This window comes from Pseudomonas tritici (assembly GCF_014268275.3).
Taxonomy (GTDB): domain Bacteria; phylum Pseudomonadota; class Gammaproteobacteria; order Pseudomonadales; family Pseudomonadaceae; genus Aquipseudomonas; species Aquipseudomonas tritici.
On sequence record NZ_CP077084.1, the window covers coordinates 171,718 to 287,060 of the forward strand.

The 115,343-nt window shown below is 56.2% G+C and carries 90 protein-coding genes and 1 pseudogene (2 of these 91 only partly in view); 36 read left to right on the top strand and 55 right to left on the bottom strand.

Annotated features, from left to right (window positions below; translation table 11 throughout):
* Positions 1 to 215, top strand: partial view of a phosphatidate cytidylyltransferase gene (locus HU722_RS00745; protein ID WP_049710831.1) — the 3' end only. It extends 718 nt beyond the left edge of the window; the window shows 215 of its 933 coding nt (coding positions 719–933); the start codon falls outside the window, past its left edge; it ends in the stop codon at positions 213 to 215.
* Positions 216 to 366: 151 nt separating this feature from the next.
* Here HU722_RS00745 and HU722_RS00750 read toward each other — a convergent pair whose 3' ends face one another.
* On the bottom strand, positions 367 to 840 hold the full coding sequence (locus HU722_RS00750) for an Lrp/AsnC family transcriptional regulator (RefSeq protein ID WP_065891389.1): 474 nt from the start codon (positions 838 to 840) through the stop codon (positions 367 to 369).
* Between the two features lie 136 nt (positions 841 to 976).
* On the opposite strand from HU722_RS00750, the gene HU722_RS00755 reads away from it, so the two are divergent.
* From HU722_RS00755 to pbpC, 3 genes are all read left to right on the top strand, one after another.
* Positions 977 to 1,606: a LysE family translocator gene (locus tag HU722_RS00755; RefSeq protein ID WP_065891286.1), complete on the top strand. Its 630-nt coding sequence runs from the start codon at positions 977 to 979 to the stop codon at positions 1,604 to 1,606.
* Positions 1,607 to 1,683: 77 nt separating this feature from the next.
* Positions 1,684 to 7,488 (top strand): MG2 domain-containing protein, encoded by a 5,805-nt coding sequence (locus HU722_RS00760; RefSeq protein ID WP_065891388.1) that lies wholly within the window; start codon positions 1,684 to 1,686, stop codon positions 7,486 to 7,488.
* Positions 7,469 to 9,766 carry a penicillin-binding protein 1C gene (gene pbpC / locus HU722_RS00765; protein ID WP_065891285.1) on the top strand — a complete coding sequence of 766 codons (2,298 nt, stop codon included), beginning with the start codon at positions 7,469 to 7,471 and terminating at the stop codon, positions 9,764 to 9,766. Before HU722_RS00760 ends, pbpC begins: the two co-directional genes overlap by 20 nt.
* On the opposite strand, the gene HU722_RS00770 is transcribed toward pbpC, so the two are convergent.
* The 12 genes from HU722_RS00770 to HU722_RS00825 form a co-directional block, all read right to left on the bottom strand.
* Positions 9,763 to 10,140, bottom strand: a complete 378-nt coding sequence (locus HU722_RS00770) for an avidin-fold protein (RefSeq protein ID WP_065880330.1) — start codon at positions 10,138 to 10,140, stop codon at positions 9,763 to 9,765. The genes pbpC and HU722_RS00770 overlap by 4 nt on opposite strands.
* Positions 10,141 to 10,542: 402 nt before the next feature.
* Positions 10,543 to 11,817: a hypothetical protein gene (locus HU722_RS00775; protein WP_186753148.1), complete on the bottom strand. Its 1,275-nt coding sequence runs from the start codon at positions 11,815 to 11,817 to the stop codon at positions 10,543 to 10,545.
* A complete protein-coding gene (locus tag HU722_RS00780; RefSeq protein ID WP_186753147.1) occupies positions 11,804 to 13,381 on the bottom strand; it encodes an AAA family ATPase in 1,578 nt (525 codons plus the stop codon). The genes HU722_RS00775 and HU722_RS00780 overlap by 14 nt, the downstream gene beginning before the upstream one ends.
* A 159-nt stretch (positions 13,382 to 13,540) precedes the next feature.
* Positions 13,541 to 15,103 (bottom strand): hypothetical protein, encoded by a 1,563-nt coding sequence (locus HU722_RS00785; protein ID WP_186753146.1) that lies wholly within the window; start codon positions 15,101 to 15,103, stop codon positions 13,541 to 13,543.
* Between the two features lie 433 nt (positions 15,104 to 15,536).
* Complete coding sequence (locus tag HU722_RS00790) at positions 15,537 to 16,526, bottom strand: SEL1-like repeat protein (RefSeq protein ID WP_186753145.1); 990 nt, start codon at positions 16,524 to 16,526, stop codon at positions 15,537 to 15,539.
* A gap of 15 nt (positions 16,527 to 16,541) precedes the next feature.
* A complete protein-coding gene (locus HU722_RS00795; RefSeq protein WP_186753144.1) occupies positions 16,542 to 16,769 on the bottom strand; it encodes a hypothetical protein in 228 nt (75 codons plus the stop codon).
* Positions 16,770 to 17,338: 569 nt separating this feature from the next.
* Positions 17,339 to 19,057: a UvrD-helicase domain-containing protein gene (locus HU722_RS00800; RefSeq protein ID WP_186753143.1), complete on the bottom strand. Its 1,719-nt coding sequence runs from the start codon at positions 19,055 to 19,057 to the stop codon at positions 17,339 to 17,341.
* Positions 19,054 to 20,949 carry an ATP-dependent nuclease gene (locus HU722_RS00805; RefSeq protein WP_186753142.1) on the bottom strand — a complete coding sequence of 632 codons (1,896 nt, stop codon included), beginning with the start codon at positions 20,947 to 20,949 and terminating at the stop codon, positions 19,054 to 19,056. Before HU722_RS00805 ends, HU722_RS00800 begins: the two co-directional genes overlap by 4 nt.
* A 182-nt stretch (positions 20,950 to 21,131) precedes the next feature.
* A complete protein-coding gene (locus tag HU722_RS00810) occupies positions 21,132 to 21,860 on the bottom strand; it encodes a hypothetical protein (protein ID WP_186753141.1) in 729 nt (242 codons plus the stop codon).
* Positions 21,861 to 21,970: 110 nt separating this feature from the next.
* Positions 21,971 to 22,522: a hypothetical protein gene (locus tag HU722_RS00815; RefSeq protein ID WP_186753140.1), complete on the bottom strand. Its 552-nt coding sequence runs from the start codon at positions 22,520 to 22,522 to the stop codon at positions 21,971 to 21,973.
* A 1,218-nt stretch (positions 22,523 to 23,740) separates the two neighbouring features.
* Positions 23,741 to 24,226, bottom strand: a complete 486-nt coding sequence (locus tag HU722_RS00820; RefSeq protein ID WP_186753139.1) for a hypothetical protein — start codon at positions 24,224 to 24,226, stop codon at positions 23,741 to 23,743.
* 20 nt (positions 24,227 to 24,246) lie between these two features.
* On the bottom strand, positions 24,247 to 24,453 hold the full coding sequence (locus HU722_RS00825; RefSeq protein ID WP_186753138.1) for a hypothetical protein: 207 nt from the start codon (positions 24,451 to 24,453) through the stop codon (positions 24,247 to 24,249).
* Between the two features lie 855 nt (positions 24,454 to 25,308).
* On the opposite strand from HU722_RS00825, the gene HU722_RS00830 reads away from it, so the two are divergent.
* The 6 genes from HU722_RS00830 to HU722_RS00855 all read left to right on the top strand — a co-directional run bounded on the left by HU722_RS00830 (position 25,309) and on the right by HU722_RS00855 (position 40,717).
* On the top strand, positions 25,309 to 26,622 hold the full coding sequence (locus HU722_RS00830; protein WP_186753137.1) for a PDDEXK-like family protein: 1,314 nt from the start codon (positions 25,309 to 25,311) through the stop codon (positions 26,620 to 26,622).
* Between the two features lie 168 nt (positions 26,623 to 26,790).
* A complete protein-coding gene (locus tag HU722_RS00835; RefSeq protein WP_225930663.1) occupies positions 26,791 to 27,411 on the top strand; it encodes a hypothetical protein in 621 nt (206 codons plus the stop codon).
* A 536-nt stretch (positions 27,412 to 27,947) separates the two neighbouring features.
* On the top strand, positions 27,948 to 29,243 hold the full coding sequence (locus HU722_RS00840; RefSeq protein ID WP_225930664.1) for a DNA cytosine methyltransferase: 1,296 nt from the start codon (positions 27,948 to 27,950) through the stop codon (positions 29,241 to 29,243).
* A gap of 477 nt (positions 29,244 to 29,720) precedes the next feature.
* A complete protein-coding gene (locus HU722_RS00845) occupies positions 29,721 to 32,783 on the top strand; it encodes a hypothetical protein (RefSeq protein WP_186753136.1) in 3,063 nt (1,020 codons plus the stop codon).
* A 36-nt stretch (positions 32,784 to 32,819) separates the two neighbouring features.
* Positions 32,820 to 39,089 carry a DEAD/DEAH box helicase gene (locus HU722_RS00850; protein ID WP_186753135.1) on the top strand — a complete coding sequence of 2,090 codons (6,270 nt, stop codon included), beginning with the start codon at positions 32,820 to 32,822 and terminating at the stop codon, positions 39,087 to 39,089.
* Between the two features lie 11 nt (positions 39,090 to 39,100).
* The gene (locus HU722_RS00855) at positions 39,101 to 40,717 is read left to right on the top strand and encodes an NERD domain-containing protein (protein WP_186753134.1); all 1,617 of its coding nucleotides are present in this window, start codon (positions 39,101 to 39,103) and stop codon (positions 40,715 to 40,717) included.
* A gap of 633 nt (positions 40,718 to 41,350) precedes the next feature.
* Here the strand turns inward: HU722_RS00855 and HU722_RS00860 are convergent.
* Both HU722_RS00860 and HU722_RS00865 read right to left on the bottom strand, forming a co-directional pair.
* Complete coding sequence (locus HU722_RS00860; protein WP_437182532.1) at positions 41,351 to 41,740, bottom strand: transposase domain-containing protein; 390 nt, start codon at positions 41,738 to 41,740, stop codon at positions 41,351 to 41,353.
* 4 nt (positions 41,741 to 41,744) lie between these two features.
* Positions 41,745 to 42,542 carry an NYN domain-containing protein gene (locus HU722_RS00865; RefSeq protein ID WP_186753133.1) on the bottom strand — a complete coding sequence of 266 codons (798 nt, stop codon included), beginning with the start codon at positions 42,540 to 42,542 and terminating at the stop codon, positions 41,745 to 41,747.
* Positions 42,543 to 42,698: 156 nt separating this feature from the next.
* On the opposite strand from HU722_RS00865, the gene HU722_RS28760 reads away from it, so the two are divergent.
* Together HU722_RS28760 and HU722_RS29110 are read left to right on the top strand one after the other, a co-directional pair.
* Positions 42,699 to 43,004, top strand: coding sequence for a hypothetical protein (locus HU722_RS28760; protein WP_225930665.1), 306 nt, complete (start codon positions 42,699 to 42,701; stop codon positions 43,002 to 43,004).
* Between the two features lie 326 nt (positions 43,005 to 43,330).
* Complete coding sequence (locus HU722_RS29110; RefSeq protein WP_437182540.1) at positions 43,331 to 43,678, top strand: DUF6957 family protein; 348 nt, start codon at positions 43,331 to 43,333, stop codon at positions 43,676 to 43,678.
* A gap of 167 nt (positions 43,679 to 43,845) precedes the next feature.
* Here HU722_RS29110 and HU722_RS00870 read toward each other — a convergent pair whose 3' ends face one another.
* Genes HU722_RS00870 through HU722_RS00880 form a run of 3 tightly spaced genes read right to left on the bottom strand, consistent with a single transcriptional unit; the run spans position 43,846 to position 48,130 of the window.
* Positions 43,846 to 45,195 (bottom strand): transposase, encoded by a 1,350-nt coding sequence (locus HU722_RS00870; RefSeq protein WP_186753132.1) that lies wholly within the window; start codon positions 45,193 to 45,195, stop codon positions 43,846 to 43,848.
* A complete protein-coding gene (locus HU722_RS28765; RefSeq protein ID WP_225930666.1) occupies positions 45,192 to 47,201 on the bottom strand; it encodes a TnsB C-terminal domain-containing protein in 2,010 nt (669 codons plus the stop codon). Before HU722_RS28765 ends, HU722_RS00870 begins: the two co-directional genes overlap by 4 nt.
* Positions 47,198 to 48,130: a PDDEXK family nuclease gene (locus HU722_RS00880; protein WP_225930667.1), complete on the bottom strand. Its 933-nt coding sequence runs from the start codon at positions 48,128 to 48,130 to the stop codon at positions 47,198 to 47,200. The genes HU722_RS28765 and HU722_RS00880 overlap by 4 nt, the downstream gene beginning before the upstream one ends.
* A 644-nt stretch (positions 48,131 to 48,774) precedes the next feature.
* On the opposite strand from HU722_RS00880, the pseudogene HU722_RS29055 reads away from it, so the two are divergent.
* Both HU722_RS29055 and HU722_RS00885 read left to right on the top strand, forming a co-directional pair.
* Positions 48,775 to 49,260, top strand: a pseudogene (locus HU722_RS29055) (TniQ family protein); the annotation flags it as partial.
* 318 nt (positions 49,261 to 49,578) lie between these two features.
* The gene (locus HU722_RS00885; RefSeq protein ID WP_210172769.1) at positions 49,579 to 50,358 is read left to right on the top strand and encodes a TnsD family Tn7-like transposition protein; all 780 of its coding nucleotides are present in this window, start codon (positions 49,579 to 49,581) and stop codon (positions 50,356 to 50,358) included.
* A 51-nt stretch (positions 50,359 to 50,409) separates the two neighbouring features.
* Here HU722_RS00885 and HU722_RS00890 read toward each other — a convergent pair whose 3' ends face one another.
* The 17 genes from HU722_RS00890 to mnmG form a co-directional block, all read right to left on the bottom strand.
* A complete protein-coding gene (locus HU722_RS00890; protein WP_186753130.1) occupies positions 50,410 to 51,471 on the bottom strand; it encodes a TniQ family protein in 1,062 nt (353 codons plus the stop codon).
* Positions 51,472 to 51,626: 155 nt separating this feature from the next.
* Complete coding sequence (gene glmS / locus HU722_RS00895) at positions 51,627 to 53,459, bottom strand: glutamine--fructose-6-phosphate transaminase (isomerizing) (protein ID WP_065891284.1); 1,833 nt, start codon at positions 53,457 to 53,459, stop codon at positions 51,627 to 51,629.
* A 10-nt stretch (positions 53,460 to 53,469) separates the two neighbouring features.
* The gene (locus HU722_RS00900) at positions 53,470 to 54,237 is read right to left on the bottom strand and encodes a DeoR/GlpR family DNA-binding transcription regulator (protein WP_065891283.1); all 768 of its coding nucleotides are present in this window, start codon (positions 54,235 to 54,237) and stop codon (positions 53,470 to 53,472) included.
* 233 nt (positions 54,238 to 54,470) lie between these two features.
* Entirely contained in the window at positions 54,471 to 55,838 is a 1,368-nt protein-coding gene (glmU, locus tag HU722_RS00905) for a bifunctional UDP-N-acetylglucosamine diphosphorylase/glucosamine-1-phosphate N-acetyltransferase GlmU (RefSeq protein ID WP_186753129.1), read from the bottom strand.
* A 123-nt stretch (positions 55,839 to 55,961) separates the two neighbouring features.
* On the bottom strand, positions 55,962 to 56,378 hold the full coding sequence (locus HU722_RS00910) for a F0F1 ATP synthase subunit epsilon (protein ID WP_003195825.1): 417 nt from the start codon (positions 56,376 to 56,378) through the stop codon (positions 55,962 to 55,964).
* A 44-nt stretch (positions 56,379 to 56,422) separates the two neighbouring features.
* The gene (atpD, locus tag HU722_RS00915) at positions 56,423 to 57,799 is read right to left on the bottom strand and encodes a F0F1 ATP synthase subunit beta (protein WP_057725772.1); all 1,377 of its coding nucleotides are present in this window, start codon (positions 57,797 to 57,799) and stop codon (positions 56,423 to 56,425) included.
* 27 nt (positions 57,800 to 57,826) lie between these two features.
* Positions 57,827 to 58,687 carry a F0F1 ATP synthase subunit gamma gene (gene atpG, locus HU722_RS00920; protein ID WP_028618578.1) on the bottom strand — a complete coding sequence of 287 codons (861 nt, stop codon included), beginning with the start codon at positions 58,685 to 58,687 and terminating at the stop codon, positions 57,827 to 57,829.
* Between the two features lie 50 nt (positions 58,688 to 58,737).
* The gene (atpA, locus tag HU722_RS00925) at positions 58,738 to 60,282 is read right to left on the bottom strand and encodes a F0F1 ATP synthase subunit alpha (protein ID WP_053127456.1); all 1,545 of its coding nucleotides are present in this window, start codon (positions 60,280 to 60,282) and stop codon (positions 58,738 to 58,740) included.
* Positions 60,283 to 60,303: 21 nt separating this feature from the next.
* Complete coding sequence (locus tag HU722_RS00930) at positions 60,304 to 60,840, bottom strand: F0F1 ATP synthase subunit delta (RefSeq protein WP_049710821.1); 537 nt, start codon at positions 60,838 to 60,840, stop codon at positions 60,304 to 60,306.
* Between the two features lie 12 nt (positions 60,841 to 60,852).
* On the bottom strand, positions 60,853 to 61,323 hold the full coding sequence (locus tag HU722_RS00935) for a F0F1 ATP synthase subunit B (RefSeq protein ID WP_008439543.1): 471 nt from the start codon (positions 61,321 to 61,323) through the stop codon (positions 60,853 to 60,855).
* A 55-nt stretch (positions 61,324 to 61,378) separates the two neighbouring features.
* A complete protein-coding gene (gene atpE / locus HU722_RS00940) occupies positions 61,379 to 61,636 on the bottom strand; it encodes a F0F1 ATP synthase subunit C (RefSeq protein ID WP_002555987.1) in 258 nt (85 codons plus the stop codon).
* 133 nt (positions 61,637 to 61,769) lie between these two features.
* Positions 61,770 to 62,639, bottom strand: a complete 870-nt coding sequence (gene atpB / locus HU722_RS00945; protein WP_049710820.1) for a F0F1 ATP synthase subunit A — start codon at positions 62,637 to 62,639, stop codon at positions 61,770 to 61,772.
* A 16-nt stretch (positions 62,640 to 62,655) separates the two neighbouring features.
* Positions 62,656 to 63,063, bottom strand: coding sequence for a F0F1 ATP synthase subunit I (locus HU722_RS00950; RefSeq protein WP_003177069.1), 408 nt, complete (start codon positions 63,061 to 63,063; stop codon positions 62,656 to 62,658).
* Positions 63,064 to 63,211: 148 nt separating this feature from the next.
* Complete coding sequence (locus HU722_RS00955) at positions 63,212 to 64,084, bottom strand: ParB/RepB/Spo0J family partition protein (RefSeq protein WP_065875572.1); 873 nt, start codon at positions 64,082 to 64,084, stop codon at positions 63,212 to 63,214.
* A 9-nt stretch (positions 64,085 to 64,093) separates the two neighbouring features.
* Positions 64,094 to 64,891 (bottom strand): ParA family protein, encoded by a 798-nt coding sequence (locus tag HU722_RS00960; RefSeq protein WP_065880333.1) that lies wholly within the window; start codon positions 64,889 to 64,891, stop codon positions 64,094 to 64,096.
* Positions 64,892 to 64,909: 18 nt separating this feature from the next.
* Complete coding sequence (rsmG, locus tag HU722_RS00965; protein WP_065880334.1) at positions 64,910 to 65,554, bottom strand: 16S rRNA (guanine(527)-N(7))-methyltransferase RsmG; 645 nt, start codon at positions 65,552 to 65,554, stop codon at positions 64,910 to 64,912.
* A complete protein-coding gene (gene mnmG / locus HU722_RS00970) occupies positions 65,551 to 67,443 on the bottom strand; it encodes a tRNA uridine-5-carboxymethylaminomethyl(34) synthesis enzyme MnmG (RefSeq protein WP_065880387.1) in 1,893 nt (630 codons plus the stop codon). The genes rsmG and mnmG overlap by 4 nt, the downstream gene beginning before the upstream one ends.
* 563 nt (positions 67,444 to 68,006) lie before the next feature.
* Here mnmG and HU722_RS00975 point away from each other — a divergent pair.
* From HU722_RS00975 to HU722_RS00985, 3 genes are all read left to right on the top strand, one after another.
* Positions 68,007 to 68,513 carry a sigma-70 family RNA polymerase sigma factor gene (locus HU722_RS00975; protein ID WP_065891281.1) on the top strand — a complete coding sequence of 169 codons (507 nt, stop codon included), beginning with the start codon at positions 68,007 to 68,009 and terminating at the stop codon, positions 68,511 to 68,513.
* Positions 68,513 to 69,457, top strand: coding sequence for a FecR domain-containing protein (locus HU722_RS00980; protein WP_065880336.1), 945 nt, complete (start codon positions 68,513 to 68,515; stop codon positions 69,455 to 69,457). The genes HU722_RS00975 and HU722_RS00980 overlap by 1 nt, the downstream gene beginning before the upstream one ends.
* Before the next feature lie 91 nt (positions 69,458 to 69,548).
* Complete coding sequence (locus HU722_RS00985; RefSeq protein WP_065880337.1) at positions 69,549 to 71,987, top strand: TonB-dependent siderophore receptor; 2,439 nt, start codon at positions 69,549 to 69,551, stop codon at positions 71,985 to 71,987.
* A gap of 17 nt (positions 71,988 to 72,004) precedes the next feature.
* Here HU722_RS00985 and mnmE read toward each other — a convergent pair whose 3' ends face one another.
* The 5 genes from mnmE to rpmH all read right to left on the bottom strand — a co-directional run bounded on the left by mnmE (position 72,005) and on the right by rpmH (position 75,954).
* Positions 72,005 to 73,375, bottom strand: coding sequence for a tRNA uridine-5-carboxymethylaminomethyl(34) synthesis GTPase MnmE (gene mnmE / locus HU722_RS00990; protein WP_186753128.1), 1,371 nt, complete (start codon positions 73,373 to 73,375; stop codon positions 72,005 to 72,007).
* Between the two features lie 79 nt (positions 73,376 to 73,454).
* A complete protein-coding gene (gene yidC / locus HU722_RS00995) occupies positions 73,455 to 75,158 on the bottom strand; it encodes a membrane protein insertase YidC (protein WP_065875578.1) in 1,704 nt (567 codons plus the stop codon).
* A gap of 2 nt (positions 75,159 to 75,160) precedes the next feature.
* Positions 75,161 to 75,406 carry a membrane protein insertion efficiency factor YidD gene (gene yidD, locus HU722_RS01000; RefSeq protein WP_083207160.1) on the bottom strand — a complete coding sequence of 82 codons (246 nt, stop codon included), beginning with the start codon at positions 75,404 to 75,406 and terminating at the stop codon, positions 75,161 to 75,163.
* The gene (gene rnpA, locus HU722_RS01005) at positions 75,399 to 75,806 is read right to left on the bottom strand and encodes a ribonuclease P protein component (protein ID WP_020302575.1); all 408 of its coding nucleotides are present in this window, start codon (positions 75,804 to 75,806) and stop codon (positions 75,399 to 75,401) included. Before rnpA ends, yidD begins: the two co-directional genes overlap by 8 nt.
* Before the next feature lie 13 nt (positions 75,807 to 75,819).
* Complete coding sequence (rpmH, locus tag HU722_RS01010; RefSeq protein ID WP_003213577.1) at positions 75,820 to 75,954, bottom strand: 50S ribosomal protein L34; 135 nt, start codon at positions 75,952 to 75,954, stop codon at positions 75,820 to 75,822.
* Between the two features lie 585 nt (positions 75,955 to 76,539).
* Between rpmH and dnaA the strand changes: the two genes are divergently transcribed.
* The 4 genes from dnaA to gyrB are packed head-to-tail and all read left to right on the top strand — an operon-like array spanning position 76,540 to position 82,739.
* Complete coding sequence (gene dnaA, locus HU722_RS01015) at positions 76,540 to 78,051, top strand: chromosomal replication initiator protein DnaA (protein WP_065880339.1); 1,512 nt, start codon at positions 76,540 to 76,542, stop codon at positions 78,049 to 78,051.
* Positions 78,052 to 78,089: 38 nt separating this feature from the next.
* Positions 78,090 to 79,193, top strand: a complete 1,104-nt coding sequence (dnaN, locus tag HU722_RS01020) for a DNA polymerase III subunit beta (RefSeq protein ID WP_065875580.1) — start codon at positions 78,090 to 78,092, stop codon at positions 79,191 to 79,193.
* A gap of 20 nt (positions 79,194 to 79,213) precedes the next feature.
* Positions 79,214 to 80,317 carry a DNA replication/repair protein RecF gene (gene recF, locus HU722_RS01025; protein WP_186753127.1) on the top strand — a complete coding sequence of 368 codons (1,104 nt, stop codon included), beginning with the start codon at positions 79,214 to 79,216 and terminating at the stop codon, positions 80,315 to 80,317.
* Positions 80,318 to 80,321: 4 nt separating this feature from the next.
* Positions 80,322 to 82,739, top strand: a complete 2,418-nt coding sequence (gyrB, locus tag HU722_RS01030; protein ID WP_065875581.1) for a DNA topoisomerase (ATP-hydrolyzing) subunit B — start codon at positions 80,322 to 80,324, stop codon at positions 82,737 to 82,739.
* 104 nt (positions 82,740 to 82,843) lie between these two features.
* Here gyrB and HU722_RS01035 read toward each other — a convergent pair whose 3' ends face one another.
* A complete protein-coding gene (locus HU722_RS01035; RefSeq protein ID WP_065880340.1) occupies positions 82,844 to 83,566 on the bottom strand; it encodes a response regulator transcription factor in 723 nt (240 codons plus the stop codon).
* Between the two features lie 285 nt (positions 83,567 to 83,851).
* On the opposite strand from HU722_RS01035, the gene HU722_RS01040 reads away from it, so the two are divergent.
* On the top strand, positions 83,852 to 84,790 hold the full coding sequence (locus tag HU722_RS01040) for a FecR family protein (RefSeq protein WP_065891280.1): 939 nt from the start codon (positions 83,852 to 83,854) through the stop codon (positions 84,788 to 84,790).
* Entirely contained in the window at positions 84,787 to 87,066 is a 2,280-nt protein-coding gene (locus HU722_RS01045) for a CHASE2 domain-containing protein (RefSeq protein ID WP_065880342.1), read from the top strand. Before HU722_RS01040 ends, HU722_RS01045 begins: the two co-directional genes overlap by 4 nt.
* 182 nt (positions 87,067 to 87,248) lie before the next feature.
* Here HU722_RS01045 and HU722_RS01050 read toward each other — a convergent pair whose 3' ends face one another.
* From HU722_RS01050 to glyQ, 4 genes are all read right to left on the bottom strand, one after another.
* Positions 87,249 to 88,019, bottom strand: a complete 771-nt coding sequence (locus tag HU722_RS01050; RefSeq protein ID WP_049710804.1) for a lysophospholipid acyltransferase family protein — start codon at positions 88,017 to 88,019, stop codon at positions 87,249 to 87,251.
* Positions 88,020 to 88,100: 81 nt separating this feature from the next.
* Entirely contained in the window at positions 88,101 to 88,637 is a 537-nt protein-coding gene (gmhB, locus tag HU722_RS01055; protein ID WP_175403036.1) for a D-glycero-beta-D-manno-heptose 1,7-bisphosphate 7-phosphatase, read from the bottom strand.
* Between the two features lie 2 nt (positions 88,638 to 88,639).
* Positions 88,640 to 90,694 carry a glycine--tRNA ligase subunit beta gene (gene glyS / locus HU722_RS01060; RefSeq protein WP_065875584.1) on the bottom strand — a complete coding sequence of 685 codons (2,055 nt, stop codon included), beginning with the start codon at positions 90,692 to 90,694 and terminating at the stop codon, positions 88,640 to 88,642.
* Positions 90,691 to 91,644: a glycine--tRNA ligase subunit alpha gene (gene glyQ / locus HU722_RS01065; RefSeq protein WP_003187265.1), complete on the bottom strand. Its 954-nt coding sequence runs from the start codon at positions 91,642 to 91,644 to the stop codon at positions 90,691 to 90,693. Before glyQ ends, glyS begins: the two co-directional genes overlap by 4 nt.
* Positions 91,645 to 91,725: 81 nt before the next feature.
* Here glyQ and HU722_RS01070 point away from each other — a divergent pair, with 81 nt between their 5' ends.
* On the top strand, positions 91,726 to 92,283 hold the full coding sequence (locus HU722_RS01070; RefSeq protein ID WP_065875585.1) for a DNA-3-methyladenine glycosylase I: 558 nt from the start codon (positions 91,726 to 91,728) through the stop codon (positions 92,281 to 92,283).
* A 40-nt stretch (positions 92,284 to 92,323) separates the two neighbouring features.
* Entirely contained in the window at positions 92,324 to 93,211 is an 888-nt protein-coding gene (locus HU722_RS01075) for a lysophospholipid acyltransferase (protein WP_065875586.1), read from the top strand.
* Positions 93,212 to 93,341: 130 nt separating this feature from the next.
* Here the strand turns inward: HU722_RS01075 and HU722_RS01080 are convergent, their stop codons facing one another.
* From HU722_RS01080 to def, 5 genes are all read right to left on the bottom strand, one after another.
* The gene (locus HU722_RS01080; RefSeq protein ID WP_065875587.1) at positions 93,342 to 93,653 is read right to left on the bottom strand and encodes a tetratricopeptide repeat protein; all 312 of its coding nucleotides are present in this window, start codon (positions 93,651 to 93,653) and stop codon (positions 93,342 to 93,344) included.
* 139 nt (positions 93,654 to 93,792) lie between these two features.
* Entirely contained in the window at positions 93,793 to 95,166 is a 1,374-nt protein-coding gene (trkA, locus tag HU722_RS01085; RefSeq protein ID WP_065875588.1) for a Trk system potassium transporter TrkA, read from the bottom strand.
* Positions 95,167 to 95,188: 22 nt separating this feature from the next.
* Complete coding sequence (gene rsmB / locus HU722_RS01090) at positions 95,189 to 96,499, bottom strand: 16S rRNA (cytosine(967)-C(5))-methyltransferase RsmB (RefSeq protein ID WP_065880345.1); 1,311 nt, start codon at positions 96,497 to 96,499, stop codon at positions 95,189 to 95,191.
* Entirely contained in the window at positions 96,496 to 97,449 is a 954-nt protein-coding gene (gene fmt / locus HU722_RS01095; protein ID WP_065891278.1) for a methionyl-tRNA formyltransferase, read from the bottom strand. The genes rsmB and fmt overlap by 4 nt, the downstream gene beginning before the upstream one ends.
* Positions 97,450 to 97,518: 69 nt before the next feature.
* A complete protein-coding gene (gene def, locus HU722_RS01100; protein WP_049710796.1) occupies positions 97,519 to 98,025 on the bottom strand; it encodes a peptide deformylase in 507 nt (168 codons plus the stop codon).
* 135 nt (positions 98,026 to 98,160) lie between these two features.
* Between def and HU722_RS01105 the strand changes: the two genes are divergently transcribed.
* The 3 genes from HU722_RS01105 (at position 98,161) to tsaC (ending at position 100,707) form a co-directional block, all read left to right on the top strand.
* Complete coding sequence (locus HU722_RS01105; protein ID WP_065875591.1) at positions 98,161 to 98,937, top strand: peptidoglycan-binding protein; 777 nt, start codon at positions 98,161 to 98,163, stop codon at positions 98,935 to 98,937.
* Between the two features lie 63 nt (positions 98,938 to 99,000).
* A complete protein-coding gene (gene dprA / locus HU722_RS01110) occupies positions 99,001 to 100,095 on the top strand; it encodes a DNA-processing protein DprA (RefSeq protein ID WP_065946094.1) in 1,095 nt (364 codons plus the stop codon).
* 54 nt (positions 100,096 to 100,149) lie between these two features.
* Entirely contained in the window at positions 100,150 to 100,707 is a 558-nt protein-coding gene (gene tsaC / locus HU722_RS01115) for an L-threonylcarbamoyladenylate synthase type 1 TsaC (protein WP_012721468.1), read from the top strand.
* 131 nt (positions 100,708 to 100,838) lie between these two features.
* Here tsaC and HU722_RS01120 read toward each other — a convergent pair whose 3' ends face one another.
* Positions 100,839 to 101,816, bottom strand: coding sequence for a quinone oxidoreductase family protein (locus tag HU722_RS01120; RefSeq protein WP_065875593.1), 978 nt, complete (start codon positions 101,814 to 101,816; stop codon positions 100,839 to 100,841).
* Between the two features lie 159 nt (positions 101,817 to 101,975).
* On the opposite strand from HU722_RS01120, the gene hemF reads away from it, so the two are divergent.
* Both hemF and aroE read left to right on the top strand, forming a co-directional pair.
* Positions 101,976 to 102,908, top strand: a complete 933-nt coding sequence (gene hemF, locus HU722_RS01125) for an oxygen-dependent coproporphyrinogen oxidase (protein ID WP_065875594.1) — start codon at positions 101,976 to 101,978, stop codon at positions 102,906 to 102,908.
* Entirely contained in the window at positions 102,908 to 103,732 is an 825-nt protein-coding gene (gene aroE / locus HU722_RS01130) for a shikimate dehydrogenase (RefSeq protein WP_065891276.1), read from the top strand. The genes hemF and aroE overlap by 1 nt, the downstream gene beginning before the upstream one ends.
* A gap of 124 nt (positions 103,733 to 103,856) precedes the next feature.
* Here aroE and HU722_RS01135 read toward each other — a convergent pair whose 3' ends face one another.
* The 3 genes from HU722_RS01135 to betC form a co-directional block, all read right to left on the bottom strand.
* Positions 103,857 to 105,425 (bottom strand): SulP family inorganic anion transporter, encoded by a 1,569-nt coding sequence (locus HU722_RS01135; RefSeq protein WP_065875596.1) that lies wholly within the window; start codon positions 105,423 to 105,425, stop codon positions 103,857 to 103,859.
* A gap of 99 nt (positions 105,426 to 105,524) precedes the next feature.
* A complete protein-coding gene (gene choX / locus HU722_RS01140) occupies positions 105,525 to 106,439 on the bottom strand; it encodes a choline ABC transporter substrate-binding protein (protein ID WP_065891275.1) in 915 nt (304 codons plus the stop codon).
* Positions 106,440 to 106,457: 18 nt separating this feature from the next.
* Entirely contained in the window at positions 106,458 to 107,972 is a 1,515-nt protein-coding gene (gene betC / locus HU722_RS01145) for a choline-sulfatase (RefSeq protein ID WP_065880350.1), read from the bottom strand.
* 103 nt (positions 107,973 to 108,075) lie between these two features.
* On the opposite strand from betC, the gene HU722_RS01150 reads away from it, so the two are divergent.
* From HU722_RS01150 to HU722_RS01175, 6 genes are all read left to right on the top strand, one after another.
* On the top strand, positions 108,076 to 109,026 hold the full coding sequence (locus HU722_RS01150) for a choline sulfate utilization transcriptional regulator (protein ID WP_065875599.1): 951 nt from the start codon (positions 108,076 to 108,078) through the stop codon (positions 109,024 to 109,026).
* 31 nt (positions 109,027 to 109,057) lie between these two features.
* A complete protein-coding gene (locus HU722_RS01155) occupies positions 109,058 to 109,387 on the top strand; it encodes a DOPA 4,5-dioxygenase family protein (RefSeq protein WP_065875600.1) in 330 nt (109 codons plus the stop codon).
* 96 nt (positions 109,388 to 109,483) lie between these two features.
* Positions 109,484 to 110,443: a 2-dehydro-3-deoxygalactonokinase gene (locus HU722_RS01160; protein ID WP_065875601.1), complete on the top strand. Its 960-nt coding sequence runs from the start codon at positions 109,484 to 109,486 to the stop codon at positions 110,441 to 110,443.
* 1 nt (position 110,444) lies between these two features.
* A complete protein-coding gene (locus HU722_RS01165; protein ID WP_065875602.1) occupies positions 110,445 to 111,065 on the top strand; it encodes a 2-dehydro-3-deoxy-6-phosphogalactonate aldolase in 621 nt (206 codons plus the stop codon).
* Positions 111,066 to 111,113: 48 nt separating this feature from the next.
* Entirely contained in the window at positions 111,114 to 112,262 is a 1,149-nt protein-coding gene (dgoD, locus tag HU722_RS01170; RefSeq protein ID WP_012721479.1) for a galactonate dehydratase, read from the top strand.
* 114 nt (positions 112,263 to 112,376) lie between these two features.
* The gene (locus tag HU722_RS01175; protein WP_065875603.1) at positions 112,377 to 113,681 is read left to right on the top strand and encodes an MFS transporter; all 1,305 of its coding nucleotides are present in this window, start codon (positions 112,377 to 112,379) and stop codon (positions 113,679 to 113,681) included.
* A gap of 37 nt (positions 113,682 to 113,718) precedes the next feature.
* Here the strand turns inward: HU722_RS01175 and HU722_RS01180 are convergent, their stop codons facing one another.
* Positions 113,719 to 115,343, bottom strand: the 3' portion of a protein-coding gene (locus HU722_RS01180; RefSeq protein ID WP_065875604.1) for a BBE domain-containing protein. The gene runs 34 nt beyond the window's last position; the window shows 1,625 of its 1,659 coding nt (coding positions 35–1,659); its start codon lies off the right edge, out of view; its stop codon occupies positions 113,719 to 113,721.

The following is a 115,343-nucleotide window of genomic DNA, read 5'->3' on the forward strand; positions in this document are numbered from 1 at the left end:
CACCGTTCAATCCGTGGCAGTCGTTCCTGATTGCGTTGTTGATCAACTTGCTGGGGTTTGCCGGCGGCATTGTCATGTCGGCGATCAAGCGCGACCGGGGCGTGAAGGACTGGGGGCATATGATCGAAGGGCACGGCGGGATGCTGGATCGGCTGGATTCGGTGTGTTTTGCGGCGCCGATTTTCTTTCATCTTGTGCGCTACTGGTGGACCTGACAACAGACCCCAAGGCCGAGGCGGATCAAAAATGTGGGAGCTGGCTTGCCTGCGATAGCGGAGTGTCAGACACCATCACTTTTTGCTCCGCCGACGCAATCGCAGGCAAGCCAGCTCCCACATTCGTTTTGCGGTGAGTTCAGTTTCAGTGTCAACCCGGCAAATGCCCCAGCGGCAAAGCCCCTGGGGTTTTCACGGTCTGGATCGCGAAGTTGCTGCGGATATCTCTCACGCCCGGCAGCTTCAGCAGGCTGCCAGTGACAAACCGCTCATACCCGCGCAAATCCGGCACCACCACCTGCAGCAAAAAGTCCGATTCCCCCGAGACCAGAAACGCTGAGATCACTTCCGGCAATGCCATCACCGCCTCGCGGAAGGCATTGGCTTCGGTGTCGTTATGCCGCTCAACTTTCACGCCCACGAACACCATCATCCCCAACCCCACCCCATCGCGGTCGAGGGTGGCCTGATAGCCGCGAATCACCCCGGCTTCTTCCAGCAACCGCACGCGTCGCAGGCAAGGTGAGGCGGACAGGCCGATCTCGTCGGCCAGTTGCACATTGCTCAAGCGGCCATCGCGTTGCAGGGCCTCTAGAATCTTGCGGTCGAACGCATCGAATTTCAGATTTGGCATAAGTGAATGGCCGGCATTGTTATCAGTGGCAGATAGTGCCAAGACTAGACGCTTTTCCGGCTGACTACGCAAGCACCTGCGTCACCCTTCGGCCCTAGAATTGGCCGGCACATAAGGGGAGTGGAACATGGCGGAACTCTGGTTATTTCTGGTGGCCCTGTCGGTGGCGTATCTGTTGCCCGGGCCGGACATGATCCTGTTGCTGCAAACCGGCGCGCGCCAGGGCAAGGCCTTGGCGCTGACCACGGCGATTGGCCTGGGGCTGGCCCGCGCGTGCCATGTGGCGTTGGCGGGCATGGGGCTGGCGACGTTGTTCAAGGTCGCGCCGTGGACCTTCGACGTGGTGCGCCTGGGTGGCGCGACCTATCTGTTGTGGCTGGGTGTGCAGTGCCTGCGGGCGAACATGCTGCCGGCCCTCGACACTGCTAATACTCCGTCAACGGTGCATGCCTGGCGCGCAGCGTTTCAGCGCGGTTTGCTGACCAATCTGTTGAACCCAAAGGCCCTGCTGTTCTGCTCGGTACTGCTGCCGCAGTTCATCAATCCGCATGCCGGCCCGGTGGCTGGGCAATTTGCGTGGCTGGGGGTCATCCTGGTGGCAGTCGGTTTCGCTTTCGACTGCTGCTACGCCCTGGCCGGTGCGCGCCTCGGCCAATGGCTGGCACGCAGCCGCTCGGCGCAGCGGATGCAGCAATGGTTATTCGGCAGTCTTTTGATCGGTTTTGCGGTGCGTCTCACCTTTGTGCAACACGCCTGAGCACGTCGGCGTATCGCGTCATCTTTTGTATCAAAGACGCGTGTAAGATACGCCGCACTTAGCCAGGGATGCTCACCATGTTCGATTCGTTCAAAGCGATCAGCCGCCGTATTGTCGGCGCGTTATTGACAGTGGTGGGGGCCGTCTTTGGCCAATGGCATCCGCCGCTTTGGCTGCGCGCTACCGGCCGTGGGTTGGCGAACCTGGGTAGCAAAGCCCGCGCTTATCCGCGCCAGACCGGTGCCTGCGTGTTAGGCCTGGTCCTGCTGGCCGCCGCCGGGTTCTACGGCTGGCATTGGTATTCCAACCTGCCGCAGCCGCACACCGCGAGCTATTCGCTGCACAAACCGAACCTCACCGACTACACCCAGCAGCCGCCGGTTGTGGATAACTTGCAGGTGCGTTTCGGCGAATCCGTGGCCCCGTTGGCGGCCATCGGCAAACCGGTCACCGATGGCATTACCCTCAACCCTGCGGTTGCGGGCACCTGGCGTTGGTCCGACGACCGTACCCTGCAGTTCGTACCTGAGAAAGACTGGCCCATCGACGCCCATTACACCCTGGACCTGGCCAAGAAAAACCTGCTGGCCGACGGCGTGTTACTGGACCAGTACAGCACGCAGTTTTCCACCCAACCGTTCCGCGCCACCCTGGCGCAAAACGAGCTGTACCAGGACCCGTCCAACCCGACGCTGAAACAGCTGGTGGCCACCTTCCATTTTTCCCACCCTGTGGATGAAGACAACCTACGCAAACGCGTAACGGTGACCCTTGGCAAAGGCCTGGCCTACCGCGACGCCCAGTTGCCCAACCGCCCGGAAATCACCTTCGACGAGAAAAAGCTCAACGCCTACGTACGCTCCGCCGCCCTCGCCACGCCCCTGGAAAGCACGCCGGTCAGCGCCAAGCTCGACGAAGGCATCAAGGCCCGCGACGGCGGCAACGCCAGCAGCGCACCGCTGGTGGCGGAGGTCACCGTACCCGGTCGTTATCGCCTGACCTTTACCGGGGCCGAAGTGAGTTTTGTCGACAACGAACGTGGCGAACCGGAACCCGTGCTGATGTTCAGCAGCTCCAGCGCCGTCGCCGACGACACCATCGCCGGTAAGGTTCAGGCCTGGCTGTTGCCGGAAAAAGCCCAGGACGACACGCGCCCCTACAACAGCAACGAGATTGACGACGCCCTGCTCGCCCGCAGCACCAAGGTCAACCTGACCCACGTGCCCAGCGTCGAGCCGCTGAACACCCTGCACGCCTTCAAATTCAAGGCCCCGGCCGGTCGCGCGGTGTACGTACGAGTGCCCGCCAACCTGGAAGCCATCGGTGGCTACCTGGCAAAAAATCCTACGGCGTCGCTGATCAGCATGCCGGCGTACCCACGTACCTTGCAGTTCTTGTCTGACGGCGCCTTGCTCAGCCTCAATGGCGAAAAACGCCTGGGTTTCATGGCCCGTGGCGTGCCCGGCGCCCATGTGGAAATCGCCCGCCTATTGCCCAACCAGCTGCAACACCTGGTGGACCAGAGCAGCGGCAGCTTTGCGCGGCCGAACTTTGGCAATGAGTACTTCGATCGCATGGTCGAGCGTCAGTCTTTGGATATTCCTCTGTCATCCAATGACCCGGCAAAAACCGTCTACGACAATGTGGACCTCAGCCACTACCTCACCGCCAATGGCGGACGTCGCGGTATTTTTGTCCTCAAGCTCAGCCCGCAGGATGACCCCGCCGAGCGTACGTTCGAGTACGAGCACAACAGCACCAGCGACCTGCGTTTTATCGTAGTGACCGACCTCGGCATCATCGCCAAGCGCTCCAGCGATGGCAGCCACGATGTGTATGTGCAGTCCATCGGCAACGGCTCGCCGGTGTCCGACGCCCAAGTCGATATCATCGGTCGCAACGGGTTGCCGGTCGCCAGCGGCCATACCGACGGCGAAGGCCACGCGCATTTCGCCAAGCTGGATGAACTGCGTCGTGAGAAAACGCCACTGATGTATGTGGTCACGCGCGGTAATGACCAGTCGTTCCTGCCCATTGCCCGCCAGTCCCAGCAACTGGATTTGTCGCGCTTCGACGTAGGCGGTTTGGAAGAAGATGGTGCGATTGATCGCCTCAGCGCCTACCTGTTTACCGACCGTGGCTTGTACCGGCCAGGTGAAACTGCGCACCTGGGCATGATCGTGCGCAGCGGCAACTGGAAAGGCGCGCTGCAAGGCCTGCCGGTGGAGCTGCAAATCACCGACCCGCGTGGCCTGGAAGTCATCCGCCAGCCGTTGAAGCTGTCTGCCAGCGGCTTTGAAACCTTTGATTTCCCCAGCAGCGAAGTGGCGCCGGCCGGAGAGTACACCGCGACCTTGCAGTTGATTGGCCAGAAGCAGACCCGCACCGACTTGGGCAGCGTGAGCTTCAAGGTCCGCGACTTCGAGCCGGACCGCATGAAGGTCAGCCTGAGTTTGCATGACACGCCTGTGCAGGGCTGGATTCCACCGGACCAAGTGGTAGCCAAGGTCACCGCCATGCACTTGTTCGGCGCACCGGCGTCCGGCCGTCGCGTGACCGCGAAAATGTCCCTGAGCCCGACGCTCGCGGCGTTTGATCGTTACCCCGATTACCGTTTCCGCCTCAACGACTCCCTGGAAGACGCCAGCACCGAAGACCTGGCCGAAACCACCGTCGACGACAACGGCCAGGCCGTGCTCGACCTCAACCTGCAACGCTTCGCCAACAGCACCTATCGCCTGCAGGTGATGACCCAGGTGTTCGAAGCCGAAGGCGGACGCAATGTGGCGGCGCAGAGTGCCTTGCTGGTGTCATCCGCGCCCTACCTGGTCGGTGTGAAAAGTCAGGATTCGCTGTCGTACGTCGCCAAAGACGCGCCGCGCCAGGTGCAATGGCTGGCTGTCGCGCCAGACCTTACGCCGCTGGCGGTGGACGGCCTGACCAGCGAAGTGGTCGAACACCGTTATGTGTCGGTGCTGGTGAAACAGTCCAACGGCACCTACAAGTACGAGTCGCGCATCAAGAACATCAGCCAGCCGGCGCAGCCACTGGTGATGACCGCGCAAGGCGCTAAGCAGACCCTGAACACCGCAACCCCGGGCGATTTCACTCTGCAACTCAAAGACGCCAACGGCAACCTGCTCAACCAGATCGACTACAGCGTGGCCGGGCGTGGCAACACTTCGCGCTCACTGGAACGCAACGCCGAGCTGCAACTGCGCCTGGATAAACGCAGCTACGCCACCGGTGATGAGATCGCCATCAGCATCCGTGCGCCCTACACCGGCGCCGGCTTGATCACCATCGAACGCGACAAGGTCTACACCCAGCAGTGGTTCAAGGCCGACAGCACCAACAGCGTGCAACATATCCGCGTTCCGTCAGGGCTTGAGGGCAATGCCTACGTCAACGTGCAGTTTGTGCGCGATATGGGTTCGGCCGAGGTGTACATGAGCCCGCTGTCCTATGGTGTGGTGCCGTTCAGCATCAACCTGGATGCGCGACGCATGGCGCTGAAGGTTGAAGGCCCGGCGAAAATCGAGCCGGGGCAGATGCTGGATATCAAGGTCACCGCCGACCGCCCGGGCCGCGCAGTGGTGTACGCGGTAGATGAAGGCATCCTGCAAGTGGCGCGCTACCAGACGCCGGACCCGCTGGGCTTCTTCTTCCAGAAGCGTGCGCTGGAGGTAGGCACCAGTCAGATCCTTGACCTGATCCTGCCGGAATTCAGCCGCCTGCTGAGTGGGGCGGCGCCCGGTGGCGATACGGAAGGCGCCCTGGCCAATCACCTCAACCCATTCAAGCGTAAACATCAGCCGCCCGTGGCGTGGTGGTCTGGGTTGGTAGACCTGCCAGCCGGCGAAACCCTGCTGCATTACCAGGTGCCGGACAGCTTCAACGGCAAGCTGCACCTGTTTGCGGTGGCAGTGGACAGCGACAGCGTCGGTGTCAGCGAAGCCAATACCGAGGTGCGCGGGCCGATCGTGATCACGCCAAACGTACCGGCCTTTGTGGCGCCGGGGGATGTGTTCAACGTCAGCGCCGGGGTGTTCAGCAACCTCGATGCAGCGGCGGACGTGAAGTTTGAACTTCAGACCAGCGATGGCCTGAAGGTACAGGGCGACAAGGGCAGCACGTTGTCACTGCAACCGCGCAAGGAAGGCACGGCCGAGTTCAAGATCAAGGTGGGTGAAATCCTCGGTTCGGCTGACCTGCGCTTTGTCGCCGTATTGCCCAACGGCAAGCGTATCCAGGTGGCGGAAACTACCTCGATCCGCCCGCTGAGCGAACATCGCGTGGCACTGAGCCTGGGCCGTTTCGACAGCGCCAGCAAAGAACTCAAACCTACTCGCGAACTGTTCAGCCAGCTGCGTGACGTGCAACTGGGCGTGGCTGCCTCGCCGCTGGTATGGGCCAATGGCCTCAAGCATTACCTGGATGACTACGGCTATGCCTGCACCGAGCAATGGGTGTCCAAGGCCATGCCGGCGTTGATCTGGGGCGGTAACGCACCGGAAGCCGAACAAGCCTTCAGCAGTGCCGTGCGCATGCTGCGCCAACGCCAGAACCAGGCCGGTGGCTTCGGTTTGTGGGCAGCCAACCCGGACGTGGCGCCGTACGCCAGCCTGTACGCCACCGACTTCCTGATCGAAGCCAAGGAGCGCGGGTTGCCGGTACCGGAAGATCTGCTGGTGCGCTCGAACGCGTATCTGACAGACCTGGCCAACGGTCCTAGCGAAGGCCTGTCGGAATTGCGCAACCGCGCCTACGCCAGTTACCTGCTGAGCCGTCAGGGGATTCTGGTAAGTGGTGCATTGAGCGATATCCGCGAGCGCTACGAGAGCTACTTCAAGGACACCTGGCAGAACGACCTGGGCGCCGCTTACCTGGCTGCCAGCTACAAATTGCTCAAGCAGGATCGCCAGGCCGATGCACTGTTCCGCAAAATCCCATGGCGTTCGCTTGTGGATAAGTGGGACAGCGACGGTTTGTATTACGACCCGCTGGTGCATGATGCCGAACACCTGCACCTGCTGGCGCGCCACTTCCCCGAGCTGATGGACGATGTGCCCACGGCCTTGCTGGATAAACTCGGCAAGCGCCTCAATGAGCAGCGTTACAACTCGCTGTCGGCGGCGCTGTTGCTGCGCGCCCTGGACAACTATGGCCAGCGCGCGCAAAGCGACATGACCCTCAAGGCCACCGCCTGGCTGGGTGACAAGCAGCAGCAATTGCTGGAGATGGCCGGTCAGCCACCGCGCGCCGCCGTGCCAGGCACCACGCAAAAGCTGGTGATGGAAAAATCCGATGGCCCGGCCGCGTTCTACATGCTCAGCGAAGCCGGTTTCGACAAGGGCGCCAAGCTCAAGCCGATCAACAATGGCCTGGAAATCATCCACGAATACCTCGACCTCAAGGGCGAGCCGGTGAGCAAGGTGGCGGTAGGTGATGAGTTCCTGGTGCGCCTGCGTCTGCGTGCTACAGACCGTGATCAGGTGCAGCAAGTGGCCGTGGTCGACTTGCTGCCGGGTGGCGTAGAGCCTGTGTATAACTTGCCGCCGGAGCCGGAAGCCGCCAGCAGTGAGGAAGGTGAAGGCGAAGCGTCCGAATACGTGGAAGAAGACAGCCAGGAAGCGGACGCATGGCAAGCGCCCATCGGCGAAACCGAGCTGAGCACCTGGCAGCCGGACTATGTGGACGTGCGTGATGATCGAGTGGTGTTGTACGGCACTGCGCTGCGCGATGTAGGCACTTTCGTCTACCGTGTGCGCGCCACCAACGCCGGCACCTTCAATACGCCACCGGCCTACGCCGAAGGCATGTACGAAACCACCCTGCAAGGGCGAGGCAAAGTAGGCCAGCTTGAAATTACCAAGCCTTAAGCGCCTGACGCCGCTGCTGGCAGCGGCGGTTCTACTGGCGGGGTTGCGGCTGTGGCCCCATGCCCCGCTGGAACAGGCCGTGACCTCGTCACGGGTGGTATTGGCCGACGACGGCTCGCTGCTGCGCATGACGTTGGCGGATGACGGGCAATACCGTCTGTGGCTGCCGCTGGAGCGCATGTCGCCGTCATTGGTCGAGGCCTTGCTGCTCAAGGAAGACCGTAATTTCTACTGGCACCCGGGGATCAATCCCCCGGCGTTGCTGCGCGCAGCCCTGGCCACCTACAGCGGTGGCCAACGCCAGGGCGGGTCGACCTTGAGCATGCAACTGGCGCGGCGCTTGTGGGATCTGAACACCCGCCAAGTGCCAGGCAAGTTGCAGCAGATGGCGTTGGCGCTATGGCTGGAAGCACGCTACAGCAAGCACGATATTCTTGAGGCCTACCTGAACCTGGCGCCCATGGGCGGCAATATCGAGGGCGCCGAGGCAGCGAGCCGCATCTACTTTGGTAAGTCGGCGGCGCAACTGTCGTTGTCCGAAGCGCTGGCGTTGGCGGTGATCCCGCAGCAACCGGGGCGACGTGCGCGCTTCGGGCCGTCATTGCAAAACGCGCGGCTGCGCTTGATGGCTGACTGGCGCGAGACTTATCCACAGGACCCGCGTAACGACAGTTTGTTGGACCTGCCTCTGGAGGCGCGCAACCGCCAGCAGATTCCTTTCCTGGCGCCGCACCTGAGCGAGCAATTGCTGGCATCCCAGCCCGGCAACGAGTTGAACAGCACCCTCAACTTGCCCTTGCAACAGTTACTCGAACGCCTGATCACCGGGTTTATCGCCGAGCGGCGCAGCACCGGTGTGGAAAACGCTACGGCCATCCTGATCGACAGCCGCGACCAGAGCGTCAAGGCGCTGGTAGGGTCGGCGGATTACTTATCCACAAGCCTCCACGGTCAAGTGAATGGAGTGCTGTCGCGACGCTCGCCGGGGTCGACGCTTAAGCCGTTTTTGTACGGCCTGGCGCTGGACCAGGGGGTGATCCACCCGATGAGTATCCTCAAGGATCTGCCAAGTAATTTCGGCTACTTTCAGCCGGAAAATTTCGACGGCAGTTTTGTCGGGCCGCTGACAGCCCGGGATGCGTTGATCCGTAGTCGAAATATCCCGGCGGTGTGGCTGGCCAGCCAGGTTAAGTCGCCGTCCTTATATGGATTGCTGCAGCGCGCCGGTATCAAAGGCCTGCGCGACGAAAGCCACTACGGTCTGGCGTTGGCCCTCGGCGGCGGTGAGATGACCCCGGAAGAACTGGCGCGGCTGTATGTGATGGTGGCCGGTGACGGGCGCTTGCGGCCCTTGCGCTATTTGCAGGAACAGCCCCAGACCACCGGCGCCCAACTGCTAACGCCCCAAGCCGCCTTCATGGTGCGCGACATGCTGCGTCGCAACCCACGCCCGGATGGCTTGCCTGGCCGCCACTGGCGCACCGCCTGGAAAACCGGCACCTCTTGGGGGTTCCATGATGCATGGAGCGCAGGCCTGGTCGGGCCGTACGTGCTGGTGGTGTGGGTGGGCAACTTTGATGGCCGGCCAAACCCGGCGTTTATCGGCGCCAAGACGGCTGCGCCGCTGTTTTTCCGCATCGCCGACGCCCTGCCCCTGGCCCTGCCGAATGTGGTGATCAAACCCGACAAGCCACCCGCCGGACTGGTGCGCATCGACATCTGCGCCGCCTCCGGCGAGTTGCCCAACCGCTGGTGCCCGCAAACCCGCAAGACTTGGTATATCCCCGGCGTCTCGCCGATTCGCGTGTCCAACCTGCACCGCCCGGTGCTGATCGACACCCGCACCGGTAAAGCCGCCTGCCCGCCGTTCGAGGCGCAATACACCCGCGAAGAAGTCTTCGAGTTCTGGCCCAGCGACGTGCAACGCCTGTACCGCGCCGCCGGCCTGCCGCGGCGCACGCCGCCCAACGTGATGAAAAACTGCCAACCCAACCGCATCAGCGACCAGAGCGAAGCGCCGCAGATCCGTTCGCCGCTGACCCAGGTGAGCTATCAGCTGCGCCTGTCCCAGCCACAGGAAAGCATCCCGCTGAATGCCAATGCGGCCAGCGATGCGGCGACGTTGTACTGGTTCGCTGATCAAACCTTGATCGGCCAAGGGCCGCCGCAAACCACGCTGAATTGGCGGCCGGGCAAGTCGGGGGAGTATCGGTTGCGAGTCAGTGATGATCAGGGGCGCAGTGCGAGCCGGGGGTTGCGGGTGGAGTTTGTGCCTTAGGAGTGGTTGTCGCACTCAGCAAGTTCAACGTAGCTTGACTCCCCGCCTCCCGTCGCACCCGATAACCACCCCCAGACGAAGCTCAGCGTGGTACGCCCGGCCTGGTCGACGTCGACCGTGCCACGAGACCAACCGGCCAGTAGTTTGCCTTCTGTCGTCACGCACTGATAAAGCAATTCGATGGTATCAGGGCCGGTTACACGCCCGACCTGCTGGCCGAGACGAATCCTTGCGCCTTGGTAAGTGCTCGAGATGGCATCGCCATCGACAAGGTAATGAAACACCGTGCCCGTACCTGAGAGACCTTGGGTATTGTTTGCGACCGCAAACCGGCGATTGTTCAAACGTGCGTGAATCTGGGAAGAGGGTTGCATCGAGGTCGCATCCTTTCGCTGGAACCTGGAGACCCCAAGGGTGGTTTTAGAGAATTAAAACTGTCGCAGAGCCCCCTGAAAAAAGGGGGCTGCAGCCAATCTCTGAGAAAGCGCAAAACTGTCGCAAGCGGCCAAAACAACAGGTCAGACACAAGCTCTAGAGAATTAAAACTGTCGCCACCATGTAGGACAAGCCTTTCCGCGGCTTGACCAACTGTTACCGCGCGGCGACCTCAGCAACCTGATCGTATCGGGCTGATGAACATACCATGGCCAAGTCATGTAGTTTAGCGTGATGCTAGTTCGGCAAATTAGCTTCAATTCCGCGCAACAGATGGTGGAATATTCCGATACGAAACCGATGGGTGTTTGCTCACCGGCCCCTTTCTTTAATCAGCAGGGCTACTGGCATGCCGGACAGCTTTCCCGCCCTGAGTCATGACACTTGTCACAGTGACTATGGCCCTCCTCACCGTTCGCTCCGCTGGAACCATGACACTGTCGACACCTGACCTCTTCCGACCCACCGCAAGTCAGGCAGTCGTCTTCGGACAAAAGGCCTGTTCCTTGGCAAGGATCGCAAAGAACAGTTCCCTGACCATCACAATAGTCACAGGCGTCTGCGTTGACCCCACCCTCACCTTCGCACCGGTTGCACTGGCGCGACTTCCCAGCATCCGGATCGTACCAACAACCATCTCCGCCGCAATCAGGACAAGTAACCCCCGCGCGACCACCGTGGCAGTTCGGGCAACTGCTGTAGCCATCATCACAATGTGGGCAAGCAATAAGACACGACACATCAACTCTCCCCCTTGGGCAATAATGCGCGATGAGAGCTTGATACATTCCTATCTTCCAATGATTCACAAATGGAGCGGTAGCCTCACCCACATCTAAGATCGTTTCCCTGATATCTTGCTCAGACAATCCTTTATCACGCATGCGATCCATTTGCGCCAATATCGTTATCGCATTCTTACCCGCAATAGACCTGTACCTTCCAGCGATATTGAAGTCGACAAAATGTTTGGTTGCTCTCGCCTTGTCTACAGCCTCCCAATGGACAGGGGGCTTTACTATAAAATCAAAAACACCAGGTTTTTCAGCGTTTCCTGGTCTAAAACTTGCAAATATCCATTGTTCAGTAAAAAAGCAGTCTTTGTCGGTATAAGGCTGAATTATTTGAGATTCGGCATCCACGGCAAATGCCGTAGCTTTAGCATCCATATTACAGTCCCTGCATGAGGGCACTAAATTGCTTGGCAAAATCGCAAACTGCGGAAAATTAAATTTTGGCAAGAAATGATCTAAATTTCTAGGAGTGCCAAGTCCACCGCAAAAAGGACAGTCATCAAGAGCAGCGGCTAATAGATAGTCGTATATTTCCCTTGCTGGTTTAGAGCCCGGAACCAAATATTGCTCATAAACTTTAACCAGATCAGACTTTTTCAACAGTCCAATTACAACTGGATCCGGGCCCGCCTTCAAATCGATTGGCGCAATTGTATATAGGTTTCCAATTTTTGATCTCTGCTCGTACTGTAAAGCAGCGACTAGAAGTTCTGCTTTAGCTCCTTCCACCCCGGCTTTTAATACAGCATTTCCAGTTACACCCTCTATGCAACGGTCGATTACATATTCAGGATTATACTTTTCACAATTAAGACGCATCATGGGCGCGCTCCTGATCTCTTGTTTCCACTAAAGACCTAAGCAGTGCCCTCCCCTCCAAACCAAGCTGACCACTATACTCACTGATTATTTCCTCATATTTCTTCCCACTTCTAACAGACGCAGCCAACAAATCATGAAATCCTGAGCGATCAACCTCCAAGTTGAAAACCTCACTAGTGATAACACCAACGTTCTCTCCAAATGTTTCGATTTTAGGTCGGATAGTCACAGAAGCCTTACCTACTCTATTTATCACCCATGCACACGACTTAGGTATTTCTTGCAAGACTACCGGCGAGTGTGTAGCGATAATAGCGACACCATTTCGGTCGTGAAGAAGATCTGCTAATGCTCGAACGAAAGCTGACAATAGTGGAGGGTGCAGGTGGCTTTCTGGTTCGTCTAAAAGAACAAGCGTTTTTTCTTCGACTAAAGCAACTAGCCGGGTTATTGTCAACAAAACAACAGAATGCCCTGAACTCATTTTTTCTAGATATGGCAAAGCTTTGCGATAATAATTATCGTAGAAAATTTGCGAGTCCGCCTGACTTGTTCCGCTTAATTCTTCTTTAATAGCACGAAATACAGACTCTAGCTGATGAAGGCCCATTCTGGAGAAATTTTCATCTGATCCAAGCTTTTCTATAGCTTTTAGCCAGCTATCTACTTTCCCGGGAGCACCAAAACATGCGACCAGCGATTTTATACAGTCTCCGCGCAACTCTTGCAGGGTTTTCAGGCTATCATCTATTCCCACTTTTTTAAGGCCGACATAAAAATAACACGTACCTTTTGCAGGGTCCGGTTGGTCAGCAGGCGGAGTGAATGGGTCGAACACACTGAACGAAACAGACACCAAGCTGCTAAAATAGTCGGAAGCAATAGGAGACCCAGATTTATCTAGAAAAAAACCTTGGTTCTTTTTGTTATTAACTGATTCAATCATTCCATTGAGTAAAGTTGTCTTACCTACACCATTACGACCGATGATCGCGTGCACATTGGTGTTTGGCTTGACGTCGACAGAAACGTCAAACGACATTGTTATGCTGCCCACATCCGAGTCTTCAGGTCGTCTATATTGAAAGGCGTATTCGGTAAGCTCTGCCTTACCCCATAAAATACGCGCAAACTGGCCTTTCACCACAGAAAGGCTGTGATATCTCAATAAAGAAGTCCCAAAGACATCCTCGCCAGTAATTTCCTGAATAATTTCTGGCTGGACCACTATATCGCGTAGCGCTGTTAGCACAGTCCGCCTGGTATCGCGATTAAGCTTGGTCATAGCTTTGTAGAAATCAACGCTATTACCAAGTGAAAAATATCGTTTATCTAGCTCAGTGAAGCTTTTATCCAATGTAGAAAACGTAGAAACACTTGTGGTTTGTCCTTTGAATGCTATTTTAATGCTACCAACGATTACATAATTCCCATTAGCATCATGCAATGACATATCAAACATTGTCACATATGAGTAATCATTCCAGTTATCCTTTTTTAGATAGACGGTATTTCTACCTAACTGCGGCACCGTCGCGTCAACGGTCAACACCTTAAATTCCATTTTCAGCACCTACTTTCTAAAGAATTTACTATGGATAGCGATCCGGGCTTTAAGCGTGTAGCACAGATGCTGAGCAACCAATAATGTGTCCAGGAAAAGATGACAACAACTGGTTCCAAATAGGGTGCAAATACAAACTTAAATCGCGCCCCCCCTAATTCAAATGACAACCGGACGCTTCGATAAGTTTTCAGCGCCGCCAATGTGACCACGCCCCGCTTGCGCTAGCGGATGAGAAACAAAGTATTGATTGAATATATGATGTAGCTTTTTGTCGCCAGATGCCTTTACTTCTGCCTGTATATCATTAACAAATTTAACTGAAACGCTGTATTTTTTTACGGACCCGGAAATTTTTTCAATCTCCATTCTGGATTTCTCAGAAATCTTACCGGTAGTCCAAAGCTCAAAATGAACGGTAGTATTTTTCCAATCATGATGATTCAAACTGTACTTGTACGTTATAGGTATACGAATGGTTAACCAGCGCGTGATTTCATCCTCTGACACTAACGCGTATGGAGCATATCCTTTGCACTCAATGAAATAAGTCCTGCCATGCGCTTCCACAAGCACGTCCGTTTCGCTCTCTTGTCCGCCCGGATTACGAATCTTCTCGTTCAAACGCACCCGGAACGAGTTCCGGGTTCGAGCTACTACATCTGCTACAAAATATTCGAACAATGTGCCTCTGAGATTCCCGATAGCGCCTTCGAATTTTTTAAGTCCCGCAAACAATTTTTCCAGGACTTCCGCATCGATGGCTTGCTGCCCGGCTTCGGTAAGGGTTTCCATCAACAGCCGCAACGCTGAAGCCACATCGCTGCCAAACAGTGTTTCAGGTGTGGCAGGAACGATGCCTTTGCTTTTCAACAGAATAAAAGCTTCGCTTGAATAGCTTTCGGCGATGAAAAAACAAATGCAGGCGCCTACGTTTTTCAGGTTTTTAACCGTCTCAACCTTCGTAAGAAAGGCCAGCACACCAGATTCAGATACCTCGACATCAAAGAGAATATCGGCCAGCAAAAAGCCTGGCTTTTGCGCTCCATCAGACTTTCTTTGACTGATACCAGAGAGGTAGGAAGGTGCAGTGAGGTCCCAACAGAAGGTTCCAACCTGCGGTTGAGCCTCCCCTTCAAGATGCCTCAATTTGGCCTTGTCGTAGCTGATCAATCCCAGATTCTTACACCAGGTTTCAAACCCTGCGAGGAAGATATCCTCGGCGGCAGCTCTCGCTCTGATGGTAGCGACTGCTCCGTCGTACATGCCGGGGCCTTTAGCCAGTGCAATACAGTTACCAGAACCAGGTATGTATTGCCTCTCCACCAATTGGGCGCGGAGCAGCTGCTCAATCATCGTGGTACTGGAAATGTGCTTTTTCAGCCTCAGCGGAGCGCCACAAGCAATGTGAAAAAAAGGCTCCGCCACGATACCGCCCCGCTGTATCAACGCCGCGAGAGCTTTGCCGTACGCAGCATTAGCTTGTAGTAGTGCCTCAGTGAGCTTCAGCCAGTACTCATCTGAGCCAAAGTACTCTTTGATGTACAGGAATACGGTATTACGGGGAAACAGGTTGTAGACCCGCCCAATACGTTCGTCAGCGCGGCTGACTCGCTTTCTAGCGGCTACAGCACTGACGCCTTCCTCCTGCACCATATCTGCAACCAAATCACTGGAGAGGCATGGTCCTTTGTCTTCAAGGCGGTCATAGACGCTTGTCATCGGCTCTCCATGTCACACTGCGCTATTAATATTACAATCCTTTCCTTCAAACGAGCAAAAACGGGCAGTTGCCGTGAGGCGCCGAATCTCGTGGGCTGCAGAGGCATCGATACTGAAATCACCTGTTGAAATGTCACAGTCGCTAATTTCTGAACTCGGCAACGGGACTTCAACAGCAAGGTAGTGCGTAGTCTAGCATCGCTGGATCATCGGGCAAAAATGGCCACCCCGGTCCGAGAACCGAACCAACAAAAATGTCACGGGTCTATCAAGCGCTGTGCGATTTAGCTCGCGAGCAATTTAATGCTCTCTTGAATCCTGATCAATGAAAACAGGCTCGGAATACTCACTTATATTGGCTTATCTGAGATTCCTCGCCTGTTTTGTTGCTTGGTCGCTGATCTGTCGACTTTCTGCGTTAATCGATAGCCCTTTACTCGGCTTGCTGTATGTTCTGAACTATTTTGAAAAATTCATCGTAATCTGAGAAGCTGCAGAAACCAGCCTGTTCGCCACGAGTCGAGATGGATATTAGTGGAGGTACTCCTGAGTCGATGTCCGCCAACAAACCCTCAATGAAGCTACTGACAATACTGATTTGCTTGTAATAAACCTCACCAGTATCATGTTCAGAAGGCTTTTTTTTAGGTTCTTTCAGGAAGTTTTTTAAAATGATTATTCCGGCGGGTGGGTTATTTGAAAAAAGTTTTAGTATGCCTTTAAAGTAATTGGCGCTTGATGCATGTGTTGCCTCTGCGAGCTCATTTAACATGCTTTCAAGTGGATCAGCTTGGATTTGGAACATATTTTTCAGATGGGTTATCTGAAAGATAGACATATAGGCAATATCGAAACCACCATCGGCAGATATTATCAAGCAACGTAGAGAGTCGATTTGATTTCCCTTGGCCGCAAGGTGCAATGCCATTTCGTAGCACGCCCCGAGATGACCTCTGTTGTGAGCCATCGATAACCAGAGTAGGCAATCATCATTCCGGCCCCCACCTAGCGAGGCTCCGATCCGATACATGGCGCTGATATGCCCATTAGACGCCGCTTTAGCTAACTCATAGCTTTCGGCATCAGAGAGCTGATGCTGCGCAAGCATAATGGGTATACAGGCGTCATTTATCCTTATCTTGAGCAATTCGATTAACTTATCCCAGTTAAGCCCAAAATCACTTAGCGAGCAGTCGTTGAGGTACTGTTTCGCTGATGAACGAGGCCTTCGTGGGTGGGCGTTGTACTCAGCCCTTTTTTCTGTCTTGTAGATCGCTACTGTTTTTTCAGTCGGAAGTATAATGTCATCTGTATGGACCTCACGAAGTGCTTCCGAGGCTTTTCCGTGAAGGTGCTGAAACCAGCTTCCGATCCTGATTTCATACGTTACGTTATTATGTGTGATAGCTGTCATTTTCTTCATCACGGCTGTCCTTGCTTAATCATGTGCTCGATTAAGATAAGCTCGCGCCGCGAAGAGAGCCTGGTCCCAGGACATATTTGGGTGACTCTCCATATAGTCCACTGCAATATTGAGAAGTAAGCGCTCAGCGCCAAGCGGACCAGACTCCAGCATTTTTTGCTCGCGATCAAGGCGTGCAAGCGCACGTCCCTTTTTCTTGCGAAATTCGGGAATAGGTAGAGAAGAAGGTAATATTTCTGACATAACTGCCTCCAGAGTAAGAGGCGGTTTCGCGAATGCAAAGATCCACCTCTCACTATTTAAAATTAGCGAGAAAGAGAATCCGTAACTTGCTTTCGCCGGCCACGAATAAAGCCGTATCGAAAACTTAGCTAAAAAGCAGAGAAAGGTCAACCACAAAAGCATACCTGGTGGAAAAGTGCATAGCATCCAGGGTGTGTACGGGTGCGGAGCCCTTCTCAGTCGGAGGAGCCTGAGGCAAGTTTTCCATAGCGATACCCGTGATCTCAAGAAGATGCTGAAAAAAGCGTACCTTCCCTAGCTCTGAATCTGCATACGTGGCTCACGCTGCCAAGCCCTGAGGTAATTGATATGACATTTGGCACAACCTACGGTGTGGTCAATCAAGTGCCGGATGTCATTGGCCACATGTGTTTCCTGCATCCGAATGACATGACCGCCGATATGCAGTCTCACCCGCAGCTGATTGGGTGGGATACCTGGAGCGGATCGATGCTACGCACACCTTGCTGATGCCGTCTTGAGCCTCAATCACGCCGTAAGAGCCTGCTGATCATTGAAAGACGCTGGCCCTACCTGCGGGCAGGAAGCTCATCGAAACCAGCGGCAATCAGATTTGGGCGCAGTGCTTTCAGGCAGGTATGAGGCACGGCCAACCAGAACAGGTTACGAGCTCTGGTCACAGCGACATAGCCGATGCGACCTTCCTCGGTAAGGGTGCCGGCAAGCAAGGCTTCAACGTTCGGCTTTTTGGTCACATATAGAACCGCACCGATAGACTCGCCCTTCACTTGGTGGATGGTTTCCACTCTAATCCCAGGGCCCCGATATTTCTCCTCTACTGCACCAGTTAGGGGAAGATCCAACAACCCTGTTTTAGCCAGCTTGTTGCCCAGCTTGTCTGCAGCCTTCAACCCAAATTGCCCTTCGGTGGTCGAGAGAAGCTTTTTGAGATTAGTCAGTAATTGGGGATGCCACTCGGTTTTAGCCAAAAGCGTAGATGAAGGTAGCCCGGCCTCAGCGTCGCGGATGAAACCCCACAGCAGTCGTCTAAGCCCAAACATCCATGCATCCTGCGGGGCACCCTGAAGGTGAGTGCTGAGGCCATGCGGTGGCTTATCCATCAAACCCTCCACCGCTTGGCACACAAGCTTGAAGCAATCTTGATAGCGGCCTTGCTGGTCTCGGACCAATGCTGCTTTGGTGAAAAGAGCGACCGTACCTTGACCTGGTGGAGCAGCTTTTCCGGATAGCACTGCCGCCCGGTCAGTCCCCCGGCTGAGGATCACCGCATCTTGATATTGCATGCCCAAGTCATCAATTTGCGCTTTGAACGATTCAAAAAGCTTAGGAAGCTCGGAGTCCTTGTATCCGACGAAGTACGCCCCCCCGTTTTCAGGCTCCCGATCGGCCTCATCCTCTCGGCCACAGAGTGAATTAGCGATGCTGATGATTGGAGGCAGTGAACGATAATTGCGCGAGAGCTTGTAGTCATTCACCCCCGCACGGTTGTAATAGGTGCTCAGGAATGAACCGTCAGCTCCTGCGAAGCCGTAAATGCCCTGGTTTACGTCACCGATGAGCGAGACTTGAACTCCAGCCTTGATGAGCAATTCCAAAATAGCCTGATGCAAGGTGCCCAGATCCTGGGACTCATCGACCAAAATCTGCGGGTAGCGGGCGGCAAGCGCTCGCAAGACTGCTGGTTGCCCGATCAACGTACGGTACACCCAATACCGGCCAAGCTCGTGCGTGTAGGCCCCAATGCGGCCCAGACGCCTGATCGCATCTAATGCCTTAGCGGTATCGAGCTTCACCAAATCATCGAGGGTGCCGGTAAAGAAGTAGAAGTTCCCATGCTCCAGCCCCACTTTGACGTCCTTGATGTGGGTCGGACGTCCTTCCTCAGGCCAGTATTTAAAGTTTGCTAGGAACGGCTCGGTACCGGATACAAGGTACGCAACCTGGTCTGAGGACATTGTTCGATAAGCGTGGGGACGCAGCACATGCTGGGTGAAGAAACCGTCGAGCGTGTCCACCTCTACGCGCTTGCGGTTAGCGTCGTCTGGAAGATCTGAAGCGAGCTGGGCATAGCCTTTGTTGAAGGTATTGACCGCAACATTAGAGAAAGACAAAAGGACAACCCGACCCCGACTATTTTCCATTTTTTGCCGGACGGCAATCAGACGCCTGATCGCTGTTGCCGTCTTGCCGCTACCTGCGCAGGCCGTGACTGCGATAGGTCCTAGAGGCGCGTTGATTATGTCCTTCTGCTCATCGGAGAGCTTCATGGTTTGATCGCTCCCTGGCAGACATGCTCAATCGCTTTGCGGAGATAGTCAGGTACTTCGCACTTTGGCGTGCTAGCAATCTGTTCAGCCAAAGCCTGGGCAAACCGCCCCTTTTGCAGATTACCGCTACTCGCTTTACGCTCGAACATGCCACAAAACAGCGCCTTTGCCTTCGCGGTGTTGTCTGGCTGAGCATCGACGATCGTGCGTAGCGCTGCCGAAATGATCGGATGAGGGTCAGCCAAGGCCTTGAGCATCGAGTCGCGGTTCGCCTCAAGCAATGCAAGGTCGTATTCCAGCGTTTTCAAACCGTGGAACACCTTGACGAAAGCGTCTTCCGATTTCTTCATCTTGACGGTGTTGCTCGATAGCCTCACTTCGTCTCCCAGCGACGGGTAGACTTCTTTCCGTTTTAGCTTCTTCTTTTTCTTGGCACGCTCAGCTAACGGATCATCCGCGTAAGGACCATCGGCGACAGGGGCACCCGTTTCTTCGAGATACGCAGCCTCGGCAAGAATGTCTTCGATGTCACCTGCATCCAGCGCACCTTCCGCAAGCTCGTTGGCCTCTTCCTCCTCGAAAGGATCGGCGTCTGTTACGACGGCAACCGGGATCCGAAGTCCGTTTTCACCGAACAAGGGTAGGAAAGAATCGAAATTGAGTCCTTCGACACTGATCAGGCTGACCCCGTACTCTCGCAGGTCCAGCCCCATGAGCGTGGCCAGAGCATCGACGAGCATAAGCTCGGCGGCGCCTTCCACGAATATTACCCGGCGAGCAAAAAAAAGTTCGGCTCGGGTCACGTCCAGATAGCGCTCCAGCTTTTCGCGTTTGCCCTTACCGAACTTGATGTCGCGCGGGAAGAAGGTCTCTACGCCGGCATCGTTCTCAACCAAACACACCAGGGATTCGAGCTTAGAGTTGCTGGCAAAATTGGGGGAGTGGCTGGTGACGAACAGCTGCACCGCCTTTTCACCTTCGCTCGTTGGCACGCCTGCGAGGTAGCGCAACAACACGCGCTGCAACTGAGGATGCAAATGGGCTTCCGGCTCTTCAACAATCAAACTGCGATACGCGGCGTCCGGATTCTTGGCCAGCTCGCTTAGCACTACCGCCATGAAAATCAGGTTGTTGAAACCCAGGCCATTCTGCTCAATTTCCATTGCTTGAGCCGTGAGGGAAAGCCGAGCAGATAACCGCTGAAAGTCCGTCGCGCTAAGCCCAACAGAGAGTGTCTGTGCCAATTGATCGCCCATCATCAGGCCGTGTCGGGACGAAATCGCGGTATGGGTGTGCTGGATCGCTTCGGTCTGTTGGAGCTTTTCGTCCAGTTCCTTCAATGCTTGGTTAATCGCGTCACGGCCTGGTTCATCCGTGAGCATGTGAAGCAGGCGTGCCAGCTGGCTGTTGCGGCTGGGTCGAAGTCCCTGAGCGGCATCCCGCAGGGGTTGGAGATAAACGCCCCTGAGGTTTTCCATCATGTCTGAGGTAAGGGCCACGTCCTGATGATCGCCACACCAACGTTTTACCCTGAAGCGTCCTGTCTGATCTGCATCGGTATAGCGGACATGGATATGGGCTTCCATGGTTTTATCAGCTGCAGGCTTGAGCGCAGCGATAAAGTCTGCTTCATCATCGTGGCTTAAATCACGAAAGACAAAATGGAAGGAAATGTCGCCAGCCGGCTCGCCTTCAAGCGGACGGTGCCGGTCGGCGATATCAAGGCGGGGATACGGTTCGTCATGACCTGCGAGAAGGGTCCGAAGCGCATCCACTACAGCGCTTTTGCCAACATTGTTTGGACCTACCAGCACATTCAACCCAGGCTGAAATTTCAGCTTGGCGTCACGTAGCTTGCGGAAATTCTTAATAGTCAGCTCAGCGAGATACATGAAAATCTCCATCCGTGTTGTGCGTATAAAAGCCTATATGAGCTGATGTGTGTTGGCGCTGACGCCGGGTTGACCCAGTGGCCGATGCCACACTGACCCAACACCAATCGGCAAAAATCCAGCACTGGTAATGTCCCCCGAGTTAGGAGCCTAGGTCTACGTTAGACCCGTATGCCTTCACGTCAAAAAACAATGCCATCTTCTAGGTCCAGGAATGAAGAATGGTCGGGCTCGACATAACCCTCTGGCGCGGTGAAATATGATCCGCTTCCGCTTCGATAGACCTTTAAGTTTTTCCGTTTTGCATGTGCTTGAGCGTCCTCCCTAGAGCTGTGGTACAGCGGTAAGTCTGCGAAGGCTTCCTCACGCATTTCTGCGTAGTACTCATCCTCTTGCGCTTGGCGTAACTGCACCTCAGGAGCTTGGGACGACTGGGTGCCGGCATTGATCGTTTGTACAGTTCTCAGCACCTCCTGGTAGGCGAAAGCGTGCTCGAAGATCATTCCGAACAACTCCGCATCGGTTCGCTGTGGTTGATTCGCCGGCCCGGAATTGACCTGGCACCAATGGGCCAGATTCTTCGTAAAAAAACCAGTCGCAAAAGGGTGGTATTCGATGATCAATCGGTTTGCCTCAGCCAGCGCGTCCTCCTGAAACTCGACGGTGTGGCCTGTCATCGCCTGTATTCCTTTGAAGATGCCGAGCACGTGATTGACTAGGTCCAGGTCTACCAAACCCTGTGCGTACAGCGCCTGCACCGCAATGCGTCTGGCATACGCGTAGGCCATTTGAGAAAGAAGGGGGTGAGATTGAGCAGTTTTGATCCAGTCGCCCAAGTCATTGTTGATGTCGGCAAAAATGTAGCCGGTGCTGAAATTGCGAGGAACGGTGTCCTTGAGACTTTGCTGCATACAGGTCCTTTGCGCGGTCGTTGTAGGTACCGGCCGTCCCGGTGCCTCTTCTTATTTAGCCAAACGTTCGACGGCTGGGCTGGGTGCAGCTGAATGACTTTTTCTAGGACTCAGGGGTGTTCTTTAGACCTGATAAAAGCGTCCAAATTTGGCATAACATTCGCGTCGAGGTGATCCTGCATTCGCTGGCTCAGATGGTGCTCATTGGGAATATCAATGCCCTGTTGGCTCGCCCATCCCCGCAAAATGCCCAGGAATACCATGCTGACGATGTGACCATCCTCCATGTACTGGAGCAGGAAGGCCTTTAGCCTCCCTCGCCCTTCATCGGAATGCAGGTCAAAACCGCCCGGCACATCATGTAGCCGATGCGCAATGATGTTGCGATGCTGGAGGAAGCGCTCCAACTTGTCGTCGAAGGTGGGATGCAGATCAGCCCGCTCCCTCAGCGCTTTGAGCAGTCGCCCCAAAGTGGCTTTTGAGTGTCGCTCAAACAGGAGCTGAAGCTGTTCCACAGTTTGAAGTGGCTCGCCGTGTAAAGGAAAAGTAAGGCAACTGCTCAACAGGTGCTCAACACCCTGCCCGGCGATCATCGCAAGACCCAGTGTCTTCAACACATCGTCCTGTATAGGCTTGTAGCCTAATTGCGCTTCATCTTTCATAATCCGAGATCACCTTAGGGATCCGCAATGGTTTAAATGACCTGCGATGTTCAGGCCGGCCCCACGTTTGAGGGCAGGGCTTTGGTGCACTTGATGCGATTTTGCCTAACTGCGTGAAAGCTTTTTGGTAATGAAGTAACCAGTCGTTTTTTCCGATGTCTTGTGATGGCAGCATGGACACTCGATGTCTGCGTTATCTGGCTTATATGGCTGCCCACCGCCTATCTCGACAACCTCAAATTTCTCGCTACATTTCTCACATTTATCGGTTCGCATACCTCTCCTACTCTTCACCAAGCCAAGTCCGTCTCTCTACCTGGCAAGCCTCGCGCTTTAAGCTTGGATACCTTTTCTTCGATCCAGCGCATAAGTGCCGCTTGGCCTTGCGGGCATTAGCCGTAGCCTTCTTCCAAAGCAGCAGCAATTCCTTGAAGCTGATAGCTATTCATAGCTCTTTCCTTAAACAGTTTGCTGGCCGCCAAGAACAGCGTTCAGTTTGCCCGCCAGGGCTTCACCAGCCTCTCAGTAAGGGTGCTTAGGACCGGCAAACCGGTGGCCGCACTCACATCCGTAGTTACGCTCGGTTCCTTCGAGTGGCTTAGCCAAGGCTCCGCACTTGTTACATGGCAGGAAATGGTTCCGATAGCGCTGGTTGGCTTCCTCCTTATTGGCATCTTCCTCGGTAATCCTCTGGTAGATCCCCATGCCAATTTCGGCGGCGCCCTTGAGTACACTCCATAGCATGATGACAGTCCTCTATCTGCTCAGTTGGTACACTTCTACTAGATCGGCCCGCACATTGGCGGGCCTTAGGTCTTGAATGCAGAAATCCACATCAGTTGCTCTGCTGCTCCGAACTCAAAATGGTGCAGGTCCTTGAGCATCCCTTGATGCTTTGAGGGGTAAAGCCACATATGGAACCGTAAAGTGGAATGCAGTCCGACCTGTTCTTGAAGGACAAAACAGCGTTTGTAGGCACACAAGAGGCCATATCCCTAATGAAAGTACGCCACTCATTTCTATGTCTAGCGACATCGGGCCCGTTCAGGAGTGACCCTATTCATTGCAATTGAGAATATGGCTTAAGAGGGGCGGGTAATCTGCTAGCCCAATGTCAATCTCTCGCGAATTTTTTCGCCATTTTAACACGCTCAAATTGATGTCAATGCACGAGGGGGCATTGTCAGCTTTCAACAGCTTCTTCATCGCTTTTCCCCCTCAAAGAGCGGCGCTGACTTTGGCAGCACATTCACTGACGCGATCAGCAATAGATTCGAGGGCCGCGTAAGCATTCTCGGGTGTGCCATAGGATGACGCCATCAGCTCAAAAGCAGGTCCGTTGAGACCTGCGTTGGTCAACCGGTCAAAGCGGTATTCGTTATTGCGAACTGTCATGGCGAAGGCGACGTAGTTGCTGAACTGGAGGGAAGCGTAGGCCTTTCCACTCGACTTAACTACTCCATCGATTTGTACCGGGGTTACTGTTAATCCATCGACTTCAGCCTGCATACATGCAAGGACACGAGAGACATCGGCTTTAGGACGCTTAAACGTGATGGACTTTACGACAGGGTATCCATCCTTTCCCGTACCGGTGATAACACCCTGTTTAGACGCTAGCTCCTGCGAAACAGTTTTTGTACCGCAGCCAGCAGCTATAGCCGTACAGATTAACGCTCCGATAGTTACCAGCTTCCAATTCATAGAATTTGTCCCTTTTTCCCTTAGCTGATGATGTTCCTGATGATCCGTGCAAGGCCAAGGCCCGAATAGCCCTCCGAGTATCCGTGAGACACATCAACCTCATGCTGCTCCAATGCTTTCAGGACACGGTTCTTCACCATCTTTGAGCCACGCGATTGCCCGGCCTCATAGGCGAGGAAAGCCGCAAAACAGGCCAGTACAAAGCACATAGCGTAAGTGCCAAACATTTTTGCTCCATTCCAATATCGCCCCGGCTGGAGGGGCTGTGGTGTTGCGGGACTTTTGTTCGCACATGCGGCCAGAGCGATGTGCAAGCGCTCCATCCACTCTCGTTGATCAGCGCTAGGCTCATCCACGTTAGCGGCCGCGTCCAGCACATCCAGCAACTCGGTGGCAACCTCGACAATCGCAACCGTCCGACGGCGTATCGCCTCATCCAGTTGTTCGGCGTCTTGGCAGTCTTCACGCAGATTGGCAGCGAGTTGCTCTGGTGTATCGCAGTACCCGCAGGCTTAGGGGATACCTACCGAATGCTCATCACCCTCGATTCTGTAAACGAACAGCAGTCATCTTCGCCCTTTGCTGCTCCCTGACCACAGCCTGCTGATCTATTCGCGTCTGGATTTGGGTATAGAGCTGAGCCCGCTCGTTGTCGCGGTCGGCCACCGTAACCACCAGCGAATATTGTTCCTTTTCTGCAGCCGAGGGATTCCAGTCACGATCCTGCCTGACTACGACCACAAACCACTTCTCGCCGGGTTTCCCTTGTTTGAACGTCCAGCGAGAAGACTGAACCGTGCCATGGTTTCTCATTTGGGCGGGAATGTCGCGATTTGTGTCCCTGGCTGTTGGCGCCGGCGCCGAATTAAACCAGTTGCGGAGATATTACTGACCCGGGCAGACTCCTCGAGAACCACTACTTTTACTGGATTTGTGTTGACTTGAGGGTGGGTTAATCCCAAGTCAGCACGTGGGTCAATTCAGCGTTGGCGTTAAAAGCCTGGGCTATGGAACGGATCTACTGGTTTTTGAATTGCCCCCCAGAAATTTGTGATTAGCATTTTACCAACATGGAGGTGAACGTGGAACCGGCGGAATTTTATGCATTCTTGAGGGACCCCAAGCTATTGGAGCTGATGGAGCTCAACAAAACCGTCGACGACGTTTTTGAGGTGACGACACTTCTGGAGAACCAGAACTCTGAAGTGCTTGCTTGGTGCATGAACCCCCATGAAGGCCATTCCCAAGGCGACTGGGTTATCAAGGACTTTCTGGAAGCGGCCCACGCCGCCAGCGATGGATGCACGTATGACAACCGTAAGTTTTTTGCGAAGTGGACGCCGGGGAAAATTCGCACCGGCAGCTTCGGTGCGGCATTCGTCACCCGCGAGTTCAGTATCAAAGTAGACGAAGGCACCGCCAATGGTAGGCTGGATCTGTTTCTGGTCGACCCGGCGAACAAGATTCTGGTCGCGATTGAAAACAAGGTGAAGGCATCGCTGACAGTGCAGCAGCTCGAAAAATATGTACGTGCTGTCAAGGGTCAAATCAGCAATCGTAGAGTGTTTGCGGACTACGACTTGGCTTTCATCGTGCTCGATCAGGACCTTGAGAGCTACAAGGAAAGGCAATTGCTGGAGTTGGGCAAGCGCTGGGCGCTTCTCGACTATCGATGGCTGGAAGCCTCCGCTAGCAGGGCGCGATTCCAACTGAGTCGGGGTAACAACTCCGCGCAGTTGCTGATTGCCTATTGCCAAAGCGTGACCCGATGGCAAAGCCCGACCAACGAAAAAATCTCGGACCTTGCAGCGGATCTGGTCCTGACTCATCAGACTGTGGTTAATGCAATGCGCTCGTCGAAAGGTAAGCCGCTGAATCAGTGGATACCCGCCACCGTCCAGGGGCATCTGGGCGAGTTGACCCTGTTCGTCGTCCAGCATCGCCAAGTATGCGACAAGCTACTGAGCGTAAGGGGCGTGGCCAGCCTAACGCCCCTGTTGCTCAAGGCCATCCCGACGCTCTCAACCGAGCTGGTTGATCAAGGTGTTCAATGGATCTCAATAACACCACCGGAAACGACGGGGCTAATGCGCGATGAAGGCTGGCCGGTCTACGTCACTATCTACCGGGTGGCCAAGGTGTCTAAGCCATCGGCACCCAAATATAACGTAAGGCTGGTCTGGGATAAAAACGAATTCGATGTGGACAAGGTCAGTGAGAACGCTCTACGGCTTCACTTGAGCAAAAGCTTCCCCGGGTTGGAGAAGTTTGCTTCATCGCAAATGCGCCGGATCCTGTTGGCTGAGCATGTAACGCCCATACAGGCGATCAACTCTGCCGCAAAAATCATGAAACTTCTATCTGCCCAGATATCCAATTGTCCCGGGCTGGATTAAACCGATAAGGAGGCAAATCGGGTCGAGCCCAGCTTTGCACGTCTACCCATCAAATGGATTCAAAGTGGTGGCGTCGCGGCCTTCGATAGTCGTGTAGGAAATGAGGCACGCTGCGCACTGCAGCAAAACACCAGCATCGGAGCACTGAGGCTTTTCGTAAGCTTGTGCATGCTTGCGGATTACTACACTGGGCAGGTGAAGACTACTTATCCAAAGCTGATTGCTTTGTCCGGTTTATCGAGGCCGATTGTTGCTCGATCACTCAAGCGACTCGTGGATGAAGGGATGCTCGATAAATATGACAAGCCCGTGCGTGAGGGGACCATATTGCAGATGGCCGGATGGGAGGATGGCTTCCATGGAAAGCCTCCCAAATCCAAACTCTACGACGGAAGCAGGACACAATTGCTCATGTTGCACCAATTTGAATTTAGTGCGTTGAGCCTATACGCGCTAAAGGTATTTTTCGTGCTTTGTGCATTCAGGAATAGAAACAATTTCAACATCGCAACCATTAACTATTCCACCATTTCGCGCCTGTCGGGTGTACCGATGTACCAGATTCCAAGCTCATTGAATCGTCTGTATCACTTGGAGCTAATCTCCTACAAACAGGCTGACTACTACGAGCCAGGAAACACTGATCAAGATCGGACCAATCGCTACCTGATTCGAGGCCTTGGTGACAAGTCGCCCGCATTCAATCCTGAGAAGTCGACAGCTAAGTCAGGCAAGGCAAGCAAGGCGAAAATCGCGGCTGCCAATGAATTCGTCGCCATCAAACCCTGAATTCGTAGATGTAAATCGCCCGCATCATCAGGTGTTCGGTCATTCGTTCGTTGTCAGTCTTGAAACGTGACACTGTTTATCGGCTACTTGGCCATTGAGGGAAGTGCTGAGTAGCGTGGATGAATCCACTCAGGGATTTTGGTCATAGTGGTGAGGAGGCGCTCGGTAAGCGTACGGCCAACTCATCTTGACGTAAGCGTCCGGCTAGGACTTGGTACTCCAGGAGAGACAGAGCTGTCGGCGCCGAGGCCGATGTGACCCGGTTGCCGAGATTTCACTGCCCCAGCCTGACTTTTCGTAAATCATTGTCTGTGCTGGATTTTTGCAGGTTTGGAGATGGGGCAATCTTGCGTCGGCAACTGGATCAATCCAGGGGCAGCGCCAACAGCTACGCGCCCTGTCGATAACCGCATGCACAAGCTAACCATGCATCCTCCAGAACATTCAAACCTCCTAAAAATCATAGCCGCTCAAGCACTACTAAAGCAGTCCTGGAACTTAATATGGGGCTGTGCGACAATTCATTGGCACACTAAGTGGCCGAAGGCCATCACTTGACTATGCTAAATGCGATGACAACCCCGAAAAAGCTACGATTTTGCGACGTGTTTGCCGGATGTGGAGGCCTCTCATTGGGCCTCCTTGAGGCTGGACACGAAGGTGTCTTTGCCATAGAGAAGAGCTCTCTAGCTTTTGAAACGCTTCGCTTCAACTTGATCGAAGGAACTAAGTACCAGTTCGCTTGGCCAAAATGGCTTCCAAAGCAGGCCATGACCTGCGAAGACTTACTCTCAGGCTTTTCTGAAAACGTTGCGGCGCTCCGAGGCCAGATTGATCTCATCGTTGGTGGTCCTCCATGCCAAGGATTTTCAACGGCGGGAAAACGCGACCCCACTGACCCTCGCAACAAAATGACAGAGCAGTACCTTGCTCTTGTTGGTTTATTGCAACCTCAATACTTAGTTATTGAGAACGTTGCTGGATTCAACATGCGCTTCGAGACCAAGGGAGGAGTTGCCGAAGATATTGCGAATGCCGGCCAGGCCTCATACGCGAAATACATTGCAGAGAAATTAGATGCTCTCGGATATGACGTCGACTCAGGACTCGTCAATTGCGCAGATTTTGGTGTCCCCCAAACCCGCCATCGCTACTTTATGCTCTGCGAGCGAAAAGGGAATTCTTCTCAACGATCTAACCTGCTGAAAATGGTACAGGAAAGCCGGCGCGATTTTCTAACCGCCAAAGAATTACCCATCACTCGCCATGTAACAACACGAGAAGCAATTTCTGACCTTGAAACACATGGGAAAATTCTTGTTTCCAATGAAGACTCTGGAATGTCGAGATTTCTTGAAGCAGAATATACCCCTCACCCAAACCCCAATGCGTTCCAAAAACTTATGAGGCTAAGCTGCGAGAATCGTGCACCGAATAGCCGAAGACTTGCGAGACACAAGGCCGAAACCAGAGAATATTTTAAGCATATTCAGGAAATCTGTCGCCCAGGGTATTGCTTATCACAGGAGGAGCGAGAACAAGTAGGAACTAAAAAGCACGCAACAACAGTTCTCGATCAAGGTAGACCAGCCCCAACAATTACGACCTTGCCTGATGATATCCTCCATTACAGTGAACCAAGAATTCTTACCGTACGTGAAAATGCTCGGCTTCAATCATTCCCAGATTGGTTCGAATTTCAGGGAAAGTATACGACCGGTGGAAAGCAAAGAAAGCAAGAATGCCCCCGCTACACTCAGGTTGGTAACGCCGTCCCACCATTAGTCGGCGAGGCTATTGGTCGGATGTTAGCCGTCCATAAGCTTTACTAAATCGCAGAGCTCCTTACCGGTACCATTTGAAAATACCGGCCTTCGGGTCGGTGTTACAAAAGCCCGCTACACAACACCTCCCATATCCGCCCGGGAACTGCTCTGTCACCTAAAGAGCTCTTGCTGCACTGCCTGCACAGTATGCATATAGCCTAATCTAAGGGTATGATAGCCATGTGCTGCATACCCTATACAAGCGTCCGCCACACCCAGCAGCCTACATCACTAAACATCTCAAGGGAGCTCCCGATCTTAAGACAGTCTGCTTGTGACTGGCCGGCTGCCCGGACAGGCCAGCTGCTTCCGGACTTCGCAAAACTAACTCTGACAAGAAGCCAAAAGAGTGCTTTAACTATACCCAAACAGGGAGGCTGCTCGGACGTACCAGGCACAAACGACTAAATGCATCGCACCTGACTATACGGAGCTACCTTTCAACGGTTCGCTATCTTGCCGCATGAGTGAGAAATCATACGTATGAACGCTAGTGAGGACGGCCTTCTCGAACCCCAGACTGAGATACCCAGCCAATTTGGCCATGTACAGGAGCTGCCAGATTCCAAGAGCAAGCCACTCGACGATAGATTCAGCGAATGGAATCTTCGCTTGCTACATAGCTTCTTCTCCGAGGCATCCAAGGGTGAGGAGGTGTTCCTTAGGGTGGACAAGGAGTTTCTCGACCAAATTGGTCAAGATATCGGTGGTGACGCTGGATTTTTGGACGCAGTTCGTATTGGCCATATCTGGGCCAACCCAGACGGTAGCCTCGCTCAACGCATACGTGATCTGGTTGAACAACGAAAAGGAGATGCTAATAACCGCAACTACATGGACCCTGGCGCTTTGGATCCTACCTACCTAGGCCTGCATGCCCCTGCATACCTTCCCTACCTTGCCGCTCTGATCAGGAACGATGCGGAGAACCCGAACTCGTATTATGGGGGGCTACAAGCAGATCTTAAACTGCACCATACTTTCGGCCCCAATGAAATGGATCGCGTTGAATCGGCTTGGGCCGATTTGCAGAAGTGGACGGAAAGAAATGCTGGGCGGTTCGGCTCCTTTAAACTGAGGAGATTGGGTGGCTATCACCGGATCGGCGTGCCAAGATCCCAAAGCATTTTAAAGCCCCAAGATATAGAAAGCCTTGCACAAGCGTTTGTACAGGCACAAATTAGACCTGGCCAAGAATTGTCCAAAGCATCCTTATCGCGGATATTGGACGAGGCGCGTGCGACGAAACGGATTTTCACTGCCGGATTTCAAAAGGCACTCGATATTCCTGATTTCGAACAGCCTATCCTTGCTGCAATCAGCACTGCATATTCCGATTGGGATGGAACATTAACGGATAAAAATAGTAGTTCACATTATTCATCCACTGATTTAAAAGATTTAAAAGGAGTTGGCATTTCTTTAGTGGTGGTGCAGGATGCCCCCCTGGAGATTTCCCCTCGCTGGCGTCTGCCTGCTTTACAAGATACTGGTAAGTTTGTGCTGTCCCACAATGAATTGAAGTGGAAGGGATGCTTTTCCGGCACGGAAGGGACAAACTGCACGTCATCTGCCAAGCAAGATGCGGAGTTCTGGAGAATCGCTGAACAAGCATCTGAAAACACCCTGCAGTTTAATGTCCAGTACCTTGGTATCGAAGAGTCAGAACCTACAACACTCCAACTTCTGTTAAGGCGACATCTGCTCTGGGTTCTGGTTCCGGCGTTTGATTCTGTGACTGGAAACTTAGAGTTGAGAGAGGGTGATCTTCCTGGGAGTGGACAGGCCTTTCTATTGGCCCCGCCCCACAGTTTTGCATCTCTCAAGAGCTACCTCGAACGTGTCAAACCTGATCACAAACTGATATCGGCGGCAGGAATTCCTGATAACTGGTTGTTTGTTAATTTAGTGGCGTGTGACAGTCTTACGCTTGAGCAACGTCTTCTCCCTGATGGGGAGGAATGTGCCCATCCAAAGCCTCGTAGTATCCGTTTTGTTGGTGGAAGGTCGATTCGACGCGGCTACAGTCGCATGTATCTGCCCTACGATCTACCCATGATTGAGTTAGACGCTCCTGAGGACACGCGCATAACATGCTCTCAAGACATCATTATCCATGAGACGTTCTTACCCACTTATGCGAACACGGGCGAGCAAGCCCAATTGATACCGTTAAGACGATTCGAGATTAGGCTGCCTAGTGCAAGAAGTGCATCGTATGTGCTCCACGCAACTACCAAAAATGGTACCCAACTCGGCCAGGCAAAGTTGAGAGTTGCCGGTCTGGGAGGAGACTTTGTTGATATAGGGCGTCCATTTAGTCTGGACAATCTTGGAATACCGATGACATCAGACGAAGGTTTGTCTGGTGTTTTCCTGCCAGTTATTGAGCAATCAGCCTTCAAGGTCGTTGGTTTTGATTTAAAGCCCGTAGAACTTGGGGCCATCGTTAAACACGACGCTGTCATTATCGATGTTCGGAAAAAATTCCTCGACTCACTCGCCCAGTCAGGTAGTTTTGATTACGGCGTAGCAAGAAATCAATTACAACGACTTATCCGTACTTCTGATGCATTCGGTGATCCCGCATTAATCCTGCTGGACCTTTGTCGGCGCGGTCACCTCGAAATTTCCAGAACGCATAAGGGGCATATAGCTCGAATACATTCGGTTAAGCCCACTTTTTACTCGCTACCTTCCACATCTCACGGCCCTCAAATTTGGGGGGTTGCGGGAACCTTACGTATCTCTCATTGGGAGAATATCGCAAGAGCAGAAAAGGCGTGGACTACGCACAGCTTGATCACCAATGCGGTTGAATTCGAGTCATGGCGATTGCTCATCATTAATGAATTTGAAGCTAAAAAAACATTAGATCAAATAGGTTTCCAGCTTACACAAACACCTTGCATTTCAATTGCGAATTGGGCTGGCAGTTTGAAGGAATTCACAAACGTAACGCTTCACAACACAATGGAGTCTATTGGAAGCGCTCGAGGTAGCGCCATGCGATTCCACGCAGGCCAGGGGCGATTTACAGCCAACCCCTGCGGCAATACAAGCGAGCTTTGGAAGGTGCAAGATCTTGACACAGGAATGGACAACCTGTACGTGCTCGCGGACCAAGGAAGGTACGCCTTCGTCCGCGACTCACGTTGGGGTGTTTGGCTGGCGCTTGACGCATTTGCAAAGTGGGTGAGCATTAGAACAGGCCTTGAGGACCTTCACCCAATACCTATCACGTATGAGCGAAATAATGGGACCGTTTGGCTCCCAGCCAGAATTGGCTTACCAAGTGTTCTTGAACGTGCCCTTGTTCTATGTGCTGGCTATGCCCCAGAGGTTCTTACGCTTCAAAAACAAGAGACGAATGGCTCAGGTAATAGGATCTCACTTTCCTACACAGTAGATGGACCAACAGTCTTTTTCGCCAATCGGTTTTACAACGATATGGCAGAAGGCAAGTGGCTTGCATACCGACATGTCCCTGAGGTGGTTGCTAATCTTATTGCCACCAAACTTGGGGCGGTTCTAGATATTTTCTGATTCGCAGCACACTAATTGAAGCTATAAGGAAAAAGAATGAAAGACCCAGTTGGCGCTTTCGATACTTTCCAGAACGGAATCAAGCGATACATAACCTCAGCATTTCGAACGAACTCCCAAACCTTTGAGGAAGATCGAAAGGAATTACTGGACCTGCCTGGGGTTCTGTTTCAAACACCCTATGTTGAACCAATTCCTTCCTACAAGTCAGGTCGAAAACTTACAGAGTTGCTCGAAAGTGACCTCCCTAGCTTAAACGAGGTGGGACGCGATGCGTTCAAAGCGGTTGTCAGTGCTGGGCTATTCAGTGGTGGTCATCCACTCTACCTACATCAGCAAACGATGCTTAGGAAGTCACTGGAAGGCAAGCATTGCGTCGTCGTAACCGGCACAGGTTCAGGCAAGACGGAATCCTTCTTGCTTCCCGCCTTGGCCAATATCGTCCGGGAGGCTACAAGTCCATCCACTCAATGGCAACATCCTTCGAAGACTCCTAGTGAGTGGACCAAGGAAGAACTGCCGAAATGGAATGATACTCGAAAAGAGTTGCGTGGTGAGAAGCGTACGGCGGCAGTTCGGGCACTCGTTCTGTATCCCATGAATGCACTCGTTGAAGATCAGGTTTCTCGCCTACGCCTCGCACTCGATACAGATGAAGTCCATGCAGCGCTTGACCAATATCTCGCGGGTAATCGAATCCGATTTGGCCGCTACAATGGTTCCACGCCAGTTTCCGGCCATCCTTTCAAGGCCGATGGGAAGCCACATACAGGCAAGCGCTCCGAGCTACGCGAGGATTTGAAGGCAGCAGTCACAGACTATGTCTCAATGTGCCAAAAAATTAAGCATTGCCGTGATGCGGTTGCTGAAGCTGAGGCAGCCAATATCTCGGAAGAGATTGACAAGGCCAGAAAACAACTATCTCAATCATTAGAGGAAGCCAGTTTCATCCGACGTATGTCACCAGACGCGGCGGAAATGTTTCATCGCTGGGAAATGCAGGCAATGCCGCCGGACATCCTCGTCACAAACATCAGCATGTTGTCCATCATGCTAATGCGGCACCCCGATCCCCACATACCCGGTGATCGTGCCGACTCCGACATGTTCGAGGAAACGCGAAAATGGCTTGAAAAAGATCGTCAGAACCACGTATTCCAACTCATCGTAGATGAACTCCACCTGCATCGTAGCTCGGCAGGTACGGAAGTCGCTTATCTAATACGTCTCCTTCTGAACAGACTCGGGCTTGACCCGACAAGCCCTCAGTTACGGATACTCGCATCTAGTGCGTCGCTTGATGGAAGTGATGATGCCACCTACGAATATCTTGGCGGCTTCTTTGGTTATACGAGTGAGGATGCGAAGTCTCGCTTCCATATCGAATCCGGAGAGCACCTCCATACACTGGAAGACGACATCCCCGAATTCAACAATGCCATAGTGGAAGCCTGCCTCAAGGCTGGGGGTACCAATATTCAAGAAGGCGACGACAATGAAACCCTAGAAGTGATTTCTGTCGTTGATCTCCTTGCCGTCGACGAAGTCACCAGCAACAAGTGCATTCTCGCTGGATTCGATACCAACGGGCAGATCCGAGCCAAGCCGATCAATATGCTTTCCGATTACTGGTTCGCTAGCCTTCCCGCTAACAAGCGCCCCATTGCCGCTAGGGGTTTGTTCCGTGCCATTGGTTCCAAGCACGCGAGGGACAAGAGGCTGTCCTTCCCGCGCCTTCGCTTCCATTGGATGGCCAAGAATGTCGAAGGTCTCTGGGCAACCATCGAGTTGCACGACGAAGACCATGATCGACGCAGCGGAATGCTCCTGCCTGACCGGAAGCTCTCCTTGGATGGGCGGCGCGTGCTTGAAGTTCTTTATTGCGAGTGTTGTGGCACGCAGCTTCTATGTGGGAACAGGATTCCGCTAAAGAATGGGCTGGGAATCGAAACACAATTCGAATTAACTTCCCTCGAAACCCAAATCAACGGACTTCCCGAGACTACAGTCGAGACACGCACAGACGCCCAGAGATATAAGGATGTCGGTGTCGTTTGGTTGCGTAACCTTGATTTCGACCCTACTACAATCCCGGACAATCTGAAATGGAAGCACGGTACGATTGAAACTGACTCAAAGGATGGTCGCCCAGGTAAGCCACGAGACAACAAACCCGCAAGTTGGATTACGGCGACCATCGATCCCATTACAGGTCTAGTCACTACTGGGACACAAAAAGGTGGTCAGCCCTGCTATCTCTTTCACGCAGAAATACCAGAGGCAAACCGCCATGAATACTCGGCGATGCCCCAGCGTTGTCCATCGTGTCACATTGACTATTCAGAACGTTATGGCCGTCGTACGCCGATCCGATCGTTTGTGACTGGCTTGGCGCGCATGTCACACTTGTTCTCCAAGCACCTGATGGGAGTCCTACCTGAGGGAAAGAGCCGTAAGCTTGTGGCTTTCTCTGATAGCCGCGAGGCGGCAGCGAATCTTTCTGTTGGCGTGGAAGAAGAGCAGTGGATGCTGCTGCTACGCACTTTCATCAATCAAGAGCTGAAGAAACGATCTGATAGCGGCATAGATGTGTTGATGAAGGACGCTCTGCATGCAATTGAATCTGTAGAGGTAGAAAAAGTCCAAGGCATTCGTGAAAGGGTCAAGAATCTATTTGGTCAAACAGATGGATCGCTACAAAGATTCAATTTGTTCGTGCAAGCCGCAAGGGCGGTGGTCGAAGACAAGGAAGGCGCTACAGACGAGCAAGTAGACCAAGTAAAAAGAATACGCGCCCATAAGCATGGGTATGTGCGTGTCGATGACATCATTGCAAAGCCAGGCCCCGATAGACAGTTAAGCCCTCTTTGGCGAGATTTCATCGAGAAGGGAATTAACCCTGGCGGTGCATCCGTCGATAAACGAAAGGTTGGACACAAAGGGAAAGATTGGACGTCTATCTTCAAGACATCTGACGGAAACCTGGTCGCCAAATTAGAAGATGAGGCCAACCTGCATGATATTGAGTCAATTTCCGAGTCGCTGAGAAAGGTTTCGTGGCGAACTCTAGCCGGGCGCCTCTTGTATGACCTTGAGGCGCAAGGGATAGGTCACCTAGCTTTTCCGCCAGACAAGGCTCTTCAGTCGCCAATTGGCATGCCTTCAGAAGTCTTCCGCCTCGCATGCGATAGCATCCTCCGTATCCTCGCTGAGGAAAACCGGCTGGATCCCAATCCATGGAACAGGCCAACCGATGGCTGGAGACACGACCAGCCCACTGGCGCGGCAAACGAAGGAGCTGCGAAGAAGCGCGTCCATGGCTATCTGACGAAAGTGGCTGCGGCCCATAGAATTAACCGTGACGCACTGCATGACTCCATGGTTAATGCCTTCAAGTTGGTGGGGCATGTACAGGGGGACCTTTGGGGCGTGGTCCGGCTGGAAAAACTGTGGACCCGTGTTGTCGGTCCTGAAGACTATCCATGGGTATGCTCGAACTGCGGGCGGGTTCATTGGCATGCATCTGCGGGCGTGTGTTCACGCTGCCTAGGCAAGCTCGAGACACAGCCCAATGGGAAGGCCACGGCCAAGGAAATCGAAGACGAGCACTACTATGCCCACGAGGCGAATGATAAGTCGTCTGCATTTCGCATTCATGCTGAGGAGCTAACCGGCCAAACTCAAGACCAAGCCCAACGCCAAAGGCACTTTCGCGACATCTTTTTCGATGAAGAAACGATTGAAGATATCGGTACGCGCAATGTATTGAGGAATGTAGATTCCATCGATTTCCTGTCGGTCACGACAACGATGGAAGTTGGTGTGGACATCGGTTCGTTGCAGGCTGTGATGCAAGCGAACATGCCCCCAGAGCGCTTTAATTACCAGCAGCGTGTAGGGCGAGCTGGTCGTAAGGGACAGGCTTTTTCAGTGGCCTTCACCTTTTGTCGCGGACAAACTCATGACCGCATTCACTTCGAACACCCCAGCGAAATGACAGGGGGCGTGCCCCCGCAGCCACGACTTGCCATGGGCGACGATCAACGCATATTAGCCGAGCGCCTCATCGCCAAGGACATTTTGAGACAAGCTTTTCGTGCTGCAGGCATTTCATGGGTTGCAACTAGCCAAGATCCTGATACACACGGTGAGATGGGCACCCTTGCCAATGCCGAAGCAAATATTGCGTTGGTCAGGAATTGGATTGCTGTGAATGGAGAAGCCATCAAGAACGTGGCACGAACCATAACCTCAGGCTCTAATGTATCCACCGAGACCCTCATAGAGTATGTGTCACATCTGCCCGAAAAAATGAAGGATGCCGTTGAAGGAAATGAGTTCGTGGCATCCACACTGGCTCACCGCCTCGCTGAGGCGGGTATTTTGCCAATGTTTGGCATGCCAACGAGCGTCCGAGAGCTCTACTTCAAACTTCCCTCTGGAAAAGGTGACGCGGAGCGCGATGCAAAGTCTCTCGACAGGCCTGCAGACCAAGCCATCGCGGACTTCGCTCCAGGCTCGGAGCGCACATGGGACAAGCGACGGCTAACCCCACTGTACGTTACAGGACCACTGTTCAATGATCCTCGTGTTGGTCGCTGGAAAGCCTCAGGGGCCCCCATAGGAGCAGCGTATGTGCACGTACGCTGCGGAGCATGTAGGCAACTTCATGTAGAGCGCATTTCTATAACCGCCATGAGGACTCACGCAAGTGAATCAGGGTTGTGGAATCCAAGCTGGCTTCAGAACCCTCCTCTGAGCGTTATTTGCCCAAATTGTGGGGCACAAGACGCGAAGCCTTACATGGCCGTAGCTCCGCGTGCATTTGCAACTGACATGGATACTACTAAGCCAGCGCTTGGAGGCGGCGAGAATAGGGGGCGTTCGGGCTCAACAGACATCTCCAGCCCCCGACTCAGCGCTGAGGGTTTCAAACAAGTCTGCAATACACAGGTCAAGCTAGAGCGGCAAGCTCCCGTATTTCGTACCAATACCAACCGTAGTGAATACTTTGGCTTTAAAGAGGTTGGTAGTATTCAGGAAGGCGGGAGTAAATGGATTCATGCTGAGGGCGAATCCATCTGGCGATCAGAAGACGAAAACCCGGATTTTAAGGTTGCACTTACTTCACCCAAGACCACGGATATCCTTGCAATACGCATGCTCGATGGTAATGGCTTGAAATACTTCGAAAGCAAGGACGAGGCTAGCCTAACAAGACGCCGCGCCGCTTGGTATTCTGCCGCGACCATCTTGCAGCGTGCCATCGCTCTAGAATTAGATGTTGATTCGATGGATGTAGAGATCGCATCTGTCCACGCGGTCACAGACCTTGGCGGTGGGGAGATGTACCTTGCCGACGCCCATCCGAACGGTGCGGGAATCGTAGATTCGGCAATGTCTCAATGGGAATCCATCCTACGAGGGAGCTTGTTTGGGGAGGGTGACACTCCGCGAATGGGCAATATGATCCGTGAAGAGATTGATCTCTCAAAAACGAAAGGCAACGAGTGGCGCAGCCCGGACCTCCTACTCCGGGGTTTCCGTAACCGTCAAGTTCATGGTCTTCTTGATTGGGAGCTAGGCATCGACTTGTTGGCCTCCATGCTAGATGCTAACTACAAACCTGGGTTAGATACCGTGGCTGCCAACAAGGTCCTGCCCATTGGAGCAGAGGGCAAATGGGACGTTCGCGCAGCTAGGCTTGTCGATGCATGGACTAAGAATGGATTTCCTGCAGAATCTATCATCCACGATGGTAACGTTCATGGATGGGCAACTGATGGAGTTCTCAACGTAGTCGTCCATCCTCTGTGGGATGGCTATGCTAGCGAACGAAACGCGATTGGTGACGCACATCATCTCGCTGCCAAACAAGGCCTTGGCCGGATCCGGCGCATCGATTCCTTCAACTTGTCCCGTCGCATGATCTGGGTCCGCGCTAACCTACAAAACGACCAGATGTTTGTCGTCGAAGACGTTGATCCCAATTCCACGCCGGGAGCACTGAGCAAGACGCAACTAAGCTCGCAGTACAATGTAACTGCGAAGGCTCTTACCAGCCTTCCGGATGACACCACTTTTTCTTTTGCCGGCAGAAACTGGCGGAAAGTTGGCCCGCGCAAGATCAGCCAGCTCAGTGATGGCGAGGAATGGCTAGCAGTTACTAATAGGGGGGAACTCTTGCCTGTCACCGCGTACTTCAAACGGAGTATGGCTACCCCAAGGCTCCGCACCCGCGACGGTTTCATCCGGAGCGAAGAAGCCGAAAAATTTCGGTTTGTTGCGCTGCTTACCAATTCATAGGACGGAAACCGATGCCAAGGATCATTGGAAATCTTCCAGCAGACCGCTGGGAGAACGAAGTGCTAAAAGCACTCAAGAACCAGTTACCAGACAATTGGGTCGTCATGCCTAGTGTTAAATGGACGCTTGCGAAGAACGGCTACGTCCGTGATGGAGAAGCAGACTTCGTCGTTCTCGCACCAGACTCAGGTCTTGTTGTCCTTGAGGTGAAGGGTTCCAAGGAGTTCAAGGTGGACGAGGATGGGAAGTGGAAGCGAAAGCAAGACGATGAGACGTGGGTCTTGCTTAAGGAATCCCCACCCGAACAAGCCATGCGGAATATGCACGATCTGCTTGGTGTCCTGTTGGAAAGAAACAAATGGAAGGAGTTTCCGGGACGATTCTCCTACATCGTTGTGTATCCCCAAGGAGAGGCACGCAGCCTTCCGGCTATGTTCGATGAGTCCACCATCGGAACTCGCCGTCATATGAGCCAGTTAGTGTCCCGGCTTCGAAATTCACTGGAAAAGCGTGGAGGGACGGGACGTGCCGCGCAGTTCACTCCACAAGTCGTTGAGTCTGTGATCAATGACCTCAAGAACAGACAATTCCAGATCCAGAAAGTGGATACGGACGAGGACGTTGTCAGCGACATGGGGAAAATCGAGCAACTGACTCGACAGCAGTTCGCTAGCCTGAAAGGCTTATTCCAGCTTCCAAGCGTTGCAGTTATAGGCCCTGCGGGGTCAGGGAAAACTGTTCTGGCTATGTGGAGACTGCACGCTTTAGTCGAACAAGGTCTACGGTGTATATACGTTTGCTATAACCGCACGCTCGCCAACATCTTGCGTCTTCGCAATCCAGACCACACCGAGTTCATCTGGAACGTTGATAGGTTGTTCCTTGAACTTTGCCCGGATTCGCGCCACAGGTTTGGCCAAGACGATTTCCATCGGGAGGTTCTGCCGAGCCTGGTCATGGACAGATCGGATGAAGTAGTCAAATACGATGCCATCATCGTTGATGAAGGCCAAGACTTCTCGGAAGAACAGATCATCGCACTACTCGAGCTCCTTTCTGACGAAGGAGGATGGGCATTCTTCGCCGACTGGAAACAGGATTTGTACAGTGCCGGAAAAGGTGTCCCGATCGGCGCAGAAGTGATTTTCCATCTCCACTACAATTGCCGGAATACGGTGAAGATCAACGAGGCATCAAATCGCTACTTAAATACAAAAGTTGAATCAATGACCGGCATGCCTGTTGGTGTTTCGCCAATGGTCGAATCGACTAACGATCAGGTGAAACGCGCTTGGGAGATTGCGAAACAATGGAGTGGAGAAGGCCCAGTGGCGATACTGAGTCCATTCAAGCTTGAAAATTCCGCTATGAAAGGCCAGAAGTCTGGGCACGGACTTAGTCTAAGTACAGATATTGAAGATCTAGGAAAGAAGGATACAGTTTTCTTCTCTACTATCAAATCATTCAAGGGTATCGAGGCCACATCAGTCATTGTTGTTGACGTAGGCATCCCAGGTGAACATATTGCGTTCACAGATGAAGACCTCTATGTCGCTTGTACACGCGCAACCACAAGGCTGGCCCTTCTTTCTTCGAAGAAAGAAGTAGTCAATTATTATAATAATTGACTGGCTGTTGGCGCTGATGTGATTTTGATCCCACCTGCTGATTTCGACTGACCTATATGCTTCCTCTGAAACTCCGCGCAAAGACAGAGTGTTACTGAGTATCCGGTTGGGTTAAAAAATTTCCGCAGTTTGGGTCAGAATCGCATCAGCGCCAATATGCCGATAGCCCAAAGTAAAGAAATGTTGTCCTTATGGTTATTTTTAGCACTTAAAGGAAACATTTCTTTTCCTTGCTGCATGGATTTTTTGGACGCCCAGCCAGCAAGCTGTTGGCGCCGGCGCCGAATTGACCCAGTTGCCGAGATATCACTGACCCGGGCAGACTCCTTGCGAACCACTACTTTTACTGGATTTGTGTTGACTTGAGGGTGGGTTAATCCGACTTCAGCACGTGGGTCAATTCAGCGTTGGCGTTAACATATGGGGTAATGAAAGCATTCCTAGAGATCTTCCTCAAAAGCCGCTTACCCTCCTTTGTTACAGGGTCGAATTGCCGCGCTTCTCTTCGTACGAAAACTATCGGCTGAACCGGGCGAAGCTGTAGGGAGGAATGCATGGATAACCAGCATAAAGGCTAAGTAGACCGGTAATGGCACCAGTTGGAGGTGCGTCCGGACATCCCGTCTTGCGCAACTAAACCGGTCGCCACCTATGCGGTAGTAGCTCCGCAATCTCACTTGCCCGCTGCGTCGGCAGGCGCGTGAGGACGTCCTTCAAATAAGCATACGGATCATGGCCGTTGAGTCGCGCCGATTGGATCAAACTCATGATCGCCGCTGCACGTTTACCGCTGCGTAACGATCCCGCAAACAGCCAGTTCGAGCGACCAAGAGCCCACGGACGAATTTGATTCTCGCACCAGTTATTATCGATGGGCACAGCACCGTCATCGAGATCCAACTCAACTTCGGAGCCGTGTCGCACACCCGGCCAGAAGAAGCGTCCTTGATTCAAACGCCGGGCGGCAAGGTGTGTTGCCCGGACGGTTACTTCGCGGTGCCCAAGCCTGGTGATTAAGAACAAATCATTATCTGCTCTGCTGTTTATGCCGGGCGTACATCACACCGCTGCCACCGGAAGCATTACGTGCCTGAAGCTCGAAGGCGTGCGGGTAGCCTTTTATAAGGTCGCTCAGCTTTTTGTAGCCATGAGTCCTGGGATCGAAATCTGGCCGCAGCTTCGTGATGTTCGCGCCAAGCGCGCCTAGGTGTGCCCACCCATCCTCGTCAGCGATGTCGTCGAGGATTTTCGCGATGAATCCCACAGGGGCTTTGGGCTTTTTAAGCGGCTCAGTCTGCGTGGCTTCACTGGACTCGCTGGCGCTGGTAGCGGATGTACCGGATAGTTCACTTGTGGGGAGAGGAAGGGCATCCTCACGTAGCAATTCGATGTAAACGAACTTGTCGCAGGCAGCCACGAACGGCTTCGGTGTTTTCTGTTCACCGAACCCATATACCGTCAGTCCCTCTTCACGCAGGCGAGAGGCGAGGCGGGTGAAGTCGCTGTCACTGGACACTAAGCAGAAGCCGTCGAAGCGTCGGGTGTACAACAGATCCATCGCATCGATGATCAGTGAGCTGTCGGTCGCGTTTTTCCCTTTGGTGTAGGCGAACTGCTGGATCGGCTGGATGGAGTGATCGAGCAGGACCTTCTTCCAACCGCCTAGCTGTGGGCCAGTCCAGTCGCCATAGATGCGCTTGACGCTGGCAACCCCGTATTTGGCGATCTCTTCGAACAGAGCTTCGACGATTGCTGCCGGGGCATTATCAGCATCGATCAGAACTGCCAAATGCTTCTGTGTATTGGAGGAGGTATTTATGGCCATGGATCATCCTTGAGTGATAGCACTGCACACCACCATACCCACAATTGGAGAATTATTCCGGGCATTTGGGCGGTTCTGTAAGAACTGACCGATGGCAAAGCGGCCAAGCTTTGAACCTCTAAACTTGAGTTATGTGTTAACCGAGGCTTGGATGGGATGAAAATCACAGGTCGTGTAGAAGTCGAAGCTGTGACCGACGTGCGTTGTGACGTATGCGATTGCTCTACCCGTCTAGGAAGCGGCAATTTGAAGTATGGGAGCCTCCATGCGCATTGGGGCTATGGTGCCTTGCACGACGGTGAACGCTATGAGGTGCATCTCTGCGAAACCTGTTTTTTTGCTACCCTCGCTTACCTCAAGCAGGAGAGACGCACAGCGCACATGTTTGAGACTGACCCTAAATGGCCGGGAGACGATTTCGGGCTGGCCACCAAGGATGACTTTTTCCATGACAGGCACTGACCGACAACCATGGTGAGGTCATCTATCTAGGCTTTTTGGAACCGGATGACGGCGACTCCATGTACTGACGGAAGGATCGCATTAAGTCCTCGTCGGTAGCCTTTGGTACGGGCGCGCACCGCGTGGATTTGGCTGGGTGTCGCCAATCGTTGTGGCGATACCGCATAAGCCAAAGCATGAGTCGCAGGGGAAATTGCTGGGCAACTCACTTACCTTTGGAATGACCAACCAGGCTATCGAACACGCACATTGAAGAGATTGTGAACACGGAGGCGCCGCTCATGAAACTCTCGGACTTCGCGATTTATTTGGGAGCAGGTGAGCCTATGTCAGGTTGTTCTTTGCCTCTAGAGGCAGCAACGGATCTGGCTAAGACGCGATGTCCCGAGCACCCCTTCTGCTTGGTTTCGGACTGGATACTCTTTGACCTCACGATGACGCCCGAGCAGATAGGTGCCGTTCATTCCGTTGGACAAGAGCCTTCAGCTGTCTATGCGCGCAAAGTTGTTTTGGACAGTAGACGTAGATTTCAGGAAGGCGACTGGGTAGTGAGCACTTTAAAGATCTGGTGCGAGGACGAAGGGCTTTTTTGTACGCGTAACACGCTCTACATACTTTTAGGAAATGGACGCCGACATTCGCTTACGCTCACAGACTATCTATCACTTATCTGAAAGCGGCCTGCCGCGGCCCACATGATTATGGACTGATGGGCTCGCAGCCTGTGCGGGTTTGTGGCGGCAAGTCCATGTTGTTTGAACGCTCCTGCCCAACGCGCGTAACAATCTGATTTCATCACATAGAAAAGACCCAAGCCATTTTACACATGATTAAGGAATCGCTATTTGGGCTTCGTCGGCTTGGGCGGTGCTACCGTATCGATGTACTCGAAGAATGCACTCGCTTGCTCCTCTGCCGACAGTTGAACTAATGAGGTGGACCGACGTTTTTTGGATAGTTGGGGATCTGTCTGCACGAGAACGTCCACAGACTTCTGAGCCGCTCGTTCGTGCTCAGTCAGCGCTGAATCGAAGACCTTAGAAATGACACGCTGATGACGGTCATCACGCGTAAATTTCACAACGTTCGACTTCATCGGTGCCGGCACATCAAACGGGCATACCAAATGCAGCTGCGCTTTCTTGGGCCGCCCACCTATCGCCAAGTATTGCAATTCCTCCACCTGACCGGCGCTTACTGTGTAGGCGGTAGACCGGTATGCGTTAAGGATGTCTATAACATTCACCGACTGCCGACCCGCACTGCGACATTCCACATATGCAAGCTTCAAAAGCAGCGCTACCAATCGCTTGATCCCAAAAGTGCAACGGTATACCTCCTCAGCAAGCTCAACGATGTCCACGCTAATGTAACCATTGCTCACCCGCAGGCATTCAGCGATGTAATCTATCCAATCCTGGCTATTGGGCTCTTCCGGTAACATCAGTCGAGGAGCAGCAAGCAGCCGCTGAGTATCTTCGCTGTTTCGCTTAAGAAGCTTGTGGGCAAGACTGTAGTTGCACACGAAAACCATGGGTGGGCCAATCGCTGCCATGGTCAACAGGATATCAGTCACCATTGCGGCCCCAGCCCCCGTGCTAATGTGTTGCATCTCCTCCAGTATCGTGAGAGAGACCCCATGCTTGTTAGCCGCTCGTCGCGACTCCTTTAGAAGTATGGCAACAGTGCTCATGCGAAGCTTGGGGTTATCTCCAAAAACAAAGTTCTCAAGAAGAGCTTTTCCGCTCGCCTTACCTCTAGCACTAGCATACCAATGCGACAGCAGGGGCACGGTGCCTTGGTAAAGATCGCACGACAGCTCTGTTGGCTGCGGTAGTACCTTGCGCAACGCCACAATGGTTTGGCTTTTTCCAATCCCGGCCAAACCCGTTAAGCACAGGGGGGATACTTCGAGCTCTGGTGGGTTGAATACCCTCGCTGAGTATTGGGCCTGGCTCGAGAAGAGCTGCTGACTGTGTAATGACGCCCTGCCTACCATCTCTTTGATGAATGCCAGGGAAAACTGATTGGGGATAAAAATTTGTTTAAGCGTACTTTCCAACAGCTCAGCTGCAATCAGAGGATCGATGGATTCCAGTCCCTCTACAGGCTCTGGTCTTACGGTGACCTTGGTACGGATTTTTTCTGAGTCCAGGCAATCACTGAACCGAGTGTCGGTTAGAGTGTTCATCCCGTTTTACCTGTTAAGCGATCATAGTCGTCTGAATCTCGCAGCACCGACGAGTTTCTTGGAGGACGCCCCGGTTTTCGACTACCGCTGAATGCTTCCTCCCCTGTGTTCTGCTTGAACTTGTCCCACATGTGCTGCTCCGTGGCTGGGGTTTCGTCGCGAAGCACAGCCTTACCTTCGTGCCTCATTTGATCAATGTCTTGGAGATCGCGTAGCGAAATATCCACGAACCTCTCACTGGTCCTTTGAGAGCGGAGGAAGTCGAGCTCATAGAGCGTACCGTTTACCTCAATCCATATGTGCCGTACGCACATTGTGAGGGTGTAGGCTGATGTAGAAATCACTCCGTTCTTCGCTACCCGATCAAATACACCTGTCGCGACCAGCGATTGAGATCTGTACTTACGCCCGTAAAAGTACACTGCGTCCTTCTGGATTGTGGCTGGTCTTTCCGCCAGGAATTTCCTGACAGCAGTATCGGGATGCATCGTTTGGCCTGAGTTTCTGGCCCGCTTGTCCCAGTACTGAAAGATCGCAACCGGTGTAGGCTTAACTCCCGCCAGTATCAGCTCCTCATCCATTCGACGACTGGCGTCTGACACACGATTATCCAGTAGCACCTGCACGATTTCTCGTTTTGCCATCTGCACGAAATTCAGCGTGCTGTGGAAATAGCTGGGTTGATCCCATGTTTTCTTGTCTCTCGGGTGAGATGACTCCACCGTCGCTTTGGACTGTCCGGAGAACACAGGGGTATTCTCAAAGGTGCCTAGCCAACTGATTTCGGACTCCACGTCGTAGTTAGCTCCCGGACCGCGATCGAATACGAGCGCCCCAGATAGACCGTGACTTGGCCAATCATCAGCCTCAATGGGAATCCCGAATAGCTCACAATATTTGACCTTATCGCTAGCCATCGAATACAGGCACATTCTGTAGGCGTCCATGCTTTCCTTTCCATCAGCGAAACCGATGCCCAAGATGAGTCCCGAGAGTCCACACACGGCTCGAACGACGCAAAAGCTATCGACCGCGCTACCCTCCGTTACTCCGGAAAGCTTCTCGGAGATGTAATAGCCATCAAATTCAACACGCTGATTCACGTTGAGCAATCGATCCGCGAAGCTTCCCAGAGATCCCGAGATGGCACGCGTCTTGTGCGTCCCTCTAACCCCAATGGATCGCTGCTTAGGATTGACCGCTTGTTCAATCTGATATCGGACTTGGGAAAACGTGGGAAAAGGTTCACCGTTGGGATGAATGAACCTGATGCCATCGCTACCTTTCTTCGTCACACACCCAAACACCTTGGTAAGAATTTCCGCATAAATGGTGTTTGCAGTTTTGTAGGGAGAACGGCAAGCGATATATCCCGAAAGAATCTTTTCTTTCATCGCTTGGTCGGACCGAAAGCCCCAGCTCTTACCATGTGGCGAGGGGCGCCCCAATTTGCGTACGTATGACGGATCATCTCGATTCCACCCACCAATACGATGCAGTGGTGGCATCAGCGCCCATTTGTTGTGGCCGAATACGATGTAGGTATAGAACCAGAGCCGTAGACGAGCAGCATTTTGCTCAGGCTTGTGAGCCTTGGCATGTGCATTGATGATGGCGTCCGGGCTGTCACTGGAGAGTATTTCGGCGAGTCTTAGGACCAGATCAGAAATGGCAGCGAAACGACGATTGACCTTCTGATCATAGCTTTCCTTGGAAGACACACGTCGGCTCTCTCGATGCGATATGGAAATGCCTCCAACAGGCTCAAGCCACGGGGGAGTATTGTCTGTTATACCAAGCTCGAGTATCAGTCCATCCTCAAGCGCCTCTTCAAATTCGATTCGTGTCAACGTAATGAGAAGTGAGGCAAGCTCATGATTGCCGTCATAAAACTCAACCAGGCGGACTCGGTTGGTACTGCCGTCACTGTGGAGGAAGTGGTAGATCTTCCCCTTTTCCAGAGACAAAAAACCCTCAGGCGCGATCAGTCTAGCGCCCGAGATCACGACGCTATCCCCTGAAAAAGTGATGCGTATATCTGAAGAAGATCACCTCCTTCCATGTCGAGAGGCTGATCAATGAGTATAGGTTTTAAGAAGTTGACCAGGAGCTTGCGTTGCCAGATATCCTGGTAGATTTTCGCAATGAATTGATCCCGACTCGCCCAGCATTTCGCGTATCGGATCGCAACGTACGCTACAGGCTCGCCGGCAAAAGCTGCTTCCCGAACCGCAGAGCTAAAGTCATCTAACAAATTAGGACCTAGCGACAACGGCAGTTCGTGGGTCATGAATAGCAGGTCCAAATTGGCAATCACTGTAGGGGACAGCTCATCCATGGACATCTGCACAGTTCTGACGCCAGCGCTGGCGTAGTAGAGCTTTTCCAACTCGGTTCGAAGGGTAGCGTGCGCGCGATCTTTCTTTTGCTGCACCGGGGTTTTTGCAGCCGTGATCCGACGTTCACCGAATGCCGCTTTGCTGTCCTTCACCGTCCAGTTGATGGTATATGGAATGCCTTCCTGGTCCTTCAGATACAACAGGAGGTCTCCTTGGTAGGGGAACGGCATTTTCACCCGCCGCCCATCGGCCAAGTCCACACCGATCTCGTGATGCTTAAATCCCAACTCTTTGGCTATCTCGACCGTCCCAGTGACAGGACAGAGGAAGTAGCCCTTCGTGAGTGGATGACCGCGGAGCGGATGCCCGGAGCTCAACGGCCACAGCATTTTCTGCTCGTGAAGGTCGATCAAATCGGGATGGTAGAGCGCTAACTGACTAAAGACCTTTTCTGGAGTCGAAAGAGCATGTATTGCGCGGCCCAGCCTTCGACTATTGAGCCGGCTTATGCGAGAACCCTTCGGTGCCTCCCGGGGAATTGCCAACGTCGCCGGGATGTACGTGTCGCCCCATTCGAACCGACCTTGCCGGCTCATTATGAGCTCCATTCTTTTCTGCGGTGTCATACAGATAGTCCAATTTCTATAGGGCACCACTCAGTCATAAAAGCTGGGGATAAAATCAATGACTTACGTGGAGCCCTTGCCGTTCGGGCACGTGTACATCAGCGCTTCTGTGGATAAAGCGCATTTCTTGTGGATGAACGAATCCTTGCGAGGCTTGACGCCTCACAACCAGAAATAGAGAATGGAATGGTCAGCCGGTTAAATCTGACTTATCCACAGGGGCTCAAGGTCGCACTTGAGTCCCTGTCTCTAATTAGTTCGTAACGTAGAAATTTAATAGTTATTCATCGGTAGCCTCGGTGATTCCGCCATTGCTTACCCCATAGTCAGTTATCACTCTACCTTCTCTGGGTTTAAACGCGCATAGAAGAAGCATATTACCGTTAGGACGGCGACAGTGACAACAGATAGCGTTGTTCCCGTCGGTGGGTGTTCGTGGGCTATAAGAGGTTAATCGACAAGCTCTCATAATCATTTCTTACTTAAAATATCCAGTTATACGATTTGGAAATTAAAAGCCTAATTAAGAATTTTGGAATACCACTGTTATAAAAATAAGTCTCCCTCCGTGTAGAAGCATTTCCTAGTCTTAATGCTCTATCGAGGATGGACTAATGAGTATCTGCATTTCAACAGCGCCCACAGAAGTGCTCAAATGGTTTGAAGATGAAACCTTCTACAGCCTTTGCAGCCGCCAGCACTGCTGGTTGGGGCATATAGATACGCCGGCAACGCTAGAGTGGCTCTATGGCCCTAACTACCGCTCAGTAACTCACGATTTCCCTGGCAATCTCGATGCGCTAAGCAGCCGGCTTACAGATTGCTGGGGCGACGTAGAGTCCATAATCTATGGACACACCATCTTCCCGTTATTTCGCCCATTCCAGTGCCAGACACAGATCCAAAGTGTAGAGACGTTGATGAGAGGTCCATCAGTCGGCTCACTGAAATATCGCTTAGGGTTGCTAACAGGCCGGTTCGGGGCTGAGCACCCCTTGAAAGCATGTTCCATCTGCATGGGCCGAGATCTGAGTCTACATGGCGTAGCTTACTGGCATAGGAGCCATCAATATCCAGGAGTGCTTTTGTGCCCAATACACCATTCGCCTCTGCTGGTAAGTGCACTCAATCGCCCATGGTCAGGGCGCTTTCGCTGGGTCCTTCCGGAAGAGCAATATCTGGAACCCTATACATCAGTCCTTCAAACGAACAGTGCAGCGCGGTCTATTGGAGGCGCTGTTTTGGATCTGGCATCCCTCCCATTATCGAGACGTTTTGAACCATCCATAGTCTGCACCGTGTATCGAGACTTTATAGATAGACCTACGCATAACCTATCAACTTTTTTGGAGCACACTAACTTACTGCAGCCGTATTCACCGTTCACATCACTCCCTACTACTAATAAGCAAGCGAAGATGTTCATCTCGCAAATGTTAAGAGCCCCACGTGGCCATCACCATCCGTTGAAGCACTTGACGTTAATAACTTTCCTTTTCGACAGCTTCGCTGAGTTCGTTAGTGCGTATGATCGCATGGTAATTTCGCACGATGAGCAACCCCATTTCAGAGTTAGTGCTAATAAGCGCCTCAAAACAACGCGAGTTTTAACATCCCCGAATCGCCAGACTATGGCTCGCAAGCCAAAAAAGCTAAAACCTCCTATACGGGCTAGCATAGTTCGGCTCTTGTTAACAGGATTACCAAAGCAGGATATTTGCGATAAATTCGATATCACTATCTGTACGCTAAATCGGATTATCCGAGAAGAAGAAGGCCTAAAGTATAAAAGGAAAGAAATTGAGCTGGAATTAAATCTACAAGCGTATCGATCAACGTGGACAAATGCAGTCTCTTTAAATAAAGATGCTAGTGCCAAAAAAATACGATATGTTATTCCTGAAACCTACGCTTGGCTATATAGAAATGATCGAGAATGGCTGAATACGCAAATCCGCAAATTGCCGTCAGGGCGTGGCGGAAACAATTCTAGATTGAATTGGGATGAGCGTGACGTGTCGCTTGTCTCTCTGGTCGAGACCGTCTTAAAAGAAAGCGCTCAAAAACCGGATGGAGCACATATTAAAATGAATGATATTTATCGTTTGGTGCCTATGTTGTATCGATCCCTCGAGATAAAGGACCGCTATCCGAAGACTAGAGCATTAATCCGAAAAATTATTTGTGGACGATATTAGTTCTTATAAACTCCGCTTACTCTGATGTTTGACGTTCAAAATTATGCATCGCTATAAACAAGCGGTTTTTTTTGGGGCGGGAAAGTCGCAGCACGCATACCTTGCCTTTTTTCTACGGGCGAGACTATCTAAAGTTTCAGATTCCGCAAAATCTTTAAACGGATACGGACAAGACCAGTACCCCATGCCATGCACTTCATCCTCTTGTACAAACTGAAGCGACTCGAATCCACCAGAGTTATAAGTATGCCAAAGAGAGTCTATAGGACGAAAGCTAGCGCTGGCTGCTCTCAGGCTATTCAGAAAATGATCGAACCTGTCAAAATAAACTATTACCATGTCAAAATAAGAGAAGCTCAGCACATTGACCATCAGTCCGTTATTTTGGGACTTGGCACAGCTCATCGAATGTATGCGCTTATCGAGCCATTCTAGGTCATTTTCAAGTTGATCGATACGTTCAGACGTTGTAGATCTAAGTTGAAGCAGTCTTTCTATTAAAACGCAAATGGCTTTTTCAATTGGAATATGGAATGAGCATTTATAGAAACCCACTACGAAAGAGGCCAATTTAGCTTCCACTTCATCAACACCGGTGTCTGCAACTACCTCATTCAGATATCTGCCATTGCAGCCACTCCACATTACTTCCAGCCCATGATTATCGACCGAAAAATGTTCACCACAAAATGGACAGTTGTGAACCAGCTTGGTTGAATGCTTTGTACAAACATTCACATCGCTGTGCAAGGGACGGCGCCAGTACGAATAGCCCAATGACTTTATGTCGTCTGATAAACAATCAGGGCAGAACGAGTGTGAAAGCGCGCTGCTCTCAATCACATATCCAGAATTGGTGTAGCTGGCTAGCGAATATGAAATGTCATGCTCATCCTTGAAAACTGAGTTCATTGGATAGTTAGTATGCTCATGCAGAAGCCGATTAAACCCATGACATCCTGACCAGCCAAGGATGGAAGCAATCTTTCTAACATCCTTGGTTAGGATATTCCCATTGGCTAACGAGGAAAGCTCATGTTTTCCGAAATTCAGGTACAGAGTCCGCGCTACGTATGAACGCAAAGACTCACCACGCTGGATTCTGAGACGCATCGAATCCCCAGTGATTGGCATTTCTTTCACCACGACACAACCGACGATCAAGAAATGTCGAGAGGCTACCTAGCCTGGCAGCCCCATCGACAGTTTTAATTCGCAAGCGACAGCTTTAATTCACAAAGACCAAGGGCCTCCAGGCGCGTGCCGTATTACTCCACCGTCACCGACTTCGCCAGGTTGCGCGGCTGGTCAACGTCAGTGCCCTTGAGCACGGCGACGTAGTAAGACAGCAGTTGCAGCGGGATGGTGTAGAGAATCGGCGACAGGGTGTCGTTGATGTGCGGCATGTTGATGACGTGGGTGCCTTCACCATTGGTCATGCCGGCTTTCTCGTCGGCGAACACCACCAGTTGGCCGCCACGGGCGCGGACTTCCTGCAGGTTGGACTTGAGCTTTTCCAGCAGTTCGTTGTTTGGCGCGACCGTGACGACTGGCATGTCGTCATCCACCAGGGCCAATGGACCGTGCTTGAGCTCGCCGGCCGGGTAGGCTTCGGCGTGGATGTACGAGATTTCCTTGAGTTTGAGCGAGCCTTCCATTGCCACCGGGTATTGCGCGCCACGGCCGAGGAACAGGGTGTGGTTTTTGTCGGCGAACAGCTCGGCGACTTTTTCCACGATGCTGTCCATGGCCAGGGCCTCACCCAGGCGGGTTGGCAGGCGGCGCAGTTCTTCGACCAGGGTGGCTTCAACACCTGCGGCGAGGGTGCCACGTACTTGGCCCAGGGACAGGGTGAGCAGCAACAGGCCGACCAGCTGGGTGGTGAAGGCTTTGGTGGAGGCCACGCCGATTTCGCGACCGGCCTGGGTCAGCAGGGTCAGGTCGGATTCGCGCACCAGGGAGCTGATGCTGACGTTGCAGATCGCCAGGCTGGCGAGGAAGCCCAGCTCCTTGGCGTTACGCAAGGCGGCCAAGGTGTCGGCGGTTTCGCCGGACTGCGAGATGGTCACGAACAGGGTGTCAGGCTGGACCACCACTTTGCGGTAGCGGAACTCGCTGGCCACTTCGACCTGGCATGGGATGCCGGCCAGTTCTTCCAGCCAATAACGGGCAACCATGCCGGCGTGGTAGCTGGTGCCGCAAGCCACGATCTGCACATTGCGCACTTTGGCGAACAACTCGGCGGCTTGTGGGCCAAAGGCGTTGACCAGCACTTGCTTGTCGCCCAGGCGACCCTCCAGCGTGCGTTGCACCACGGCCGGTTGCTCGTGGATTTCCTTGAGCATGAAGTGGCGGTATTCGCCTTTGTCGGCGGCTTCGGCGCCGTCGCGGTATTGCACAGCTTCACGCTCGACAGACTGACCGTTAACGTCCCAGATCTGCACGCTTTCACGGCGGATGTCAGCGATATCGCCTTCTTCCAGGTACATGAAGCGGTCGGTGACCTGGCGCAGGGCCAACTGGTCGGAAGCCAGGAAGTTCTCACCCAAGCCCAGGCCGATCACCAACGGGCTGCCACTGCGGGCGGCAACCACGCGATCGGGCTGGCTGGCGCTGACCACGGCCAGGCCGTAGGCGCCGTGCAGTTCTTTTACGGTGGCTTTGAGGGCGACAGTCAGGTCGCCCAGGTCTTTGAGCTTGTGATTCAGCAGGTGGGCGATGACTTCGGTGTCGGTGTCCGAAGTGAATACGTAGCCCAGCCCCTTGAGTTGCTCACGCAGCACTTCGTGGTTTTCGATGATGCCGTTGTGCACCACCGCCAGGTCGCCGGAAAAGTGTGGGTGGGCGTTGCGTTCGCACGGCGCACCGTGGGTAGCCCAACGGGTGTGGGCGATGCCCAGACGGCCAACCAACGGCTCACCGGCCAGGGCTTGCTCCAGTTCACTGACTTTGCCCGGGCGACGCATGCGCTCAAGCTTGCCGGCGTTGGAGAAGACGGCCACACCGGCGCTGTCGTAGCCACGGTATTCCAGGCGCTTGAGGCCTTCGAGCAGGATGGGAGTGATGTTGCGTTCAGCGACTGCGCCTACGATGCCACACATGGTGTTTCTCCTAGATGATTGCCGCACATATCAGCGTAATGCCGCGGGCTTGAATCTGGTCGCGGGCCTCAAGCGGCAGGCGATCATCGGTGATAAGGGTATGGACGCTGCTCCAGGGCAGTTCCAGGTTGGGAATCTTGCGGCCGATCTTGTCGGATTCGACCATCACCACCACTTCACGGGCGACCTCTGCCATGACGCGGCTCAGGCCCAGCAGTTCGTTGAAGGTGGTGGTACCGCGCTGCAGATCGATGCCGTCGGCGCCGATAAACAGTTGATCAAAGTCATAGGAACGCAGCACTTGCTCGGCGACCTGGCCCTGGAACGAGTCCGAATGCGGGTCCCAGGTGCCGCCGGTCATCAACAGCACCGGCTCGTGCTCCAGCTCGCTCAAGGCGCGGGCCACGTGCAGGGAGTTGGTCATCACCACCAGGCCGGGCTGGTGGCCCAGTTCGGGGATCATCGCGGCGGTGGTGCTGCCGCTGTCGATGATGATGCGCGCGTGTTCGCGCAGGCGCGTCACGGCGGCACGGGCGATGGCGCGCTTGTAGATCGAGATGGGTTGGGCGGCGTCGCCGACCAGTTCCTGGGGCATGGTAATTGCGCCACCGTAACGGCGTAACAGCAGGCCGTTGCTTTCGAGGGCAGCCAAGTCCTTGCGGATGGTCACTTCCGACGTTTCGAAACGCTTGGCCAATTCGTCCACGCTGACTTCGCCCTGTTCATTGAGCAAGGTCAGGATGTTGTGGCGTCGTTGGGGGGTATTTCGTTTCGACATGGTGATGGTAAGTTTCGTTTCGAAAGATAACGAAGGCAATCAAAACCTATTGGCGAAACATCGTCAAGTGGGGCGTGCGAAATTTTTAGGTGCACACCCCAAAATAAATGTGGGAGCTGGCTTGCCTGCGATAGCGGAGTGTCAGGCAACATAAATGTTGAATGCCAGACCGCTATCGCAGGCAAGCCAGCTCCCACAGGAGGCAGCGTTCAGCCAGACAGATTGTGGATAACTCAGGTCTTTTTGATTTTGACCGGGCGTTTCCAGCCATCAATGTTGCGTTGGCGGGCACGGGCGACTGCCAGTTGGGACTTATCCACATCCTGGTTGATGGTTGAGCCCGCGGCTGTGCTGGCGCCATCGTCGAGGGTAACCGGGGCGACCAACGAATTATTGGAACCGATAAATACATCCGCACCAATGGTGGTCTGGTGCTTATTGGCGCCATCGTAGTTGCAGGTGATGGTGCCCGCCCCGATGTTAGTTCGCGCACCTACAGTGGCATCACCCAAGTAGGTCAGGTGTCCGACTTTGGCTTCGTCGTCCAATGTGGCGTTTTTCAATTCAACAAAGTTACCCACATGGGCTTTAGCGCCCAATACGCTTCCTGGACGTAACCGCGCAAACGGCCCAGCATCGCTGCCCTCGCCCATCACGGCGCCGTCGATATGGCTGTTGGCCTTGACCACCGCGCCTTTGCGCAGGGTGCTGTCCTTGATCACGCAGTTCGGGCCAATCACCACGTCGTCTTCGATGATCACGCGGCCTTCGAGGATCACGTTGATGTCGATCAGCACGTCGCGGCCGACAGTGACTTCGCCACGCACATCGAAGCGCGCCGGGTCGCGCAGGGTCACGCCCTGGGCCATCAAGCGGCGGCCTTCGCGCAGCTGGTAGTGACGTTCAAGCTCTGCAAGCTGCTTGCGGTCGTTGGCGCCCTGCACTTCCATCGGGTCGTGTGGCTGTTCGGTCGCGACCAGCAGGCCATCGCTCACGGCCATCTCGATGACGTCGGTGAGGTAGTACTCGCCCTGGGCATTGTTGTTGGACAGGCGGCTCATCCAGTCGGCGAGCTTATTGGCAGGGACCGCCAGAATCCCGGTGTTGCCTTCGGTAATGGCGCGCTGAGTTTCGCTGGCATCCTTGTGCTCAACGATGGCCGCGACCTTGCCGTCGGCATTGCGCACAATGCGCCCGTAACCGGTAGGGTCATCCAGTTCAACGGTCAGCAGGCCCATCTGGCCAGACACGACATGCTTGAGCAGGCGTTGCAGGGTTTCCACTTCAATCAGCGGTACGTCGCCGTACAGGATCAGCACGGTGTCGGCAGTGATGAAGGGCACGGCTTGTGCGGTGGCATGGCCGGTGCCGAGTTGTTTGTCCTGCAAAACGAAATTCAGGTCATCCGCGGCCAGGCGCTCACGGACCACATCGGCACCGTGGCCAATCACCACGTGGATGCGCTGCGGGTCGAGTTGCCGGGCGCTGTGGATAACATGACCAAGCATGGAGTTGCCGGCCACCGGGTGCAGCACCTTGGGTAGGGCCGAACGCATACGGGTGCCCTGGCCTGCGGCGAGAATGACGATTTCAAGAGACATGAGTGGCTACCAATCCTGGGCGGTCCGACTTCAGACCAGAGAAGTGTTTTGCAAAAAAAGAAAAAGGGTAGCCGAGGCTACCCTTTTTAATCAATCGCGCATAAAGCATGACGGCATGGCCGCTTACTTCTTGCGGATCTGCTGGAGCGTGCGCAGCTGAGCTGCAGCCTCGGCCAGACGTACAGCAGCAGCGCTGTAGTCGAAGTCGGCACCCTTTTCGTTCAGGGCCTTCTCGGCAGCCTTGACGGCTTCCTGAGCGGAGGCTTCATCCAGGTCGCCAGCACGTTGCACGGTGTCGGCAAGTACCTTGACCATATTCGGCTGAACCTCGAGGAAACCACCGGAGATGTAAAACACCTCACGTTCCCCGCCTTGCTTGGTCAGCGTGATCGGACCTGGTTTCAAGCTTGTGATCAGCGGGGCATGACCCATGGCGATACCAAGATCACCCAGGTCGCCGTGCGCTGTAACAAACTCGACCAGACCGGAGAAAATTTCCCCTTCCGCGCTGACGATATCGCAATGGACTGTCATAGCCATCTGATTGCCTCAACCTGATGAGCGCCCGTTACCGGGCGCCTGGATTACAGTTTCTTGGCTTTCTCGATCGCTTCTTCGATGCCGCCGACCATGTAGAACGCTTGTTCTGGCAGGTGGTCGTAGTCACCGTTGAGGATGCCTTTGAAGCCAGCAATGGTGTCTTTCAGGGAAACGTATTTACCCGAAGCACCGGTGAAGACTTCAGCCACGAAGAACGGCTGCGACAAGAAGCGCTGGATCTTACGAGCACGGTTTACCAACTGCTTGTCGGCTTCCGACAGCTCGTCCATACCCAGGATCGCAATGATGTCCTTCAGTTCTTTGTAACGCTGCAGCACGTACTGAACGCCGCGAGCGGTGTCGTAGTGCTCCTGGCCGATCACGTTCGGGTCCAGCTGGCGCGAAGTCGAGTCGAGTGGATCGACCGCTGGGTAGATACCCAGGGAAGCGATGTCACGGGACAGAACGACGGTGGCGTCCAAGTGGGCGAAGGTGGTCGCAGGCGACGGGTCGGTCAAGTCATCCGCAGGTACGTATACCGCTTGGATCGAAGTGATCGAACCTTCCTTGGTCGAAGTGATACGTTCTTGCAGAACGCCCATCTCTTCAGCCAGGGTCGGCTGGTAGCCTACTGCGGAAGGCATACGGCCCAGCAGTGCGGATACTTCAGTACCGGCCAAGGTGTAACGGTAGATGTTGTCGACGAACAGCAGAACGTCGTTACCTTCGTCACGGAACTTCTCGGCCATGGTCAGGCCAGTCAGTGCTACGCGCAGACGGTTACCCGGCGGCTCGTTCATCTGACCGTAAACCAGTGCCACTTTGTCCAGAACGTTGGAGTCCTTCATCTCGTGGTAGAAGTCGTTACCCTCACGGGTACGCTCACCCACACCGGCGAACACGGAATAACCGCTGTGCTCGATGGCGATGTTACGGATCAGTTCCATCATGTTTACGGTCTTGCCTACACCGGCACCACCGAACAGACCGACTTTACCGCCTTTGGCGAACGGGCAAACCAGGTCGATAACCTTGATGCCGGTTTCCAGCAGGTCGTTGCCGCCAGCTTGTTCGGCGAACGAAGGTGCTGGACGGTGAATGCCCCAACGCTCTTCGGTGTCGATCGGGCCAGCTTCGTCAATCGGGTTGCCCAGTACGTCCATGATCCGGCCCAGGGTCGCTTTACCGACCGGTACGGAGATGGCTGCGCCAGAGTCGATTACGTCCAGACCGCGCTTCAAGCCTTCGGTGGAACCCATCGCAATGGTACGAACTACGCCGTCGCCCAGCTGCTGCTGAACTTCCAGAGTAGTGTCCGCGCCTTGTACTTTCAGCGCGTTGTAGATGCTCGGTACGCTGTCGCGTGGAAATTCCACGTCGATAACGGCGCCGATGATTTGAACGATACGTCCGCTACTCATAGCTGGATCCTCTGAATATTTGAACCGTTAAACCGCGGCAGCGCCGCCGACGATTTCCGAGATCTCTTGGGTGATCGCAGCCTGACGCGCCTTGTTGTAGATCAGCTGCAAATCGCTGATCAGATCACCGGCGTTATCGGTAGCGTTTTTCATCGCGATCATCCGCGCTGCTTGTTCAGCTGCGTTGTTCTCGACCACCGCCTGGTACACCTGCGACTCCACGTAGCGCACCATCAAGCCGTCAAGCAGCTCTTTGGCGTCTGGTTCGTAGAGGTAGTCCCAGTGGTGCTTGAGTTCCTGATCCGGAGTCGCCACCAGTGGAATCAATTGCTCCACGGTTGGCTGCTGGGTCATGGTGTTGATGAACTTGTTGGATACCACGGAGAGGCGGTCAATCCGGCCTTCCAGGTATGCATCCAGCATCACCTTCACACTGCCGATCAAATCATTGATCGACGGCTCTTCACCCAGGTGGCTGATAGCTGCAACGACGTTACCGCCGAAGTTGCGGAAAAAGGCCGCACCCTTGCTACCAACAACACACAGATCGATCTCGACGCCGTTTTCGCGGTTTACCGCCATGTCCTTGACCAGGGCCTTGAACAGGTTGGTATTCAGACCACCGCACAAACCACGGTCACTGCTCACAACCACATAACCGACGCGCTTGACTTCACGCTCGATCATGAATGGGTGGCGGTATTCCGGGTTGGCGTTGGCCAAATGCCCAATTACCTGGCGGATACGCTCCGCATAAGGACGGCTAGCAGCCATGCGCATTTGTGCCTTGCGCATTTTGCTGACCGCCACTTTTTCCATGGCGCTGGTAATCTTTTGCGTGCTTTTGATGCTCGCAATCTTACTGCGAATCTCTTTTGCGCCTGCCATGTAACACCTATCAGGTTAGCAAGCGGGAGCCTTGCGGCTCCCGCTGCGGCTTACCAGGTTTGGGTGGCCTTGAACTTCTCGATACCGGCTTTCATGCCAGCGTCGATATCGTCATTGAAGTCACCCTTCACGTTGATCTTCGCCATCAATTCGGCGTGATCGCGGTTGAAGTAAGCAATCAGCGCTTGTTCAAAGCTGCCAACCTTGGCGATTTCAACGTCGGTCAGGAACCCACGCTCAGCGGCATACAGCGACAACGCCATGTCAGCGATCGACATTGGGGCGTATTGCTTCTGCTTCATCAGCTCGGTAACGCGCTGACCATGCTCAAGTTGCTTGCGGGTCGCTTCGTCCAGGTCAGAAGCAAACTGGGCGAATGCCGCCAATTCACGGTACTGAGCCAGAGCGGTACGGATACCACCGGAGAGCTTCTTGATGATCTTGGTCTGAGCGGCACCACCCACACGGGATACCGAAACACCGGCGTTCACTGCTGGGCGGATGCCCGAGTTGAACATGGCCGATTCCAGGAAGATCTGACCGTCAGTGATGGAAATCACGTTGGTCGGAACGAACGCGGAAACGTCGCCAGCCTGGGTTTCGATGATCGGCAGTGCGGTCAGGGAACCGGTTTTGCCGGTCACTGCGCCGTTGGTGAACTTCTCTACGTATTCTTCCGAAACGCGGGATGCGCGCTCCAGCAGACGGGAGTGGAGATAGAACACGTCGCCTGGGTAAGCTTCACGGCCTGGTGGACGGCGCAGCAGCAGGGAAATCTGGCGGTAAGCCACTGCTTGCTTGGACAGATCGTCATAAACGATCAGCGCGTCTTCACCGCGGTCGCGGAAGAATTCACCCATGGTGCAACCGGAGTACGGTGCCAGGAATTGCAGCGCAGGAGATTCCGAAGCACTGGCAGCCACGATGATCGTGTTGGCCAGGGCGCCGTTTTCTTCCAGCTTGCGAACCACGTTGGCGATGGTCGATTGCTTCTGACCGATCGCTACGTAGACGCAGAAAATGCCGCTGTTCTTCTGGTTGATGATCGCGTCGATGGCCAGAGCGGTTTTACCGATCTGACGGTCACCGATGATCAGCTCACGCTGGCCACGGCCGACTGGGATCATGGCATCGACAGCCTTGTAGCCAGTCTGTACAGGCTGGTCTACCGACTTACGCCAGATCACGCCTGGAGCAACTTTCTCGACCGCGTCGGTCTCGGTGTTGCCCAGTGGACCTTTACCGTCAACAGGGTTACCCAGTGCGTCGACTACGCGACCCAGCAGTTCCTTACCTACCGGAACCTCCAGGATGCGGCCAGTGCACTTGGCGCTCATGCCTTCAGCCAGACTGGTGTAAGCGCCCAATACAACGGCACCTACGGAGTCTTGCTCCAGGTTGAGGGCCATACCGAAGACGCCGCCCGGAAACTCGATCATCTCGCCGTACATTACGTCGGCCAGACCGTGAATCCGCACGATACCGTCAGATACGCTGACGACAGTGCCTTCGTTACGGGCTTGGGAGGTCACATCGAGCTTGTCGATGCGGCCCTTGATAATTTCACTTATTTCGGAAGGATTGAGTTGCTGCATTGCTCTGCTGCCCCTTCAAACTCAAGATTTCAATGCTTCGGCAAGATTCGCGAGTTTGCCGCGAATCGAACCATCGATAACCAGGTCGCCGGCGCGAATGATGACACCACCAATCAGGGTGGCATCCTCCGCAACTTGCAGGCGCACTTCCCGGTCGAGTCGTGCACTGAGAACCTTGGCGAGTTTGTCTTGCTGTTCTTGGTTCAATGCGAAAGCACTGGTCACTTCAACATCTACCGACTTCTCTTGCTCGGCCTTGTACAGGTCGAACAGAGCGGCAATCTCCGGCAAAAGCAGGAGACGGTCGTTTTCGGCAACGACGTGCAAGAAGTTCTGCACTTTCACATCAAACTTGTCGCCGCACACGTCAATAAACGTGGCGGCCTTGTCTGCGCTCGTCAGTCGCGGGGCCTTGAGCACGCGCTGCATGGTGTCGTCTTGCGACACTGCTGCAGCCAGGCCGAGCATGGCTGACCAAGAGGCCAGCTGCTGGTGGGCCTGGGCGTGCTCGAAGGCTGCCTTAGCGTAAGGTCGGGCCAACGTGGTCAATTCTGCCATGATCGCCCTCGCTTAAATTTCAGCAGCCAGTTTGTTAACCAGCTCCGCGTGCGCGTTTTGATCGATTGTGGCGCCCAGGATCTTCTCAGCACCGCCGACGGCCAGAGCACCCAGTTGGGCACGCAGCGCATCTTTGACACCGTTCAGTTCCTGCTCGATCTCGGCCTGAGCCTGAACCTTCACACGGTCAGCGTCGATACGGGCTTTTTCAACAGCCTCTTCAACAATCTGGTTACCGCGTTTCTTGGCTTGCTCAATGATCTCGGCTGCTTGGGCTTTCGCTTCGCGCAGTTGCTGACCCGCTTTATCTTGGGCCAACTCCAGGTCGCGAGCTGCTCGGGCTGCAGCGTCCAGTCCATCCGCGATCTTCTTCTGACGCTCGTGCAGAGCTGCGATGACCGGAGGCCATACGAACTTCATGCAGAAAACGACAAAAATCAAGAACGCTAAGGACTGACCAATAATGGTTGCATTAATGTTCACGCCAATACCTCGCTCATTCGTTGCACAACACACCAATCACTCGAAAAACGAGTGATTAACCGGCGAGTTGACCAACGAAAGGGTTCGCGAAGGTGAAGAACAGAGCGATACCAACACCGATCATGGTCACGGCGTCGAGCAGGCCGGCGACGATGAACATTTTAACTTGCAGCATTGGAACCATTTCTGGCTGACGCGCGGCGCCTTCCAGGAATTTGCCGCCCAGCAGGCCGAAACCAATGGCAGTACCCAGGGCGCCCAGGCCGATCAACAGTGCAACAGCGATAGCGGTTAGACCAACTACAGTTTCCATCTTTCCTCCCGACTTTTACGTCGTATGGTTTAGGTTTTTTAGATTTTAAAGCGGTAAAACAAATCGTTTCATAGCCCTGGTGGGCCACCTTCCCGTTTCACCGGGAAGGACATCAGACTAGTCGAGACTGGCCTTAATGGTTCTCTTCGTGCGCCATCGACAGGTAGACGATGGTCAGCATCATGAAGATGAAGGCCTGCAGGGTGATGATCAGGATGTGGAACACAGCCCACGCCCACTGCAGAACGATGCCCAGGCCGCTAAGCCAGAGCAGGCCGCTGCCGAACATCACAGCGATCAGAATGAACACCAACTCGCCGGCATACATGTTGCCGAACAGTCGCAGAGCCAGGGAAATCGGCTTGGCGATCAGGGTTACGAATTCCAGCAGGAAGTTCACCGGGATCAGCAGGGCTTGAACAAAGATGTTCTTGCTGCCGAACGGGTGCAGGGTCAGTTCGCCGATGAAGCCGCCGATGCCCTTGATCTTGATGCTGTAGAAAATGATCAGCGCGAACACCGACAAGGCCATGCCCAGGGTAGCGTTCGGGTCAGTGGTCGATACCGCGCGGAATGGAATGTGCGGGTCGCCGGAGATCAGGATGGCCAGCTGAGGAATCCAGTCAACCGGGATCAGGTCGACGGCGTTCATCAGGAACACCCAGACGAAGATGGTCAGTGCCAGCGGTGCAATCACCGGGCTACGGCCATGGAAGCTGTCTTTCACGCTGCCATCGACGAATTCGACCAATACTTCAACGAAGTTCTGCAAAGCACCTGGCTGACCGGAAGTTGCCTTCTTGGCCGCCATGCGGAAAATCAGAACGAAGATCAGACCCAATGCGACCGACCAGCCCAGAGTATCCAGGTGGAAAGCCCAGAAACCCATTTCTTTGGCTTCTGCTGCGGAGTGGGCAAAGCCCCAGCCGCCATTAGGAAGCTGACCGAAGGTCAGGTTCTGCAAGTGGTGCTGGATATAGCCCGAAGCGGTTGTTTCTGCCATGGTTGCCTCAAACGCCCTAAGGTTTCGAAAGTCTTGTTTTCATTAGCAGGGGAGCGAACCAGCTGACCAGTTGGGTCAACACGAAGACGCCGAATACAGCCAGCGGCGCCAATGGCTTCACACCTGCAAAGGTCAGTGCAAACAGCACTGCCGTCAAAATCAGTTTCCCCGCCTCGCCGGCATAAAAAGACCGGACGATAGCCTGGGCTGCTCGGGCGCCGGAAAACCGAAAGGCCCTGTGAGCAAAATACATATTGGGCAGCAAGGCTATCAGGCCTCCGCAGAGTCCTGAATATCCGGCTACGACTCCATGCCCGTACCAAAGCGCCAAAGCGGCGATCAGTAAAATCACAAATTGAGCCAATAAAACCGGAAAAACGGCCAAGCGATGGAACGGCAACGTGTTTGGCGTGCGGGTTTCCATCACTTTTGCTCCTCAATGGTCGGCTGCCGGAAATCAATAACTTGGCATAATTTGTGCCGACAAAATGCGCGCAGAGTATAGGGGCGGTTCAGCCCCTATTCAACTGCCGGGTAGTGATTTCCGATCGCGCGCTACATGAGCAAATGTTTCAGCGGATGTGAGCAAGAACACCCTGAAGCTCATCCAGCGAGTTATACCCGATAACCAGTTGCCCTTTGCCCTTCTTGCCGTGACGAATTTGCACCGAAGAGCCCAGCCGCTCGGCCAGGCGCTGCTCAAGACGCGCGATATCCGGATCAGGTTTGGCCGTTTCGACCGGTGCAGGTTTGCCGCTGAGCCACTGGCGAACCAGGGCCTCGGTCTGACGAACGGTGAGCCCCCGTGCGACAACGTGTCGCGCCCCTTCAACCTGTTGATTTTCCGGCAAACCGAGCAAGGCACGGGCGTGGCCCATTTCCAGGTCGCCATGGGACAACATGGTCTTGATGACTTCCGGCAATGCGATCAGGCGCAGCAAGTTGGACACGGTCACGCGGGACTTGCCCACCGCGTCCGCGACTTGTTGCTGGGTCAACTGGAATTCCTGCTGCAGACGCTGCAAAGCGATCGCTTCTTCGATCGGGTTGAGGTCTTCACGCTGGATGTTCTCGATCAACGCCATGGCGATGGCGGTTTCATCCGGCACATCGCGCACCATCGCCGGGATAGTTTCCTTGCCAGCCTGCTGGCTCGCGCGCCAGCGGCGTTCACCGGCGATGATTTCATAACGGCCGTCACCAATCGGGCGTACCACGATTGGCTGCATCACGCCCTGGGCCTTGATCGAATTGGCTAACTCCTCCAGCGCCTGGGGGTCCATGTCCCGGCGTGGCTGGTATTTGCCGCGCTGGATCAGGTCCAGGGGCAGGTGTTGCAGCTCGCGCTCGTCGGCCTGCACCGCTTGTTCTTCAAGCGATGTGACGGTCGGACCACTCAGCAGTGCATCCAGTCCACGTCCGAGACCTCGTTTCTTGACGGCCATGGGGATTCCTTAAGTTGGCTGGGCTGCAGCGGTGCGTGAGTTGCGGCGTTGGCGACGAACCATCTCGCCGGCCAGTGCCAGGTAAGCAATGGCACCGCGCGACGTTTTGTCATAGGCCAACGCGGGCATGCCATAGCTTGGCGCTTCGGCCAGGCGGATGTTGCGTGGAATCACGGTGTCGTACAACTGCTCGCCGAAGTGTTCCTTGAGCTGCGCCGACACATCGTTCATCAGGCTCAGGCGCGGATCGTACATCGTGCGCAGTAAGCCTTCGATCTGCAGGTTCGGGTTGAGCAACTCGGCGATTCGCTTGATGTTATCCACAAGGTCGCTCAAACCTTCCAGTGCGAAGTATTCGCACTGCATGGGGATAATCACCCCATCGGCGGCCACCAACGCGTTGAGCGTGAGCATCGATAGCGACGGTGGGCAGTCGATCAAAATGTAGTCGTAGTTCTCGCGGATCGGCGCCAAGGCGCTGCGCAGACGGCTTTCTTTCATCTGCATTTCGAGCAGCACCACTTCCGCCGCGGTCAAATCGCGGTTGGCCGGCAGCAGTTGATAACCGCCGTGCTCGGAGTAGTGCATGGCCTGGCCCAGGTCGCACTCGCCAATCAGCACGTCGTACACCGAGTTTTCCAGGCCGTGTTTATCCACACCGCTACCCATGGTGGCGTTGCCCTGTGGATCGAGATCGATCAACAGCACCCGACGCTTGGTGGCGACCAGGGATGCTGCGAGGTTGATGCAGGTGGTGGTTTTACCCACGCCACCTTTCTGGTTCGCTATTGCGAATACCTTAGCCATTCTTGCTTGTGTTCCCAATCATGCCGTGCGGCGCAGTATCAGCAGATGGCGTTGGCCTTGGCAACCGGGTACGGCCAAGGCGTGTTCGCTATCGAGGTGGAAGTCTGCCGGCAATGCTAACAGCTCGTCGCTTGGATGAACGCCCTTCATTGCCAGCCAGCGCGTGTCACGGTCGCCAAGGTGGCGAGTCCAGTTGCTGAAGTTCTCCATGCTGCTGAACGCCCGGGAAACAATTCCGTTGAAGGGCTGTTCAGGCGTGAAGTCTTCGACGCGGCTGTGGATAACCTGCAGGTTGTCCAGTTTGAGTTCAAGTTTGACCTGGGTCAGGAAGCGGGTTTTCTTGCCGTTGCTGTCAAGGCAGGTCACTTGCGACTCGGGAAACAGGATGGCCAGCGGGATGCCAGGCATGCCACCGCCACTGCCCACGTCCAACCAGCGACCGTTTTCGATGAATGGCATTACGCTCAAGCTATCGAGCAAGTGACGCGAAACCATTTCATCAGGGTCACGCACAGCAGTCAGGTTGTAAGCCTTGTTCCATTTGATCAACAGGGCCAGGTAGCCCAACAGCAATTCGTGCTGGGCCGGGGTCAGGTCAACGCCCAGCTGGAGCGCCCCAGTGGATAACTCTTCGGCGTGTTGCGAGGTAACAGACGAACTCAAGCGCTTTGCTCCAACTGACGGCCCGCGCCGCGTTTTTTCAAATGAATCATCAACAGCGAAATGGCTGCCGGGGTGACACCGGGAATACGTGACGCCTGCCCCAAGGTTTCTGGCCGAGTTATCCCCAGCTTGCTTTGAATTTCTTTCGACAGCCCGGAAATCCCGGTGTAGTCGATATCCACAGGCAGCTTGGTGTTTTCACTGGCACGCAGCCGAGCGATCTCGTCCTGCTGGCGGTCAATGTAACCGGCGTATTTGGTCTTGATTTCGACCTGCTCGGCAACCTGTGGGTCTTCTGCGCCGTGGCCGGTCACTTCGACCAAGCCAGCGTAGTCGATTTCCGGACGGGACAGCAGGTTCAGCAAGTTGTATTCGTGGGTCAGCGGCGTGCCGAATTTTTCGGCGATCGCGTCGCCCTGCTCGGTGCCCGGGCGAACCCAAGTGCTTTTCAGGCGCTGCTCTTCCAACGCAATGCTTTCGCGTTTTTTGCAGAAAGCTTCCCAGCGTGCGTCATCGACCAGGCCCAGCTCGCGGCCTTTTTCGGTCAGACGCAGGTCGGCGTTGTCTTCGCGCAGGATCAATCGGTATTCCGCCCGGGAAGTGAACATCCGGTACGGTTCCTGGGTACCCAGGGTAATCAGGTCGTCGACCAATACGCCGATATACGCTTCATCGCGGCGCGGGCACCAGCTGTCTTTGCCCTGCGCGCGCAATGCCGCGTTGGTCCCGGCCAGCAAACCTTGGGCGCCGGCTTCTTCGTAACCGGTGGTGCCGTTGATTTGCCCGGCGAAAAACAAACCGCCAATGACTTTGGTTTCCAGGCTGTACTTCAGGTCACGCGGGTCGAAGTAGTCGTACTCGATGGCGTAGCCCGGACGCACGATGTGCGCGTTTTCCATACCGCGAATCGATTGCACGATCTGGATCTGTACGTCGAACGGCAGTGAGGTGGAAATCCCGTTCGGGTACAGCTCGTGGGTGGTCAAGCCTTCGGGCTCGATGAAGACCTGGTGGCTTTCCTTGTCGGCAAAGCGGTGGATCTTGTCTTCAATCGACGGGCAATAACGTGGGCCGATGCCTTCGATCACCCCGGAATACATCGGCGAACGGTCGAGGTTCGCCGCGATGATTTCGTGGGTGCGTGCATTGGTGTGGGTGATCCAGCAGCTGACCTGTTTGGGGTGCTGTTCTTTGGAGCCCATGAACGACATGACCGGGATCGGTGTATCGCCGGCTTGTTCGGTCATCACCGAGAAATCCACAGAACGCCCGTCGATACGCGGCGGGGTCCCGGTTTTCAAACGGCCGACGCGCAGCGGCAATTCACGCAGTCGTTTAGCCAGGGCGATCGAGGGGGGGTCACCCGCACGGCCGCCGGAATAGTTCTGCATACCGATGTGGATAAGTCCGCCGAGGAACGTACCGGTGGTCAACACCACGGATTCTGCGTGAAACCGCAGGCCCATCTGCGTGACAACACCGCGTACCTGGTCTTGCTCGACGATCAGGTCATCCGCTGCCTGCTGAAATATCCACAGGTTCGGCTGGTTTTCCAGGGTTTCGCGTACCGCCGCCTTGTACAGGATGCGGTCGGCTTGAGCCCGGGTAGCCCGTACGGCCGGGCCTTTGCGGCTGTTGAGCACGCGAAATTGAATACCACCTTTGTCAGTCGCCATGGCCATCACGCCGCCAAGGGCGTCGATTTCCTTGACCAGATGGCTTTTGCCGATCCCACCGATGGCGGGGTTGCAGCTCATGGCACCGAGGGTTTCCACGTTATGCGTCAACAACAGGGTTTTGACACCCATGCGTGCTGACGCCAGTGCTGCCTCGGTACCGGCATGACCGCCGCCGATGACGATCACTTCAAAACGGGAAGGGAAATCCACCACGCACCTCGTGCCTGCTTATGTAGGTAATCAGGAATTGTCTGTTGAAAGAGATTGGAGCAATGCCGGCAAGTATAGGGACTTAGCCCTTGCTAAAGAACCCTTTGCACAAAATTTAACCAGCTGTGGATGAATCACAGACAATAGAAATTAAAAGAGAGAAATTTATTAAATCTTTGTTTTTATGTTTATTTCTACTTATCACCTTTTCTGTGGATAGATCTCTACAAGCCCCTATTTACAATGTGTACAGAGATTCAAAAGTCTGTGGTCATGTGCCAATGAGGCCCTTGGATAAGTGGTTTAAGCCTGTGGATTAAACAGGTGGTTATCCACAGGCAGGTTTTTACTCAGGTTTCAGGCCCTGTTATCAACTGGGCACAAGGGCGGTTATTCACAGGGTTTAATCCACAGAAATTGGTTCAACCGTGTGTATTTCGCCCACACGCAGGCCAACCAAATCCTCACATTCGTTGGTAAGCGCAGAAAGTAGAGATCTATTGTGGGAACACCGTAGGGCAGTTAATAATAGCGATTATCATTAACCTAGTTCGTCATGCCCTATGCCCCCTTCTTCACACACGGTTGCAGTCCAGCATATCTATGAGCAGCACCATTCCTGGTTGCACGGGTGGCTCAAAGGGAAGTTGCATAACGCCTGCGATGCCGCCGATGTGGCGCACGATACGTTCGTGCGGATACTAGGCGGACGGCATGCGGCGCAGATCGTTGAACCGCGGGACTATCTGGCGACCATCGCCAAGGGCCTGGTGATTGATCGTTATCGCCGGCACGCCATCGAACAGGCCTACAGACAAACACTGGCTGAACGGCCTGAAGGCACCGCCATCAGTGAAGAAGACAAGGCCATCATCATTGAGACCCTGGTGGCTGTGGATAAAGCCCTGTCCGGACTCGGCGAGCGGGCGCGGCGGATTTTCATGATGTCGCAGATCGAAGGGCTGACTTATCAACAGATCGCCAATCAACTGCAGGTGTCACTGACCACAGTGAAGAAGCATATGATTCGGGCATTGACTGAGTGTTCGCTGATCATGGCCAGCCTGTAATGGCGATTCCCGATCGCAAGACCTTCGAGTCCGCAGCCAGTTGGTATGTGCAATTTCAATCCCAACCGGCTACACCCGCAGAACGCCAGGCCTGGCAGCAATGGCTCAACGATGATCCGGCCCATCAGGCGGCATGGAACCAGATGGAGCAATTACAGCGCAGTCTTGGCGCTCTGCCCCAGGATTTAACCCGCCGTGCATTGTCGACCACGCAGCAACGTCGCCAGGTACTGAAGTGGATGCTGGTGTTAGGCGGTACCGGGTACTTGGGCTGGAATGTTCAGCAACACACGTCTCTGGGCAATGTATTGGCCGACTACCGGACTTCCGTGGGTGAACGCCGGCGTATCGAATTGGCCGATGGCACGCAACTTGATCTCAACACCGGCACGGCGATTGACGTGGTATTCGACGGGCGTCAGCGTTTGATCCGCCTGCGCGAAGGTGAAGTACTTATCCACACGGGAAAATTGGGCGGGCACACGCCCTTTTATGTCGAAACCCGCCAAGGGCGAGTCCAGGCATTGGGTACCCGATTTACCGTGCGCCAACTGTCGGACACCACACGTGTCGGCGTTCTGGAGGATCGCGTGAGCGTGTCGCCAGGTGACCAGCCCAACCACGCCCGCTTGCTCGGAGCAGGTGAAAGCGCTGACTTTGATCGCCAAAACGTCGGGCCGAACATTGTGTATCGCGGTTCCCAGGCGGCCTGGGTCGATGGCCAGTTGATCGTATTGGATGCTCGACTCGGGGATGTACTCGACGAGCTCGCGCGTTATCGGCCGGGCGTATTGCAATGCGACGTGGCTTCGGCACGTCTGCGCGTTTCCGGTACGTTGCGCCTGGATTCAACGGATGCGGTACTGGCCAATCTGCAAGCGACCTTGCCGATCAAAGTGAAGTATTTCACTCGCTATTGGGTTTCGGTGAAGCGAATCAGCTGACTGGAAAAATTATCCATAAGGGGGTTACCTTTTTTTTGCCTGGTGCGGCCCTACAGGTAATCACGACGCAACCTTCAGGGCTAACCCACCTATGCGCCTCCCTACCAAGTTTCGCCAGCGGCTTTCCTACCACGGTTTGACCGGCAGCCTACTGCTCAGTACTGCAGCCACGGCCGCTGTTTTGCTATCAACCAGCGCCATGGCCGCCAGCACGGTGCAACACTACGCCATTGCTGCAGGCCCGCTGGATAATGCCTTGAGCCAATTTGCTGCCAGGGCGAATGTGATTCTGTCTTTTTCGCCCCAGCAAACCACGCGTTTGAACACGCCAGGGTTGGAAGGTGACTATTCGGTGGATCAAGGCTTTGCGCTACTGCTGCAAAACTCGGGATTGCAGGCGGTCGTCCAGGCGCCCGGCAGTTATGTCCTGCAGGCCATGCCTGCTGGCGAACTCACACTGGCGCCCACCACGGTAAGCACTTATCAACAGGCTGGTTTCAATCAGGAGATCGCCGGTGACGTGGGCTACAAGGCGCAAAACAGTCGCATCGGCACCAAGACCAGCACGCCTTTGTCAGAAACACCGCGTTCGGTTTCGGTTGTCACCGGCCAACGCATCAAGGACCAGAAGTCGCAGACGCTGACTGAAGTATTGGGCTATGTGCCTGGCATCTTCGCCCCGCCTTTTGCGGCCGGCGATGGCTTGGCCGGTGACCTGTTCTTCATCCGCGGTTTCAACGCCACGGATTACGGCTACGGCCTACTGCGAGACGGCCTACGCGTACAAGGCAATCGGTACGACACAACGAGCGAGCCTTACGGTCTAGAGCGAGTCGAAGTATTCCGCGGCCCTTCTTCCCTGCTCTACGGTGAAAACGCACCAGGTGGGTTGGTGAACCTGGTCAGCAAACACCCGACCGCCACACCGCAAGGTGAGGTGCAACTGGGTTACGGCTCAAACAACCGACGCCAAGTGGGTGTGGATATCTCCGGCCCGCTCAATGACAGCGACAACATTCTTGGGCGAGTGGTGATGCTTGGCCGCAAGTCCGATACACAGACCGATCACGTCCCAGACGATCGACTCTACATTGCGCCTTCCCTGACCCTGAATTTTGACGACTACAACACCCTCACCCTGTTGGCCAATTACCAGAAGGACCACACCAACCTCGAACTTGGCCTACCAGCCGCAGGTACCTTGCTTACAAACCCCAATGGCAAGCTGTCCAAGCACACCATGCTCGGTAACCCGGATTGGAACACCTTTGAACGCGAATCCTGGAGCACCGGCTACGAATTCAGCCACAGCTTCAACGACGATTGGCAGTTCCGCCAGAACTCGCGCTATATGCAGTCGCGCATTAACCGTCATGAAACCTGGCCTGGCGCGTTGAATAACCGTGGCTTTGGCACTCAGCTGAACATGACTGCCTACGACCGCTACAACAAGTCGATGGTCTACTCCCTGGATAACCAACTGGAAGGCAAATTCCAGGTCGGCGGGCTGGAAAATACCGTGCTGTTCGGCGCGAGCTATGACCGTACCTCGTTCAACCAGGATTGGGACGCAGGCTCTGCCGGCACCATCAATGTGTATAACCCTGTGTACTTGCGAGATCCTTTGACGCCGGTGGCTGTGCAAAACACCTTGCTCGAACAACAGATGAAAGGGGTTTATGCACAGATCCAGAGCAAGTATGACCACTGGTTGTTCTTGCTTGGCGGTCGCCAGGATTGGGTCGACAGCGATTATCGCGACAAGGTGAACAAGGCCAGCAACACAGGCTCCGAAGACCGCAAGTTCACCTACCAGGGTGGGGTGATGTACCAGTTCGACAATGGGCTTACGCCCTATGTCAGCTACTCCACTGCGTTCGTCCCGGTGCAGCAGATTTCCAACGCGGGTTCACCGTTGAAACCGATCACCAGCAGCCAATACGAAGTGGGCGTGAAATACGAGCCGATCGGATGGGATACGGCGATGACGGTTTCGGTGTATGACTTGCGCAAGCAGGACGACACTTACCTCGATGCCACCACCAACAGCTATCGTCAAGTCGGCGAAAGCCGGGCCAAGGGCGTGGAAGTTGAAGTGAACAGCGCCATCACGCCTAACCTGAATGTGACTGCTGCCTACACCTACACTGACGCGCGGATTACCAAGGATTCGGCCACCTCTCTGGTTGAGGGGCACCAGATGACCGGCGTGCCGCGTAACCAAGCGTCGATTTGGGGCAAGTATCGATTCCTCGACAGTCAACTCAAAGGTCTGTCCCTGGGGGGTGGTGTGCGCTACTTCGACAGTACGTTTTCCTACACGGCACCCAGCCTTTACGGAAAACTGGATGCCGGCAGCGTGACGCTGGTAGACGCTGCAGTTGGCTATCAAATCGACAAAAACTGGTCAGTCGATTTAAACGCCAAGAACCTGTTCGACAAGGAATATGTATCTGGTTGCAACGATGCAGGGCGTTGCTATTGGGGTGACAGCCGTACCTTGCTCGGTACGGTGTCTTACAACTGGTAAGGTTGTGGATAACTCGGTTATTTACCAATGCAGAAGCTGGAGAAGATCCGGCCCAACAAATCATCGGAGCTGAATGCGCCGGTGATTTCCCCCAGCAGCTGCTGCGCCTGACGTAAATCCTCAGCCAGCAGCTCCCCTGCGCCCGCCAAGGTTAATTGTGCCTTACCGTGCTCCAAGGCTGCGCTCGCGTGGCGCAACGCCTCCAGGTGCCTGCGGCGCGCACTGAAGCTGCTTTCCGAGGTCTGCTCGTAGCCCATGCAGGCCTTGAGGTGATCACGCAGCAATTCCAAGCCATCACCTGCTGACTTTGCGCTGAGGCTGATAGTGACATGGCCATCCGCGCTGGTTTCCATCGCGATGGCTTCACCCGTCAAATCGGCTTTGTTGCGAATCAACGTGACCTTGGCCGGGTCTGGACGTTGCTCGAGGAATTCCGGCCATAGGGCGAAAGGATCCACAGCCTCGGGCGCCGTCGCATCCACCACCAGCAACACCCGATCCGCTTCGCTGATGGCCTTAAGGGCGCGTTCCACGCCGATCTTTTCAACCTGGTCATCGGTATCGCGCAAACCCGCAGTGTCAACCACGTGCAGTGGCATGCCGTCGATGTGGATATGTTCGCGCAGGATATCCCGGGTCGTGCCGGCGATCTCAGTGACGATGGCTGCTTCACGTCCCGCCAGTGCGTTGAGCAGACTGGATTTGCCCGCATTGGGCCGCCCAGCGATCACTACCGTCATTCCATCACGCAACAAGGCGCCCTGCCCGGCTTCGCGCAGCACTGTGGATAACTCGTCGCGCACCTTGTCCAGCATCGCCAATACGTGGCCATCGGCAAGAAAGTCAATTTCTTCCTCGGGAAAATCAATCGCCGCCTCGACGTAGATACGCAGGCTGATCAATTGTTCGGTCAAGTTATGCACACGCAAGGAGAACGCCCCCTGCAGCGAGCGCAACGCATTGCGCGCCGCTTGTGCAGAACTGGCTTCGATCAAGTCAGCGATCGCTTCGGCCTGAGCCAGGTCGAGCTTGTCGTTCAAAAACGCGCGTTCGCTGAATTCTCCTGGGCGGGCCAAGCGGCAGCCCAATTGCAGGCAGCGCTGCAACAACATATCCAGCACAACGGGGCCGCCATGGCCCTGCAATTCGAGGACGTCTTCGCCGGTGAAGGAATTTGGGCCCGGGAAATAAATTGCCAGGCCTTCGTCCAATACGCTTTCGTCAGCGTCCAGGAACGGGCCGTAATGCGCATAGCGCGGTTTCAACTCACGACCACTGATGGCCTTCGCTGCCAAGCCCGCGAGCGGCCCGGAAATTCGAACGATACCGACACCGCCGCGACCTTGAGCGGTAGCGACAGCAGCGATGGTTTCACGACGAGCGCTCATCAGCAGGTTCCAGAACAAAAGTGACGGAAAGCAAAACGCCCCACTAGGGGGCGTCTTGAGTGGTTATCCACAGAGTAAATTACGCCTCGGCTTTTTTGGTAGCCGCTTCGATTTTACGTGTGATGTACCACTGTTGAGAGATCGACAACACGTTGTTGACCACCCAATACAGCACCAGACCAGCTGGGAACCACAGGAAGAAGAAGGTGAAGATGATTGGCATCATTTTCATTACCTTGGCCTGCATCGGGTCCGGCGGAGTCGGGTTCAGACGCTGCTGGATAAACATGGTTGCGCCCATGATGATCGGCAGGATAAAGAACGGGTCTTTGATCGACAGGTCAGTTATCCACAGCATGAACGGTGCCTGGCGCATTTCCACGCTTTCCAGGAGTACCCAGTACAGCGACAGGAATACCGGCATCTGTACCAGAATCGGCAAGCATCCACCCAGCGGGTTGATCTTCTCTTTCTTGTACAGCTCCATCATGGCCTGCGACATTTTCTGCCGGTCATCGCCATGTTGCTCTTTCAGTGCCGCCAGTTTCGGCGCCACGGCACGCATGCGCGCCATCGACTTGTAGCTGGCTGCCGACAGAGGGAAGAAGATCCCTTTGATCAGCATGGTCAGGAAGATAATCGACCAGCCCCAGTTACCGACAATGCTGTGGATATGTTGCAGCAGCCAGAAAATCGGCTGGGCAATGAACCACAGGAAGCCGTAATCCACAGTCAGTTCGAGACCTGGGGACAACTCTTTCAGTACAGCCTGGCTTTTCGGACCGGCGTACAGGGTGGCGCTGGTTTCTGCCTTGGCACCTGGAGCAACGGTCAATGCCGGGCCAGTGTAGCCAATGATGTAATTGCCTTTGGTGTCCTTGCGAGCCGCAACCACGTTGTTCTGGCCAGGCTGAGGAATCCACGCCGTCACGAAGTAGTGTTGCAACCAGGCAACCCAGCCGCCGTTCACGTTATAGGTGATCGGTGCCTTTTGTTTGTCTTCGTTGACCTTGTCGATATCTTTCATCGACACTTTTTTGTAAGGCTCCGAACTTGTCCACAGGGCTGCGCCCAGGTACGTCGCGGTGCCAGTGGCGGTGCTGGACGACGGATCGGAGCTGGCATCACGCTTGAGCTGCGCAAACATAGCGCCGGTCCAAGGCTGAGCGCTCTGGTTGTCGATCAAGTAGGTGACAACAACGTCGTACAGGCCACGTTTGAGGGTGAACCGCTTGATGTAGTTGACGCCGTCCTTGCTGAACTTCAAGTCAACAACCAATTGGTCCTGGCCGTCGGCCAGTTGGTAACTCTTCTTCTCCGAAGAGAAAACCGGACGACCGGTAGCGCTTGCATCGGGACCGTTGGTGCCGATCAGGCCACTTTGAGCCAGGTAAACACGCTCGCCACCGTTATCGAACAGCTGGAATGGAATTTCCGGATGATCCTGACGGCGCGGATACAGCGGAAGCGTCAGCTTGGCAACATCGCCACCTTGCGGGTCGATAGCCAGGTCCAATACATCCGTCTTGATCTGGATGAGGTCCGTGCTGGCGGCAACTGGAACTTCGGCAGGTGCGTTTGTCTCGCCCGGTGCACGTGGAATGTCGTCACTGGCGGCAGTTTTGGTGCCACTCACTGTGTCGGGAAGCCCCGCAGGAACAGCATTGGCAGCAACATTCTGAGTCGGCAGGGCAGCTTGGCCGTAGTCCTGGTTCCACTTAAGAACCATGACGTAGGACACGATTGCCAGGGCGACGATCAGGATCGTGCGTTTAATATCCATGATTACTCGGCCATCGAAGAAGAACGGGAGGTAGGGATAGATGGAACCGGGTCATAACCACCGGGATTCCACGGATGACAGCGACCTAAACGACGAAAGGTCAGCCAGCCACCGCGCAGAAGACCATGATTTTCTATGGCCTCTAACGCGTAGCAGGAACAACTGGGGTAGAAACGACAGTGGCTGGCCATCAGAGGACTAATGGCATAGCGATAAAACTGGATCGGAACGATGGCCAGTTTACGCATCAAGGCTGTCTACCCCTACAGTTTCGGTGCTGACTGCTGGTGCTGGCTTGTGGGTACGCGCCAAACGTTTCCAGAGCTTGCCGAAATGCTGAATCAATTCGGGGTTTTCTACGTCCCCCAAGCCTTTGCGCGCGACGATAACAATATCCCAACCAACCAGAGTGTCCTGGTGGAGGCGAAACGATTCGCGCATCAGACGCTTGAGGCGATTGCGCTCAACGGAGAGCTTTACGCTCTTCTTGCCGATCACCAACCCGAGACGGGGGTGATCAAGATCGTTGTTACGCGCAAGGAGCAGGAGATTTTTCCCCGGAACCTTGCCGGTGGGGGAGTCAAAGACTGCCTTGAAATGCCGGGGGGTCAGCAAACGCTTTTCCCGACTGAAGTCCTGACTCACCACCAGTACCGGATTATCAAACTGCCAGACGCGCACGACCTTTGGCGCGACGACGCGACAGGACAGCACGGCCGTTCTTGGTAGCCATGCGAGCACGGAAGCCGTGAGTGCGGGCGCGTTTGATGGTGCTTGGTTGGAAAGTACGTTTCATGGCGTTGTTACCTGGTTCGTCCACAACGGGCCGGAATGGCCCCCGTTTTAAGAGACCGGCGATTCTAGAGAAAGCAAGCCTCTAGGTCAATTTCCAACCAGCTTTTCCTTCAATTAGATCTCTAGGCTCCATTTGGCCTTTTCTGTCTGCTTGGCCTTCACGGGCAGTGGCATAGATATAAAAATAAAGAAGGAAGTTATTTAAAGCTTTTCTGTAAAGCTTATAAAAGCTAGGCAGGCCATCCTTTGTGGATAAGTGCCTTTAGGCCATATTCCACGTGATGTACAGAGAATGACAACACGGGGGAGAAACGGTGCTCTGCCTGTGCTGCGCTGTCGGATAAGCTGTGTGTGGAATGGTCTGTTATCCACAGGCCAGTTACCCACAGACTTTCGCCCCCACTTGTACAACGACCTTAGGAGCGCTTATCCACAGAGCTTATGCACAGACCATTGGTCGACTTCTTTACCGTTAAGACGTTGATTTTGGCTGGCCTCTGATCAACCTACATGTGGATAAGTGGGCGGCTCGCCGCTACAATGGCGGCTGTTTTTGCCTCACCGGCTTTCAACTTAGGGGATATCCGTGTCAGTGGAACTTTGGCAGCAGTGCGTGGAGCTTTTGCGCGATGAGCTGCCTGCCCAGCAATTCAACACCTGGATCCGTCCGCTACAGGTCGAAGCCGAAGGCGACGAGTTGCGTGTCTACGCGCCCAATCGTTTTGTCCTCGACTGGGTCAACGAGAAGTACCTGAGCCGCGTTCTCGAATTGCTCGACGAACATGGCAACGGCCTCGCGCCCGTGCTTTCCTTATTAATAGGCAGCAAACGCAGCTCCGCACCTCGTGCTGCGCCGAATGCGCCGTTGGCCGCTGCTGCGTCGCACGCTCAGGCCGCTGCTGCACCGGCCCCCAGTGCACCTGCGCCGACAGCCTCCAAGTCCTCTGCGCAAAAGAATGCATCACAGCATGAAGAGCCGTCCCGTGACAGTTTTGACCCGATGGCCGGGGCCGCCTCCCAGCAAGCACCGGTTCGCGCTGAACAGCGCACCGTGCAGGTAGAAGGCGCGCTCAAGCACACGAGTTACCTGAACCGCACGTTTACCTTCGAGAACTTCGTTGAGGGTAAATCCAACCAGCTGGCTCGTGCAGCTGCTTGGCAGGTAGCCGATAACCCCAAGCACGGCTACAACCCACTCTTCCTTTATGGCGGCGTTGGCTTGGGTAAGACTCACTTGATGCACGCTGTGGGTAACCACCTATTAAAGAAGAACCCGAATGCCAAGGTCGTGTACCTGCACTCGGAGCGCTTCGTGGCTGACATGGTCAAGGCCTTGCAGCTCAATGCCATCAACGAATTCAAGCGGTTCTACCGGTCGGTTGACGCCTTGCTGATCGATGACATTCAGTTCTTCGCCCGCAAGGAACGTTCCCAGGAAGAGTTTTTCCACACCTTCAACGCCCTGCTCGAAGGCGGCCAACAGGTCATCTTGACCAGTGACCGTTATCCGAAAGAAATCGAAGGCCTGGAAGAACGTCTGAAATCGCGCTTTGGCTGGGGCTTGACCGTAGCTGTAGAGCCGCCGGAACTGGAAACCCGTGTCGCGATCCTGATGAAAAAGGCCGACCAGGCCAAGGTCGACTTGCCGCACGACGCGGCGTTCTTCATCGCCCAACGCATTCGTTCCAACGTTCGTGAGCTGGAAGGCGCGCTCAAGCGGGTTATCGCGCACTCGCACTTCATGGGCCGCGACATCACCATCGAGCTGATTCGTGAATCCCTCAAAGACTTGTTGGCACTGCAGGACAAACTGGTGAGTGTGGATAACATCCAGCGCACTGTGGCCGAGTACTACAAGATCAAGATTTCCGACCTGCTGTCCAAGCGCCGTTCGCGTTCGGTAGCACGTCCCCGTCAGGTGGCCATGGCGCTCTCCAAGGAGCTGACCAACCACAGCCTGCCGGAAATCGGTGATGTGTTTGGCGGGCGTGACCACACGACAGTCTTGCACGCATGCCGCAAGATCAATGAACTTAAGGAATCCGACGCGGATATTCGCGAGGACTACAAGAACCTGCTGCGTACACTGACAACTTGATGACACCAGCGCAGCTTATTAAGGCAAGGGACTAGACCATGCATTTCACCATTCAACGCGAAGCCCTGTTGAAACCCCTGCAACTGGTCGCAGGCGTCGTCGAGCGCCGACAGACCTTGCCGGTGCTTTCCAACGTATTGTTGGTCGTCGAAGGCCAGCAGTTGTCCCTGACCGGTACCGATCTGGAAGTGGAGCTGGTCGGTCGTGTGCAGCTGGAAGAGCCTGCCGAACCTGGCGAGATCACTGTGCCTGCGCGCAAGCTGATGGATATCTGCAAAAGCCTGCCAAATGACGCGTTGATCGACATCAAGGTTGATGAAGCCAAGTTGGTGGTCAAGGCGGGTCGCAGCCGTTTTACCCTGTCCACTTTGCCAGCCAATGATTTCCCAACGGTTGAAGAAGGCCCAGGTTCGCTGACCTGCAGCCTGGAGCAGAGCAAACTGCGTCGCTTGATCGAGCGCACCAGTTTCGCCATGGCGCAGCAGGACGTGCGTTACTACCTCAACGGCATGCTGCTGGAAGTGTCGGAAGGCATCATCCGTGCCGTGGCTACCGACGGTCACCGCCTGGCGATGTGCTCGATGCGCGCCGATATCGGTCAGCCAGACCGTCACCAGGTGATCGTGCCGCGTAAAGGTATTCTCGAGCTGGCGCGCCTGCTCACCGAGCCGGAAGGTAATGTCAGCATTGTGCTGGGCCAGCACCATATTCGCGCCACCACCGGCGAGTTCACCTTCACTTCCAAACTGGTCGATGGCAAATTCCCGGATTACGAGCGCGTGCTGCCTAAAGGTGGCGACAAGCTGGTGATCGGTGACCGTCAGGCCCTGCGTGAAGCTTTCAGCCGCACCGCGATTCTTTCCAACGAAAAGTACCGTGGTATTCGTCTGCAGTTGGCCAACGGTCAGCTGAAAATCCAGGCCAACAACCCTGAGCAGGAAGAAGCGGAAGAAGAAGTGGGCGTCGACTACAACGGCGGTTCGCTGGAAATCGGCTTTAACGTGAGTTACCTGCTGGACGTGCTGGGTGTGATGACCACTGAACAGGTTCGCCTGATCTTGTCGGACTCTAACAGCAGCGCTCTGGTGCAGGAATCCGATAACGACGACTCGGCTTATGTTGTCATGCCGATGCGCCTGTAATCATGCTCAGCAGAAGCTAGATGTCCCTCAGTCGCGTCTCGGTCACCGCGGTGCGCAATCTGCACCCGGTGACCTTCTCCCCTTCTCCCCGCATCAATATCCTCCACGGCGCTAATGGCAGTGGCAAAACCAGCGTGCTGGAAGCCATCCACTTGCTGGGGCTTGCCCGTTCATTTCGCAGTGCCCGCCTGCTACCGGTTATCCAGTATGAACAATTGGCGTGCACGGTGTTTGGCCAGGTCGAACTGGCTGAGGGTGGGCACAGCAGTCTTGGAATATCCCGTGACCGCGGCGGAGAGTTCCAGATTCGCATTGATGGGCAAAATGCTCGCAGTGCTGCGCAGTTGGCGGAAATCCTGCCACTGCAACTGATCAACCCTGACAGCTTTCGTCTGTTGGAAGGCGCGCCGAAAATCCGTAGGCAATTCCTCGATTGGGGAGTGTTCCACGTGGAACCGCGTTTCATGGCCACTTGGCAGCGCCTGCAGAAGGCCCTGCGGCAGCGGAACTCATGGCTGCGGCATGGTACACTTGACGCCGCTTCGCAAGCGGCCTGGGACCGGGAACTGTGCCTGGTTAGCGACGAAATAGATGAATACCGCCGTGCCTATATCAAAGCCTTGAAACCAGTCTTTGAGCAGACCTTGAGTGAGTTGTTGGACCTCGAGGGCCTGACGCTGAGTTACTACCGTGGTTGGGACAAAGAGCGTGAGCTGAGTGCTGTGCTCGCGACGTCCTTACAGCGGGATCAGCAAATTGGCCATACCCAGGCCGGACCCCAACGGGCTGATTTGCGTCTTAGATTAGGCGCTCACAATGCTGCGGACATTTTGTCCCGTGGTCAGCAAAAGTTGGTGGTGTGTGCGCTGCGGATCGCCCAAGGCCATTTGGTTAGCCAGGCCCGGCGCGGTCAGTGTATTTATCTGGTGGATGACTTGCCGTCCGAACTAGACGAGCAACATCGCCGCGCGTTATGCCGTTTGTTGGAAGAATTACGCTGCCAGGTGTTTATCACCTGTGTAGACCACGAATTATTGAGGGAAGGCTGGCAGACGGAAACGCCAGTCGCTTTGTTCCACGTGGAACAAGGCCGTATCACCCAGACCCACGACCATCGGGAGTGAAGGCATGAGCGAAGAAAATACGTACGACTCGACCAGCATTAAAGTGCTGAAAGGTTTGGATGCCGTACGCAAACGTCCCGGTATGTACATTGGCGACACTGATGACGGTAGCGGTCTGCACCACATGGTGTTCGAGGTGGTCGACAACTCCATCGACGAAGCTCTGGCCGGTCACTGCGACGACATCAGCATCATCATCCACCCGGATGAATCTATTACCGTGCGCGACAACGGTCGCGGTATTCCGGTAGACGTGCACAAAGAAGAAGGCGTTTCGGCGGCAGAGGTCATCATGACTGTGCTCCACGCCGGCGGTAAGTTTGACGATAACTCCTATAAAGTCTCCGGTGGTTTGCACGGCGTAGGTGTGTCAGTCGTGAACGCGCTGTCCGAAGAGCTGATCCTGACTGTTCGCCGTAGCGGCAAGATCTGGGAACAGACCTACGTGCACGGTGTTCCACAAGAACCGATGAAAATTGTCGGTGACAGCGAAACTACCGGTACGCAGATTCACTTCAAACCGTCTGCCGAAACCTTCAAGAATATCCACTTCAGCTGGGACATCCTGGCCAAGCGTATTCGCGAGTTGTCCTTCCTTAACTCCGGTGTGGGTATCGTCCTCAAGGACGAGCGCAGCGGCAAGGAAGAGCTGTTCAAATACGAAGGCGGTCTGCGTGCGTTCGTTGAATACCTGAACACCAACAAGACTGCGGTCAACCAGGTGTTCCACTTCAACATCCAGCGTGAAGACGGCATCGGCGTGGAAATCGCCCTGCAGTGGAACGACAGCTTCAACGAGAACCTGTTGTGCTTCACCAACAACATTCCACAGCGCGACGGTGGTACTCACTTGGTGGGTTTCCGTTCCGCACTGACGCGTAACCTCAACACCTATATCGAAGCCGAAGGCTTGGCCAAGAAGCATAAAGTCGCCACCACCGGTGACGATGCGCGCGAAGGCCTGACCGCGATCATTTCGGTGAAAGTGCCGGATCCCAAGTTCAGCTCCCAGACCAAAGACAAGCTGGTGTCTTCCGAAGTGAAGACCGCAGTGGAACAGGAGATGGGTAAGTACTTCTCCGACTTCCTGCTGGAGAACCCGAACGAAGCCAAGCTGGTTGTCGGCAAGATGATCGATGCTGCACGCGCCCGTGAAGCCGCGCGTAAAGCCCGTGAGATGACCCGTCGTAAAGGTGCGCTGGATATCGCCGGCCTGCCGGGCAAACTGGCTGACTGCCAAGAGAAAGACCCTGCCCTTTCCGAACTGTACCTGGTGGAAGGTGACTCTGCTGGCGGCTCCGCCAAGCAGGGTCGTAACCGTCGCACCCAGGCTATCCTGCCGTTGAAGGGTAAGATCCTCAACGTCGAGAAGGCTCGCTTCGACAAGATGATTTCCTCTCAGGAAGTCGGCACCTTGATCACGGCGTTGGGCTGCGGTATCGGCCGTGACGAGTACAACATCGACAAGTTGCGTTACCACAACATCATCATCATGACCGATGCTGACGTCGACGGTTCGCACATCCGTACCTTGCTGCTGACCTTCTTCTTCCGTCAGTTGCCAGAGCTGATCGAGCGTGGCTACATCTACATCGCCCAGCCGCCGTTGTACAAAGTGAAAAAGGGCAAGCAAGAGCAATACATCAAAGACGACGACGCCATGGAAGAGTACATGACGCAGTCGGCTCTGGAAGATGCCAGCTTGCACCTGAACGATGAAGCCCCGGGCATCTCCGGTGAGGCGCTGGAGCGCTTGGTTAACGACTTCCGCATGGTGATGAAGACCCTCAAGCGTTTGTCGCGCCTGTACCCTCAGGAACTGACCGAGCACTTCATCTATCTGCCAGCCGTGAGCCTGGAACAGTTGGGCGATCATGCGCACATGCAGGATTGGCTGGCCCAGTACGAAGTGCGCCTGCGCACCGTCGAGAAGTCTGGCCTAGTGTACAAAGCCAGCCTGCGTGAAGACCGTGAACGTAACGTGTGGCTGCCAGAGGTCGAACTGATCTCCCACGGCCTTTCCAACTACGTCACCTTCAACCGCGACTTCTTCGGCAGCAATGACTACAAGACAGTGGTTACCCTGGGCGCGCAGTTGAGCACCCTGCTGGATGACGGCGCTTACATTCAGCGTGGCGAACGCAAGAAGCAGGTTAGGGAATTCAAGGAAGCCCTTGACTGGCTGATGGCTGAAAGCACCAAGCGCCACACCATCCAGCGATACAAAGGTTTGGGCGAGATGAACCCCGACCAGCTGTGGGAAACCACCATGGACCCCGCTCAGCGCCGCATGCTGCGTGTGACCATCGAAGACGCCATTGGCGCAGACCAGATCTTCAACACCCTGATGGGTGATGCGGTCGAACCTCGCCGTGACTTCATCGAGAGCAATGCGTTGGCGGTTTCTAACCTGGACTTCTGATCCAGATAATCGCAAACACAAAAAGGCCAACGCTTAGCGTTGGCCTTTTTTATTGAGTGCAGATGGGTGACTTTCCAAATGCTCCACGTGGAACATCATCATTTTCAGTCTTGAGATGCCGCTGCCACACTCTCCAACCGATACCCGTACCCGTAGATCGTCAGCAACTGCCAACCGCGGTCTGCGGTCAACCCCAGCTTGTTGCGCAGCCGATAGATATGCGTATCGAGCGGCCGCGACGAGACCATTTCTTCATGGGTCCAGAACCGCTCGTAGAGATACTCTCGGGACAGTGGCCGCGCCAGGTTGGCAAACAAGCAGCTAGCCAGACGATACTCACGTTCGGTGAGGTTGATCGGTTTACCTGCGCGCGTCACTGTCAGTTCAGCATCGTCAAAGGTCAGGTCATTAAAACTCTGTACTTCGTGAGTTGCTGACTTCTGCAGGCCGTGGCGACGTAGAACCGCGGTGACTCGTGCTTTCAACTCATTAGGACGAAAGGGTTTGCTGACGTAATCATCGGCGCCGCTGTTCAGCGCAGCGACGATATCGCTCTCGGCATCACGGCTGGTGAGCATGATTACCGCGGGTGGCGACTCCATGTGTTCACGGGTCCAGCGCAGCAGCGCGATACCGGTGATGTCCGGCAGTTGCCAGTCGAGTATCAACAGGTCGAAGGTTTCGCGACGCAGTTGGCGTAGCAGGTCTTCACCGCGTTCGAAGCAATGCAGGGTCCAGGGCTGTTCGGCGGTGCTGGGGATTTGTCGCAGTGTCTGTTCCACCCGTCGCAATTCCGCGGGCTCGTCATCCAGTATTGCGACACGCATGAGTGGGTCCTTTCTTGAAGAGTACAGCAGCCGTCGGCCGGTTTATTTACAGGCACATACAGCGCAGATGCCGGTCTTTGAATCTGAATAATTGTGCTCAGATTCGTCGACCCCTTGGATCTCTCTATACGATGACATCAATGAGCTATTAACCCATTGAAAGTCTTCGATACCGATGGGGGAAAGATACCGGCTCCCGACCGTAAGGAAAAGGATCAGCCGACGCATGCGCTGTCGTAAACTCGTGTGTGCTGATGTCAGATGCCCTCTGGAATCCCAACCGTGATGAGCACCATGATCCTTTCCCCCAACTGCTTGCGCCTTGCCCTCCCCTCATTGTTGATCATGGTGTTCGGTTCTGTGGATGCTGCCGCCAAGATTCGCTCGCCTTACATTGATGACAACCAGCTGTGTCGCGCCCAGCCTTTGCCGGCAGTAGTCCTGCACCTCACGGGGGACGCCTGGAAGCTCGATCCCAAGGGCAAGGCGAGCCCTTTGCTTGAAGGCATGACCATTGATGAACAGGAAGGCGTGAAGACCTCGTCGACCGCGTTTGTCAGCCTGTTGCTCGGCGATGGTTCCCGGGTGGTGTTGCCCGCCAGCTCCCAAGTGCGATTGCACCTGGAGAAAAAGCTTTCGATTCCCCAGGTCGTGCTCGAACAGGGCCAGGCCGAGGCCTATGTGATCAAGCGCGCCAGTGACCACGACCGCTTTCAGATCGTGACGCCGGTGGGTGTACTGGGCGTGCGAGGTACGCACTTTCGGGTGCGCAATGATGCGGAGCAATCGGTGCTTGAGGTGTTGGAAGGCCAGGTAGCGGTCAAACGCGACATGAAAACCAAGCCAGTGGAAAACGAAGTAAAAGTGGGTGCGCGGCAAGGTCTGCTTTTCAAGACACAGGGTGAACTGAAACCCGTGGAACTGCTCGCCGCACCGAAGCTTGTTGGGCAGGACGGTCAGAAAGGCGACGCTCCCGTCTGGAGTTTGTACCTTCGGCCTTTGCCCGGTGCCCAGCGATACCGTGCCCAGGTCGCCACTGATAAAGCCTTTATGAACATCAAGCAGGAAAATTTTTCCAGCGTGCCGAAAATGAGCTTCACTGGGCTCAAAGCCTCGTTTTATCACGTGCGGCTGTCGGCATACGATGAAAACGGACTGGAGGGAGAAACCGGCGTCTATGACATCTTTTACTACCCGCCCACCACTCAGGCACATGACCAATGATGCTCTGGCGCAAGACCGAGAAACGTCAACCTACCCATGCTCAGCGCCTGTTCCATGGCTTGGTGCGTGAGTGGTTATGGATTGGTTTGCTGCTGCTGCCCTTCACCGCTTATCTGTCATTGAGCCCAGGCCTGGCTCTGAATAACCCGTTGTACGACAGCCTGCGCCGTCTCACGCCCCTGCCGGTCGACCCGCGTATCCTGCTGGTGACCATCGATGATCCCAGCCTGAAAAAACTCGGCCAATGGCCCTGGCCGCGAAGCCTGCACGCGGATCTGATCGACCGCCTGAGTGCCGCCCAGCCCGCGGGTATTCTGTTCGATGTGATCTTCAGTGAACCCGGCGATCCTGCACAGGATAAGCGCCTGGCCGAGTCCGTCTGCAACGCCGGCAATGTCTTGTTGCCGCTGGTGCGCGAAGGTACGGCGAGCTACAGCCAACCCGGCGCGCAGATGCTGCCGTTGCTCAAATGTGCCAAGGGCGTGGGCCACATCAATGTGGAGGCGGACAGTGATGGCATAGTCCGTAGCCTGTATATGCGTGAAGGCCCACCCGATGCTACGGCGCCGCAACTGGCCTGGCTGGCCTACGAGATGAGTGGTGAGTTATCAGAGATGCCGGGTGAACCTCAGCGGTCGATCACCCAGCACTGGCATCGTGAACATGCAATCCGTATCCCGTTTATCGCGCCACATGCGCGTTTTCCCAGTGTGTCCTATGTCAGTGTCCTGCGCGGTGAGGTACCTCCCGAGCAGCTGCGCAATCGACTGATCCTAGTCGGGTCGACGGCTTCCGGGATGGGCGATCGGTTCGTTACACCACTCTCCTCCACGGTCGGCAACACGGCGGGCGTGGAGATCCAGGCCAACGTGCTGAATGGCTTGCTGCAAGGCCGCAGCATCGTTGATCTGCCGGGCTGGCTCGCGGCGCTGATGGCGACCTCCCTGGTGGCGTTGCTGCTGGGCCTGCTGCTCTACCGACCGCGCTATGCGCTCTGGATGACCCTGGGCTGCATGGCCATCTCTCTGCTGGGTGCCTGGGCGTTGCTGCGCCTCGGCCATTGGTGGTCGCCCGCGGCCTGTTTGATCGGCTTGTTGCTCAGCTACCTGATCTGGAACTGGCGTCGTCTCAGCGTGATCATCGCCTACTTCGGTTGGGAACTGACCCGCCTTGATAACGAGCCCAAAGTACTGCCCGAACGCCGCCGTGCGCCCGCCAGCAAAGGCGATGTGCTACAGGCGCGTATCTTTGCCCTGGAACAAGCCGTAAGCCGCACGCGCGACACACGACGCTTCATGTCCGATGGTCTGGAGTGCTTGCCGGTAGCGACGCTGATTACCGATCCCAAGGGCAATATCCTGCTGGCCAACCGCATCGCCCGCGAAGTGTTCGGTAATGTCCTGGTCAATGAAAACCTGTTGGAGCAACTGGCAGATCTCGGCTACCCGCCGCTGCACAATGGCGTCCGCCCTGCCCTCTCAGCGCTGGAGCTCGTCGAGTTCCGGGATATCCACCAGCGCAGCCTGCGCATGGAGCTTGCACCGTTGCTACCGGCCGAGGGCGATGTTGCACTTGGATGGCTGCTAAGCCTGACGGACTTGAGTAAGGAACGCGAAGCCCAGCAACACCGCGAGACCATGTTGCGGTTCCTCTCCCACGACCTGCGCGCACCGCATTCGGCGATCCTCGCGCTGCTGGATGTGCATAACGGCGAGTCACCGGTTTTCGCTCAGATCGAACAACAAGTGCGTCGCGCCTTGAGCCTCACCGAATCCTTCGTGCAACTGGCGAAAGCCGAAGCTGACGGTTACCAGTTCCAGCCAACGTTGTTCGCCATGTTGGTAATGGATGCCTTTGATCAAGTGGCAGTGATCGCCCAACTGAAGGGGATCCATCTGGTTCACGACCTGAATGAAGCCGATGAGGGTATGGTCTCGGCTGACCAGTCACTGCTTACGCGTGCGTTGTTCAACGTGCTTGAGAACGCCATCAAGTATTCGTCCTCCGGTACGACCGTGAGGTTGAGGAAAAGCAGCGCGCAAGGCTGGTTGGAATGTCGCATCAGTGACCAAGGCCCAGGGATTGCCGAAGAGGACTTGCCGGAACTGTTCAGCCAATACCGTCGCTTCGATTCAGCTCAGGGCAGCGAGGGATTAGGATTGGGACTGACCATGGTCAAAGCCGTGGTGGAGCGTCATGGTGGGCGCATCAGTTGCGAAAGCGTGGTGGGCAAAGGCAGCACTTTCAGCCTGCAACTGCCGCTGCTGGAAGACTGAAAAAATCGACTTTAGCGCTGTGCATAAAAAACCGGTCACAAGGACCGGTTTTTTTATGCTGAAAAAACTTATGCACGTTTTTCGTGATTTTATGAGCTTTTGAAATATCTAACAAAATCAAATTCTTATAAGACAAAAAGGGCAATTCGCCAACAATCCGTGCACAGCTTATCCACAGATACTCAGATCACGGGTGTGTCGACCACAATCGGCTCCGGCGGCAGCGAACCCATCGCCCGTTGCTGCGCTTGATTCCATGCCTGGGCACGGTCATTCAACGCGGCAATTGCCCGTGGACCTTCACCTTCGGCGTACATCGGTTCGCCAATGACCACCGTGATAGTCCCCGCGCGTTTGGCCCAGCCAGTCTTAGGCCAAAATTTGCCGGCATTATGCGCAATCGGCAGCACTGGCAGGTTGGCGTTGACCGCCAAAGCCGTACCTCCGCGCGAGAACTTGCCTACGGTGCCGAAGGGCACACGTGTACCTTCGGGGAAGATCAGTACCCAAACGCCATCCTTGAGCAGCTCGTCGCCCTTCTTGGCCACATGCTTGAGCGCTGCCTTGGGGTTGTCACGGTCAATAGCGATCGGACGCAACATGGCCATGGCCCAGCCGAAGAACGGCACGTACAGCAGCTCACGCTTGAGCACCTGGCTCAACGGCGAGAAGTACGCCGAAAGAAAGAACGTCTCCCAGGTGCTCTGGTGGTTCGACAGAATCACGCAGGGCTGGTCCGGGACATTTTCCGCGCCTTTGATCTCGAAGCGAATGCCCAGGAACACCTTGGTCAACCACAACGCGCAACGGCACCAATAGACATTGATAAAGCGATAACGCGCTTTGAATGGCAGGAACGGTGCAATAAAAAAGCTCAGGGTGCACCAGAGAAACGAACTGGTGCCCAGCAGCAGGTAAAAGAAAAAGGTTCTGATGGCCTGCAAAATCGACATGGCGGCATTTACCGTTGCGGGACAACGCCCGCCTGTTAAAAGCGCTCTCCCGAACATCCTTGGTCAGGAAGTCGAGGGCAGCTAGTTGTTGATAAGTTCTGCGGCCACGGCCGCCAGATCGTCAAAAATCAAAGTGCCTACCGGCAGGTTTTTCGCCTGGGTCTTTTCGCCTTTTCCGGTCTTAACCAAAACTGGCTGAGAGTCGACGGCTTTGGCCGCCTCCAGGTCACCGAGGCTGTCCCCGACGAACCATATCCCAGCCAAGGGCACCTTGTAATGTTCTGCAATGGTTTTCAACATGCCGGGTTTGGGTTTGCGGCAATCGCAGCCCTCATCCGGCCCGTGGGGGCAATACACCACCAACCCTACCTCGCCACCCTGCTCGGCCACCAAGGTGCGCAGGCGCGTGTGCATGGCGTCCAGGGTTGCGATGTCGTAGTAGCCACGGGCGATGCCGGACTGGTTGGTGGCGATGGCCACCGTCCAGCCGGCTTTGCTCAACTGCGCGATGGCCTCGATCGAGCCGGGCAGTGGAACCCATTCCGCCACCGACTTGATGTAAGCGTCGGAGTCGTAATTGATCACCCCGTCCCGATCGAGAATCAGCAGTTTCACCATGGTCAGCTCAGCGTCGAAATGTCAGCGATGTTGACGAACAAGCCACGCAGACGCGCGAGCATGGCGTAGCGGTTTTTCCGCACGCCTGCATCTTCGGCATTGATCATCACGGCTTCGAAAAACGCATCCACCGGCTCACGCAAGGTCGCCAGGCGCGCCAGTGCTTCGGCGTAATTACGCTCAGCGATCAGCGGTTTCACTGCGTTTTCAGCCTTGGCGATGGCTGAGTTCAGCGAGAACTCCTTGGCATCGGCGAACAGGCCAGGGTCGACGTCAGCGTTGCCCAGGCCTTCGGCCTTGCTCAGCAGGTTCGACACACGCTTGTTCACGGCAGCCAATGCGTCGGCTTCCGGCAGTTTGCGGAAGGCCTGCACGGCTTGTACGCGCTGGTCGAAGTCCAACGCCGAACCCGGTTGCAGGGCACGCACAGACAGGTACACCGACACATCCACGCCTTCATCTTCGTAGCGCGCGCGCAGGCGGTCGAACACGAATTCCAGCACTTGCTCGGCGAGGCCGGCTTGCTTGACCTTGGCACCGAACTGGCCGACCGCGAACACCACGGCCTGGGTCAGGTCGAGGTCCAGCTTCTTGTCGATCAGGATGCGCAACACGCCCAGGGCCGCACGGCGCAAGGCATACGGGTCTTTACTGCCGGTGGGCAGCATGCCGATACCAAAGATGCCAACGAGCGTGTCGAGCTTGTCAGCGATGGCCACGGCTGCACCGGTCAGGGTGCTTGGCAACTCAGCGCCAGCACCGCGCGGCATGTACTGCTCGTTCAGCGCCAAGGCAACGTCATCCGGCTCGCCGTCGTTGAGCGCATAGTAGTAGCCGGCAACACCTTGCATCTCCGGGAACTCGCCGACCATCTCGGTGGCCAGGTCGCACTTGGACAGCATGCCCGCACGCGCCGCCCAAGCAGCATCGCCGCCAATGCGTGGCGCAATATAAGCGGCCAGCTTGGAAACCCGCACGGCCTTGTCGTAGACGCTGCCGAGTTTTTCCTGGAACACCACGTTTTGCAGGCGCAGGTTGAAGTCTTCGAGCTTCTGCTTTTTGTCTTGCTTGAAAAAGAACTCGGCGTCGGTCAGGCGCGGGCGAACGACTTTCTCGTTACCGGCGATGATCTGCTGCGGGTCCTTGCTCTCGATGTTGGCCACGGTGATAAAACGCGGCAGCAACTTACCGTCAACGTCCAGCAGGCAGAAATACTTCTGGTTGTCCTGCATGGTGGTGATCAGCGCTTCTTGCGGCACATCGAGGAAACGTTCTTCGAACGAGCACACCAGCGGCACCGGCCATTCGACCAATGCGGTCACTTCGTCGAGCAGGCCTGGCGGCACGATAGCGGTGCCTTCCTGCAGGCGGGCCAGCTCCTCGGTGCGCTTGCTGATCAACTCGCGACGCTCATTGGCGTCGGCCAGCACGTAGGCGGCACGCAGGTCGGCGGCGTAGTTGGCCGGCGAAGTGATGCGCACAGCTTGCGGGTGGTGGAAGCGATGACCACGGGAGTCACGACCTGCTGTTTGGGCGAGGATCGTGCAGTCGATGACCTGGTCACCGAGCAGCATTACCAGCCACTGGGTCGGACGTACGAACTCTTCTTTGCGTGCGCCCCAGCGCATGCGCTTCGGGATCGGCAAGTCGTTCAGCGAGTCTTCAACGATGGTGGGCAACAAGCTGGCGGTCGGTTTGCCAGTGATGACCTGGCTGAACCGCAGTTTCGGGCCGCTCTGGTCGATCTCGCTCAGCTCGACGCCACACTTCTTGGCGAAGCCAAGGGCGGCTTGAGTCGGGTTGCCTTCGGCGTCGAACGCAGCCTGGCGTGGCGGGCCGTCGATGTTGATGCTGCGGTCCGGCTGCTGGGTTTCCAGTGCGGTCAGCAGTACGGCCAGGCGACGTGGCGCGGCGTAGACCTTCTTCGCTTCGAACTTCAAGCCAGCGCTTTGCAGGCCTTTTTCGATACCGGCCAGGAACGCGTCGGCCAGTGTGTTGAGAGCCTTGGGTGGCAGCTCTTCGGTGCCCAGTTCAACCAGGAAATCTTGAGCACTCATTGTGCAGCCTCCAGCTTAGCCAACACTTCATCACGCAGGTCCGGGGTTGCCATCGGGAAGCCCAGCTTGGCGCGAGCCAGCAGGTAGGCTTGGGCGACGGAACGCGCCAGCGTGCGTACACGCAAGATGTATTGCTGACGCGCGGTCACCGAGATAGCACGGCGCGCATCCAGCAGGTTGAAGGTATGGGACGCCTTCAACACCATTTCATAGCTTGGCAACGGCAGCGGCTGGTCGAGTTCGATCAGGCGCTTGGCTTCGCTTTCATAGAAGTCGAACAGTTCGAACAGCTTGTCGACGTTGGCGTGTTCGAAGTTGTAGGTGGACTGCTCCACTTCGTTCTGGTGGAACACATCGCCGTAGGTGACCTTGCCGAACGGACCGTCAGCCCACACCAGGTCGTAGACCGAGTCCACGCCCTGCAGGTACATGGCCAGGCGCTCGAGGCCGTAGGTGATTTCGCCAGTCACCGGGTAGCACTCGATGCCGCCCGCTTGCTGGAAGTAAGTGAACTGCGTCACTTCCATGCCATTGAGCCAGACTTCCCAGCCCAGGCCCCAGGCGCCCAAGGTTGGCGATTCCCAGTTGTCTTCGACGAAACGGATGTCGTGCACCAGTGGGTCTAGGCCGACGTGTTTGAGCGAGCCCAGGTACAGTTCCTGGAAGTTGTCCGGGTTCGGCTTCAATACCACCTGGAACTGGTAGTAGTGCTGCAGACGGTTCGGGTTTTCGCCGTAGCGGCCGTCAGTCGGGCGACGACTGGGCTGCACATAAGCGGCGTTCCAGGTTTCCGGGCCAATGGCCCGCAGGAAGGTAGCGGTGTGGAAAGTGCCGGCGCCTACTTCCATATCGTAGGGCTGAAGTACCACACAACCTTGCTCGGCCCAGTATTGCTGGAGGGCGAGGATCAAGTCTTGGAAGGTACGCACGGCTGGCGTAGGCTGGCTCACGAAATTCACCTGTTACTTGGGCTGCGATTTAAAGAGCGGGAGTATACCCGATTCGGCCGCGCCACCATCCCCTGGAGCCTTATGCCACGCTGCTTTTGGTGTTCTGAAGATCCGCTGTACATGGCTTATCACGATCAGGAGTGGGGAACGCCGCTGCGCGATGCGCAGGGTTTGTTCGAGTTGCTTTTGCTCGAAGGGTTCCAGGCGGGCCTGTCCTGGATCACCGTTTTACGCAAACGCGAGCATTATCGAAAGGTCTTGTTCGGGTTTGATGCGCAACGGTTGGCGCAGTTGAGCGATGGCGAGATCGAAGCCCTGATGCAGGATCCTGGCATCGTGCGCAATCGACTCAAGCTCAACGCCACTCGACGCAACGCTGCGGCCTGGCTGGAATTGGACGACCCAGCGGGGTTGCTCTGGTCGTTTGTCGGCGGCAAACCCAAGGTCAATCATTTCAAGGACCGCAGTGAAGTCCCGGCGATCACGCCCGAGGCCGAAGCCATGAGCAAAGCCCTGAAAAAAGCCGGCTTCACCTTTGTCGGGCCAACCATTTGCTACGCGTTCATGCAGGCTTCGGGGATGGTCATGGACCACACTCAGGACTGCGACCGCTACGCGGACTTGGCCAACGCCGGTTAGAATGCCCGCTTTGCGCACCACACACGAACAGGAGTGACCTGTGGAAAAGTTTAAAGGCGCCTTGCTGGTAGGCGCTCTCCGGTTGTTTGCCCTGCTGCCTTGGCGCGCAGTCCAGGCCGTCGGCACGGCGATTGGCTGGATCATGTGGAAAACCCCCAACCGTTCCCGCGAGACGGTGCGGATCAATCTTTCCAAATGCTTCCCCGACATGGACCCCGCCGAGCGCGAAGCGTTAGTCGGCCGCAGCCTGATGGACATCGGCAAGTCCCTCACCGAAAGCGCCTGCGCCTGGATCTGGCCAGCCCAGCGCTCCATCGACCTGGTGCGCGAAGTCGAAGGCCTGGACGTGCTGCACGAAGCCTTGGCTTCGGGCAAAGGCGTGGTCGGCATCACCAGCCACCTGGGCAACTGGGAAGTGCTGAACCATTTCTATTGCAACCAGTGCAAACCCATCATTTTTTACCGGCCGCCCAAGCTCAAGGCAGTGGATGAGTTGCTGCGCAAGCAGCGGGTGCAACTGGGTAACCGGGTGGCGGCGTCGACCAAGGAAGGCATCCTCAGTGTGATCAAGGAAGTGCGTAAGGGCGGCCAGGTGGGTATTCCGGCGGACCCGGAGCCGGCGGAATCTGCGGGGATCTTCGTACCGTTCTTCGCCACCCAGGCGCTGACCAGCAAGTTTGTGCCAAATATGTTGGCGGGCCACAAAGCGGTCGGCGTGTTCCTGCATGCGCTGCGGCTGCCGGACGGTTCGGGTTACAAAGTGATCCTGGAAGCGGCGCCGGAAGATATGTACAGCACCGACACCGCCACGTCCTGCGCGGCGATGAGCAAGGTGGTGGAGCGGTATGTCGGCGCTTACCCGAGCCAGTACATGTGGAGCATGAAGCGCTTCAAGAAACGCCCGCCGGGTGAGGCGCGGTGGTACTGAGCCACCTCTGACTCAAGACCCATGAAGATCTGATGTGGGAGCTGGCTTGCCTGCGATGGCATCACCTCGGTGTAACTGAGAGACCGAGTTGCCTGCATCGCAGGCAAGCCAGCTCCCACAGAAGATCGGCTCAAGTTTGGCGATCGAGTTTCTTCAAGAACACCGTCATCTCTTTTTCGGCCTGTTTATCACCATGGGCCTGGGCCGCTTCGATGCCCTTCTCCCACGCCAGCCGTGCCGCTGCGCGATCCTCCAATCCCATATGTGCCTTGCCCAACAGCTTCCAAGCCGCCGAATACTTAGGATCGAACTCGACGCATTTGTGCAAATGCTCCGCTGCCTTGGCGTTTTCCTTCAAGTCCAGATAACCCTTGCCCAAACCAAAGCGAAGCAGTGAGTTATCCACGCCCTTGGCGAGCATTTTTTCCAGGGATTCGAGCATTTACTGTCACCTTGAGCGAAAGAAGGCTGTTGTGGCGAGGGAGCTTGCTCCCGCTCGAGTGCGAATCGCTCGCAAAATCTACGGGACCGCTACGCAGTCCAACGGGAGCAAGCTCCCTCGCCACAGTGGAATACCCGATTTAGAAGAAGCTCAACCCCACGTGGAACAGTTTCTCCACATCGCGGATATGTTTCTTATCCACCAGGAACAGGATCACATGATCCCCGGTTTCGATCACCGTATCGTCGTGGGCAATGATCACCTCTTCGTCACGAATAATCGCGCCGATGGTCGTCCCCGGCGGCAAGCCGATATCGCGGATGGCCTTGCCGATCACCTTGCTCGACTTCGAGTCACCGTGGGCAATGGCCTCGATGGCTTCCGCCGCGCCACGGCGCAGGGAGTGCACGCTGACGATGTCGCCCCGGCGCACGTGGGCGAGCAAGGTGCCGATGGTGGCCAGCTGCGGGCTGATGGCGATGTCGATATCGCCGCCCTGGATCAGGTCGACATAGGCCGGGTTGTTGATGATGGTCATCACCTTCTTCGCGCCCAGCCGCTTGGCCAGCAAGGAGGACATGATGTTGGCTTCGTCATCGTTGGTCAGGGCCAGGAAGATATCCGCGTCGGCAATGTTCTCCTCCATCAGCAGGTCGCGGTCCGAGGCGCTGCCTTGGAGTACGACGGTGCTGTCGAGGGTGTCGGACAAATGCCGGCAGCGTGCCGGGCTCATCTCGATAATCTTCACCTGATAGCGGCTTTCGATGGCCTCGGCCAATCGCTCGCCGATCTGCCCGCCGCCCGCGATGACGATGCGCTTGTAGGTCTCATCGAGTCGGCGCATTTCGCTCATGACGGCACGAATATTCGCCTTGGCGGCGATGAAGAAGACTTCGTCGTCGGCTTCGATCACCGTATCGCCCTGCGGCAGGATCGGCCGATCCCGCCGGAAAATCGCCGCGACGCGGGTTTCCACGTTGGGCATGTGCTCACGCAACTGGCGCAGTTGCTGGCCGACCAGTGGGCCGCCGTAATAGGCCTTCACCGCGACCAGTTGCGCCTTGCCGCCAGCAAAGTCGATTACCTGCAAGGCGCCCGGAATTTCGATCAAGCGCTTGATGTAGTGGGTGACCACCTGTTCCGGGCTGATCAATACGTCCACTGGAATCGCGTCGTTGTCGAACAAACCGGCGCGGGTCAGGTAGGCCGCTTCGCGCACACGGGCAATTTTGGTCGGGGTGTGGAACAGGGTGTGAGCGACCTGGCAGGCGACCATGTTGGTTTCGTCGCTGTTGGTCACAGCCACCAGCATATCCGCGTCATCGGCACCGGCCTGGCGCAGCACCGTCGGGAACGACGCGCGGCCTTGTACGGTGCGGATGTCGAGGCGGTCGCCGAGGTTGCGCAGGCGCTCGGCGTCGGTGTCGACCACGGTGATGTCGTTGGCTTCGCTGGCCAAATGTTCAGCCAGCGTGCCGCCGACCTGCCCTGCTCCAAGGATGATGATTTTCATCCGGTCACTCCCTTAAAACCATTCAGCCGCGCGCGGCGGCAATCTTGATCAGTTTGGCGTAGTAGAAGCCATCGTGTCCGCCTTCTTGCGCCAGCAGTTGGCGACCGTGGGGCTGCTTGATGCCGGCGGTTGTGGCGAGATCCAGCTCCCGAGCACCACTGGTGCGGGCGAGGAAGGCTTCGATCACCTCGGTATTTTCAGTCGGCAAGGTGGAGCACGTGGCGTAGAGCAGGATGCCGCCGACTTCCAGGGTCGGCCACAGCGCGTCGAGCAGCTCGCCTTGCAGCACGGCCAGGGCGGCAATGTCGTCGGGTTGGCGGGTGAGCTTGATGTCTGGGTGGCGGCGGATCACACCGGTGGCGGAGCACGGTGCATCGAGCAGAATGCGCTGGAACGGTTTGCCGTCCCACCAGGTGGCGGTGTGACGGCCATCGGCGGCGATCAGCTCGGCGCTGAGGCCCAGGCGTGCAAGGTTTTCCCGCACGCGCACCAGGCGCTTGGCTTCGAGGTCGACAGCGACGACACCGGCGAGGTCTGTTTCGACTTCCAGAATGTGACAGGTCTTACCGCCAGGTGCGCAGCAGGCGTCGAGCACGCGTTGGCCGGGCGCCAAGTCGAGCAGGTCGGCAGCCAATTGTGCGGCTTCATCCTGCACGCTGATCCAGCCTTCTGCAAAGCCCGGCAGGCTGCGCACATCGGCGGCCGCTTCGAGCACGATGCCGTCGACGCTGTACACGCACGGCGTAGCGTTGATGCCAGCGTCGGTGAGCAATTGCAGGTAGGCGTCGCGGCTGTGATGACGGCGATTGACCCGCAGGATCATCGGCGGGTGCGCATTGTTGGCTGCGCAAATGGCTTCCCATTGCTCAGGCCAGAACGCCTTCAACGATTTTTGCAGCCAGCGCGGATGGGCGGTGCGCACCACCGGGTCATGTTCCAGTTCGGCCAGCAGCGCTTCACTCTCGCGCTGGGCGCGGCGCAGCACGGCGTTGAGCAAGGCCTTGGCCCAGGGCTTTTTCAGCTTGTCGGCGCAACCGACCGTCTCGCCGATGGCGGCGTGAGCGGGTACGCGGGTGTAGAGCAACTGATAGAGGCCCACCAGCAGCAGCGCCTCGACGTCGGCATCCGCAGCTTTGAACGGCTTTTGCAGCAACTTGGCGGCCAGTGCCGACAAGCGTGGCTGCCAACGAGCAGTGCCAAAGGCCAGGTCCTGGGTGAAGCCGCGATCACGGTCTTCAACCTTATCCATCTGCGTGGGCAGCGAACTGTTCAGCGATGCCTTGCCGTTGAGCACGGCGGCAAGGGCCTTGGCGGCGGCCAGACGCGGGTTCATTGGGCGACCACCCCGAGAACAGTGCCCAGGGCAAACTTCTCACGACGGCTGTTGAACAAATCGCTGAAATTAAGCGCCTTGCCACCGGGCAATTGCAGACGGGTCAGGCACAGCGCCTGTTCGCCACAAGCGACCAACAGGCCGTCCTTGCTGGCGCCGATGATTTCACCCGGCGCGCCTGTGCCCTCGGCCAGGGTCGCGGCCAGTACTTTCAAGGCTTCGCCGTTGAGGGTGCTGTGGCAGATCGGCCACGGGTTGAAGGCGCGTACCAGGCGTTCCAGCTCCACGGCCGGGCGCCTCCAGTCGATGCGCGCTTCGTCTTTGTTCAGCTTGTGGGCGTAGGTGGCCAGGCTGTCGTCCTGCACGTCGCCTTCCAGGGTGCCGGCAGCCAGGCCGGCGATGGCCTGGATTACGGCGGGCGGGCCCAGCTCGGCAAGGCGATCGTGCAGGCTGCCGCCGGTGTCTTGGGCGGTGATCGGGGTGGTGACTTTCAGCAGCATCGGGCCGGTGTCCAGACCCGCCTCCATGCGCATTACGGTTACGCCGCTTTCGCTGTCACCCGCCTCCACCGCGCGCTGGATCGGCGCCGCGCCGCGCCAGCGCGGCAGCAGCGACGCATGGCTGTTGATGCAACCCAGGCGCGGAATATCCAGCACCACTTGCGGCAGGATCAAGCCGTAGGCCACCACCACCAGCAGGTCCGGCTTCAGGGCCGCCAGCTCGGCCTGAGCCTCGGTGTTACGCAGGGTTGGCGGCTGCAGCACGGAAATGTTGTGTTCCAGCGCCAGTTGCTTGACCGGGCTCGGCATCAGTTTTTGCCCACGACCGGCCGGGCGATCCGGCTGGGTGTACACCGCGACGATGTCATAAGGGCTGGCAAGCAGTGCCTTCAGGTGTTCGGCCGCGAATTCAGGAGTGCCGGCAAAAACAATGCGCAGTGGCTCGGTCATGGGTGGTCTCGGTTAAAAGCAGTCACAAAAGAAAAAGGCTTGCCGCAGCAAGCCTTTGGAAGGAGGGCATCAAGCTTGCTGGCGATGCTTTTTTTCCAGCTTCTTCTTGATCCGGTCGCGCTTGAGCGTCGACAGGTAATCGACAAACAGCTTGCCGTTGAGGTGGTCGCACTCGTGCTGGATGCACACCGCCAGCAGGCCTTCGGCGATCAGCTCGAACGGCTTGCCGTCGCGGTCCAGGGCCTTGATCTTCACGCGCAGCGGTCGCTCGACGTTCTCATAGAACTCCGGCACCGACAGGCAGCCTTCCTGGTATTCGCCCATCTCTTCGGTCAGCGGTTCGAACTCGGGGTTGATGTACACCCGCGGCTCGCTGCGGTCTTCCGACAGGTCCATGACCACGACACGCAAATGCACGTTGACCTGGGTAGCGGCGAGGCCGATGCCCGGGGCTTCATACATTGTTTCAAACATGTCATCGACCAACTGACGAACCTTGTCGTCCACTACGGCCACCGGCTTGGCGACAGTGCGCAGGCGCGAGTCGGGGAATTCGAGGATGTTCAAAATAGCCATAAGCGTAATTGCTGCACATGTGAGGTAGAGGCAAATCGGCGTTGGGATGGACCCAGACCGCCGGTGTGAAACACCCAAAAGCCGCGAAGGCTCTGGCATTTCACGCGAACGCACATAATAAAGGAGATTCACCCCATGAGGAAATCGCTACTCGTCTTGCTGTTGTGGGCCCCGTTCGCCATGGCCCTGGTGCCGCCGCCTGTGCAGCGGCTGGATCAGCCGACGCAACAGGCTATCCAGCGCTTTTTACTGCATAACCGCATTCTTGATTCGCCTCGAGACCTGGACAACGCGCCGTACATCGTTGCCGCCCATGCTGGCCGAGTGCTGGGTGCCAATGGCGAGCGGGTATATGCCAGGGGCGACTTGGAGCCTTCCCAGCCGAATTACGGAATATTCCGACGAGGCAAGGTTTACACCGACCCGGTGACTAAAGAGCTGTTGGGCGTTAACGCTGACGACATTGGTACTGCGCGATTTGTCGTGGCGGGCGACCTTACTACCCTGACCGTACAGCGCGTCACGCAGGAGGTGCGCCCCGGAGACCGCTTGCTGCGTGCACAACCGCCTATCGATCCGACAACGCTTGCGACCGCGCCCACCGTGCCCTTTGTTGAAGGACACATCATCGATATCCCCAAGGGTGTTACGCACATCGGCGTGCTCGACGCGGTGACCCTCAACAAAGGCCGACGCGATGGTCTGGTCGAAGGCCAACTGCTCAGCGTGATCAAGACCGGCGCCACCGTCCGCGACAGCCTCACTGGCGCGCCGACGCAACTCCCTGATGAACGCGCCGGCACCCTGCTGGTGTTTCGCACCTACGAAAAGCTCAGTTACGGCCTGGTGCTCAGTGCTTCACGGCCGCTGGCGGTAATGGACCGTTTCAAGACTGCCCATCAAACACAATAAATAGCCTGCTAAATAAGTTACCAACAGAGTTATCCACAGCTTGTTCCGGTCAAGGACGATCACATGCATCCCATAAACAACCGCGAAGTATCCCCGTCAGAACTGGAAGCCCGACTACGCTTGCACAGGCTGCCGGAACTGGGTCCGAAGCGTTTTCGCTTACTGATCGAAGCGTTCGGCTCGGCGTCAAAGGCCATCAGCGCGCCTGCGAGTGCCTGGCGTTCGCTGGGGTTGCCAGCCATCAGCGCCGATGCCCGGCGCAGTCATGAGATCCGCGACGGCGCCAGTGCGGCATTGGCCTGGCTGGCGTGCCCGACCCAGCATTTGCTGATGTGGGACCAACCGGAGTACCCCGCTCTGCTCGCCGAGATTGACGATGCGCCGCCGCTTTTATTCGTCGCCGGTGACCCTTCAATCCTGGAAAGACCGCAACTGGCGATGGTCGGAAGTCGTCGCGCTTCTCGTCCTGGTATGGACACCGCCGCTGCGTTTTCGCGCAGTCTGGCGAGCGCCGGTTTTGTCATCACCAGTGGCCTTGCATTAGGCATCGACGGCGCAGCCCATCAAGCGGCATTGGATGTGGGCGGTCAGACAATCGGCGTACTCGGCACTGGGCTCGAAAATTTTTATCCACAACGCCACAGACGGCTCGCGGAGGCGATGATTGACCAGGGCAGCGCCGTGGTTTCCGAGTTTCCACTGGACGCACCGCCCCAGGCCAGCAACTTCCCCAGGCGTAACCGGATCATCAGTGGTTTGTCCCTGGGCGTACTGGTGGTGGAAGCCAGCATGGCCAGTGGTTCGCTGATCACCGCGAAGCTGGCCGCCGAACAGGGGCGTGAGGTGTATGCGATCCCGGGCTCCATCCATCATCCCGGCGCCAAGGGCTGTCATCAGTTGATCCGCGACGGCGCTGTGCTGGTGGAGACCATCGAGCACATCCTTGAAGGTTTGCGTGGCTGGCAAGCGCTGTCGCGCCCGGCGCCGATGCCTGTCATCCATCCGCTGGTGGCGCTGTTGCACGCAGCACCCCAGACCAGTGAGGCCTTGGTGATTGCCAGCGGGCGCCCGTTGTCCCAGGTGCTGGCGACGCTGACCGAGTTGGAGCTGGAAGGTCAGGTTATCTGTGAAAATGGGCGCTGGCTTGCGCGCTGCTAGGTTTTGTAAAGAAGATCGGTAAACTGCGCAGAGCTTTAGTCTGGAGAGTAAACAATGGTCAACCGGTGGCGTGTGCTGGAAACCGCACGAGAAATTCGCGCAGGCGCGGTGATTGCCTATCCGACCGAAGCGGTCTGGGGCTTGGGCTGCGACCCGTGGAATGAAGAAGCAGTGGACCGTTTGCTCGCCATCAAGAACCGCTCGGTGGACAAGGGCCTGATCCTGGTGGCGGACAATATCCGCCAGTTCGACTTTCTGTTCGAAGACTTCCCGCAGGATTGGATCGATCGCATGGCCAGCACCTGGCCTGGCCCGAACACCTGGCTGGTGCCTCACCAGGGGTTGCTGCCGGAATGGGTAACAGGTGTGCACGACACCGTGGCGGTGCGGGTCACTGATCATCCGCTGGTGCGGGATTTGTGCTCGTTGGTGGGGCCGTTGATTTCCACCTCGGCCAACCCTCAGGGGCGCCCGGCTGCGCGCACACGGATTCGCGTGGAGCAGTATTTCCGTGGGCAGGTGGATCTGGTGTTGGGTGGTGCGTTGGGTGGGCGCAAGAACCCGAGCCTGATTCGGGATTTGGTGACGGGTGAGGTGGTGCGGCCTTCCTGAGACCGAGTCATGGCCATCGCGGGCAAGCCCGGCTCCCACAGTTGATCGGTGTCCTTCATGACAACGCGGTCAAATGTGGGAGCCGGGCTTGCCCGCGATGAGGCCCTTACAGACTCCAGATATCCATAGCCTTATGGCAGGAGAATGGTCGACCCAGTAGTCCGCCGCCCCGACAACGCCGTCTGCGCCTTCGCCGCATCCGCCAGCGCATACCGCTGGTTGATATCAATACGCACCTTGCCGCTCTTGATCATCGAGAACAGGTCATCAGCCATCGCCTGCAAGTTCTGCGGGTTATTGGCATAGGTCGCCAAGGTAGGCCGGGTGACATACAGCGAGCCCTTGGCCGACAGAATCCCCAGGTTCACCCCATCCACCGCGCCTGACGCGTTGCCGAAGCTCACCACCAGCCCGCGCGGCGCCACGCTGTCCAGCGAGGTCAGCCAAGTGTCCTTGCCGACGCCGTCGTACACCACCGGCACTTTTTTGCCGTCGGTCAATTCCAGCACACGCTGTGCGACGTTTTCCTTGCTGTAGTCGATGGTTTCCCAGGCGCCGAGGGATTTGGCCAGTGCGGCCTTTTCCGGCGAACTGACGGTACCGATCAACTTCACGCCCAGGGCGTTGGCCCATTGGCAGGCCAGCGAGCCCACGCCACCGGCAGCGGCGTGGAACAGGATGGTTTCACCGGCTTTCACTTCATAGGTCTGGCGCAGCAGGTACTGTACGGTCAGGCCCTTGAGCATGGCGCCGGCCGCTTGTTCAAAGCTGATCTCGTCCGGCAGGTGCACCAGGTGGGCGGCGGGCAGCACGTGCAATTGGCTGTAGGCACCCAACGGACCACTGCCGTAGGCCACACGGTCGCCGACCTTGAATTGGGTGACTTCGCTGCCGACCGCGTCGACCACGCCGGCGCCTTCTGCGCCCAAGCCCGATGGCAGGGCTGGCGGCGCGTACAGACCACTGCGGAAATAGGTGTCGATGAAGTTCAGGCCGATCGCCTCGTTACGCACGCGAACCTGCTGCGGGCCAGGCTCCGCTGGCGTGTAGTCGACATACTCAAGCACTTCGGGGCCGCCATGGGCACTGAACTGGATACGTTTTGCCATCTGCCTTCTCCTTGGTTCGAACTCGCGTAGCCGCCTATCGAACTCCTAAGCTTGATCTTCGTCAACTGCGACGCAATGGGGTGCGGTGTTATCCTGTGCGCCCATTTGCCGCCGACGCCCAATGGCTTCGCGTAGCTTTGCCCGATTCAAGGTGATGCCATGACTACCCGCACCGAGGCCGTAAAAGCCTACCTGCTTGACCTGCAAGACCGCATTTGCAGCGCCCTGGAAACCTTCGAGACGGACACTCGTTTTATCGAAGACGCCTGGACCCGGCCTGCGGGCGGCGGCGGTCGCACCCGTGTGATCGCAAACGGTTCGGTGATTGAAAAAGGCGGCGTTAACTTTTCCCACGTATTTGGCAGCGGTCTCCCACCGTCCGCGAGCGCGCATCGCCCAGAGTTGGCCGGTCGCGGCTTTGAGGCCCTGGGCGTGTCGCTGGTGATCCACCCGCATAATCCCCATGTGCCGACCTCTCATGCCAACGTGCGCTTTTTCATCGCCGAAAAAGAAGGCGAAGAGCCGGTGTGGTGGTTTGGCGGCGGCTTCGACCTCACGCCCTACTACGGTAACGAAGAAGACTGCATCCACTGGCACCGCGTGGCCGAGCAGGCCTGTGCGCCATTCGGCGCGGACGTGTATTCGCGCTATAAGGCTTGGTGCGACAGTTATTTTCATATCAAGCACCGCAACGAACCGCGTGGCATTGGCGGCCTGTTCTTCGATGACTTGAACGAGTGGGACTTCGACACCTGCTTCGCCTTCATCCGCGCCATCGGCGACGCTTTTATCGACGCCTACCTGCCGATCGTGCAACGGCGCAAGGCCATCGCGTACACCGAGCAACAGCGCGAATTCCAGGAATTCCGTCGCGGCCGCTACGTTGAATTCAACCTGGTCTACGACCGTGGCACCCTGTTCGGCCTGCAATCGGGCGGGCGCACTGAGTCGATCCTGATGTCGCTGCCGCCGCAAGTGCGCTGGAGCTATGACTGGAAGGCTGAGGCTGGCAGCGAAGAAGCGCGCCTTACCGATTACTTCCTGCAAGACCGCGATTGGCTGGGCATCGCTGCGCCCAAGGCGGCGGTCTGATGGATCGTTATGTGGTATTTGGCAACCCCATCGGCCACAGCAAGTCGCCGCTGATCCACCGCATGTTCGCCGAGCAGACGGGCGAGCAACTGGACTACAGCACCTTGCTTGCGCCGCTTGCGGATTTCACCGGCTGCGCCCGTGAGTTTTTCCTACAAGGCCGTGGCGCCAATGTGACTGTGCCGTTCAAGGAAGACGCCTACCGCCTGGCCAACACCCTCACCGAGCGCGCCCAACGCGCTGGCGCGGTGAACACGTTGAGTAAACTCGCCGAGGGCACCTTGCTCGGCGACAACACCGACGGTGCTGGCCTGGTGCGCGACCTCAAGGTCAACGCCGGGTTGACGTTGCAAGGCAAACGCATCCTGCTGCTGGGCGCCGGTGGGGCGGTGCGCGGCGCGCTGGAGCCGTTACTGGCCGAGCAGCCGGCTTCGCTGATCATCGCCAACCGCACGGTGGAAAAGGCGGAGTTGCTTGCCGAGTTGTTTGCCGATCTGGGCCCGGTGTCTGCCAGTGGGTTCGACTGGCTGCGTGAGCCGGTGGACGTGATCATCAACGCTACGTCGGCCAGCCTGTCAGGCGATGTACCGCCGATTGCTGGCAGCCTGATCGAGCCGGGTAAGACCTTTTGCTACGACATGATGTATGCCAAGGAACCTACCCCGTTCTGCCGCTGGGCGACTGAACAAGGCGCAGCCGTGGCAATGGATGGGTTGGGCATGTTGGTGGAGCAAGCGGCCGAAGCTTTCTACCTGTGGCGCGGTGTGCGCCCGGAGTCGGCGCCGGTGTTGGCTGAGCTGCGCCGGCAGTTGGCTGCCAACTGATTTCACGCCCATGAAGATCTAATGTGGGAGCTGGCTGGCCTGCGATGGCGGTCCAGCAGATACAGATGTAATGGCTGATCCACCGCTATCGCAGGCAAGCCAGCTCCCACAGTTTTAACTGCGTTCAGTCTTCGAAATGGAGGGGGCAGTTTGCCGGTCCTTCGAGCTTCTTCAGTTCTTCCACCACCTGCGGCCTGGCCCGGCGCAATGTCAAACTTCGCCCCAACCCCTTCAACCTCCGCGCTTCCTGGTGCAGCATCTCCACCCCCGAATAATCGATAAAGTTGATCTGCTGCGCCTCAATCACCACCCGCTCGCCCTGCAAACTTTGCAGGCGTACCTGCAGATAATGGCTGGCGCCAAAAAAGATCGAGCCGCCCACCCGCAGCACATCTTCATCCCCGTCTCGCCATTGCTGAACCCGAGGTTGCGACGTGCGTTTGAGATAGAAAAACAGCGACGCCAATACCCCGGCGTAAATCGCCGTTTGCAGCTCCAGCAACAAGGTCGCCACGCACGTCAGACTCATCACCACAAACTCAGCGCGACTGACGCGGAACAACGCGCGAATGCCGCGATGGTCCACCAAACCCCAGCAAATCAGCAGGATGCTCGCGGCCATGCTCGGGATTGGAATGTGCGCGATCAGCGCCGCACCCAACAACGCGAACAACGCCACCCACAGCGCCGAAAACACGCCGGCCAACGGCGAGCAGGCGCCCGCCTCATAGCTGAGGCCCGAGCGGGTAAAGGAGCCGGCCGACAGATAGCCGGAGAAAAATCCGCCAACGATATTGGATAAACCCTGCGCACGGACTTCCTGGTTGGCATCAAGCAATTGCTGTGAACGCGCCGACAGCGAGCGGGCAATCGACAGGCTGGTCACCAGCCCCAACATGCCCACCGCCACGGCGCTGGGCAGCAGGCGCAGGATCATGTCCAGGTCCATCGGCAACGGGCTGAACGGTGGCAGTTTGCCGATAAACGAACTGACCCGTGCCACATGTCCGAACAGGGCTGGCCACAGCCACGCCGCCAGGCTGCCGAGTGCCAGGGCGATCAACAGCGTCGGCCAGCGGGGCACCAGGTATTTGAGCAGTGCGCCGACCAACAAAGTGCCCAGGCCAAGGGTGAGAGAGGCGTGGTCCCATTCTCCACCGTGATCCACAAGCGCCAGTAAACTCTTGATTGCCGTGGCCTGGCTCGGCAAATCCAGGCCCAGCAGGTTGGGCAACTGCCCCAGTGCGATCACGACCGCAGCACCCAGGGTGAAACCCAGCACCACCGAATGGGAGACGAAATTCACCAAAGTGCCAAAGCGCAGCATGCCGAGTAACCACTGAAACACCCCGGCAAGGAATGTCAGCAGCAGGATCAGCGTGATGTAGTCCTGTGACCCCGGCACGGCCAACGGACTGACGCTGGCGTAGAGCACAATGGAGATCGCCGCCGTGGGGCCGCAGATCAGGTGCCAGGATGAGCCCCAGAGGCAGGCGATCAATACTGGGATGATCGCGGCATACAGTCCGTACTCGGGTGGGAGACCCGCGATCAGCGCGTAGGCAATCGACTGCGGCAGCGCGAGCACGGCGCCGCTGAGACCGACGATTGCATCGCGTCCGACGCTGGCGCGGGTTTGGCGCGGGAGCCAGGCGAGGAAGGGGAAAAGTGTGTGGCGGTTGGGCCGGGGCATCGAAGGCTCGGGTAGAAAAGGTTTGGCTCAGGGTATCAGTACACACCGGATCTTGTGGAAGCTGGCAAGCCAGCTTCCACAAGGGATTGGTGTTGGGCTTTAGAGTTTGGCTTTTACCGCCGCCAACGCGTCCTTGCCATCCAGGGTTTTTACGCCGTCCAGCCATTTATCCAGCACCGCCGGATTCGCCCTGATCCACGCTTTCGCCGCATCCGCATTGCTGACCTTGTTGTTGGCCACCTCAGCCATGATGCTGTTCTCCATCTCCTGGGTAAAACTCAGGTTGGTCAGCAATTTGCCTACGTTCGGACAGGCCTGTGCGTAACCTTTGCGGGTCAGGGTGTACACGCTGCCGGTGTCGCCAAAGTATTTCTCGCCTCCTTTGAGGTAGTGCATTTTCAACTGCACGTTCATCGGGTGTGGCGTCCAGCCAAGGAAGGTGACGAATTTCTGTTTCTTAACGGCCCGCGACACTTCGGCAAGCATCGCCTGTTCGCTGGACTCCACCAGCTTCCATTGGCCGAGGTCGAAGTCGTTCTTCTTGATGATCTCCTGCAGCGAGATATTCGCCGGCGCACCGGAGCCGATGCCATAGATTTTCTTGTCGAACTTGTCCGCAAACGTGTTCAGGTCGGCAAAGTCATGCACCCCGGCGTCCCATACGTAGTCGGGCACGGCGAGGGTGAACTCGGTGCCGTCGAGGTTTTTCGCCAGTTGCACCACATCGCCATTGGCCACGAATTTGTCGTAAAAGCCCTGCTGCGCCGGCATCCAATTGCCCAGGAACACATCCACCTGGCCGTCCTTGAGCCCACCAAAAGTGATTGGCACCGCGAGGGTGTCGACCTTGGCCTTATAGCCCATGCCCGTCAGCAAAAAACCGGTGATGGCATTGGTGGCGGCGATATCGCTCCAGCCCGGATCAGCCATCTTCACGGTCTCGCAACTGGCGTCCGCGTACACATTGGCGCTACTCAACACCCACATACCCAGCACTACAGTCAACTTTTGCATGGCCTTCCCTCAGTCTATTTATTGGTTTTGGCAGGGTTGTGGATAACGTGCCTTGCGCTCCAGGTCGTCGAGGTCGATGTGGTTGCGCATGTACTGCTGACTGGCGTCTACCCATGGCTGGTGATCCCAGCTCTTCAGCTTGCCTTGGGTCAGTGCTTCAAACACCAGGCGGCGGCGGCGTTGGCTGGCGAGCACCTGTTGGTGGATCGTCGGGATGTCCCATTTGGCCCGCGCCTCACTCAAAAACGCCTCGAACAGTGGCCGGTGTTCCGGTGACTGGCTGAGGTTCTCCCGCTCGTGCGGGTCGTTGTGTACATCGAACAGTAGACAAGGGTCGTCTTCGCTGTAGATGAATTTGTAGGCACCCCGGCGAATCATCATCAGCGGGCTGATAGTGCCTTCGGCCATGTATTCGCCAAACACTTCGTCGTGCCCGCCCTGCCCTTGCAAGTGCGGGACCAGCGAGCGGCCGTCCAGCGGCAGGCGCGGGTCAAGCTCGCCGCCGGCCAGTTCCACCAGGGTTGGCAGCAGGTCGGCGGTTGAGACGGCTTGGGTTACGCGGCCCGGCGCGAATTGCCCCGGCGCACTGACCAGCAGCGGCACGCGGGCGGCCATTTCAAACCAGTGCATTTTGTACCAGAGGCCGCGCTCGCCAAGCATGTCGCCGTGGTCGCCGGAGAAGATGATGATCGTGTCATCAGCCAGGCCGGTGTCTTCCAGCGTTTGCAGGAGCTTGCCGACATTGTTGTCGATGTAGCTGCACGCACCGAAGTAGGCACGGCGGGCATCACGGATCTTATCCAGAGGCAGCGGCTTGTCCCACAGGTCGTAGACCTTGAGCAGGCGCTGGGAGTGCGGGTCGAGATCACCTTGCGCGGGTGTTGCAGGCAACGGGATGTCGGCGTCGTCGTACAGGTCCCAGAATGGCTTGGGAATCGTGTACGGATCGTGTGGGTGAGTCATCGACACGGTCAAGCAGAACGGCTGGTCGCCGTCCTCGCGGATGTGATCGAACAGGTATTGCTGCGCCTTGAACACCACTTCTTCGTCGAAATCCAGCTGGTTGGTGCGCACGCACGGGCCGGCTTGCAGCACCGAGGACATGTTGTGATACCAAGTGGGTCGTACGTCCGGCTCGTCCCAGTTCACCGCCCAACCGTAGTCGGCGGGGTAAATATCGCTGGTCAGGCGTTCTTCATAACCGTGCAGTTGGTCTGGCCCGCAAAAGTGCATCTTGCCCGACAACGCGGTGCGGTAGCCGAGGCGACGCAGGTAGTGGGCATAGGTCGGTACATCGGCGGGGAAATCGGCGGCGTTGTCGTAGGCGCCGATCTTGCTCGGCAACTGGCCACTGACCAGGGTGAAACGCGACGGTGCGCACAGCGGGCTGTTGCAGTACGCCGCGTCGAACACCACGCCCTGCGCAGCGAGGCGGCTTAGATTAGGCAGCTTGATAGGCGAAGAACCGTAGAACGGAAGCAACGGCGCGGCCATTTGATCGGCCATGATAAAAAGAATGTTCTTGCGCTTCATGGGTTCTCGGCATTCCATAGGCGGTGTTTATGCGAATGAGCATGCAGCCCATGGAAATTGGGGTAAAGCCCATGAAAAGCAATGTCTAGGATAAGCACAGCTTATGTATGAAGCCCTCGGTGACGTGTCCCTCGATTTGCTGCGCGCCTTCGAAGCCGCAGCGCGCCACCGCAGCTTTACCGCCGCCGCGATGGAGCTGGGCACCACCCAACCGGCCATCAGCCAGCAGATCAAGCGCCTGGAAGAGCAACTGGCGATCCGTTTGTTTGATCGGATCTACCGGGGTATCGAACTGACCGACGCCGGTGCCCTGTTGTTCGAGCATGTGCAGGGCGGTTTGCAGGCCATCAACGCGGGCCTCAGTGCGATCACCGAGCAGGATCAGCACGAAGTGCTGCAAGTGGCCACCGACTTCGCATTCGCCGCCTATTGGCTGATGCCGCGTTTGCATCGCTTTCACGCAGCCAACCCCCAGGTGGATGTGAGCCTGGTGACCAGCGAACGCAACCACGCCACCCTGCGCAGCGATATCGATGTGGCGGTGCTGTTTGGCGACGGGCGTTTCAAGCAGGGCGACAGCCTGTGGTTGTTCAACGAGGAAGTGTTCCCGGTGTGCAGCCCGCAGTGGCTGAAGGACCAGGCCACACCGCTGACTGTACAAAATTTGCACGATTTCCCCTTGCTGCACCTGCGCCAGGAAAATAACAGCCAGTGGTTCGACTGGAGCGGCGTGTTTCGCGAACTGGGCATCGCCACGGCGCCCACGCCCGGCCAACTGCGCTTCGACAACTACACGCTGCTGATCCAGGCCGCGATTGCCGGCCAGGGTCTGGCCATCGGTTGGCGCCATCTGGTGGATAACCTGTTGGAGCAGAACTGGCTGTGCCGACCGCTCAGCGACACCGTCATCTCGCGTTTCGGCTATTACGTGGTGCAGCCCCAACGCAAACGCCGGGGGCAGCTGGTGGAGCGGTTTGTCGACTGGCTGGTGGCCGAGCAGGCCAGCAGCGCGCAGTCGCTGACCGGGCTGGCCCTGCCGTCCATTGCGGTCTAGGATTTGGCGCACATTGGATCCGGAGTCGGTCATGCAACGTATCAAGGGCTATCACGCCCATATCTACTTTGACGCCAGCACCATTGAGCAGGCGCGCACCTTGTGCGAAGACGCCGCCAAGCTTTTCCCGCTGCGCATGGGCCGTGTGCACGAACGGCCCGTGGGCCCGCACCCGGACTGGAGCTGCCAGCTCGCGTTCGACGCCGAATACATTGGCGTGGTGTTGCCGTGGCTGGTCATCCATCGCAATGGGCTGGTGGTGTTCCTGCACCCGGATACCGGCGATGACCTGAAAGATCACACCGACTATGCCATCTGGATGGGGGCCATGCGGGAACTGAACTTGTCAGCTTTTTCTTAAATGCCATCCCTAAATATGGGATTGATATTTATATATTGAGACTTCCTCGCGCGTAGGTTTATATTCGCTGCATCCGCTCAGAACTCAGGTGAAGCGATGCAGGCGCAATTGATCGCGCTCGATTGGGGAACCAGTTCCCTTCGTGCTTATAAACTCGGCCCCGCAGGCGTAGTGCTGGAACAGCGCTCGCTGGCGTGGGGCATCATGCATTTGCCCAGCGAGCCCCGCGACATCGCCGGCGTGCGCTGCAGCGATGGCTTTGAGTTGGCGTTCGACGCGGCCTGCGGGGATTGGCTTGAGGCGCAACCCGACCTCCCGGTGATCGCCTGCGGTATGGTCGGCAGCGCCCAGGGTTGGAGCGAAGCGGCTTATCGCAATACGCCCGTCGACGTCGCCCGCTTGGGCCAGGCGCTGCATAAGGTGCGCAGCCTGCGCGGGGTTGATGTGCATATCGTGCCCGGTGTGATCGAGCAAAACGGTTTGCCCAACGTGATGCGCGGCGAAGAAACCCAAGTATTGGGCGTGCTGCAAGGGTTGGGCGCCGATGTATTGATCGGCCTGCCCGGCAGCCATTCCAAGTGGGTCGAGGTGGTCGATGGCTGCATCACTCACTTCGACACCTTCATGACCGGTGAGCTGTTTGCAGTACTGAGCAAGCACAGCATCCTCGGCCGTACCCAGCAACCGTCCGAAATATTCCAGGCCGAAGCCTTTGACCGAGGCGTGCAAGTGGCGCTCTCCAAAGACGGCCAGCGCGGCGTGCTGTCCACCTTGTTCAGCGCGCGCACCCTTGGGCTCACCGCCGAACTCGCCCCCGACGAACAGCCCGATTACCTCTCGGGTTTGCTCATCGGCCATGAACTCGCCGGCTTGCCCGGCAAGGCCAAACACACGCCGATCATTCTGGTCGGTGCCGCGCCACTCTGCGCCCGCTATCAACGCGCCCTCGCCCTCTGCGGCTTCGCCCACGTCAGCCTGGCGCAGGAAGCCAGCGAACGCGGCCTGTGGCAACTGGCAGTGGCGGCTGGGCTCACTCAACCTGTATCGGAGGCCTGACATGCTCAAGCAAGCACTCGCGCAAAACGGTTTGATCGCCATCCTGCGCGGTATCCGCCCGGACGAAGCCAAGGCCGTTGGCCAGGTGCTGTACGAGGCCGGATTTCGGGTGATCGAAGTCCCGCTGAATTCGCCCGACCCTTACACCAGCATCCGCACCCTGCGCGACAGCCTGCCCGCCGATTGCCTGATCGGTGCCGGTACGGTGTTGCTGCCTGAGCAGGTCGAGCAGGTGAAAGCCGCTGGTGGCCAGGTGATCGTGATGCCCCACAGCGATGCCAAGGTATTGCGCGCCGCCAAAGCAGCGGGCCTGTTCCTTTCACCGGGTGTAGCAACGCCCACCGAAGCCTTCGCCGCACTGGCCGAAGGTGCCGATGTGTTGAAGTTGTTTCCGGCCGAGCAAATGGGCCCGTCGGTGATCAAGGCGTGGCTGGCGGTATTGCCGGCAGGCACGTTGTTGCTGCCGGTGGGTGGCATCACCCCGGACAACATGCAGGTGTTTATCGACGCCGGCGCCAAAGGCTTCGGGCTGGGTTCCGGGTTGTTCAAACCGGGCATGACAGTGGATCAGGTAGCGAGCCGCGCCCAGGCTTATGTCGCCGCCTGGAAAGCCCTGAACTGAATTCAAGTTTCGCGCCCACAGGCGCCGCATCTATAAGAGAGATAACAGATGAAAATCACCAAACTGACGACCTTTATCGTCCCGCCGCGCTGGTGCTTCCTCAAGGTCGAGACCGACCAGGGTGTGACCGGCTGGGGTGAGCCCGTAGTCGAGGGCCGCGCCCACACCGTGGCGGCTGCCGTCGAAGAACTGTCCGACTACCTGATCGGCAAAGACCCACGCAACATCGAAGACATCTGGACCGTGCTCTATCGCGGGGGTTTCTACCGCGGCGGCGCCGTGCACATGAGCGCCCTCGCCGGTATCGACCAGGCGCTGTGGGACATCAAGGGCAAGGCTCTTGGCGTGTCGGTCAGCGACCTGCTCGGTGGCCAGGTACGTGACAAGATTCGCGTGTACTCGTGGATCGGCGGCGACCGCCCGGCCGACACCGCTCGTGCTGCCCAGGAAGCCGTGGCCCGTGGCTTCACTGCGGTGAAAATGAACGGTACCGAAGAATTGCAGTTCGTCGACAGCTTCGAAAAAGTCGACCTGGCTTTGGCCAACGTCGCCGCCGTGCGTGATGCGGTCGGCCCGAACGTCGGCATTGGCGTCGACTTCCATGGCCGGGTGCACAAGCCCATGGCCAAGGTGCTGATGAAAGAACTGGACCCGTACAAACTGATGTTTATCGAAGAGCCAGTGCTCAGCGAAAACTACGAAGCCCTCAAGGAGCTGGCACCGTTGACCAGCACCCCGATTGCCCTGGGCGAGCGCCTGTTCTCGCGCTGGGACTTCAAGCGCGTGCTCAGCGAAGGCTACGTCGACATCATCCAGCCGGACGCCTCCCACGCCGGCGGCATCACCGAAACCCGCAAGATCGCCAACATGGCCGAAGCCTACGACGTGGCCCTGGCCCTGCACTGCCCGCTGGGCCCGATTGCCTTGGCGGCTTGCCTGCAACTGGACGCGGTTTGCTACAACGCGTTTATCCAGGAACAAAGCCTGGGCATTCACTACAACGAGAGCAACGACTTGCTCGACTATGTGAAGGACCCGCGTGTATTTGATTACGACAAAGGCTTCGTGAAAATCCCTAACGGACCGGGCCTGGGTATCGAGATCAACGAGGAATACGTGATCGAACGCGCGGCCATCGGCCATCGCTGGCGCAACCCGATCTGGCGCCATGCCGACGGCAGCTTTGCCGAGTGGTGATAGTTCTCTGAAGAAACCCATTCAAAATGTGGGCGCTGGCGTGCCTGCTCCCACATTGACCGGGTTCTTTCAGCAAGATTTGTCCTCAATAAACATAAGAAGAGGCACCCCCTCATGCACCCTGAATCCTTCACCGGGCAGGCGTCTTTAGTCACGCCTACCAGAAAGCGTTTTTTCATCATGGTGCTGTTATTCATCACCGTGGTGATCAATTACCTCGACCGCAGCAACCTGTCGATCGCCGCCCCGGCGCTGACCAGTGAACTGGGGATCGACCCGGTGCACGTCGGCCTGATCTTCTCCGCCTTCGGCTGGACTTACGCCGCCATGCAAATCCCCGGTGGCTGGCTGGTCGATCGCGTGCCACCGCGCATCCTCTACACCGCAGCACTGCTGTTGTGGTCCATCGCCACCGTAATGCTCGGCTTCGCCGCCAGCTTTATCGCGTTGTTCGTGCTGCGCATGGCGGTGGGCGCGCTGGAAGCGCCGGCCTATCCGATCAACAGCCGTGTGGTCACCACCTGGTTTCCCGAGCGTGAGCGCGCCACGGCGATTGGCGTCTACACCTCGGGCCAGTTTGTCGGGCTGGCATTTCTCACGCCGGTACTGGCTTGGCTGCAGCATGCGTTTGGCTGGCACATGGTGTTTGTGGCGACCGGTGGCGTGGGGATTGTGTGGGCGGTGATCTGGTACGCGGTGTACCGCGAGCCCAAGGATTTCAAAGGCGCGAACGCTGCGGAAATCGAGCTGATCCGTGAAGGCGGCGGGCTGGTCGACATGCAGGAAAAAACCGTCAAGGCGCCGTTCAGTTGGGTCGACCTGGGCATCGTGTTGAGCAAGCGCAAACTCTGGGGGATCTACCTGGGGCAGTTCTGCCTCAACTCCACACTGTGGTTTTTCCTGACGTGGTTCCCGACCTATTTGGTGAAGTATCGCGGCATGGACTTCATCAAGTCCGGCCTGCTGGCATCGCTGCCGTTCCTTGCGGCGTTTGTCGGTGTGCTGTGTTCCGGGCTTTTTTCCGACTGGTTGATTCGTCGCGGCGCGTCGGTGGGTTTTGCACGCAAGCTGCCGATCATTGGCGGTTTGCTGATTTCCACGGCGATCATCGGCGCCAACTATGTGGACTCGACCGCGTGGGTGATTGCGTTCCTGGCGGTGGCGTTCTTTGGTAATGGCCTGGCGTCGATCACCTGGTCGCTGGTCTCGACTCTCGCGCCTGCACGGCTGCTGGGTTTGACAGGTGGTGTGTTCAACTTCATCGGCAACCTGTCGGCGATTGCCACGCCGATCGTGATTGGCTTTCTGGCCAGCGGTGATTCGTTTGCGCCAGCGATTACCTATATCGCGGTGCTGGCGTTGCTTGGGGCGCTGTCCTACATCTTGCTGGTCGGCAAGGTCGAGCGGATCGAGTTGTAAAAAAAAGGGCGACCTCGCGGTCGCCCTCTGCCCTGGGTCATGGCACAGACATTTCGTTGCGGAACACATTCAGCGGGTCCCAGCGCTGTTTGGTGCGGCGCAGGCGGCTTTCGATCATGAGGTCAGGGAAGAAGATCTTGTACCACTGCGGGTTCAGGCCCTTGCTTGGGTCACCGCCAATAAACAGCATGTCGCGGTCCGGGTAATTGATGTAGCACCCCTGGAATTGGGCATTGACCGGAACGCCACTGTCATTGGCGAAGGCTGCGAAAAACAACCCTTGGATCCACTTCTCATGTGCTTGATCCGCCGCGATCTCTTCATCACGCCAATAGCACTGTGGTTGCCACTTCAAGTACGACGAGCGCTGCGCGACTGATGATTCACGGCGGACTGCGGCGCTGGCTTCATTGATCTGCCCACCGAACGACTGGATCTGGATCAGGCTTTGAGTCAGAAATTTCTCAGAGTCATTCCACGTCAGCGTGTCCCAGATCGCCTGCAGCACCGTTGGGGTGAACACGCCTGTCTGGTAAGCCGACTTATACCGGCCACGCTGGTTGGGCCCGGACCCGTTGAGTGTCTGCTGGCAATGCAGCCAATCCATTTGACGTGTGGCCGCCAGCGCCGTCGACAGTGAGTTGATCGTGCGCCCTGCCGGGTTGCTGCGTGGCAGGTGGGTCGTGGGTAGTTGGCTGAGGCATTCGGTGGCGGGAATGCCGATGGCATTGAGCATGGCGGTCACGAAATCATCGAAGGCTGCCCGATCATTCAGCCCGCCATCCTTGTCCACATAATGAACATCCAGGGTGACATTGCCGGTGTTCTGATGGCGCATTTCCAACTTGGTCGCCAGGCCCCAGGTGTCTGGGTGGGCTTGGTTGCGGGCAAACCAGTCCTGATAAGCCGTCAGCAGGTTGTCGAGCGCTGGCTTGGTCAGCAGCGACCAGTCCCACTCCATCACCAGCCACAGCACTTCATTGGGGGCGTCAGGCAAGTCTTCGAAGTAGTAGCTGGTGATAATCCCGAACTGCCCGCCGCCTGCGCCGCAGCACGCGGCAAACAGATCCAGCTCGTCCTGATCTGTGCTATTGCGGGCTACATGCACCGGTATCAGGCCGTCGCCTTGGGCGTTTGGCACGAGCATATCGACACCGCTCAACCAGTCGCACACCAAACCATCCTTGCGCGACAGCAACCCATAGCCGCCCCCGCAGATATGGCCTCCCAGCCCGACCGAGTAACACGAGCCGCCGGGCAGGCTCTTGTTAGCCAATTTGTACAGCGCTACGTAGGCGTCCCAGTTCTGGCCGCCCGCTTCCAGGCGAAAGCTGTAGCGATGAGGTGAGGTGGGTACCAGGTCGGAGCGGATCTGCCCGTTGGCGTCGTACAGCACTTGGTTGAGTTGGCTGATATCCAGAATCGACAGTGCCTCATTGATGCTGTTGGGCATCTTGTTCGACACGAAACCTTCATAGCAATGACCGCCGCTGCGCACGGTGATCCGGCCATTGGGCACCGCCAGCGCCTGAGCGGCTGCGGCGATGATGTCCTGCGGGGTGTAACAAAGGTAAATCAGGTCGGCGCCATTAGGTGCGGATTGACCCTGCACATTGCCCAGTGGCCAGCGCAGGTTGAAGCCTTTTTGTAAGGTTGAGTGGC

What these genes read in the sequence shown, in the direction of transcription:
- HU722_RS00815 (WP_186753140.1), bottom strand. Translation starts at nt 22,522, where the DNA reads ATGAAAGATGAAGCGCAATTAGGCTACAAGCCTATACAGGACGATGTG.
- aroE (WP_065891276.1), top strand. Translation starts at nt 102,908, where the DNA reads ATGGATCGTTATGTGGTATTTGGCAACCCCATCGGCCACAGCAAGTCG.
- HU722_RS00975 (WP_065891281.1), top strand. Translation starts at nt 68,007, where the DNA reads ATGCCCCCTTCTTCACACACGGTTGCAGTCCAGCATATCTATGAGCAG.
- mnmE (WP_186753128.1), bottom strand. Translation starts at nt 73,375, where the DNA reads ATGAGCGCTCGTCGTGAAACCATCGCTGCTGTCGCTACCGCTCAAGGT.
- atpE (WP_002555987.1), bottom strand. Translation starts at nt 61,636, where the DNA reads ATGGAAACTGTAGTTGGTCTAACCGCTATCGCTGTTGCACTGTTGATC.
- dnaN (WP_065875580.1), top strand. Translation starts at nt 78,090, where the DNA reads ATGCATTTCACCATTCAACGCGAAGCCCTGTTGAAACCCCTGCAACTG.
- gyrB (WP_065875581.1), top strand. Translation starts at nt 80,322, where the DNA reads ATGAGCGAAGAAAATACGTACGACTCGACCAGCATTAAAGTGCTGAAA.
- HU722_RS01050 (WP_049710804.1), bottom strand. Translation starts at nt 88,019, where the DNA reads ATGTCGATTTTGCAGGCCATCAGAACCTTTTTCTTTTACCTGCTGCTG.
- atpD (WP_057725772.1), bottom strand. Translation starts at nt 57,799, where the DNA reads ATGAGTAGCGGACGTATCGTTCAAATCATCGGCGCCGTTATCGACGTG.
- fmt (WP_065891278.1), bottom strand. Translation starts at nt 97,449, where the DNA reads ATGACCGAGCCACTGCGCATTGTTTTTGCCGGCACTCCTGAATTCGCG.
- trkA (WP_065875588.1), bottom strand. Translation starts at nt 95,166, where the DNA reads ATGAAAATCATCATCCTTGGAGCAGGGCAGGTCGGCGGCACGCTGGCT.
- HU722_RS00770 (WP_065880330.1), bottom strand. Translation starts at nt 10,140, where the DNA reads ATGCAACCCTCTTCCCAGATTCACGCACGTTTGAACAATCGCCGGTTT.
- HU722_RS00785 (WP_186753146.1), bottom strand. Translation starts at nt 15,103, where the DNA reads ATGACAAGCGTCTATGACCGCCTTGAAGACAAAGGACCATGCCTCTCC.
- HU722_RS01080 (WP_065875587.1), bottom strand. Translation starts at nt 93,653, where the DNA reads ATGCTCGAATCCCTGGAAAAAATGCTCGCCAAGGGCGTGGATAACTCA.
- HU722_RS00950 (WP_003177069.1), bottom strand. Translation starts at nt 63,063, where the DNA reads ATGGAAACCCGCACGCCAAACACGTTGCCGTTCCATCGCTTGGCCGTT.
- HU722_RS01070 (WP_065875585.1), top strand. Translation starts at nt 91,726, where the DNA reads ATGCCACGCTGCTTTTGGTGTTCTGAAGATCCGCTGTACATGGCTTAT.
- atpB (WP_049710820.1), bottom strand. Translation starts at nt 62,639, where the DNA reads ATGGCAGAAACAACCGCTTCGGGCTATATCCAGCACCACTTGCAGAAC.
- HU722_RS00800 (WP_186753143.1), bottom strand. Translation starts at nt 19,057, where the DNA reads ATGAAGCTCTCCGATGAGCAGAAGGACATAATCAACGCGCCTCTAGGA.
- HU722_RS01175 (WP_065875603.1), top strand. Translation starts at nt 112,377, where the DNA reads ATGCACCCTGAATCCTTCACCGGGCAGGCGTCTTTAGTCACGCCTACC.
- HU722_RS00795 (WP_186753144.1), bottom strand. Translation starts at nt 16,769, where the DNA reads ATGTCAGAAATATTACCTTCTTCTCTACCTATTCCCGAATTTCGCAAG.
- glyS (WP_065875584.1), bottom strand. Translation starts at nt 90,694, where the DNA reads ATGAGTGCTCAAGATTTCCTGGTTGAACTGGGCACCGAAGAGCTGCCA.
- recF (WP_186753127.1), top strand. Translation starts at nt 79,214, where the DNA reads ATGTCCCTCAGTCGCGTCTCGGTCACCGCGGTGCGCAATCTGCACCCG.
- yidD (WP_083207160.1), bottom strand. Translation starts at nt 75,406, where the DNA reads ATGCGTAAACTGGCCATCGTTCCGATCCAGTTTTATCGCTATGCCATT.
- HU722_RS00955 (WP_065875572.1), bottom strand. Translation starts at nt 64,084, where the DNA reads ATGGCCGTCAAGAAACGAGGTCTCGGACGTGGACTGGATGCACTGCTG.
- dgoD (WP_012721479.1), top strand. Translation starts at nt 111,114, where the DNA reads ATGAAAATCACCAAACTGACGACCTTTATCGTCCCGCCGCGCTGGTGC.
- HU722_RS28760 (WP_225930665.1), top strand. Translation starts at nt 42,699, where the DNA reads ATGAAAATCACAGGTCGTGTAGAAGTCGAAGCTGTGACCGACGTGCGT.
- HU722_RS00835 (WP_225930663.1), top strand. Translation starts at nt 26,791, where the DNA reads ATGCTTGCGGATTACTACACTGGGCAGGTGAAGACTACTTATCCAAAG.
- HU722_RS00910 (WP_003195825.1), bottom strand. Translation starts at nt 56,378, where the DNA reads ATGGCTATGACAGTCCATTGCGATATCGTCAGCGCGGAAGGGGAAATT.
- HU722_RS00760 (WP_065891388.1), top strand. Translation starts at nt 1,684, where the DNA reads ATGTTCGATTCGTTCAAAGCGATCAGCCGCCGTATTGTCGGCGCGTTA.
- gmhB (WP_175403036.1), bottom strand. Translation starts at nt 88,637, where the DNA reads ATGGTGAAACTGCTGATTCTCGATCGGGACGGGGTGATCAATTACGAC.
- def (WP_049710796.1), bottom strand. Translation starts at nt 98,025, where the DNA reads ATGGCTATTTTGAACATCCTCGAATTCCCCGACTCGCGCCTGCGCACT.
- HU722_RS00780 (WP_186753147.1), bottom strand. Translation starts at nt 13,381, where the DNA reads ATGGAATTTAAGGTGTTGACCGTTGACGCGACGGTGCCGCAGTTAGGT.
- HU722_RS00960 (WP_065880333.1), bottom strand. Translation starts at nt 64,891, where the DNA reads ATGGCTAAGGTATTCGCAATAGCGAACCAGAAAGGTGGCGTGGGTAAA.
- yidC (WP_065875578.1), bottom strand. Translation starts at nt 75,158, where the DNA reads ATGGATATTAAACGCACGATCCTGATCGTCGCCCTGGCAATCGTGTCC.
- HU722_RS00880 (WP_225930667.1), bottom strand. Translation starts at nt 48,130, where the DNA reads ATGAGCCGGCAAGGTCGGTTCGAATGGGGCGACACGTACATCCCGGCG.
- HU722_RS01160 (WP_065875601.1), top strand. Translation starts at nt 109,484, where the DNA reads ATGCAGGCGCAATTGATCGCGCTCGATTGGGGAACCAGTTCCCTTCGT.
- HU722_RS00870 (WP_186753132.1), bottom strand. Translation starts at nt 45,195, where the DNA reads ATGAACACTCTAACCGACACTCGGTTCAGTGATTGCCTGGACTCAGAA.
- HU722_RS29110 (WP_437182540.1), top strand. Translation starts at nt 43,331, where the DNA reads ATGTCAGGTTGTTCTTTGCCTCTAGAGGCAGCAACGGATCTGGCTAAG.
- HU722_RS00805 (WP_186753142.1), bottom strand. Translation starts at nt 20,949, where the DNA reads ATGTATCTCGCTGAGCTGACTATTAAGAATTTCCGCAAGCTACGTGAC.
- atpG (WP_028618578.1), bottom strand. Translation starts at nt 58,687, where the DNA reads ATGGCAGGCGCAAAAGAGATTCGCAGTAAGATTGCGAGCATCAAAAGC.
- HU722_RS01105 (WP_065875591.1), top strand. Translation starts at nt 98,161, where the DNA reads ATGAGGAAATCGCTACTCGTCTTGCTGTTGTGGGCCCCGTTCGCCATG.
- HU722_RS01150 (WP_065875599.1), top strand. Translation starts at nt 108,076, where the DNA reads ATGTATGAAGCCCTCGGTGACGTGTCCCTCGATTTGCTGCGCGCCTTC.
- betC (WP_065880350.1), bottom strand. Translation starts at nt 107,972, where the DNA reads ATGAAGCGCAAGAACATTCTTTTTATCATGGCCGATCAAATGGCCGCG.
- HU722_RS00790 (WP_186753145.1), bottom strand. Translation starts at nt 16,526, where the DNA reads ATGAAGAAAATGACAGCTATCACACATAATAACGTAACGTATGAAATC.
- choX (WP_065891275.1), bottom strand. Translation starts at nt 106,439, where the DNA reads ATGCAAAAGTTGACTGTAGTGCTGGGTATGTGGGTGTTGAGTAGCGCC.
- HU722_RS00845 (WP_186753136.1), top strand. Translation starts at nt 29,721, where the DNA reads ATGAACGCTAGTGAGGACGGCCTTCTCGAACCCCAGACTGAGATACCC.
- HU722_RS00820 (WP_186753139.1), bottom strand. Translation starts at nt 24,226, where the DNA reads ATGAATTGGAAGCTGGTAACTATCGGAGCGTTAATCTGTACGGCTATA.
- HU722_RS00755 (WP_065891286.1), top strand. Translation starts at nt 977, where the DNA reads ATGGCGGAACTCTGGTTATTTCTGGTGGCCCTGTCGGTGGCGTATCTG.
- HU722_RS00810 (WP_186753141.1), bottom strand. Translation starts at nt 21,860, where the DNA reads ATGCAGCAAAGTCTCAAGGACACCGTTCCTCGCAATTTCAGCACCGGC.
- HU722_RS01040 (WP_065891280.1), top strand. Translation starts at nt 83,852, where the DNA reads ATGAGCACCATGATCCTTTCCCCCAACTGCTTGCGCCTTGCCCTCCCC.
- HU722_RS00885 (WP_210172769.1), top strand. Translation starts at nt 49,579, where the DNA reads ATGTTCATCTCGCAAATGTTAAGAGCCCCACGTGGCCATCACCATCCG.
- HU722_RS00865 (WP_186753133.1), bottom strand. Translation starts at nt 42,542, where the DNA reads ATGGCCATAAATACCTCCTCCAATACACAGAAGCATTTGGCAGTTCTG.
- HU722_RS00900 (WP_065891283.1), bottom strand. Translation starts at nt 54,237, where the DNA reads ATGTCGAAACGAAATACCCCCCAACGACGCCACAACATCCTGACCTTG.
- hemF (WP_065875594.1), top strand. Translation starts at nt 101,976, where the DNA reads ATGACTACCCGCACCGAGGCCGTAAAAGCCTACCTGCTTGACCTGCAA.
- glmS (WP_065891284.1), bottom strand. Translation starts at nt 53,459, where the DNA reads ATGTGTGGCATCGTAGGCGCAGTCGCTGAACGCAACATCACTCCCATC.
- rsmB (WP_065880345.1), bottom strand. Translation starts at nt 96,499, where the DNA reads ATGAACCCGCGTCTGGCCGCCGCCAAGGCCCTTGCCGCCGTGCTCAAC.
- HU722_RS00890 (WP_186753130.1), bottom strand. Translation starts at nt 51,471, where the DNA reads ATGCGTCTCAGAATCCAGCGTGGTGAGTCTTTGCGTTCATACGTAGCG.
- rpmH (WP_003213577.1), bottom strand. Translation starts at nt 75,954, where the DNA reads ATGAAACGTACTTTCCAACCAAGCACCATCAAACGCGCCCGCACTCAC.
- HU722_RS01035 (WP_065880340.1), bottom strand. Translation starts at nt 83,566, where the DNA reads ATGCGTGTCGCAATACTGGATGACGAGCCCGCGGAATTGCGACGGGTG.
- HU722_RS00980 (WP_065880336.1), top strand. Translation starts at nt 68,513, where the DNA reads ATGGCGATTCCCGATCGCAAGACCTTCGAGTCCGCAGCCAGTTGGTAT.
- HU722_RS01135 (WP_065875596.1), bottom strand. Translation starts at nt 105,425, where the DNA reads ATGCCCCGGCCCAACCGCCACACACTTTTCCCCTTCCTCGCCTGGCTC.
- atpA (WP_053127456.1), bottom strand. Translation starts at nt 60,282, where the DNA reads ATGCAGCAACTCAATCCTTCCGAAATAAGTGAAATTATCAAGGGCCGC.
- HU722_RS00825 (WP_186753138.1), bottom strand. Translation starts at nt 24,453, where the DNA reads ATGTTTGGCACTTACGCTATGTGCTTTGTACTGGCCTGTTTTGCGGCT.
- HU722_RS01120 (WP_065875593.1), bottom strand. Translation starts at nt 101,816, where the DNA reads ATGGCAAAACGTATCCAGTTCAGTGCCCATGGCGGCCCCGAAGTGCTT.
- HU722_RS01165 (WP_065875602.1), top strand. Translation starts at nt 110,445, where the DNA reads ATGCTCAAGCAAGCACTCGCGCAAAACGGTTTGATCGCCATCCTGCGC.
- dprA (WP_065946094.1), top strand. Translation starts at nt 99,001, where the DNA reads ATGCATCCCATAAACAACCGCGAAGTATCCCCGTCAGAACTGGAAGCC.
- glmU (WP_186753129.1), bottom strand. Translation starts at nt 55,838, where the DNA reads ATGTCTCTTGAAATCGTCATTCTCGCCGCAGGCCAGGGCACCCGTATG.
- tsaC (WP_012721468.1), top strand. Translation starts at nt 100,150, where the DNA reads ATGGTCAACCGGTGGCGTGTGCTGGAAACCGCACGAGAAATTCGCGCA.
- HU722_RS00985 (WP_065880337.1), top strand. Translation starts at nt 69,549, where the DNA reads ATGCGCCTCCCTACCAAGTTTCGCCAGCGGCTTTCCTACCACGGTTTG.
- HU722_RS00775 (WP_186753148.1), bottom strand. Translation starts at nt 11,817, where the DNA reads ATGATGCGTCTTAATTGTGAAAAGTATAATCCTGAATATGTAATCGAC.
- HU722_RS00855 (WP_186753134.1), top strand. Translation starts at nt 39,101, where the DNA reads ATGCCAAGGATCATTGGAAATCTTCCAGCAGACCGCTGGGAGAACGAA.
- HU722_RS00850 (WP_186753135.1), top strand. Translation starts at nt 32,820, where the DNA reads ATGAAAGACCCAGTTGGCGCTTTCGATACTTTCCAGAACGGAATCAAG.
- HU722_RS01155 (WP_065875600.1), top strand. Translation starts at nt 109,058, where the DNA reads ATGCAACGTATCAAGGGCTATCACGCCCATATCTACTTTGACGCCAGC.
- HU722_RS00930 (WP_049710821.1), bottom strand. Translation starts at nt 60,840, where the DNA reads ATGGCAGAATTGACCACGTTGGCCCGACCTTACGCTAAGGCAGCCTTC.
- HU722_RS01045 (WP_065880342.1), top strand. Translation starts at nt 84,787, where the DNA reads ATGATGCTCTGGCGCAAGACCGAGAAACGTCAACCTACCCATGCTCAG.